Source organism: Achromobacter sp. JCM 18799 (assembly GCF_055395645.1).
Genome location: NZ_AP043866.1, coordinates 1,286,450 through 1,396,626 on the forward strand (window position 1 = coordinate 1,286,450; position 110,177 = coordinate 1,396,626).

Sequence of the window (110,177 nt, forward strand, 5' to 3'; positions counted from 1 at the left end):
CTTCCTGCGCCCGGGCCAGCTTGGCCGCCGCATCGCGCAGCGCGGTGCGCAGGCCTTCCTCGATCACGGGATGATAGAACGGCATTTCCAGCATGCGCGCCACGGTCAGCTCCTGCTGCACGGCCCAGGCCAGCAGGTGGCCGATGTGCTCGGCGCTGGGACCGACCATTTCGGCGCCCAGGAAGCGACCCGTTTCGATGTCCGCATAGACGTGCAGCATGCCGCGGTTCTTCAGCATGACGCGCGAGCGGCCCTGGTCGCTGAAGTCCACTTCGCCGATCACGAAGGTGCCCGGCACCAGCCGTGCGTGGCCCTGCCCGGCCATGGCGATCTGCGGGTCCGAGAACACCACCGCCAGCGGCGCGCGGCGCAGGCCCTTGCGCACTTCGGGGTAGCGGGCCGCGTTTTCGCCGGCGATGCGGCCTTCGTCGGCGGCTTCGTGCAGCAGCGGCGCGTCGGCGTTGGCGTCGCCCGCGATGAAGATGGGCGCATTGCCCGCCTGCATGGTTTCGCGGTCGAATACCGGCACGCCATGCTTATCCAGTTGCAGCGAGGTGTTTTCCAGGCCCAGTCCGTCGACGTTGGCGCGGCGGCCGGTAGCCACCAGCGCGTAGTCGAAGCGTTCGGTGCGTTCGGTATTGTCCAGCGCCACGTAGCGCACTTCCACTTCGTCGCCGACCCGGGTCGTTTCCAGCACGCGGGCGTCCGGATCCAGATAGAACTCGCGCTGGAAGATCTTGCGCGCCGTATTGCGCACCTGCGGATCGCTGATGCCGGCCAGGCTGCCGCTGACGCCGAACACGCGCACCTCCACGCCCAGGCGCGCCAGCGCCTGGCCCAGCTCCAGACCGATCACGCCGGGACCGAATACGGCGACGCGGCCTGGCAGATCATCCCAGGCGAACACGTCGTCGTTCAGCACCAGCCGGTCGCCCAGCGCACGGAACGGCGGCGGCACCGAGGGCCGCGACCCGGTGGCGATCACCACGCGGGATGCATGCACCTCGGTATGCTCGTCCACCTGCAGCACCGTGTCCGCCACGAAGCGCGCATAGCCGCGCAGCTTGTCTTCGGCGGGAATGCTCTCCACGCCTTCCAGCACAAAGCCGACAAAGCGGTCGCGCTCGCGCTTGACGCGGTCCATCACTTCGGCGCCATCGACCGTAATCTCGCCGCCCACGTGCACGCCGAACGGCTCGGTGTGAGCCGCGTTGTGGGCCGCTTCGGCGGCGGCGATCAGCAGCTTGGACGGCATGCAGCCGACGCGGGCGCAGGTCGTGCCATACGGGCCGCCTTCGATCAGCAGCGCGCGCAGCCCCGCGGCGCGGGCGGCGCGGTAGGCGGCCAGGCCGGCCGTGCCGGCGCCGATGACAGCAATATCGGTATGCAGAGTTTTCATGACTGGGTATCCCCCGATGTGGCGTGGAGCAGGAATTCAAAGGCTGGTTCCGCCTTTTTTCGCACCCTCTGGACGTGGGCAGTCCCGCAGCGCCCGAGGGGCCGCGCGCAAAGGTGCGTAAAAAGGGAAACTTGTGACGGGAGCAGCAGGCGGCGGACCGCCTCTGCGCCCTGCCCGGCCCCAGGGCAGACCCGGGGCCGGTGGCGTTGCAGACGCTTAGGCGAAGTGCGCCTTCAGGTCTTCCAGGCCGCCGATCAGCGCGCCGTTGATGAACACCTGCGGGGCGGTGCCCTTGCCCGAGACGGCGCCGATCACGCGGCCACGGACCTTGTTTTCCAGCGGGATCTCGATCGGGGCGTAACCCTTGGCATCCAGCAGCGCCTTGGCTTCCACGCAGAACGGGCAGCCCGGCTTGGAGAACACGACCACCTGGTCGGGCTTCTTGGCCGACGGGGCGAAGTGCGCCAGCATGGTGTCCGCGTCCGACACTTCAAACGGGTCGCCTTCCTTTTCCGGCTCGATGAACATCTTCTGGACCACGCCGTCCTTGACCAGCATGGAGTAGCGCCAGCTGCGCTTGCCGAAGCCCAGGTCGCTCTTGTCGACCAGCATGCCCATGCCTTCGGTGAACTCGCCGTTGCCGTCGGGCAGCAGCGTGATGTTGGCCGATTCCTGATCCTTGGCCCATTCGTTCATGACGAAGGTGTCGTTGACCGACACGCAGACGATGCTGTCCACGCCGGCGGCGAAGAAGGCGGGAGCCAGCTCGTTGTAGCGCGGCAGGTGGGTCGACGAGCAGGTCGGCGTGAAGGCGCCGGGCAGGGAAAAGACCACGACGGTCTTGTTCTTGAACAGGTCGTCGGACGTGACCTTCTTCCAGGTGTTGTCCTCACGGACCGGGAACGTTACGTTCGGAACACGTTGGCCTTCGCGGTTTTGCAGCATTCAAATCTCTCCTTGGGGTAGCGGGGTTGTTTGATTAACCACCATGGAAAGAATGATAAATCCTTGCTATCAATTATTCAAATTTAATAAATTCAATGAATCAATAGATTTTGGCAATGAACAAATAGCTAGCGCGAGGTCGAACCTATCATAGCCCGGCCTCGCGCCTGGAGGCATTACACCGGCAGCGGCTGGTAGCCGGCGTCGCGGATCGCGTCCTCGATCTTGCCGGCGTCATCGGCCCCGGTCACGGTCACGCGGTGGGTGGGCAAATCGATTGTGACAGTCGCGCCCGGCGCCGCCTGGTTCACCGCCGCCGTGATGGTCTTGGCGCAATGGCCGCAGGTCATGTCAGCCACTTGGAACTCGATGCTCATAGTTATCTCCATAGGATTCAAGGGTGATGGACTGCGTTTCGTCCACCATGGAAAACAGCTTAAACCTTCCTATGATGGCAAGGTCAAGCGTAGAATCGCACTCAGGCCACACAGGAGCAGAGCAATGAATATCGGAGAGGCATCCAAGAGTTCGGGCATTTCCGCAAAGATGATCCGTTACTACGAAAGCATCGGCCTGATCAGCCCTGCCGGACGCACGGATTCCGGCTACCGCGTGTACAGCGAACACGATCTGCATACGCTGCACTTCGTGCGCCGCGCGCGCGACCTGGGTTTCTCGGTGGAACAGATGAACGAGCTGCTGGCGCTGTGGAAGGACCGCAGCCGCGCCAGCGCCGACGTCAAGCGCATCGCGCTGGAACACGTGCAGGAACTGGAGCGCAAGGCCGAGGCGCTGCGCGACATGGCGGCGACCCTGAAGCATCTGGCCGAGCACTGCCAGGGCAATGATCGGCCGGACTGCCCGATACTGGAAGGCCTGGGCTGCAAGCACTGAAGCTGCCCAGGCCTCGCGGCCATCAGTCCTGGGCTTCGGCCGCGACCTTGGCGTGATAGGCGTCGGTGGCCGCCTGCTTGGCGGCCGCCTTCTCGGCGGCGGCCGCGGCCTTGGCCTCTTCCGCGGCGGCCGCTTCCGCCGCCGCCTGGATGGCGCGCTGGCGGGCCCGTTCCCTAACCACCTGAATGCCCTCGGCGTCCAGCGATTCGAACACCGCGATGGACTCCACATGGCCCGTGTGCGGGAACATGTTGATCACGCCCGCGCTCTTCAACACGTAGCCGCCTTCATGCACCATGATGGCCGCGTCGCGCGCCAGCGTGGCCGGGTTACAGGACACGTAGACAATGCGCACGGGACGCTCGTGCGCCTCCAGCTGCGACAGGGCCTGCGCCACGGCATGCGCGCCTTCGCGCGGCGGATCGATCAGCATACGGTCGAAATAGCCCAGGCCGCGCAGCCATTCCACGTCCACCTCGAACAGGTTCAGGGTGGCGAAGCTGGTGCGATCGCCCAGGCCATGGCGCGATGCCGCGTCGAAAGCGCGGTCGGTCAGCGCCTTGCTGCCTTCCACGCCCACGGCTTCCCTGCCCTGCGTCGCCAGCGGCAGCGTGAAGTTGCCCAGCCCGCAGAACAGATCCGCCACGCGGTCGGTCGGCTGCACTTCAAGCAGCTTCAGGGCGCGCGACACCATGGCGCGGTTGATGGCGTGGTTGACCTGAGTGAAATCGGTGGGCCGGTACGGCATGCGCAGGCCGAATTCCGGCATGGTGTAGGCCAGCGTGTCGCCGTGCTCGCGCTCCAGCGGGTGCACGGTTTCCGGACCCTTGGACTGCAGCCACCATTGCACGTTGTGCTTGGCGGCGAAGGCGCGCAGGATGGCGATGTCGCCGTCGGTCAACGGCAGCAAATGGCGCAGGACCAGCGCGGTGACGCCCTCGCCCAGCGACACTTCGATCTGCGGCATGCGGTCCGGCGCGGACATGGAACCGATCATTTCGCGCAGGGGGATCAGCAGGTCGCTCACGTGGCGCGGCAGCACATGGCATTCGCGCATGTCGGCCACGTAGCTGCTCTTGCGCTCATGGAAGCCGACCAGCACGCCGCCCTTCTTGGGCACCACGCGCACCGACAGGCGGGCGCGGTAACGGTAGCCCCAGGTCGGGCCTTGCAGCGGCGCCAGGATGCGCGCCGGACGCAATTTGCCGACGTGCCAGAAAGTATCTTCCAGCGAACGCTGCTTGATCGCCACCTGCGTGCTGGGCTCCAGATGCTGCATGGCGCAGCCGCCACAGACACCGAAATGCGGGCAGCGCGGCGTTACCCGCTGCGACGAGGGCCGCAGCACCTCGTCCACGCGCGCGATCTCGTAGGACGGCTTGCGGCGCAGCGTAACCGTGGTGACCCGTTCGCCCGGCAAGGCGCCTTCCACGAAGACGACTTTCCCGTCGCGGCGGGCGATACCCCGGGCTTCCAGGTCCAGGGATTCAATACTCAAAACGTCAGACATCTCACGCAGTCCAGAAGAATTACACGCAACCCGCTATTGTAAAAGGACTGCGGCCATTCCTGGAAATGGCCATGCGGGGCCGGAACGGCCTTCCGATGAAAAAAGGGCTTGCCGCGGACGGCGGACGCCGCCGATCCTTGGCAAGCCCGAAAGCCGGCGCCGCCAGGCGCCGCCACGGATATCGGTCAGAAGGAACGCGCCACCGAGAAAACCGCGCCCAGGCGGCCCGAGGGATGGCCGTACTTGGTCGGCAGCCAGTTGTCCTTGGTCGCGCCCACCGCGGCCAGGCCCAGGATCCAGCCCTTCAGGTCCTTGGTCACGCCGAGCTTGTAGTCGACGTAATGGCCGATGGAGTCGCCGTCCATATTGGTCTGGTTCTTGAGCTTCTGGTAGCCCAGGTGGCCGACCAGGCCCCAACCGTCGCCCAGATCGAAATTGGCCGTGCCGTCCAGGTACCAGGTGCCCTTGCTGTCCGGCGTGCTGAAGAAGTCGCTGGGCGTGTAGGAGTACTTGAGGCTGTAGTTGCCGTAGGACGCGCCCAGATAGAGGTCGGTGTTGTTGTAGTTTCCGCCCTTCGGCGAGCTGGAACCGGGGTAGTAGTAATGCAGCACGCCCGCGTCCAGCGTGAAGCCGCCGCCCACGTCGCCCTTCCAGCCGCCATAGAAATCCATTTCCAGGTTGCCGTCGGTGAAGACGAAATCGGACACGTTCGAGTTCCAGTTGCCCAGATAGAAGCCGGAACTGTGGGTCAGGTCGAAGCCCAGCTGCACGGCAGGCCGGAAGTCGGTCTGCGAGTAGCCGCGGAAACGGTAGTCGCTGACGATGGCGGCGTTGCCGCTGAGCGAGAATCCGCCGCCCAGATCGGTGGGTTCGGCCTGCGCCGTCGCGGCGAAACAAGCGGCGAGCGCAAAGGGCACGGCTAGCAACGTCTTCTTCATGGTGCGGAGTCCTGATCGGTTTTGTCGAATGGGCGGATGGCCGAGGCGCATCCCAAGGACCGGCGGTGCAGCGTTTGAAACCGGTTCCTACTCCACAAAGCAATGTCCGTGCCAGGTCTGGCGCAGCCCGATACGGCGGCGCATGCGTCGCTGGCGGCACCCGCCCCGCACCAGAACAGTGCGGACGCGAGCGCCGGCGCACGCCCCTATGCGTCAAAACGGGGAACCCGCTGCGGATCGGCTCGCATGGCGGGCCGCCGCTAGCCACCATCCGGGACGCCAAATGAAAAACCCCGGCACGCGGTCGCGTGTCCGGGGTTGCTGGCGTGGGCCGGCCAGGACGGCCGGCCACACGGCTTAGTTGGCGGCAGGCTTGGCCGGCGCGGCGGCGGCAGGCGCTTCAGCCTTGCCCTTGCCGTGGCGTCCTTCCATGCGGGCATGACGCTCCTGCATGCGATCCTGGCGTTCCTTGACGAACTTGGTCACCTGGCCTCGCTGGGTGTCATTCAGGCTGTCCCAGACCGCAAGCCATTGGTCGCGCACCTGCTTGGCCTGGGGACCGAAGGCATCACGCGATTTTTCGGACTGCTCGACCAGCGCGCGGGGATCCAGCTTGCCGCTGTCCAGCTGCGCCTTCAGCAGGTCGTGGCGCTTGTCGCCAGAGGCGCGCATGGCTTCGTGCAGGCTGCGTTGGCCGTCCTGCGCGGTCTTGAACAAGGCCTGCTGCTTGTCGTCCAGCTTCAGCTCGGCGACCTGGGCCTTGGTCACGGGACCCAGGCCGGGAATGAAGAGGCCGTCGCGCATGCCTTTGTGGAAGCCGCCGCGCTGGCCATCGTGCATGGCGGCGGGACCGCCGTCAGCGGGAGGAGGAGGCGCAGCCATGACGGAGCCGGCCACCAGGCCGCCCGTCGCGGCGACAAATGCAAGAGCGGCCAAATTGGAGCGGATAGCGAATCGGGACATGTAGGTCTCCTGAAAGTGAAGAAAGCGAGGCCATTGTGCGATTGGCCCGGTTTCATCCAGGTTTCGCTGGGGCAAGCAATGTTTCAGTCGATTGCGCAGGCGCCAGACGCAAGAACGGGGCCGCAAGGGCCCCGTTCGATCCTGTTCGCCGGGAGGACGGGTCCTCCGGCCAAGACACCGCTCAGTTGGCGTCCCAGGCCGCCATGTATTCCTTCCAATGCGGCGCATCGCTGGCGCTGAGGGTGTCCCGCACCAAGGCGATTTCCGTTTCGTAGGAAGTGCGGTCGAGCTCGCCGCGCAGGAAGCGGAAACGGCAATACACCAGCCAGGTGTTGACCACGTCGGTTTCGCAATAGGCCCGCACCTCGTCGGCGCGGCCCTGGCTCCAGGCTTCCCACACCTTGCTGCCGTCCATGCCCAGCTTGCCCGGAAAACCGCAGAGCTTGGCGAGTTCGTCCAGCGGCGCGTTGGCGCGGCCGTTGTACTTGGCCAGCAGGTCCATCAGGTCCAGGTGCCGGGAGTGATAGCGCGAGATGTAGTTGTTGAACTTGAAGTCGCGGTCTTCCTCGCCCATGTCCCAGTAACGCGGCGCGGGTACGCCCTGGATCAGGCTGCGGTAATGCAGCACCGGCAGGTCGAAGCCCGAACCGTTCCAGCTCACAAGCTTGGGCGTGTAGCGCTCGATGGTCTTGAAGAAACCCGCCAGCAAGGCTGCCTCGGGATCGTCGGGCTGGCCCAGGGTCTTGACGCGAAAGCCCTGGTCGTCGCGGAACACGCAGCCCACCACCGCCACCTTGTGCAGATGCAGCGGCAGGAAATCATGGCCCACGGCCTCGCGGCGCGCGGTCAGGGCGCGTTCGACCACTTCCTGGTCGGGAACGTCAGCCCCCCAGCCGTTGAGCTTGCGCAGCCCCTCGGCGTCGGGGATGGTTTCCAGGTCGAAGACGAGAGTCGGCGTCATCGCGCGGGCAGATACTGCATGGGATCCACCGGCTGGCCTTGGCGGCGGATTTCGAAGTGCAGGCGCGGCGAGGTGGTATCGCTTTGGCCGAGTTCGGCGATCTTGGCGCCGCGCTTGACGTTCTGGCCGGTCTTCACCAGCACCGCGCGGTTGTGCGCGTAGGCGGTGATGAAACCGTTCTGGTGCTCGACGATGATCAGGTTGCCCAGGCCGCGCACACCGTTGCCGCTGTACTTGACCAGGCCGTCCGCGGCGGCGGTGACCGGATCGCCCAGCGCGCCGGCGATGTCGATGCCCTTGCTGCTGTTGTTGAAGCCCTGCACGATCTGGCCGCTGGCAGGCCAGGCCCAATTAATGACGGCCGCGTCGGCCGCGCGCGTGGCGGGCTTGGTTTCGACCGGCGCCGTGGGTGGCGGCGTGGTGGTTTCAGTGGTGGGCGGCGGCAGGGTTTCCGGCTGGTCCAGCGGACGCGGCTGCGGCTTGGTGCCCGCGACCGGCGCGGTCTGGGCACCGCCGCTGGCGCTGCCGGACATCTTCAGGACCTGGCCGACCGAGATCTGGTTGGGATCGCTGAGGTTGTTCCAACGCTTGACGTTCTCGACATCCACATTGTTGGCGCGGGCGATCTTGTAGAGCGTGTCGCCCGGTTTCACCACATAGGTGCCGCCGGTCTGGGTGGCCGGCGCGGGTTGCCCGCCAGTCATGTCGACCACCGGAGCGCGAGTACCTTTGGAAGCGCAGCCAGCCAGGATGGACAGGCTGAGAGCCCCCGCGATGAAGAGCGGGCGGCGCAGGCGCGTCATGGACGCGCCCAGGGTGATATCGGTCAGTTGCAACTGCCCGTTGAGCATACGTTTCTCCTGTTTGCTCAAGATTGTATTCCGGCCCGTAGCGGCACAAAGCGCACGGCCTCTAATTCAGTGCGTTTCCAGCTGGCCGCGCCTGTGCGTTCGATAAGAACCAGGCGCTGGTTGGCGCCCCCTTCCGGAGCGATCAGGCGGCCACCCGGCGCGAGCTGCGAGAGCAGCGCCTGCGGGATGGCAAGGCCAGCGGCAGCCACAACGATAGCATCGAACGGCGCCACGCCGGGCAGACCCAGCATGCCGTCGCCGTAGATCAAGCGGATCCTGGTGGTGAGCCGCAAGGCGCGCAGATGTTCGCGCGCAAGTTCATACAGTCCGCGGATGCGTTCGATGGAGTGAACCTCGCGCACGAACTGCGCGAGTACCGCCGCCTGGTAGCCGCAACCCGCGCCGACTTCCAGCACGCGGGTGGGCGTGCGGTCGTCGCAGGCGGCGGCGATCATGCGCGCCACCACCCAGGGCTGGGAGATGGTTTGCGAATGGCCGATGGGCAGCGCGGCGTCTTCGTAAGCGCGGCTGGCCAGCGCCTCGTCGACGAACAGATGACGCGGCACCGCGCCCATGGCGTTGAGCACGCGTTCGTCGGTGATGCCCTGCGCGCGCAGGCGCTCGACCATGGCCTGGCGCAGGCGGTCCGAGTTCAGGCCCAGATTGCTGCCCGATGCGGGCGTGGGCGCCTGGGTCTGGCGTTGCAGCGTGGCTGCAGAAATGCGGGTGTTGCTGTTGGCGGGCGTGACGCCGGGACTGAGCCGGCCCGAGTCGTAACGCACCGGACCGGTGCGCCCGGGCACGGGCTGGGTCACGTCCGGCTGGCTTACGCGTTTACGCATAGCGGCTCCGCCCAGGTCCGGATCTCGTCGAGCTGGCTGTGCTGGGTCAGGTCCAGGCGCAGCGGCGTGACCGACACCGTGCCCTGCTCGACGGCATGAAAGTCCGTACCCGGCGTGGCGTCGGCAGCCAGGCCCACGGGTCCGATCCAATAGACGGTATCGCCATATGGCGTGGTGGTGCGCACCACCGGCTGCGAAGGATGGCGCTTGCCCAGGCGCGTGACCGCGAAGCCGTGCATGTCTTCGAAGCGGCGGCTGGGGATATTGACGTTCAGCAGCACCGGCGCGGCCAGCGGCTGGGCCAGGTGGCGCTCGACCACCAGGCGCGCGGCGCGCGCGGCGGAATCGATGTGCGCCCAGCCCTTCTCGGCCAGCGAGAACGCGATGGCCGGGATGCCGAACAGATAGCCTTCGCTGGCGGCCGCCACGGTGCCCGAATACAGGGTGTCGTCGCCCATGTTGGCGCCGTTGTTGATGCCGGAGACGACCAGGTCGGGCCGGGTATCCATCAGGCCGGTGAGCGCCACGTGCACGCAGTCGGACGGGGTGCCGTTGACGGCGATGAAGCCGTTGGAGGCGGTGCGCACCGACAGAGGCCGGTTCAGCGTCAGCGAGTTGGACGCGCCGCTATGGTTGGTCTCGGGCGCGACAACGGTGAGATCGCCCAGGCCTTGCAGCGCGTCAACCAGCGCCTCGAGCCCAGGGGCCGAATAACCATCATCGTTCGAAACCAGAATTCGCATTGTGCATCCGAAAGAAAATAAAACGCGGGTGAACGCGTCGGATTGTACCGTCCGCGGCCGGCATCCGTGCGATCGGCTGGCAGACGGGGGCCGCCGCCCCGCTCGATAACCCGTAGCCGGACCCGGCCCCGGGCGCGGTAGAATCCGCAGCCATTACGGCAACAACACAACAACAACGGACCCTCTCTCCATGGCGATAAACGACCCCTCCCTGGTCTTCAGCGCTGCGCTCATCCTGCTGGCCTACCTGATCGGCTCCGTGCCGTTCGCGGTGGTCGTCAGCAAGCTCATGGGCCTGCAAGACCCCCGCAGCTACGGCTCCAAGAACCCGGGCGCCACCAACGTGCTGCGCACCGGGAACAAGACCGCCGCCGCGCTGACGCTGCTGGGCGACGCCGCCAAGGGATGGTTCGCAATCTGGCTGGCCGAAAAGCTGGCTCCCGGGATCTCCCCCGTCGCGCTGGCGCTGGTGGCGCTGGCCGCCTTCCTGGGCCATCTGTACCCGATATTCCTGCGCTTCAAGGGCGGCAAGGGCGTGGCCACCGCGCTGGGCGTGCTGGTGGCGATCCAGCCCTGGCTGGCGGTCGCCACGGCGGCCACCTGGCTCATCGTCGCGGTATTCTTCCGCTATTCGTCCCTGGCTTCGCTGGTGGCGGCCTTCTTCGCCCCTGTCTACTACGTGTTCGGCTCCGGCCTGGCCTGGTATGCGCAGCCGTCCATGGGCGTGGCGCTGGCGGCCATCGGCGTGCTGTTGTTCTACCGCCACCGCGCCAATATCACGCGCCTGGTCCAGGGCACGGAAAGCCGCATCGGCGGCGGCAAGAAGAAATAAGCGCGAAACGAATGCGCTTCGGGGCGGCCGGCAAGGCCGCCCTTTTCATTTTCAGGCAATGTCGGCCAGATCCCAGCGCGGCTTCACAGTGAAGCTGTGCGCGTCCGGATCCAGGGTCGCCAGGCCCGCCTTGACCCGCTCCGCGGCCGCAAAGGCGATCATGGCGCCGTTGTCGGTGCACAGCTCCAGGGGCGGGAAATAGGCGCGCGCCTTGAGCGGCTTGAGCGCCGAGTCCAGCTTGGCGCGCAGCAGCTGGTTGGCGCCCACGCCCCCGGCCACCACCAGGCGCTTCAGGCCGGTCTGCTTCAGCGCCTTGATGGCCTTGGCCGCCAGCACTTCCACGATCGCGGCCTGCGTGGCCGCGGCCAGGTCGGCGCGGGTCTGTTCGTCCAGACCGCCCGCGGCCTCGGCGGCCTTGACGCGGGTCAGCACCGCCGTCTTCAGGCCACTGAAACTGAAATCCAGGTCGCCGCTGTGCAGCATGGGCCGCGGCAGATCGAAACGCGCGGCATCGCCGCTGGCGGCCAGCCGGGACAGCGCCGGCCCGCCCGGATAGCCCAGGCCCATCAGCTTGGCGGACTTGTCGAAGGCCTCGCCCGCGGCGTCGTCCAGCGTTTCGCCCAGCAATTCATAGCGCCCCACCCCGTCCACGCGCATCAGCTGCGTGTGTCCGCCGGACACCAGCAAGGCCACGAAGGGAAATTCCGGTCGCGGATCCGCCAGCATCGGCGACAGCAGATGGCCTTCCAGGTGATGGATGCCGATGGCGGGCAGATGGCGCGACCAGGCGAATGACTGCGCGACGCTGGCGCCCACCAGCAAGGCGCCGGCCAGGCCGGGGCCGGCCGTATAGGCCACGGCGCCGACATCCGACATTTGCAGGCCCGCGTCTTCGAGGACCTGGCGGGTCAGCGGCACGACGCGGCGGATATGGTCGCGCGAGGCGAGTTCCGGCACCACGCCCCCGTATTCCTGGTGCATGGCGATCTGGGTATGCAGCGCGTGCGCGAGCAGGCCCCGTTCCGTACAGACGGCTGCGACGCCGGTTTCGTCGCAGGAGCTTTCAAAGCCGAGAATAATCATGGCGGCAGAGTTTACAACTGATGCGAAAATACGCCCTTTCATGAAAAACCGGCGGGCAACCCGGCCCGCCCACAACAACCCGCAATCCTGCAAACACATTGGGGACTCGAATGCTCGAGAAGCTATTCAAGCTGCGTGAACACGGCACGACAGCGCGTACGGAACTGGTCGCCGGCCTGACGACCTTCCTGACGATGTCGTACATCATCTTCGTCAATCCGGACATCCTGTCGTCGACGGGCATGGACCGCGATGCCGTGTTCGTCGCCACCTGCCTGGCCGCCGCGCTGGGCTCGCTGGTGATGGCGCTGATCGCCAACTGGCCGATCGGCATGGCGCCGGGCATGGGCCTGAACGCCTTCTTCGCATTCACCGTGGTCAAGACCATGGGCTACACCTGGGAGCAGGCGCTGGGCGCCGTGTTCATCTCGGGCGTGATCTTCCTGTTCCTGACGTTCTCGGGCATCCGGGTCTGGCTGGTCAAGGGCATTCCGCATTCGCTGCGCAGCGCCATCGCCGCCGGCATCGGGCTGTTCCTTGCCATTATCGCGCTATCCAGCGCCAACATCGTGGTCGCGCATCCCGCCACCAAGGTCACGCTGGGCGACCTGACCCAGCCGGGCCCGCTGTTCGCCATCCTGGGCTTTTTCATCATCGCCGCGCTGGATGCGCTGCGCGTGCGCGGCGCGATCCTGATCGGCATCCTGGTGGTCACGGTGCTGTCGATGGCGCTGGGCTACAACGAATTCAAGGGCATCTTCGCCGCCCCGCCCAGCCTGGCGCCCACGCTGATGAAGCTGGACATCCTGGGCGCGCTGCACAGCGGCTTCGTGCACGTGATCCTGGTGTTCGTGCTGGTCGAAGTGTTCGACGCCACCGGCACGCTGGTGGGCGTGGCCAAGCGCGCGGGCCTGATGCCCGAGAACCGCCCCAACCGCCTGGGCCGCGCGCTCTTTGCCGACAGCAGCGCCATCGTGGCCGGTTCGATGCTGGGCACCAGCAGCACCACCGCCTACGTGGAAAGCGCCTCGGGCGTGCAGGCCGGCGGCCGTACCGGCATGACCGCCCTGGTCGTCGCGGTGCTGTTCCTGGCTGCGCTGTTCATTTCGCCGCTGGCCGGCGCCGTGCCGGCCTACGCCACCGCGCCCGCCCTGCTCTACGTGGCCGGCCTGATGATGCGCGAACTGATCGACATCGACTGGAACGACGTCTGCGAAGCCACGCCGGCAGCGCTGACCGCGCTGGTCATGCCGTTCACGTACTCGATCGCCAACGGCATCGCCTTCGGCTTCATCAGCTACGTTGTGCTGAAGACGGCCACCGGCAAGATCCGCGACGTGCATCCCGCGACCTGGCTGGTCGCCGCGCTGTTCGTGATCCGCTACGCCTTCTTCCCAGGCTAGGCCAGGCCGCCAAAGCCGCCCTACAGAGCGGGCCAATCGCAGGAATAGCGGAAATCAATCAACCCGCCGCACCATAAGGTTGCTGGCGGGTCCGCTTGATTTCACCGATACACTCCCCATGTATAACGGCATATGGAGTCCGACTTGCGCCTTACCCGCTTTGTTTCCGCCCCGCTGTCCTGTTCCACCGTGTACACGGAGGTTTCCGCATGAGCAGCCTGGCACGCATCCCTTTTTCCGTACTGGACCTGGCCCCGATTGTGCAGGGCCGCGACGCGGCTGACGCCTTCCGCAACACGGTTGCGGTCGCGCAGCACGTGGAACGCCTGGGCTACAAACGCTTCTGGCTGGCCGAACACCACAACATCAACGGCGTGGCCAGCAGCGCCACGGCGGTGCTGATCGGCCACGTGGCCTCGCACACCAGCACCCTGCGTGTGGGCTCGGGCGGCGTCATGCTGCCCAACCATGCTCCGCTGATCATCGCCGAGCAGTTCGGCACGCTGGAAACGCTTTACCCTGGCCGCATCGACCTGGGCCTGGGCCGCGCACCCGGCAGCGACGGCGCCACGCAGCACGCCTTGCGCCGCGGTCCGCGCAGCGGCTTGGAATTCCCTGCGCTGGTCGAAGAATTGCGCGGCTTCCTGGCGCCTTCGCGCCCCGGGCAACCGGTGCGCGCGATTCCCGGCGAAGGCCTGGACATTCCGATCTGGCTGCTGGGTTCCAGCGATTTCAGCGCGCGGCTCGCCGCGGAGCTGGGGCTGCCCTTCTCCTTCGCGGGGCATTTCTCGCCTGAAGGCATGGCCGCCATGCGCCTGTACCGCCATTTGTTCAAGCCGTCGGCAACGCTGGCGCGGCCCTACGCCATGATAGGAGTGCCGGTCGTGGCCGCCGAAACCGATGAGGCCGCCAGGCGCCAGGCCACCACCCAGCAACTGAAATTCCTGTCGCTGGTGCGCGGCAACCGCCTGCAGCTGCAGCCGCCCGTCGACAGCATGGACGGCCTGTGGAACGAATGGGAGCGCGAGGCGGTCCATCAAAGACTGGGCGCCGCGATCGTGGGCGGCCCGGATACCGTCCGGCGCGAACTGGAAGCGCTGGTCGCCGAGACCGAGGCCGACGAAGTCATGATCGTCTCGGATTTCTACGATATCGCCGACCGCCTGCGGTCCTTCGAGATCGTCGCGTCGTTGAAAAACGGCACCCCGGCAAGCACCGCGGCCTGAGGGCCGCAGCCCGCGCCCCTGGCGCCAACCATTGCGACGCGGCCATTACCCGCTCTACTATCGTTCTAAAGCACCGAACGCCGCCGCAACGCCCCATCGGGTCCGGGACGGGCATACCCCGGGCCTCTGAGACCGCTTTTTACGCCGCTCGCCGGCAAGGATTCAAAATGAGTATTGTTGAACTCACCAAAGACAGCTTCCAGGAAGCCATCACCCCCGACGGTACGCTGATCGTCGATTTCTGGGCACCGTGGTGCGGCCCCTGCCGCGGTTTCGCGCCGGTCTTCGAGCAGGCCGCCACCGAGCATCCCGACGTCACCTTCGCCAAGGTCAATACCGACGTGGAACAGGAACTGGCCGGCGCACTGGGCATCCGCTCGATCCCGACCCTGATGGTCTTCCGCGAGAAGGTCCTGCTGTTCTCGCAACCGGGCGCCCTGTCGGGCGGCCAGCTCAATGAGCTGCTCGCCAAGATCAAGGAAGTGGACATGGAAAAGGTCCATCAGGAAATCGCGGCTGCCCAGAACGGACAGGACGCCTGAAAACGCTACGCTGGCCCGTGCCCCCTGGGATCAGGACTCGACTTCCCAGGCCGCACGGCCGCGCGTGATGTTGGCGGCGGTCACTTCCAGGTCCGCCACCGCTGCGCGCGGCACCGTGAACCGTAGCGCCACCCCTTCTTCGTTGAAATCTTCTTGCAGGATGGCCGCGCCTGCCTGAGCCAGGCGCGACTTCAGCAACGCCAGTTCGCCAAAGCCGCAAGCGCAGGCGACGGTTGCAAGATCCACGATCTCGGTCCGGTCCCCAAGCCGCAGGCAGTTGGCCGCGCAGCCCCCGTAGGCGCGCACCAGTCCGCCTGCGCCGAGCTTGATGCCCCCGTACCAGCGCACTACCAGCACCGCCACGCGATCCATGTCCTGGCCTTCAATGGCTTGCAGGATGGGACGGCCAGCCGTGCCTCCCGGTTCGCCGTCGTCATTGAAGCGGTATTCCTGGCCGATGCGGTAGGCCCAGCAGTTGTGGGTCGCTTCCGCGTCGCTGTGCTGGGCAAAGAAGCGCATGGCTTCGTCCACGCCGGACACGGGCGCCGCGTACGCGACGAAGCGGCTTTTCTTGATGTCTTCCTGGTAGGTGCAAGGGGCGGTCAGCGTGTGCGTCATGACCGGCATTGTATGTGCCGGCAGCCCCTAGCCGTGGCAGTCAGGGACTTCCTGATCGAGGTACACGTCGAAGGCCACATCGCGCGCCCACTTCGCGGTCATGGCCTTCCAGGCGCCCGCGCGATCCCAGGCGCGCATTTCCTGGCTCAGCCAGTTGCGGCTGGCGGAGTCGGCGGCCGGCAGCAGCCACACGCGTTCGCGCCGGGCGCCATCGGCCGCCAGCGTCGAGGAGAATTTCTTCCATTCCGGAAAGCGCACCAGCGGCTCCCAGACCGCGTCGTCGACCAGGCCGATGTCGCAGCTGCCTTCGCGCACGGCAACCAGCGCATCGGACGGCACGCGGTAGGTGCGCACCACGGCGCCCCAGCTTTCGGCCAAGGCGCGGGAAGCGGTTGCAGCCTCGGCCATGCAGACGCTGCGGCCGCGCACGTCGGCGGGCCGGCGCAGGCTGGTATCGCTGCGGATCACGGCCTTGGGACGCGCGGCATAGCCCGTGGCCTGCGTCGCGACGGTGTCCGGTTGGCCCGACTCGCCGTCGGCCAGGACCAGATCGACCTGTCCCGCCGCCAGCGCGGCAGCGGCCTGCTCCTGCGGCAATTGCACCAGGCGCACCGGCAGTCCGAGGCTCTGCCCCACTCTGTCCGTCATTGCCGCGTCCAGGCCGTCCGGCGTGCGGATCTTGGCGCCGGCCGCAGGCGGCGGCGCCAGGTAAGGCACGCCCACCACCAGCTCGCCGCGCGCCCGAGCCGCCGCGAAGGCGTCGGACTGCGCCTGTGCGAAACCCGATGCAACCAGGCAAGCGCCGAGGACCAACAGACGGATGCGGCCGATCATGCGGGACTCCTGTCGCCCTTAAACGTACTGATAGCGCAGCAGGCGGTGCTTGAGGTTTTCAAGCACGAACTGATCGATCAGCGCGGCCAGCACGGCGATGACCAGGATGTTGGTCATGACGCCGGTCATGTCGGCGATTTCGCCAGAATAGGCCAGCGAACGGCCCAGCCCCTTGCCGAAGCCGATCAGCATTTCCGCCGAGATCAGCGCGCGCCAGGCATTGCCGAAGGCGAGCTGCGCGCCGGTGATGAGCTCGGGCATGACGGCCGGCAGGTAGACCCGCTTGACCAGGCCCCAGCGCGTGGCGCCCATGACGCGCGCCGCCGACACGTGCACGCGTTGCACCGATTCAGTCGCGTTCATGACGCTGAGCGCGGCCGGGAAGAAGGCGGACAGGGCCACCACCACGATGATCGGCGTATTGCCGAAACCCATCACGATCAGGAACAGCGGCACCCAGGCGATCGACGGAATCGACTGCAGGATGACGATGGCGCTGCGCAGCACTTCGCGAAAGAAGAACAGCACCGCCGCCACCAGGCCGAAGCCGATGCCGGCCGCCAGCGCCAGGCCGTAGCCCGCACCCAGCCGTCCCAGCGTGCCCAAGAGGCTCTGGTGGAAGGACTGCTTGCCCAGGTCTTCGACCAAGCGCTCGACCACGGCGGGCACGCCCGGCATCAGGAAGTCCGGCAGCGCGAACGCCGCCAGTTGCCACAAGGCCAGGATGAACAACACGCCCAGAACGCCCGCGAAGTGTTTGCGGGCGCCGGTGACTCGGGTAGATGCGCTCAAAGCTTGCGAGCCTCTTGCCAGGACAGGTCGACGATGCTGGAGACGTCATACGGCTTGCCGTCGCGGGTCTTCAGCGAACCCTGGGCCTGCAGGATGTCGGCGATTTCCTGCATGCGGCGGGTGTCCTTGTCGGTCAGCTTGGGCGTGAAGACCTGCGTGCCGATGGCCTCGGCAATGACGGTTTCGCGCGGCAGCTCGCCACGGGTCAAGGTCTTCAAGGTGGGCTCGGCGATGAAGTACGACGCGATCAGCTTGGAAGCCTGCGCGGGTTCCTTCTGCAGCAGCTGGATGGCCTGGTTCTGCGCATCCAGCGCCTTCCAGACGTCGTCCTTGCGCTTGGCCAGCGTTTCGCCGGAGGTGATCACCACCATGCACGGGAACGGCCAGGCCTGACCGACTTCATAGATCTGCTTGACCGGCGCCACCAGCTGCGCAATGCGGTCGTAGGGTTCGAACAGGAAGGCCGCGTCCACGCGCTTGCCCACCAGCGACTGGACCGCCACGGCCGGGCTTACGCCCATGACGTTGACGTCGTCCGCGCCCAGGTTGCCCTGCTTGAGCACCACGCCCTTCAGGACCACGTCGGCGGTGCTGCCTTCGGCCTGGGAAGCGAGGGTCTTGCCCTTCAGCCCCGCGATGTCCTTGATGCCGGAGTCTTCACGCACGATCAGCGAGTGGTAGCCCTGCTGCGCACCGCCCACCACCTTCAGGTCCGCGCCCTTGGAAGCCCAGGCCACCGCGTTGGTGAAGCCCAGCACGCCAATGTCCAGCTGGCCGCCGACAATCGCCTTGATCAGGTCGGTACCCGACTTGAACTCGATCAGTTCGGAATCCAGGCCGGCCTTTTTGTAATAGCCGCCCTCTTGCGCGACGATGGCTTGCGCATCATCCATCACGCGCAGATAGCCCACGCGGAATTTCTCGGCCGCCATCGCGGGGGCCGCCGCCAGCAGCGCCGCGGCCAGCGGCAGGGACAGCCATTGCTTCAGTTTCATGGGAAGTGCTCCAAGGTATGCAGAGCCGGCCGGCGCGCACGCGCCGCCAGCAAGAATCCAGAGATCCGGGGGGTCAGGCCGCCAGGGCCAGGTCGGCGTGTTCGCCGGAACCGTCCACCGCGATGCCGAGCAGGCGCAGGATCTCGCGCTTCTCGGCCGCCAGGCCGGACAGGTCATGGGTCTTTTCGCGGTGCGCGAGATTGAACTCGCGCAGCACGCGGGCCGGGCGCGGGCTGAAGACGATGATGCGGTCGGCCAGGAACAAGGCCTCGTCCACGTCGTGGGTCACCAGCAGCACGGTGGGCTTTTCCTGGGCGATGAGCTGGCGCAGCACATCCTGCAGGCTCAGGCGGGTCAGCGCGTCCAGCGCGCCGAAGGGCTCGTCCATCAGCATGGTCTGCGGCTGCGCGATGAAGGCCCGCGCCAGGGCGGCGCGTTGGCGCATGCCGCCGGACACCTGATGGGGGTAATAGTGTTCGAAGCCGGCCAGGCTGACGCGCGCCAACCACTGGCGCGCGGCTTCGCGGGCGCGGGATTTGGGCGTGTTCTGGAATTCCAGCGCCAGCGCCACGTTGTCCTCCAGCGTCAGCCAGGGGTACAGCGCGTGCTCCTGGAACACCAGGGTACGGCTGGGATGGGGGCCGGCGACCGCCTTGCCGTCGGCCAGGACGCTGCCTTCGGTGGGCTTTTCCAGGCCGGCCGCCAGATGCAGCAAGGTCGACTTGCCGCAGCCCGACGGGCCTACCAGGGCGACCAGTTCACCGGTCTTGATTTCGCTGGTAAAGCCGTCCACCACCGGCAGTTCGCCGAAGTGCTTGTGGACATGGTCGAAGGTCAGATTCATGGAACGTATCGTGGCGGGCCAAAAACGAGCCTCCAATCTAACAATTCGTTATATGAATCCAAACGATCAATATTGAATGTCTTAACTTCTTTTCGTAATAAAGAACCCATCCACGGCATTCTGCCGCGACTGGCTACAAGCGCTAAACGGCCGCCCTGATTCCGCCGGCGATACTCAATTCGAATCGATAACGCGAAAAACGATATTGGACCCACGCCCCTCCGGTCATTAAGGTGGATCCCGGACATAACGGGGCCCACCCCGATCGGAGCGACATGGAGCGAGACAACACCGCCGCCGCGCAACCGCGCGGCGCGCTATCCCATCTGAAGATCCTGGACCTGACGCGCGTGCTGGCCGGCCCATGGGCGACGCAGACGCTGGCCGACATGGGCGCGGACGTCATCAAGGTGGAGCGTCCCGCGCACGGCGACGACACGCGCGGCTGGGGGCCTCCATTCCTGACCGGCGCCGACGGCGCGGAGACCCGGGACTCGTCCTACTTCCTGAGCGCCAATCGCGGCAAGCGGTCCATTACCGTGGACATCGCCACGGCCGAAGGCCAGGCGCTCATCGCGGAACTGGCGAAGGACTCCGACGTGCTGGTCGAGAACTACAAGGTCGGCACGCTGGCGCGCTATGGACTGGACTACGACAGCCTGCGCGCCATCAATCCGCGCCTGATCTATTGCTCGATCACCGGCTTCGGCCAGGACGGACCCTACGCGCCGCTGCCGGGTTACGACTTCGTGTTCCAGGGCATGGGTGGGCTGATGAGCATCACCGGCGACCCCGCCGGCGAGCCGATGAAATCCGGCATCGCCATCACGGATCTGCTGACCGGCGTCTACGCCAGCACGGCGATTCTTGCCGCGGTCGAGCACCGCCACGTCAGCGGCGTCGGGCAGTACATCGACATGTCGCTGCTGGACTGCGTGATCACGATCTCGTCCTACCAGGCCATCAATTATTTCCTGTCCGGGCGGGTGCCCCAGCGCATGGGCAATGCCCATTCCAACATGGTTCCGTACCAGGTGTTCGCCTGCAAGGAAGGCTCGGTCATCGTCGCGGTCGGCAACGACGGCCAGTACCGCGCCCTCTGTGGCGCCATCGGCCGCGCCGACCTGGCCGCCGACGAACGCTACGCCACGGCCGGCGGGCGCAACCGGAACCGCGACACGCTGATACCCCCGATCGCCGAGGCGATGCTGGCGCGCACCATGCAGGAATGGGTGCAGATCCTGCAGGCGGCGAACGTGCCCTGCGGGCCCATCTACAACATCGAACAGGTATTCCAGGATCCGCACGTGCGCCATCGCGGCATGCAGCTCTCGCTGCCCCACGCCACCGGCGTGGACACCCCGGCCGTGGCCAATCCCATCCGCATGCGCGACACACCCATCCGCTACGGCCGCGCCGCCCCCACCCTGGGCCAGCACACCGACGACGTGCTAAGCGAACGGCTAGGCCTGGACCAGACCCGCATCGCGGAGCTGAAAGGCCGCGGAATCATCTGACCCAGCCGCCGGGCAGGCGGCCACGACAACAACCCAGGAGACACCACCATGCGCATCACCACCGCCGCAGTCTGCGGCGCCTTGACCCTGGCTGCCCTTGTGGCCGCCCCCGCATCGGCCCAGGATGCGCCCGTCCGCTTCATCGTGCCTTACCCGCCGGGCGGCGCCGCCGACCAGATCGCGCGCCTGGTGGCGCAGGAAATGAGCAAGGGCGGCGGCGCGACCATCATCGTGGAGAACAAGCCCGGCGCGGCCGGCATGATCGCCGCCGATTACGTCGCCCGCGCCAAGCCCGACGGCAAGACCTTCTTCGTCGGCTCCAACGCCCCGCTGGTGGTGAACCAGGCGCTCTACGCGAAGATGACCTACGACCCGGCCAAGGACTTCGTCCCGGTCTCGGGCATGGCCAAATCGCCGCTCTTGCTGGTGGTCCGCCATGACCTGCCGGCGCGCGACGTCAAGGCCTTGATAGCCCTGGGCAAGCAATCCCCCGGCAAGCTGACCATGGGCTCCGCCGGCACCGGCAATATCACCTATCTTGCCGGCGAGTACGCCGTCAGCAAGTTGGGCTTCCAGGTCACGCACGTGCCGTACCAGGGCAGCGCGCCCGCCATCGTCGGCCTGATGGGCAGCAGCACCGACATGATGTTCGACGCCCTGCCCTCCAGCATGACGCAGGCGCAGGCTGGCAAGATCCGCCCCTTCGCCGTGCTCGACGACAAGCGCTTCGCCGGCCTGCCCGACGTGCCCACCGCCAGCGAACTGGGCTATCCCGGCATCGATGCCAGCGCCTGGTTCGGCCTGGTTGCGCCCGCCGGCACGCAGGCCGCCGTGGTCGACCAGATGAACCGCGGCGTCAACCAGGCGCTCGCGCAGCCGGAACTGCAGCGCAAGCTCACCAGTATTGGAGCGGTGGCCATGCCGGGCAACGCCCAGGTGTTCGCCGCCTTCGTCCAGGCCGAGCGCGACCGCTGGCTGCCGGTCGCCCGCGACCTGGGCCTGAAGGCCCAGTAAAGAGGCCGCCATGATCACCTTGGACTCCATCGAGGCGCTGCGCGCCTTCTCCGGACAGCCTCCCGCGCTGACTCCCTGGCAGACGGTCGACCAGGACACCATCAACCGCTTCGGCCTGGCCACCGGCGACACGCAGTGGATCCATATGGACCCGCAGCGCGCGCAGGCCGAATCGCCCTACGGCGCGGCCATCGCCCACGGCTTGCTGACGCTCTCGCTGCTGCCCAGCCTGTATGCGTCGGCGATGCGCTTTCCGAACCGCAGGCTGGCGGTGAACTACGGTTTTGACCGCGTGCGCTTCACCCAGGCGGTCAAGGCCGGCGCTCGCGTGCGCGGCGCGTTTGCGCTGACTTCCGTCGACGAACTGCCGGACGGCCAGGCCCGGCTGGCGTGGGACGTGCGCATCGATATCGACGGCGAGCAAAGGCCCGCGCTGGTCGCGCGCTGGCTCACGCAGATCGCCTATCACACAGGCAAGGAGCAGGCATGACACTGAAGATCACCCGCCACGGCGCCACCGCCGTGCTGGCCATGAACCGCCCCGACCAGCGCAACGCGCTCAGCCTGGAAATGCGCGAGGCGTTCGCGCGCGCCCTCCCGGAACTGCGCGAGGATGACGGCATCAAGGCCGTCGTCCTGACGGGATCGGGCGGGCATTTCTGCGCCGGCGGCGACATCAAGTCCATCGCGCAGGCGCACGCCCAGGGCCTGGACGCCTTCGAGGGGCGCGCTCGCATCCGCAAGATCCACCAATGGTACGACGCGTTGGTGGACCTGGAAAAACCCGTCATCAGCGCGGTGGAGGGCGTGGCTTTCGGCGCCGGCCTGTCGCTGGCGCTATGCGCGGACTACGCCATCGCGCGGCGCGGCGCCACTTTCTGCGCGGTGTTCGCCCGCCTCGGTTATGTGCCCGACATGCTGGGCATGTATCTGTTGCCGCGCGCCGTCGGCCTGGCGCGCGCCAAGGAACTGGTGTTCACGGCCCGGGTCTGCGACGCCGAGGAAGCGCTGGAACTGGGACTGGTGCAAGCGCTTTGCGACGGCGATCCGCTGGAACAGGCGCTGGCCATGGCCGAACGCTTTCACAACGCTCCGACGCAGGCGCTGGGCCTGGCCAAGACCATCATGAACCGGACCTTCGAGTCCAGCCGCGAAGACATCTACACGCAGGAAGCCATGGCCCAGGCCATCTGCCGCGACAGCGCCTTCCACCGCGAAGCCGCCCGGCGTTTCGTGGAAAAACTGCCCCCCGCCTACAAATGGGACTGAACGACATGCCCACGCCAACCCAAACCGCCGAACCGGGCCCGCAGGCCCGCTACGAGGCCTATCTGAATGAAGGCCGTTTCATGCTGCAGCGCGACCGCGCCAGCGGCGAATTTTTCTTCTATCCACGCGTGGCCGCGCCGCGCAGCGGCTCGCGCGATCTGGAATGGGCCGCCCCGAGCGGCCTGGGGCGCATCTACGCCGCCACCGTCATCCATCCCCGGCCGCCCGAAACTCCCTACGGCGTGGTGCTGGTAGACCTGGACGAAGGGCCGCGGCTGATGTCGCGGGTGGACGGCATTCCGGCGCAAGAGGTGCGCATCGGCGCCCGGGTGCGCGCCCGCGTCGTCCAGGAGGCCGGATGCGGCGTGCTGGTGTTCGAACCCATGGCGGAGCAAGCATGACCCAAGACCGTTTCCCGCGCGGCAAGTCCGCCATCGTCGCCGCCGCCACCTATGGCATCGGCCAGACCCCGGGCATGAGTTCGATGGACCTGGCGGTCCAGGCCAGTCTTGCGGCCCTGGACCAGGCGGGGCTGCGCCCGGACCAGGTCGATGGCCTCTTCATCGGCCTGCCCGATGACTTCATGTCCGGCCTGGGCTTTGCCGAATACCTGGGCATCTCGCCTCGCCTGACCGAGAACAACCGCACCGGCGGATCGTCTTTCCTGACGCACGCCATGTGGGCCGCGCTGGCCCTGGAAGCGGGACAATGCGACGTGGCGCTGATCGCCTACGGCAGCAATCAGCGCAGCGGCGCGGGCAAGCTGGTGAGCTCCATGCGCCCTGCCCCCAACGAAGCGCCCTACCGGCTGGCGCGTCCGGTGGGCGCGTATGCGCTGGCGGCTTCGCGCTACGCCCACCAATACGGCCTGAAGCGCGAACAGCTGGGCGCGGTGGCCATCGCCGCCCGCCAATGGGCCATGCTCAATCCCGAAGCCTACATGCGCGAACCCCTGGACATGGCGCAGTACCTGTCGGCCCGCATGGTGGCCGAACCCTTGAGCGTGCGCGACTGCTGCCTGGTCACCGACGGCGCCGCCGCCGTGGTGATGACCCGCGCCGACCGGGCCCGCGACCACTGCGCCCGGCCCGCCTACCTGCTGGGCGCGGCCGCGGCCACCGACCACCGCGAGATCACCAACATGCCCGACCTGACGGTAACGGCCGCCACGCGCAGCGGCGCGCGCGCCTTCGCCCAGGCCGGCGTGCGTCCGCAGGACATCGATGTACTGGAGCTGTACGACGCCTTCACCATCAACCCCATCCTGTTCCTCGAGGACCTGGGCTTCTGCGCCAAGGGCGAAGGCGCGGCCTTCGTCGAAGGCGGCCGCATCGCGCCGGGCGGCGAGCTGCCCGTCAATACCAACGGCGGCGGCCTGTCCTGCGTGCATCCCGGCATGTACGGCCTGTTCACCATGGTCGAAGCCTACGTGCAGCTGGCCGGCCTGGGCGGCGCGCGCCAGGTGCCGAGAGCCAGCCTGGCGCTGGCGCACGGCAACGGCGGCGAACTCTCCAGCCAGGCCACGCTGATCCTGGGCACGGCCGAAACGCTTTGAACTCCACAAGGAAAACCATGAACCACACTGCTTTTCTGCTGGACCAGCGCAGCATCATCGTAACGGGCGCCGCCCAGGGCATAGGGCGCGCCATCAGCGAATTGGCCATGCAATTGGGCGCGCGCGTGACCGCCGTCGACATGAACGCCGACGCGCTCGCCGCGTTTGAGCGCGAGGCGCCGCAAGGCCAGCTGCTGACCCTGGCCGGCGACGTGTCGGACCCGGCATTCGCGGCCTTGGCGGTCGAGCGCGCGGCGCAGCATTACGGCGCGGTCGACGGCCTGGTAAACAACGCGGGCGTCACCCGCACTGCAATGATAGAAAAAATGACCCAGGAAGCCTGGCAAAAGGTGATCGACGTGCACCTGACCGGATCCTTCCAGTTCCTGCAGGCCGTCGGCCGCCACATGCTGGCGGCGGCGCGCGAAACGGGCAAGCCGGGCGGCTCCATCGTCAACATCACCTCGGACGCGGGCCGCCGCGGCACCATAGGCCAGATCAACTACGCCGCGGCCAAGTCGGGCGTGCTGGGCCTGACGATGAGCGCAGCGCGCGAATGGGGCAAGTATGGGATACGCGTCAACACCATCGGCTTCGGCGTGGTGGAAACGCCCATGACGGAGACCATACGGGGGGACAAGTTCCGCGACACCTATCTGTCGCAGATCCCGCTAGGCCGCTTTGGCCAGCCTGGAGAGGTGGCGTGGCCGGTGTGCTTCCTGCTGTCGGATGCCGCCTCGTACATGACGGGACAGCACCTCTATGCCAATGGCGGCATGACCATAGGCATGTAAGGCGGATGCGGAACCGCGGCCAGGGTCTTCCGGCCGCGGTCTGCGCCGGCCTCAGCCGTCGATGCCGCGCGAGCTCAGGTAGTCGTCGTAGCCGCCGCGGTAGTCGACGATCTCGCCCGAGGGCAGGATCTCGATCACGCGCGTGGCCAGGCCGGACACGAACTCGCGGTCGTGCGACACGAACACCAGCGTGCCTTCGTACTTTTCCAGCGCGAACTGCAGCGACTCGATCGATTCCATGTCCAGGTGGTTGGTGGGCTCGTCGAGCAGCATGACGTTGTGCCGGCCCAGCATCAGGCGGCCGAAGGTCATGCGGTTCTTTTCGCCGCCGGACAGCACCTTGGGCGCCTTGGGCAGGTCATCCGCCGAAAACAGCAGGCGGCCCAGCACGGAGCGGATCGACTGGTCGTCGTCGCCCGGCTGGCGATGGTCGCCCATCCAGTCCAGCAGGTTGATGTCGGTCTGCAGGAACTGGTCGGAGACGTCCTGCGCCATGTAGCCCAGGTCGGCGTTTTCGGACCACTTCACTTCGCCCGAATCCGGCTGCAGATCGGTTGCCAGCAGGCGCAGCAGGGTCGTCTTACCCACGCCGTTGGCGCCGATGATGGCGATCTTTTCGCCCGCGTCGACCATGGCCGAGAACTTGCGGATGACGGGCGCGTCGTAGGCCTTGGACAGGTTTTCGACGGTGACCGCCAGGCGGTGCATGACCTTGTTCTGCTCGAAGCGGATGTACGGGTTCTGGCGCGACGAGGGCTTGACCACGACCTGGTCGGCCTTGATGCGGTCGATCTGCTTCAGGCGCGAGGTGGCCTGGCGCGACTTGGACTTGTTGGCGGCGAAGCGGCGCACGAAGTCCTGCAATTCGGCGACGCGTTCCTTGGCCTTGGCGTTGTTGGCCACCAGGCGCTCGCGGGCCTGGGTCGAGGCCAGCATGTAGTCGTCGTAGTTGCCCGGATAAATGCGGATCTCGCCGTAGTCCACGTCGGCCATGTGCGTGCACACCTGGTTCAGGAAGTGGCGATCGTGGCTGATGATGATCATCGTGCTCTGGTAGCTGTTGAGCACGTTCTCCAGCCAACGGATGGTATTGATGTCCAGGTTGTTGGTCGGTTCGTCCAGCAGCAGCACGTCCGGGTTCGAGAACAGGGCCTGCGCCAGCAGCACGCGCAGCTTCCAGCCCGGCGCCACTTCGCGCATGGGCAGGTTGTGCTGGTCGACGGCGATTTCCAGGCCCAGCAGCAGTTCGCCGGCGCGGGCTTCGGCGGTGTAGCCGTCGTACTCGGCGAACTTGGCCTCCAGGTCGGCCGCGCGCATGTAGTCGTCTTCGGTCGCTTCCGGATTGGCGTAGATGGCGTCGCGCTCGGACATGGCGGCCCACATCTCGGTGTGGCCCATCATGACCACGTCCAGCACGCGCAGGTCTTCAAACGCGAACTGATCCTGGCGCAGCTTGCCCAGGCGCACGCCCGGCTCCAGCGACACGTTGCCCGCCGAGGGTTCCAGGTCGCCGCCGATGATCTTCATGAAGGTCGACTTGCCGGAACCATTGGCCCCGATCAACCCGTAGCGGTTGCCTTCCCCGAACTTGACGCTGACGTTCTCGAAAAGGGGTTTGGGACCGAACTGGATGGTGAGATTGGCGGTGGAGATCACGGTATGTTTGAGTCTTTTGGCGTCCGGGGACGCATGCGGAGAAACCCGATAGTGTACCAAGCATCCGTGAATCGCATCCAGGCGAGGCAGAGCGCCGCCTGAAGCATCTGGAAATGCAGCATGCCATTTAATGTCATAACGTAAATATTTGTATTAATTGGGGTACTATTGCGTGTGACTCAGCGCCTACGGCCGCCAGGCCCGTCAGGCGGTTGCAACCCAGCTCCCCCGCTACGTGGCAGACGCCAACCACTCCTCCGAGAAAGTCGAACTTTCCTATGGCCGGTCGCTGATCGTGGCGGCCATCGTGGCGATCGTGATGCTGTGGGCGACGCCCCGGCTCACCCCCAGTTCCGACCTGCTCACCTATGCGGCGGCCCGGCTCCAGGCCCGGCTGGTCGGGGGCCATTACGACATTGCGCGCCGCAACGACACCACGGTCGTCCTGATCGACGACGATTCCCTGGACCAGCAGAAAGGCGCCTGGCCCGTGCCTTACCGGACCCATGCGCGCTGGCTGCGCAACATCGGCCTGATCCACAAGCCCAAGGCCATCTTCCTGGACATCACCTTCGGGCGCGAGCGCGACGACCCGACCCTGCCCGAGCTGGCCGCCGCCCTGTGCGAACTGCGCGACGCCAACATCCCGGTGTTTCTGGCCGCGCTGCCCGATGCGCAGGGCGACCTGCGCCTGCGTTCGGGCCTGGAGGCGCCCGCGGGCGAGAAGCCGTGCTTCACCATGGTCGACGTGCGCTACACCCCCAGCAAGGTGGACCGGCTGGTATGGAGCTACCCGCTCTGGTCGGGCGAACATGCGCGCAGCGCGGCGCTGGCCATCGCCCAGGACGCGGCCGGCGTATCCATCACGCCCACCCGCGAAGCCATGGCCTTGACCTGGGGCGTCGACAACCTGGACCAGCGCCGCTTCAGCATGGAATGCCGGCAGGCTCGCGGCGGTTATGTGGAAATGCTGCCGTCCTATGTGCGCAGCCTGCTGGGCGACCCGAACGCCGCCCAGCCCATCTGCCCGTACACGCGCGCGCTGACCCTGTCCGAATTGCGTGCGCCGGATGCCGACGGCGCCCGCCTGGCCGACATGCTCACGGGCCGCTACGTCATGATCGGCGCCGCGCTCAGCGGCTTCAACGACACCGTGCTGTCGCCGGTGCATGACGCCATTCCCGGCGTATTCATGCACGCCATGGCCCTCGACAATCTGCTGACCTATCAGGACGACTACAAGCGCGCCCTCGAATGGGAGATCTGGCCGCCCAATGTCCTGTGGCTGCTGGGCATCCCCGTCGTCATGCTGGCCCATTTCCTGCATTGGCTGGCGCAATGGCTGCGCGGCAATACGCGGCTGGGCGGCCGGCTGCTGGCCCCGCCCGCCGAATGGCGGCTGTTTGCCGACGCGCCCGCCCTGCCGCTGCCGCCCGCCGCGCACGCGGGCGGCGGCTGGAAGGCCAAGGCCGGGCGCCTGTCCGCCCTGCTGCGCGACCGCGCCGCGCGCCTGTGGCTGGCGCGCTGGCTGGCATCCAAGCTCTGCGTCGCGACGTTGCTGCTGCTGCGCAAGGCTGCCGCCATCGTCCTGTCCTCGCTCATCGTGCTGTACATCGTGCTGCTTGCGCAGCGCTGGCTGAACGTGGGCACCCTGCCCATCGTCGACCTGGCGATCATGGCCCTGGCCGCGCACTGGCTCGGCTGGACCAATCGCGCCACCGCCTTTCTTTTTGGCAAACCGGATGCCGCTTCCGCGCCGGCGTCCCCGACACCCGCGCGGGAGCCATCGGCTACCCGCCCGCAACAGGAGTAGAAACGCATGCCCAAGCCCTCCTCCCTGATCACCGCGCTGGCCGCGGCCGCCCTGGCGCTGACTGGCGCAAGCGCGGCGGCGGCCGACGCCATCGTCGGCCTGAACCTCAAGCCCGTGCCGCTGTACGCCAAGTCGGACGGCGGCGCGCCCGCGGCCAAGTCCGACGGCCAGGGCATGCCCTGGCCCGTGCTCGAAGAAGCCAATGAGTTCTACCACGTCAAGATCGATGGCAAGGACTACTGGGTGGACAGCATGCACGTGCGCATCGCGCGCGGTTCCGCCGCGCAATGCGGGCCGGTGATCAAGGGCGTGCCGCCGCCCACCGGCTCGACCGCGGGTGCGGGCGAGAACGTCTGCCGCTGAGCCGCCCATGCGATCCTCCCACATCCTGCGCATGGCCGCCGTCTCTGGCGCGCTGCTGCTGAGCGCCTGCTCCACGCTTCCCGGAGGCAAGGGTTTTTCGGTCACGGCCGGCCAACTGCCCCCGCCCCCCGCCGACCGGCAATGGCCCGACGCCAGCCTGGACGCGCGCAACCAGCGCGCCCAGAGCATGGGCCTGGTCGCCATGCCGGAGATGGAAACCTACCTGAACGGCCTGCTTGGCCGGATCAAGAACGCCGCGGGCGTGCCCGGCTGGCCGGGCGCGGTCCACGTGACCTCGTCATCGGCGCTGGAAGCCTACAGCACCGGCGCGGGCAACATCTACCTGTCCATGGGCTGGCTGGCCTCGGCGGAATCCGAGGACGAGATCGTCGCCATCCTGTCCCATGAATTCGGCCACATCTACCTCGACTACCACCAGATGGAATCGGTCAATGCCGCGGGCGACCAGGTCGCGACGCTGGCGGCCGTGGGCGTGGCGCTGGCTCGCAAGGCCGGCAGCGCCACTGGCTGGAGCCCCGTGGACAGCGTGATCGCTTCGTATACGCTGGGCAAGAACATGCTGGTGCCGGCCTGGGGCCGGCAGCAGGAGGAAAACGCCGACCGCTTCGGCGCCACCGTCAGCCTGGAACTGGGCTACTCGTATACCCAAGGCTTCAAGGCGTTCCTGGAACGCCAGGCCACCTGGGAAGCCGAGAACGCCAAGGTCCAGGCCGAAGCGCGCCAGCGCATGCTCGAGCAGATCAAACAGGCGGCGGCCGACAACACCCGCAAGCAAGAGGCGGCCAAGGGCAACAACATCGCCCCCCCTGACCGAGATGCAGGCCTCGCTGAATTCCGGGGTGGCCGGGGCCAGCGAAGGTTTGCGCACCGGCCTGGACGACATCTGGAAGAAGCTGACCGTCAGCCATCCCGATACCGGCGCGCGCCTGGCTGCGTTGACCGAACAGGTCATGCCCTTGATGGCGGGCAAGCCTCGGCCCCCGGCGGCAGCGGCGCCTTGGAACAAGGCCCGCGCGCAACGCCGCACGGCCGCGCTGCTGAAGAACTACCAGACCGCGGCCGAGGCGCAGCAGGCCTTGCAGGCCCAGGACTACCCGCGCGCCCGCAAGCTCGCGGCCCAGGCAGCATCCGGCCCCAGCGCCACGCACGCCCTGCCCTTGCTGACCTTGAGCATGGCGCAGGCGGAATCCGGCGCGCGCGGGTCCGCCCTGCTGGACCGCAATCTGGCGTCGGAACAGGACCGCGCCTGGCAGGTGTATGTGTTGCGCGCCAACAATCTGCTGGGCGCGGGCCAATCCGGGCCGGCCGCCAGGATCATGGGCCAGGGCTTCGAGTACTTCCGCGGTTCGGCGCTGGCATGGCCTGAAGCCATCCGCTTCTACGGCCAGACCCAGGGCTGGGACCAGGCGCGCAAGCTGGCGCAGGAATGCGCGTCGCGCTTCGCGAGCTATGCCGGGGAATGCAGCAAGGCGGCCCAGTCGCCCGCCGAGCAGGCCGAGGCCAAGCGACGCAGCGAGCAGAAAGCGCAATCGCTGGTCGACAGGCTGTTCAAGTAGCAATGAGAAAGGGGCGCTCGGCGCCCCTTTTCTTTTTTAGTGCGTGTGTTCGTCCAGCACCAGGTGCGCCATGCCCTTTTCGGTGGCCAGGCCCACCTTCTGCCCGATGGGCAGCGTCGCCTTGGTGGCGACATGGCCATACGGCAGCCCCGTCACCACCGGCACCTTGACCGTCTTGCGCAGCCAGGCCACCACTTCGTGCAGGTCGTAGCCGTTGTCGTGCGGCGCCAGTTTGTAGTCCGTGAAGCGGCCCAGCACGATGGCTTTTTGCTTGCCCAGGATGCCGGCCTGCGCCAGCTGGATCAGCATGCGTTCGACGCGGTAAGGATGCTCGGCCACGTCTTCCAGGAACAGGATGCCGCCGCGCACCTTGGGCATGTAGGGCGTGCCCAGCAAGGACGTCAGCATGGCCAGGTTGCCGCCCCACAGGATGCCGCGGCAATCCACCGCATCGGCGTCCTGGGTTTCGAAGCTGAGGATTTCCAGCTCGCCGCGCATGATCTCGCCGAACAGGGCTTCGGTCAGGTCGTCGACCTTCTTGCCGCCGAAGTCGTAGACCGCCGATGCGCCGGTATAGCTGACCGCGCCGGTCTGCGCCAGCAGGCCCAGGTTGAAGGCGGTGAAGTCGCTCATGCCGACGAAACGCTTGCCGCTGTCGGCCATGGCCTTCCAGTCGATGGCAGGCAGCAGCCGGCCCATGCCGTAGCCGCCGCGCGTCACCATGACGATGGGCAGCTTCTGCTTGGCGGCGCGCGTCAGGCTGGCCAGGCGCTGCGTGTCGGTGCCGGCAAAGCGCTGGTGCTGCGCGTAGGCGGTACGGTCCACGGCGGTCTTGAAGCCCTGCTGCTGCAGTCTTTCGCGCGCCAGCTCGACGGCGGCCGGATCGCGCACCGCGGAAGACGGCGAGATCAGGTAGATGCCGCGGGCGTCGGGCAGCGCGTGGTTGTGGCTGTGGTCATGGCCGCAGTCTTCATCACATTCATGGCCTGCATGACCATGATCGTGGTTATGTTCATGGTCGTGCGCGGCGGCCGCTTTCGCGCCGCGCGCCTTGGCGCCTTGGGATTTGCTCATGCTGCGGATTCCTTGCTACGGCGTTCGCGGAAGAACCGGCGCAGCAGATCGCCGCAAGGTTCCGCCAGCACGCCGCCGGTGACTGAGGTGTGATGATTGAGTTTGGGGACCGAGCCCACGTCCAGCACGCTGCCGCAGGCGCCGGTCTTGGGGTCGTAGGCGCCGAACACGACGCGCGCGAGCCGCGCATGCAGCATGGCGCCGATGCACATGACGCAAGGCTCCAGCGTGACGTACACGGTGATGCCCGGCAGACGGTAGTTTTCCAGCGCGCGCGCGGCGCCGCGCAAGGCGACGATCTCGGCGTGGGCGGTGGGATCGTGGTCGATGATGGTGCGGTTGTAGCCGCGTCCCAGGATGTCGCCCTGTGCCGACACCACCAGCGCGCCCACCGGCACCTCGCCGATGTCATAGGCGGCCTGGGCCTCTTGCAGCGCCAGTTCCATGAAGCTGGCGTCCTGCGCGGTCCAGGGTTGGACCGCCGCCATCGGGATAGCCTCAACCACGGTACACCCGGGACTTCAGTGCGATGCGGCCGGCCAGGCTGGTCACGGCCTCTTCCAGCCACTGGTAGAGTTCGGCGTGCTCGTCGTAGCGGGCCTGGTTCAGGTTGGACACCCGGCCCTCTTCGATGAAGCCCCAGGCCCGGCTGCGCTTGTCGCGATGCTTGGGGTCCCACACGCCGAAGGCGAAGCCGCCGGCGCGGCGGATCAGCGAAAAGCACGGGATGTCGGTGTAGCCGTCGCCGACGAACACCATCTGGTCGAACGGCACCCGCAAGCGGTCCTCGGGCACCTTGCGGTTGACCTCGAAGGGCTTGTTGCGGAAATCGCGGCCGATGATGCCTTTCTGGATGTGGAACAGGTAGCGGGTCTTGTCGGTAAAGCTGACGATGCGGCGCGGAAACGCGATGCCGCCATCCGCGCCGTAAATGAATTCGGACGCCCAGATCTCGGTGAACTCGTGCGCAATGGGGGTGGACCGGACCACGTCGCCGATACCGCTGGAAATCAGGTAGAACTCCAGCTGCACTTGCGGCTGTTCGGCCCGCACCGCGGCGCGCAGCCGCTGGAACAGCGTGGGCACGCCGTCGTGCAGTTCCAGCCGGGCGCCCCAATCCTTCAGGCGCTGCTGCGTAATGAGGCCGTGCTTGCCCGATTGCGACAGCTGGATCATCTGGTACAGGTAGGCGGGCACGGGGTCCCAGTCCTGCTGCGAGAGCAGCGGATCGACCTCATCCTTCCAGAAGGATGCCGTGTCCACGCCCATGCTTTCCAGGAAGCCGGACGTGCTGTCCGAGGCCAGCGTGTCGTCGAAGTCGAAAATCAGGGCGATGACGTCGGACATGTATATGCGTGAAAAAGGGGCGACAGCCGCCATTTTGCCTGAATGTGGCGGCGGCTGCGCCCCTGGAGGTCCGAGCGGGGCCGCCCTGGCGGCCCTTGTTCCGGCTGTCGCTTACTGGCGTACCGGCGAGGTCATGGGCGCCCCGGGCGCCGGCGCCATGCCCGGCGCGCCGGCCGCGGGCGGCACGGTGTCGGCCGGCACCTGGATCACGGTTTCACGCAGCACGCCCCCGCCCTGCACGCTGCCGCGCACATTGGTGGGCGAGGTCATCTGCGTCACGCAGTCCTGGCGCGAGGCGGCCGGCAGGCGGTTGCAGCGGTCCAGCATATTCTGCTGCAACTGGTCGTTGCTGCCGTCCTTGAGGTTGTTGCGGCCGCTTTCCTGGCGCGCCGCGCCGGCTTCGCGCATGCAGGCGGCCTGGTCCTGGCCGGTGGCGCCGCTCTTGCATGCCGCCACATCCTGCTGATACTGGGACTGAGCTGAGCCGCGGCCGGTCGCATCAGCCGCGTGGACCGCTCCCGCGGCCAACATCAGGCCAGCGGCACAAAGCGTCGCCGCGAGGCGTTTGACATGCATGGGTCGTGTAGTCATGGTCAGCTCCTTGAAGTTGATTGAACCGTTACCCACTATCCCACGATGACGCTTCCGCTACATGTCCAGCGACATGAAATCGTAAGACTACGTTTCAATTGCCGCGACGCAACATACCCTGCCTGTCGCCTTAGCTAGCGTCGCGCTCGGCGTCGGCCTTGCTGAGGCGATTGCGGTAGGTTGCGGCGCGCATGAGCAGCATGGCGGTCACGGGCGAAGACACGATCAGCAGCAGCGTGATGATGACTTCATGAAACACAGGCCGCGACGACAGCGCCGAAAACACCAGGATCGACGCCGCCAGCACGCAACCGCAACCCATGGTGTTGCCCAAGGTAGGCGCATGGATGCGGGCATAAAAGGTACGGAAGCGCAGCAGGCCGGCCGAACCGGTCAGGGCAAGCAGGCCGCCGAACACCAGCAGGACACTGGCCGGTATGGCGGCCCACAGCGGGATCTGGGCGTCGATCATGGCTCGATCACCTCGCCGCGCAGCAGGAAGCGCGCCATGGCGGTGGAGCCCACGAAGCCGAACAAGGCGATCAGCAGCGCAATGTCGAAATACACGGAGGTGCCGGAGCGGATGCCGAACACCAGCATGGTCAGCATGCCGTTGATGTACAGCGTGTCCAGGGCCAGCACGCGGTCCTGCGCGGTGGGACCGCGCAGCAGCCGGATGGCGGCGAAGACCATGCCCAGCGCAAAGCAGAGCAAGGCGAAGGACGCCGCCCAATAAAGTATGTTGTTCATTCGAAAATCTCCTTCAGCGGGCGCTCGTAGCGTTCCTGGACCAGCTTGATCCAGTCGCCCTCGTTCTGCAGGTCCAGCACGTGCAGCTTCAGGCAATGGTCGTCGGTCAGGTCCACCCAGACGGTGCCCGGCGTGTACGTGACGATGCAGGCCAGCATCGCCAGGCCGTGCGGGTCGCGCATGGTCAGCGGGATCATGATGAACCCGGGCGAAAAGTCATTGCGGCGCGGATTCAGGATCAGCCGCGCCACGGCGATATTGGATTTGATGATGTCCGCGGTCACATGCAGGAACAGCGGGACCGCCTTCCACAGGCGGCGCGGCTTGGCCTTCAGCGGCCGCAGGCGGGAGGCGGCCCAGGTGAACCAGAGCGCCAGCGCGATGCCCAGCGCGATCTGGCCCGCGGACGCGCTCTGGTTGAGCACCAGCCACAGGACGAACAGGTAGACGGGCAGGAACAGGAAGTAGAGACGGCGCATCAGCTTCCTCCCTTGAGGCCGCGCACGGTCTGCGCGGACATGACGGCGTCGATGTAGGACTTGGGCTGGTCCAGCGACCGCGCCGCATCGTCCAGATAGGCCGACACGGGGCCGGCGCCGGCCGCCAGGCCCACGCACAGCAGCAACAGCACCGCCACGGGCCCGGCTTCGATCAAGCGCAGGCGCGGCGTGCTGCGGTCATCGCTGGCCCAGAACACCCGGATGCCGGTGCGGCCCAGGCCGATGAGGCCGGCCAGCCCCGACAGCAGCACCGCGGCCACCAATATCCATGCGTCCATGGGCACGGCCGACTCGTTGGCGGCCGACACCGCCGCTGACAGCAGCGACAGCTTGGCGACGAAGCCCGACAGCGGCGGCAGGCCGGTCACCAGCAAGGCGCAGGAAATGAAGGCCAGGCCCAGGAAGGCCATGGCCGCGGGAATGGCCACGCCCACCACGTCGTCGGAACGGTTGAGCGAGGCCGGATCGTCCAGGTCGAACGCGTCCAGGGTCACCGCCAGCACGTTGGCGCCGAAGCTGCGGGTGCGCTCGATGAGTTCGGCCAAAAGGAAGAACGCGCCCGTGGTCAGCACGGAGCTGAGCAGGTAGAACAGCGCCGGTCCCGTCAGCGTCACGCCCGGCATGCCCAGCGCGGTCAGCAGCGTGCCAGCCGATACGATCACGCAGTAACCGACCATTTTTTCCAACTGCTGGGTCGCCAGGAGTCCCAGGGCGCCGAACAGCAGCGTGGCCAGCCCCGCCGCGAACATCCAGTCCAGGCTGAAGGCCGCCGGCGCGCCGGTGGGCAGCAGCAAGGAGCCGATGCGCAGCAGCGCGTAGATGCCGACCTTGGTCATGATGGAGAACATGGCCGCGACCGGTGCGCCGGCCGAGCCGTAGCCCTTGACCAGCCAGAAGTTCAGCGGCCAGGCGCCCGCCTTGACCAGGAAGGCCACGCCCAGGATGGCTGCGCCCGCCTCGAACAGCATGCGGTCCGCGCCCGCCAGGTTGCCGGCGCGCACCGCCAGGTCCGCCATGTTCAGCGTGCCGGTCACGCCGTAGATCAGCGCGATGCTGATCAGCAGCAGGAACGAGGCCACCAGGTTGACCGCGATGTACTGCAGGCCGGCGCTGACGCGCGCCACGCCCGAGCCGTGCAGCAACAGGCCATAGGACGCGGCCAGCAGCACCTCGAAGAATACGAAGAGGTTGAACAGGTCGCCCGTGAGGAACGCGCCGTTCAGGCCCATCAGCAGGAACTGGAACAACGAATGGAAATGCACACCGGCGCGGTCCCAGCGCGCCAGCGCATAGACCAAGGTAGCCAGTCCCAGCACCGCGGTCAGGGTCAGCATCACCGCGGCCAGGCGGTCGACCACCAGCACGATGCCGAAAGGCGCGGGCCAGTCGCCCACCAGATAGACCCCTACCCCGTCGGGCCAGACGCCGGGTACGCCGCCGCCCGCCACCACCAGCAGCGCGATGGCGGCGGCCAGCTGGCCCAGGGTCGAAACCAGCGCAATGGCGCCGCGGGTATAGCGGCGGGTATCCGCCAGCAGAAGCATCGCCGCGCCCGCCGCGAGCGGCGTGATGATGGGCAATACGGGCAGGTGTTGCAGCCAAAAATTCAAGATTGGGACTCCCGTCCATCAACGTGGTCGGTACCCGTGAGGCCACGCGAGGCCAGCAGCACAACCAGGAACAGCGCGGTGGTGGCGAAGCCGATCACGATGGCCGTCAGCACCAGCGCCTGCGGCAGCGGATCCGCATACCAGGAAGGATCATGGGCCACCGCCGGATCGACCACGGGCGGACGGCCCGAGGTCAGCCGGCCCATGCCGAAGATGAACAGGTTCACCGCATAGGAAACCAGCGACAGGCCCATGATGAACTGGAAGGTCCGCGGCCGCAGCAGCAGCCAGACGCCCGAGCCAGCCAAGACACCGATAGCGATGGCGTATATCAATTCCATCAGGCTTCCCCTGTTTGTGCGGCGGCCGCCTGGATTTCGGCGGCGGCCTTGCGTTGCGCGCGCAGCGATTGGTGAGCCAGCGCCACCAGCACCAGCACGGTGGATCCCACGACCAGCATGTAGACGCCCAGGTCGAACAGCAGCACGCTGGACAGGTGCACGTGGCCGATCAGCGGCAACGCCAGATCCCAGGACAGCGCCGCTAGGAAGGGCTTGTAGGCCAGCCACGCGGTCACCGCCGCGGCGCCGGCGAACAATAGGCCCAGGCCGATCCAATGCTGCGGGTTGAGCCGGCTGCGCGACTCCACCCAGTACACGCCGCCGACCATGTATTGCAGGATGACGGCGGTGGCGAAGATCAATCCGCCGACGAAGCCGCCGCCCGGCTCGTTGTGGCCGCGCAGCAGGAAGTACACGGAAATCAGCGCGGCGGTGGGCAGCAAGAGGCGCACCAGCACGGTGGGCACCATCATGGAACCGGCGGGCACCAGCGACTTGATGTCCGGCGCGTCGGGCACGCCGCCATCCTGGTCGAGCTGCTGGCGCGGCAGGTCCGCGCTTTCGGCGGCCGGACGGAAGCGGCGCAGCAGCGCGTAGACGGTCAGCGCCACGATGCCCAGCACCGTGATCTCGCCGAAGGTATCGAAGCCGCGGAAGTCCACCAGGATCACGTTGACCACATTGGTGCCGCCGCCGTCCGGCAGCGCGCGGTCGACGAAGTACGAAGAAATGGTGTCGCCCTGCGGCCGCACCAGCACCGCGTAGGCCAGCGCGGCCATGCCGGTGCCGGCGGCGCCCGCCAGCAGCAGGTCGCGCAGGCGGCGTCCGCGGGCCCGCAGCGTGACCTTCAGGCTTTCGTCTTCATCCTGCGCGATGCGCCGCGGCAGCCAGCGCAGGCCCAGCAGCAACAGCACCAGGGTCACGACTTCGACCGACAGCTGGGTCAGCGCCAGGTCGGGCGCCGAGAACCAGACGAAGGTCAGGCAGGTGATCAGCCCTGCGCCGCCGGCCAGCGCCAGCGACGCCAGGCGGTGGTACTTGGCCTGGAAGGCGGCGGCCAGCGCGCAGCCCGCGCCCACCAGCCACAACAGCGCGAAGGCCGGATCGATCGGCGTCATGCGGCCGGCGCCATCCAGCCAGCCGCCCGCGCGCAGCGGCAGCCAGGCCACGAACAGCGTGCCCAGCACGATCAGCAGCATCTGCACCTGCAGGCGCGAGGACGCCAGCCAGCGCAGCAGCCAGGCCGCGGCCACGCTGGAGCCGTCCAGCAGCGCCTCGAAGCTGCGGCGGCCGTCCAGGCGGTAGATGAACGGCACCCGGCCCGGATTGGCGCGCTGGTGGGCGCGCAGGGCCAGATAGAGCAGGACGCCGGCCGTGGTCGCGACCAGGCTCATGACCAGGGGCAGGTTCAGGCCGTGCCAGACGGCCAGGCTGTACTCGGGCATGTCCTGCCCCAGGATGCTCTGGGCCGCGGTCGCCAGGAACGGGCCGACCGTCAGGCCAGGCACCACGCCCACCAGCAGGCAGATCGCCACCAGCAGCGCGCTGGGGAACAGCATCCAGCGCGGCGGCTCGTGCGGGGCGCGCGGCAGGTCGGTGGCCGGCGGGCCGAAGAACACTTGCAGGATGAAGCGCAGCGAATAGGCCACGCTGAACGCACCCGCGATAGTGGCCACCAGCGGCAGGCCGATCTCGGTGATGCGGTCGCCGCTGACGAAGGTGGTCTCGGCGAAGAACATTTCCTTGGACAGGAAGCCATTGAGCAGCGGCACCCCCGCCATCGAGGCGGCCGCCACCATGGCCAGCGTGGCGGTGATCGGCATGGCCTTGTAGAGGCCGGACAAACGGCTCAGGTCGCGCGTGCCGGTCTCGTGATCCACAATGCCCGCCGCCATGAACAGCGAGGCCTTGAAGGTGGCGTGGTTGATCATGTGGAAGATGGCGGCCACCAGCGCCAGCGTGCTGTTCAGGCCCAGCAGCAGCGTGATCAGCCCCAGATGGCTGATGGTGGAGTACGCCAGCACCCCTTTCATGTCCTGCTGGAAGATGGCGGCATAGGCGCCCAGCACCAGCGTGATCAGCCCCGCCCCGCCGATGATCCAGAACCATTCGTCGGTGCCCGACAGCACCGGCCAGAAACGCGCCAGCAGGAACACCCCGGCCTTCACCATGGTGGCCGAGTGCAGGTACGCGGATACCGGCGTGGGCGCCGCCATGGCATTGGGCAGCCAGAAATGGAAGGGAAACTGGGCGCTCTTGGTCAGCGCGCCCAGCGCCACCAGGATCAGGACGGCCGGATACCAGGGGTCGGCCCGCACCAGGTCGCCCGCGGCCAGCACCCGGTCCAGGTCATAGCTGCCGACGATATGGCCCAGGATGAGCACCCCGGCCAGGAGGCACGGCCCGCCCCCGCCCGTGACCGTCAGCGCCATGCGCGCGCCGCGGCGCGCGTCCAGGCGGTGATGCCAGTAGGCGATCAGCATGAAGGACGCCAGGCTGGTCATTTCCCAGAACATGACCAGTTGGATCAGGTTGCCCGACAGCACCACGCCCAGCATGGCGGCCATGAAGGCCTGGAAGAAGGAGAAAAAGCGCGGCACCGGATCTTCCGGCGACATGTAATAGCGCGCATACAGCACCACCAGCGCGCCCATGCCGGAGACGATCAGCGCGAACAGCCAGGCGTAGCCGTCCATGCGCAGGGTGAACTGCAGGCCCAGCGCGGGCGCCCAGGGCATGTCGAAGCGGACCACGCCGCCGTTGGCGACGTCCGGATAGAGGCTGATGACCAGCACCACACAGACCAGTGCGATGAGGCCCGCCAGCCACGCCTCGGCATTGCGGGCGTTGGATGGCAGAAGCGCGGCGCACAGGCTGCCGGCGAACGGCAGAGCGAGGATCAGGATCAGCGACATGGCGTTCCGAGAGTGTCCGGGCCCCCTCCCGCCAGCGCAAGGCAGCGAAAGACGAACAGACCGGGGATTGAAAAACGGACGGAACCCTGGCCCGGTGCGTCGCTGCACTACACGTTGCCCCGCGGGGGACATCAACCAACGCCATTGAACGGCGCAGACAGAAACAAACGCAATAGCTTTCTTGCAAGACCGGCCAAGAATCTCATACGAAAAATATCAGATTCTTGTAAGTTATGCAGAGATTTATGTGTTTACGATGCGGATGACGGCAAGATCGATGCGCAATCCTTGCGCAATTGAAATATTCCCGAAGCTGTTCATATCTTTGTCAGCATTGGATTTTTTGGTCTATTCCCGTCTTCTTCGGGCAACGGCGCCATAAAAAAATAACCCTGGACAAGCCAGGGTCTATCCGGGTTGACCGGCGGAAATTTACTGTGTGGAATGGCGCCCACGAGGCTCCGCCAAGCCAGCATCCCGGCGCGGCAGGCTTCACCGACGCCGGCCCAAGAAGCCGGCCGGGTCGGAAATTCAAATAATCTGGAGAAGACTCTTGACCATGCTGTCCCAAGCCAAGGCCGTCCTGGCCGCCGCCATCGCCGGCCTCTGCCTCACCACCGCCGCGCAAGCAGCCGACCCCTACCCCAACAAGCCCATCCGCCTGATCGTACCTTTCGCCGCGGGCGGCACTACCGACATCGTGGCGCGCATCGTCGCCGAAGGCCTGACCCGTGAGCTCGGCCAGGCCGTGGTGGTCGAAAACCGCGGCGGCGGCGGCGGCTCGATCGGCGCCGACGCCGTGGCGCGCTCCACGCCTGACGGCTACACCCTGGGCGTGGCCACCGTCAGCACCATGGCCACCAACCCGGCCACCAACCCCAAGAACCCGTACAACCCGTTGAAGGACTTCGTCCCCATCACCAATATGGTGAACGTCCCCAACGTGCTGACGGTGAACCCGGCGGTGCCGGCCAAGACCCTGGCCGAATTCATCGCCCTGCTCAAGGCCAATCCCGGCAAGTACGCCTACGCATCCTCGGGCGCGGGCGGCATCGGCCACCTGGACGGCGAACTCTTCAAGTCGCTGACCAAGACGGATATGGTGCATGTGCCTTACCGCGGTTCGGGCCCGGCCCTCAACGACGTGATCGCCGGCCAGGTCAACGCGCAGTTCGACAACCTGCCCTCGTCCATGCCCCACATCCAGGCCGGCAAGCTGCGCGCCCTGGCCGTGGCCGCGCCCAAGCGCCTGCCGGCGCTTCCGGACGTGCCGACCTTCTCCGAAGGCGGCCTGCCGGAAATGGATAACATGGCCTGGTACGGCCTGGTCGCGCCCGCCGGCACGCCGCAGGCCGTGATCGACCGCATCCATGACGCCACCGTCAAGGCGCTCAAGGATCCGAAGATCGTGCAGCGCCTGGCCGACGGCGGCTCGCTGGTGGACGGCAACACGCCCGCCGAATACGCCGCCCAGATCAAGCGCGAGCTGGAACTGCGCCAGCGCATCGCCAAGGAACGCAACATCCAGTCGACCAACTGATCGTTAGCGCACAACGCGCCGGCCCAGTCCGGCGCCCCGAGGCCGGCCTGTTTCCCAGGCCGGTTTTTTTTCGCTTCTTCCACCACCATCGTTCCAAGGGCCGCGCTTGACTGCAATCGTCCCGGTGGTAGCATGTGCGACCGTGCGATCCCATCTTTCTCCCCCTCCCTGCGCCGCCTGCGCGCTTTGCGCCCTGCGCTCGACCCTGTTGAGCTCGCAGGAAGTCGCCGCGCGCTCCGCCTACGCCCGCTCCAAGCCCGGCTAATCGCCCGCTTTCCCCCTTTCTGATTCCTGCACCGGCCCGCCGCCGGCTGCCTGCGCACATCCGCGCATCCGGCAGCCTTGCTGCCGGCCGGCGGACGCCCTGCCGCGTGGCCGGGCTCCGCGTCTCGTCCCTCTATCCGCAACGCCAACGGAGGCTTGCGGCCAGGCCACGCACCGACCTATTCCAAGCGCCATGCAACTCACCAAGAACTTCGTCAAAGCCAAGAACCCCTGCGCGGGCGGCTACAAATGGTTCATCCGCGACCACAACGGCCAGGGAGACTACCAGGCCGTGCTTGACGCCTTGGTCGCTGACGGCCGCGTCAGCGACGCCTGCTGGCTGCTGGACCAGTTCGGCCCCACCGACGCGGTGTTGCGGCTGGATTCGGTCGATGCCAATGCCATCGTCTTCGCCGGCACGCTGGAAGTGCGCATGGGCATCAACGTGGACAGCGTGGTGCGCGCCGGCCGCAGCATCGTCACCGGCGGCGGCATCCGCGCCGGCGAAACCATCCAGGCGGGCGAAAACATCACCGCCAGCGCCAACATCGCCTGCGGCGGCAATCTGCGCGCGGGCGGCGACGTCAGCGCCGACTGGGGCATCGAAACCGCCACGCGCCTGGATTGCGGCGGCAACGTGCGCGCCAAATGGGACATCTGCGCCGGCCAGGACCTGGCCGTGACCGGCCACCTGCATGCCGGACAGGACATCCAGACGCAAGGCGCCATCAAATGTGGCCAGGGCATCAAGGCCGGCGGCGACGTGCGCGCCGAAAAGGAAATCGACGCCGCCTGCGGCATCCAGGCCGGCGGCTCCATCCAGTGCGGCGAGCACCTTGCTTCCGGCTGGGGCCTGATCGCCGGCGAGGACATCCGCGCCGAAGGCGCGATCCGGGCAGGCGAAGGCGTACAGGCCGAAGGCGTGATCGAAGCCGGCGCGGGCCACGGCATCTACGCCGGCCTGAGCGTCCGCCTGGACGCCTGGGCCGCCTGCGCGCGGGTCGTCGCGCAGAGCCGGCCCGAGCAATTGGTCAGCGGGCATTGGGACGGCCAGGACAGCGCCGTCTACGCATAGCGGCAGCCCCGGCGCAGCCAGGGCGCAATGCCGCCTATTCCGGCTTGATGTTCGCTTCCTGCATGCGGCGGCCCCAGGTGCCCAGCTGCGCCTCGACGAACGCCTGCTGTTGCGCCTGCGTGTTCGGCGCGGCCGTCATGCCCAGGGTGGCGAACTTCTGCTGTACCTCGGGACGCGCCAGCGCCTCGTTCACCGCCTTGTTCAAGCGCTCCAGGATCGGCTGGGGGATGCCGGCGGGACCGGCCAGGCCCACCCACACCACCAGGTCGAAATCCTGATATCCCGTTTCGGCAAAGGTCGGCACATCCGGCAGGTCCGGCAGCCGGCGCTCGGTGCTGATGGCCAGCGCCCGCAGCTTGCCGCCTCGCAGCAACGGAGTCGCGACCGACAGGTCCGCCATCACGTAATCGACCTGCCCGCCCGCCAGGTCCGTCAGCGCCGGGGGCTGGCTCTTGTACGGCACGCCTTCCGCGCGCACGCCGGCAATGCGGTTGAACGCCGCCGCACCGACCTGCCCGCCCGGGGAACCGTAGCCGTAGTTCAAGGAGCCCGAGGCCGCTTTCTTCACGAACGTGGCCAAGTCCTTGTACGGGCCATCCGCGCGAACCAGCAGCAGCATGGGCATGGTGGTCAAGCGCGACACGTGGCTGAAGTCCTTCTGCGCATCGTAGGGCAGCTTCTTGAACAGCCCCGGATTGATCGAGTTCAACGAACTGCTGGAGATCGTCAGCGTGTAGCCATCGCCGGGAGAACGCACCGCGTATTCGGTGCCTATCAGGCCTTGGGCGCCGGGCTTGTTCTCGACGATCACGTTGGCGTTCAAATCGCGGCGCAGTTCTTCCGCGATGATGCGGGCGCTGGTGTCGGTGGCGCTTCCCGGCGAGAAGGCCGCGACGATCTTGATGGGTTTGTCGCCCGGATAGGGTTCGGCCTGCGCCGCGCCCTGCGCGGACAGGCTCAGCAAGGCGCACGTCAACAGCGCGAATCGAATCGTTTTCATGGGCGTAGTCTCCTGGTTTTATGGGTACTGCCTGGTTTGCCTTACCGCTCTGACGGCGGTGTCGTGGCATTCATTTCGCCCAGGCGCGGCGGGCCTCGGCGTATGGCCGCCGGCGTGCCGGACAGCTTTATCGGTATGCCCGGGCCGTGATAATCGTCGCGCCGGACCACCATTTGGCGATGTTCGGTATGGGCGGCCGCGGCCACCGATGCCATGTCCAGGATCGGTGCGGCGGGCACGTTCTGCGCCAGCAACTGCTTGCCGAACGCCTCGCCATCGACCTGCGCGAACGCCTGGGCCAGCGCCGCATCCACGGCTTCGCGGTTGACGACTCTTTGCCCGTTGGACTTGTAGCGCTCGTCCTGCGCCATGCCGGCAATGCCCAGCTGCGCGCACAGCTTGGTGAAGAGGCGATCGTTGGCGACCGCGATGAACAAGGGGCAGGTCCGGGTCTGGTAGACGTTGTAGGGCACGATGTTGGGATGCCCGTTGCCGCTGGGCCGCGGCGTATTGCCCGACGCCAGGTAATTGGCCAGGAACGGATGCGCCACCGACACGGCGGAATCGTAGAGGCACACGTCCGCCATCTGCCCGCGCCCCGTGCGGTGCCGGGCCTGCAGGGCCAACAGCACGGCAATCGCGGCGTTCATGCCGGTAGTGAGGTCCACCACCGGCACGCCCAGCCTCAGGGGTTCGCCGCCCGCCTCGCCGTTGATGCTGAGTAGGCCGGCCATGGATTGCACGGCGGCGTCGTAGCCTGGCAATTCGCCCAGCGGGCCATCGTCGCCGAAACCCGTGATGCGGCAATGCACCAGCCGCGGAAAGCGCTCGGTGATGGCGGACGGTTCGGCCACGCCCCAACTGCGCAGCGTGCTGGCCTTGAAGTTTTCGATCAGCACGTCGGCCGTTTCCAGCAGTTGCCAGAACGTCTCCCGTCCGGCCTCGCTGTTCAAGTCCAGCACCATGCTGCGCTTGTTGCGGTTCACGGCGCGGAAATAGGCCGAACTGCCATCCACGAACGGCGGGCCGAAGCCGCGGCATTCGTCGCCTTCCGGCGACTCGATCTTGATCACGTCGGCGCCGTGGTCGCCCAGCATCTGGCCGCAGAATGGCCCTGCCAGGACGCGCGACGCGTCGATGACGCGCAGGCCGGCGAGCGCGCCGCCGGCATCGCTGCTATGCATAGTCTGTCTCCTTCGAATCCAAGGTCAGGCCGAGGCGCGGGCGATCAGCCAGTTGAATTCCCTGCCCTGCGCGCCCGCCTGCGTGCTCATGCGCAGCGCAAGCCGGTGGTTGTGCGCATCCAGCGCGCCTTCCAGCAGGCCGTTCCAGGCTTGCGCCACGCAAGGGTGCGCATCGGCCACGGCGTCCATCAGGTTCCAGCCTTTTTGCGTCACGCGCACGCCTTCCGGCGTTTCGCTCAACTCGCACGCGTCGCCCTGCGCTTGCGCCAGCGCCGCCATGAAGCGCCCGAACTGCAGCGCGGAGCCATCCTGCTCCACGCCCAGCGCCCGCGCCGTCTCGTGATAGAACTGCATGCCTATCATTCGTCCGGTCAGGTGCAATAGCCCGGTCGCTTCCTCCGGCCCCCACAGGTTCACCGCCACGGGCAAGGCGCTGCGCACGTACTCCATGGCGTAGTTGCGGCTGGCCTTGGCCAGGCGCGTCGCGGGCCAATCCACGGTGGGCAGCGTCGGCGCGGCCGCGGCGTCGAAATCGGGCGCGTCCTCATTGCGGCTAAAGCGCAGGCGTTCGTGCGGCTGCAGGTCGCGGTCGTATTCGTAGTAGTAGCCCTCCAGTCCCGACTGGCCGTCGACCGCCTGCTTGGTACACACGAAACCCAGCCGCGGATTGTTGAGCGAAACGCCGTTCTGCGCATGCCAGCCCGCCAGCATGGCGCGCGACACCTCCGACGGTATCGCGCACAGCGCGGTGCCCGACCAGATCCAGCGCGGCGCGGAATAGCGTATCCAGGCCTTGCGGTCGGACTCGTGCATGTACTGCACCGCCACGCCGCCGATATGGTTGGACAGATAGTGGTACTGAGCCGCCGCGACCGCGGGCGGCAGATGCGCGATGCCCAGCTTCTTCAGGCCTGGCAGGAAGCGCTCGTTGCGCTGGCGGCAGAAGATCTCGTAGACCAGTTCAGCCGCGCGCGCCGTGCCGCGGCGCGTCACGGCCGACAGGACGATGCCGGTGAAGAACGCGTGATACCACTCGGAAACCGCGCGCCAGCCGCGTTCCTCGGATTGCATTTCATGCATGGCCATTCACTCCAGTAGGAACCGCCACGGAACCGGGCAGCAGGGATTGCATGGACGCGACGGCGAAATCCGCAATGTCGCGCGCAATGGCCTCGCGATCCGCGTCTGATTCCCCGGCCCTGGGGCGATACCACATGGTGGTCCAGTTCAAGGCACCCAGCAGCGGCTTGACCTGCAAGGCCGGCGGGCCTCGCCGGAAGTCTCCGGTCGCCATGCCCGCCTCGACCACACTGCGGAACAGCGACTCGTAGCGGTCGCGCTGCCGCACCAGTTCTTCCAGTTCGGCGCGCTGGCCCGCCGTGGTGCGTCCGGCCAGGTGCAGTTCGACGCCCTGCACGGTGACGCGCTGGTATGGCAGATGCGCCATCATCAGATGCGTGTGGGCATGGGCCATGTTCCAGAGCCGCTGGGGCGGCGACGCGGCGGCGTCCTCCGCCAGCGGCGTCACCGTGTCCAGGTTCAACTGCATCGCGCGCCGGTGCACGGCGAAGAACAGGTCGGTCTTGCTGCGGTAGTAGTAATAGACGCTGCCTTTCGTGACGCCGATCAGGTCGGCGACCGAATCGATCGTGGTCGCCGCGAATCCCATCTCGGTGAAGGCATGCGCGGCAGCATCCAGCAACTCCACTTGCCGCAGCGGCATCTCGTCATAAGGAATGGCAGTCTTGGCTTTCATGCGAACTCCCGGCGCTGCGCCGCGGCGCCTGCGCTTTTCTTGATGGCGCGGGCCAGGACCACGCGCTGGATTTCGGAGGTACCTTCGTAGATTTCGGTGATGCGCTGGTCCCGGTAGCAGCGTTCCACCGCGCTGGGCTTCACGTAGCCGCGCCCGGCCAGGATCTGCATCGCGTCGTCCACCACGCTGTGCGAGGTTTCGCTGGCCAGCAGCTTGGCCATCGCGCCCAGCGTGCCGATGTCCTGCCCGGCGTCGTAGGCGCGCGCCGCCTCGTAGGTCATCATCCGCGACGACGACAACGCGGTGGCGGCGTCGGCCAGCTTGAAGCCCACGCCCTGGTGGTCGATGATGCTGCGCCCGAAAGTCTGGCGCCCCACCGCGAAGTCCCGCGCCTCGGCATAGCTGCACAGGGCGATGCCATTGGCCTGGGCAGCCACCACCACGCGGCCGATGCTCAGGGTCGCCAAGGCGAGCTTCAGCCCTTCTCCCAGCGTTCCGACCACGCTCTCCGCGCCGACCCAGGTGTCCAGTTTCAGGTTGGTGGTGGTGGTGCCGCGTATGCCCATCTTGTCTTCGTAGTGGTCCACCACTACGCCGCTGGCATCGCGGTCGACCACGAACGCGCTGATGTTGTTGCGCGCGCCAGGCTCGCCTGTGCGGGCGAACACGATGAAATGGCGCGAATGCCCGCCATTGCCCAGCCAGCATTTTTCACCCCGGATGCGCCACCCGTCGCCTTCAGGCACGGCAGTGGTCAACAGGGCTGCCGCATCCGAACCCGCGCCGCGCTCGCTCAGGGCAAAGTTGACCGCGTGGCCGTCCCGCGCCAAGCCGCCCAGCAGCACCATCTTCTGTTCGGCGGAGCCTCCCAGGATGACCGGAAACGCGCCCAGCGACAGCGCCGCCAGGATGGCGGCCGTGGAGGCGCAGCCCTGCGCCACGGCTTCCACCACCGCCACCAGCGAGGTCAGCGATGCCCCTGCGCCACCGTACTCGGCCGGGATGAAGAGTCCCGAGATTCCGCTTTCCCGCAACGGCGCCAGATGCTCCACGGGATAGCGCTGTTCCCGGTCTATGGCGGCGGCGGCCGGCGCAAACGCCTGCGCGGTCAAGTCTGCGGCCTTGTCGCGCCAGGCGCTTGCTTGCGGGTCGAGCGAGGGATTCCAGATCACGGACATCATTGTCTCCAGCAACATACTAACGAGTATTTAATCGACTGGATGAGAACATACTACTTGGTATTTTTCTCCGATACCCAGGGAAAACCCGCAACACAAGGAGTTGTCCCGCGGGTGCACCGAAGTCCGCCCGCGGGGTCATGCCTCAATAGGCAACAGTCAGGTCTGCGCCGCTTTCGCCGCCGGCGCCGGACTGCGCAACACCAGCATCAGCCCAAGCAGGATCGCCGCCATCCCGCCCAGACTCAACGCCGACAACCGGTTGCCCAGGATGAGGTAATCCAGCGCCGCCGTGCCGGCCGGAACCAGATAGAACAAGCTGGTGACGTTGACCAGGTTGCCGGCCTGGATCATGCGGTAGAACAGCAGGGTCGCGCCCACCGAAATCACCAGGCCCATCCAGATCAGCGGCAGGATGAAGCCTGTCACCCACTCCACCCGGATGGGCTGGAACGGCACGAACAGCAGGCACAGCGCCAGGCTGACCAGGTACTGCAGCGGCATGACGTCCATGGGCGTCTGGCGCACGCGCTTCTGCAGCATGGCGCCGCTGGTCATGCAGAGCAGCGCGGCCAGCGCGTAGACCATGCCGGCCGCGGAGAAGCGCGCCATGCCTATGCTCTGGTAGACCACCATCACCAGCCCGCACAAGGCTAGGCCGAGGCCCGCCAGGCGCGGCAATGAATAGCGCCTTTCCATCACGGCCAGCGTCAGGATGGGCTGCGCGCCCAGCAGCGTGGCCAGCACGCCGGGCGTGATGCCGTGGTCCAGCGCCAGCAGATAGCAGATGGAATAGCCGCCGATGAGCAGCAGGCCCGTGGCCGCCACCGTCAGGCGCGTGCCCGGCGCTGGCAGCCAACGCCGCCGCCATGCGCACAACAGCAGCAGCACGGCCAACGCCAGGATGAAACGCAACAGCAGGAAGCCGAAGGCGGAGGCATGGGACAGCCCCCATTTGGCGAAAATCGCGCCGCCGCTCCACAGCAGCACGAACAAGGAAGTGGAGCCATAGGAGGTCCACGCGGATCTATCGAAAGACATGAGGTTTCTACCTGTCGGGGTATGAACAGGCTCCAGCCCCGCCCGCGCGAGCGGGCATAGGCATGCGCTAGACGGATGCAATACGCATCAGGACGTCTGGCGCAGCTTTTGAAAAGAGGACTGGAGTCGCGTTGCGGACGGCGTCAGCCGACGACGACCGCGCAAGGCGGGTAAGCGCCCGAGACCACGCCGCAAGGCGGCGCGACCGGCGGCGATACCACCGTGGACACGACAGGAGAAAAACCGGGGGAAACTGCGGAGCGCCGGGACAGCACACGCGCACGCGTATCCGCTGCGCAGGCAGCGGATGCGAAATCGGCGAAGGGCGTGTGGTCAGGCATGGGGCGTAGCCTACCGGCTGCGCGCGGCGCGGTCAAGCGATGCGCCGCTGCTCCACGCCCATGTCGCGCCATGCTTCGCCATGGCAGGTGAACATCAGGATCTGATGCCGCGTGGCCGCGTCGAATAGCGCGCGCTTCATGAAGTCGCGCCGCATGTCGTCCGTGTGGACCAGCGCGTCGTCGAGCAGCAGCAGCGTCGGCCGCCCTGCTTCGCGCAGCAGGTCGGCATAGGCGAAGCGGGCCAGGATGCCCAGCTGTTCGCGCGTGCCGAAGCTGAGCGCGGACAGCTGGTCCTCGCCACCGGCGCGGCGCAACGCCATGGGCAACAAGGCATCGTCCAGCCGCAGGTCGGCTTCGGGGAACAGCAGCGCCAGGTAGTGGTTCAACCGGCGCGCCAGCGGCGCCTGCAGGCGTTGCGTGGCCGCGGCGCGCTTGTCCGCCAGCAGCTTTTGCAGGAGTTCCAGCGCAGCGGCGCGGCGGGCGAAGTCGGCGCGCCGCCGTTCCAGGCGTTCGCAGGCGGCCTCGGCCTCGGACAGGCGTTCGCCCAGCCCCTGGGCGCCCGCCTGGTCCAGCTTGCCTTGCAACTGCAGGATTTCGCCGTGGCGCTTGTGCTGCGCCTCGCGCTCGATGGCGGCGGACTTCTCGTAGCGCTGCACATCCTGTTCGACCAATTCGGGGCGGTGGCCAGCCAGTGCCGCCTGCGCGTCGCGTACGCGGCGCTCCAGCTCGTCGTGGCTGCTGCGCGCTTCGGCAAGCCGGCCCGCGCGGGCCTGCCGTTGCGCTGCGCGCTCCGGTGATTGAAGTTCGGCATTGCGCGCCGCCGCCTGGTTTTCCAGCAATTGGGCGCGCGCGCCGTCGGTATCCATGGCGCGCTGCGCGGCGGCCAGCGCGGTTTCGGCCTGCGCCGCAACCGCCTCGGCTTCACGCAGGGACTGCAGCGCCGCGGGCAGATCGCCGCCGTCCGCTGCGGGCGCAGCCGGCAGCTTGTCCAGTCGTTCTTGCAATTGCGCGCGGCGCGCCAGCGCGTCATCGCGCTGGCCCCGCAACACGTCCACGCCCTTGGGCGCATGGATGCCCAGCGTCTTGCGCATGCCTTCCAGTTCGCGCAGCAAGGCGCCGTAGCGGGCATGGCGTTGCTCGGCCTGCGCCAGGCTTTCAACGTCCAGGCGTTGCAGCAAGGCCGCGCTGGCCGCCCGGGCCGCGTCGATTTCGCGCTTGAGCGCGGGCAGGTCCTTGCCGCCCGGCTCGATGCGCAAGCGCCCGACGCCCGGCAGTTCCAGTTCGGCGGCTGCCGTCAGCAAGACCTCGTCGGCGCCGCTCAGCATCCGGCCGTCCAACAGCGCCCGGCCGCCCGCTTCCAGCTGATAGGACAGGCGCGTGGCGCTGGCCTGCTGCTGCAATTGCAGATTGGCCAGTTCGCGTTCGCGCTTGCGCAAGGCTTCCATGTCGGCGTCGGCGATTTCGAGCCGCATGGTCTCGGCCTTGAGCGCGGAGCCCTGCTCGATCAATGCGGTGACTTCATTCAATGCGCCGTCCAGGCGTTCGATCTCCGCGCCCAGCTGGACCAGTTGATGCTCCAGGTCGCGCCGGTCGGCCACGGCCTGTACCGCGGTGACGCGCTGGCGCGCTGCGTCCATCGCGGCGGCATGCGCCTGGCGCTGCTGTTGGGCTCGCGCCAGCGGTTCGCGCGCGGCCTCGACCCGGGCGCGCGCGGCGCGGGCCTCGTGGACCAGGGCTTGGAGTTCGGCCTCGTCCTGCTGGTCGCGCCGGACCTGGTCCTGCAACAGCGCCAGCGTCTGCGCGGCCTGCGCCTGTTCGCGGCGCAGACCGTCGAAGGCTTCGCGCTCCTTGGCCAGGGCGGCCAGGCGCGCGCGCGCTTCGGCCGCCTTGGCCTCGAAGTCCTTCCAGGGTTCGCCGGCCTGGGCGCGCTCGTGGTCGCGACGCAATTCGGCCAGGCGATCCACGTCGGCGTTCAGTTGCGCCATGGCCTGCGCGCATTCGTCGCGTTCGGCCGCGGCGCGCGCCAGCGCGTCCTCGGCTTCCTTGTAGGCGCCCTTGGGGCGGCCATTGCGCGCGTCCAGCAGCGCGCCGCGCTCAGCGGCCACGCGCTCGTAGAGGCGGTCGCCATCGCCCGAAGCCAGTTCGCCGGAGAGTTGCGTCAAGGCTTCGCGCAGATGCGCGCCCGCATGGCCGGCCGCTTCCTGCAGGTTCTGGCCGTCGCCCTGCTGGATCCACAACAGGCCGGGTATGCCCGCCAGGTCCGGCTTGCTCTGGCCGCGTCCCGGCAGTTCAAAGCCCAGCAAGGCGGCCAGCGCGTTTTCGGCTTCTTCGCCGTCCAGGCGCTGCGCGCCGCCATCGATCAGCAGTTCGCAGCGGGCGCGCGACAGGAATTGCTTCTTCAGGACGTAGCTGTGCCCGGCATGCGTGAACTCCAGTTCCACGCTGGGCCGCGCGCCGGACTCGCCGTGCGGCGCCAGGTCGGCGACCTTGCTGGTGCTGTAGCGTTCGAGAAAGGCGGAACGGATGGCCGCGGCCACGGTGCTCTTGCCGGCTTCGTTCGGGCCCACGAACAGGTTCAGGCCATCCTGCAGCCCCTCCAGCGCCATGGGCTGGCGGAACTTGCGGAATTCTTCCAGGGCGATGCGCGACAGCTTCATTTGGCGGCTCCCGGCGCGGCGCTTTCGCGTTGGAACCGCAGCAGCAGCCGCAATGCCTCGCCAGCGACCGCGGATTGGTCCGGATCGGCCTGCAGCGCCTGCAATTGCGCCGCTACTTCACCCACGTAGCCGCTGGCGCGCAGTTCAGCCAGGTCGGCTTCGTCCGGTTCCAGCATGAGGCCGGACAGGTCCGGCAACAGCGCGCGCACTTGCGCTGCGGCCTGGTCCACGGCGCGTTGCAGCGCCTCCCAGGTTTCCATGTTGACGTGCCCCTGCACTTCCAGCCGCAGGACATCTTCCGCACGCAGCGCTGCCATGCGCGCGGCCAGCGCCTGCGCGTCCGAGGGCAGGCTCAGCGTTTCCGTCCAGGCCGACCAGCGGTACTTGCCCGTGGCCAGCCGCTCGACGGCGGGCGTGGCGCCCGGCGCGTCGATGCGCACATGCAGCGCGTACCCGGGCTCGTTGCCGCGAAAGCGGTCCTGCTCCGGCGTGCCGGCATACCAGGTGCGCTCGTCGATGGACAGGCAGCCGTGCCAGTCGCCCAGCGCCAGGTAGTCCAGGCGTGCGCGCGCCGCACGGTCCGGGGCGATGGGATTGGTGGCGTCTATGGTGTCCGGCAGGCGGCCCGCCACGCTGCCGTGCGCCAGGCCCACGCGGATGCGGCCGGCTTCGGTTTCCAGCGCGTCGAAGGCCTGGGTCACGTCGTCGTAGGTATGGCGTTGCGTCAGGGGCGCGGCCAGCACGGCGAGATTGATCGCCGCCAGATCGACCACGCCGGTGCGCAGCGGCACATGCACGTTGGATGGAATGCAGCCCAGCTGCATCGCCCGGCTCCAGACGCTGTCGGCCAGCGCGGCGTCATGGTTGCCGGCGATCATGACCCAAGGCCCGGCGTAAGCGGCCATGGCCGCGAACAGCCGGCGTATCGTGCGGTCCGACACGCCCTGCGTGTCGAACACGTCGCCCGCCACCAGCACGGCGTCCACGCCGCGTTCGGCCGCCAGCGCGGCGATGCGGGCCACGACGTCGAAGCGCGCCTCGGCCAGCATGGCGGCGTCGTCGGTTTCAAACTGGCCGTATTGTCGGCCGATCTGCCAGTCGGCGGTGTGCAGGAAATGGGTCATGCGCGGAATTGTAAGAGCAAGACCCCTGCCGCGGCTCCTCTCAGGATGACAAAGCCAGCACCGGCAGAACCTGCGCCAGCGTCAAGGGCTCGGTTTGCAGCATCAGCCTGTCTCCCTGCGTCTCTGCGTCCGCCTCGGCGTCGCGCAGGGGATCGGCGGGCAGCAGATAGTGGCGCAGCACCGCGTCGGCAAGCAGCAGGCGGCGCGCATCCACCCCGGGCTGGCAGCTCTCCCAGGCCATGAACACCGCCGCCGATGCGTAATAGAGTGCGGATGCCGCGCGGCGCACCTGCGCCTCATGCTGTTCGTCCGTCCCGACGGCCTGGGCCAGGCTGATGGCGCGGCGCAGGCAGTCCCGCGCCGTTGCGCGCCAGGCGCGGGGCAAGGCGGATGCCTCCTCCAGCTTGCTCTCCAGCAAGGCCGACAAGGCCTCGTGCGCCCGATCCTTGCGCACGGCGCGCTGGATCGCGTCGAGCGCGTTGATGTTGCTGGTTCCCTCCCATAGCACGCCTATGTGCGCGTCGCGCACCAGCCGGGCATTGACGAAGTCTTCGATGTAGCCGTTGCCGCCGCGTATCTCCATCGCGCCCGTTGCCACGACGATGTTGTCCCGGCACGTGCGCAGCTTGAGCAGCGGCGTCAGCAGCCGCAGCGCCTGGGCGGCGTGCGCGGCGCCCTCCTGCGCCCGCCGCATGATGTCGGCCGTGGCCATGACCATCGACAACGCCGCTTCCGTCGGCGTCAGCAGTTTCAACAACTGGCGGCGCAGCAGCGGATAGGCGATGACATCGCGTCCGAACGCCCGCCGATGGCGCGCGGCCAGCATGGCCTCGTTGAGGCAGCGCCGCATCATTGCCGCCGCGCGCACGCCGTGCGACAGACGCGACAGGTTGACCTGCTCCATCATGTGCTTGAGTCCCTGGTCCGCCTCCCCCACCAGGTACGCCTGGGCGCCTTCCAGGCGAATCTCGCCGCTGGCCATCGAGCGCGTGCCCAGCTTGTCCTTCAGCCGGACGATGCGATAGGCATTGCGGCTGCCGTCTTCCAGGCGCCGCGGCATCGCAAACAGAGCCAAGCCGCGCGTGCCCGCCGGCGCGCCTTCGGGACGGGCCAACAGCAAGGCGATGTCCGCGTCGGTGTGCGAGCAAAACCATTTTTCCCCGTACAGGCGCCAGATCCCGTCAGTCTGGCGGGCCACGGTTTCCAGGGCACCCACGTCGGACCCCCCGGTCTTCTCCGTCATGAATTGCGTTCCCTTCCAGAGCGCGGCCGGGTCGCTGGACAGCATGCGCGGCAGCAGCTTTTCCTTCAGGGCGGGGCTGCCGAATTTCCTGATCAGATGGATCGAGGTATCGGATACGCTGATCGGACACATCTGGCCGAACTCGGCCTGGACAAACAAGTATTGCAGCGCATACTTCGCCACCGGCGGCAGCGGCGCATCGCAGCCCAGCACGCCGGCGCGATGGCTCATGGCATGGAACTGGAAATCCGCGAACGCGATATGTTCCATCTCCTGGTAGGCCGGGTGGTACTCGATCCAGTCTTCGTCCTCGCCCCAGCGCGTGCGCGCGTGCAGCACGGGCGGATACTTGTCCGCCACGGTTGCCAAGGCATTGAGGCGCCCCCCCGCCAATTGCCCCATGCGCTGGAACTGCGGCAGCAGCTGCGCATGCGCGGCAGCGGGCAGGTACAGCCTCAGCAGGTCCTGCAGACCCCGATCCAACGCGTAGAAATCCAGGCCTGCGCAGTCGGGCGCGAGGAAATGGGAGCTCTGCGAAGAGCGCTCTGGACGCGGGCGTACGTATTCATCGTATCTGGCTGAAAATGACATGGACAGCTCCTGAAGGTCGTGGACGGACGCCGCGCCTGAAGCGGCGCGCGGGCATGCGTCGGCAATGGAAAATCAGATGACGCCGGCAGCGCGCAAGTGCGTCAGCGCGGCATCCGAGTAGCCAAGACGCTGCGTCAGCACGTCTCTTGTGTGCTCGCCCAACACGGGCGGACCCGCGGCATGGTCCAGCGGCGTCGCCGAAAACCGCATGGGGCTGGCGATGCCCGGGCAGGTGCCGCCCGTCGACAAGGGCAAATCCACGCGCAGGCCGCGGTGCACGACCTGCGGATCGGTGAAGGTCTCGGAGTAGGTGTTGATCGGTCCGCTGGGCACCCCCGCAAGTTCCAGCCGCTGCTGCCACGCCGCGCTGGTATCCGTCTTCATGATTTCAGCCAGCAGGGGCAACAGCGTGTCGCGATGGGTCAGACGCCCGCTGACCTTGGCATAGCGCGGGTCTTGCGCCAGGTCCGGCCGCCGGATCTCCTGGCAATAGGCCGCGAACTGGCTGTCGTTGCCCACGGCCACGATCAAGCGCCCATCCGCTGTGTCGAACACCTGGTATGGCACTGCGTTGGCGTGCGCGTTGCCATAGCGCTTGGGCGCCTTGCCGGACACCAGGTAGTTCACGGCGGGGTTGCTGCCGAACGCCAGCACGCAGTCCAGCAAGGCCATGTCTATGTGCTGCCCCTGCCCGCTGCGTTCGCGCCAGGCCAAGGCGGCCGCAATCGCCAGGCTGGCGTACATGCCCGTGGTGATGTCCGCCACGGCAACCCCTACTTTCTGCGGCCCTGCGCCGGGCAGGCCATCGGCCTCGCCGGTGACGCTCATCAAGCCGCCCATGCCCTGAAAAATGAAGTCGTACCCCGGCCGGTGGCGATACGGCCCGGTCTGCCCGAATCCCGTGATCGAGCAATAGACCAGCGCGGGGTTGTCGGCGCGCAGGTCTTCATAACTCAATCCATAGCGCGCCAGGGTGCCGACCTTGTAGTTTTCCACCAGCACGTCCGAGTCCGCCGCCAGCCGGCGGACGATGTCCTGGCCTTCGGCGGTGGAAATGTCCACCGTCACGGATTTCTTGCCGCGATTGGTCGACGCGTAGTAGCCCGAATCCTCGCGCGGCCGCTCTCCCGCATCAGGCATCCAGGGCGGCCCCCAGCCGCGGGTATCGTCGCCAGCGCCAGGGCGTTCGATCTTGATCACGTCCGCGCCCAGGTCGGCAAGGTTCTGCGTGCACCAGGGCCCTGCCAGCACGCGGGTCAGGTCGAGCACGCGAATATGGGATAACGGTTTGATTGCCATGTGTCTTGAGCCTCGATGCCGATGCGGCGCTTTAATCGATGCGGATGTCCGCGTCCTTGATGACCTGCCCATAGCGCGCGCTTTCCTCGCGCATGTAGGCGCTGAAGGCGTCGCCGAAGTACCCCACCGGCTCTCCCCCGGTGCGCAGCAGGGCTTCGCGCACGTCGGCCTGGGTCATGATCTGTTCGATGGCGCCGCTCAGCGACTTGACGATGGCCGGCGGCGTACCCGATGGCGCCAGGATGCCGACCCACGCGGACATCCTCATGTCCGGGTAGCCCAGTTCCGCCGTGGTCGGCAATTGCGGCAGCACCGCGGAGCGCTTGTCGCTCATGACGGCCAGCGCGGTCAGCTTGCCGGCCTGGATCTGCGGCAAGCCCGTGAATGCGGGTTCGAACGTGACGGAGACTTCGCCGCCCATCACCGCCGCCTTGGCAGGCGCGCTGCCCTTGTACGGCACATGCAGGAGATTGACGCTGGCCCGGGATCGCAGCATCTCGCCGGCCAGGTGCGCCGTCGAGCCAGCGCCGTACGAGGCATAACTGAACTCGCCCGGCTTGGCCTGGGCCAGGCCCACGAACTGCGCCAGCGTCTGCGCCGGGACCTTCGGGTTGACGACGATGACGCTGGGCGTGCTGGCCACCAGCGCAATCGGCGCAAAGCTCTTGACCGCGTCATACGGCAATTTCGGGTACAGCCAGGGATTGATCGTCAGCGTGGTGTTGGTTGCCGCCAGCAAGGTGTCGCCGTCGGGCTTGGCGTTGGCCACCATCTCCGCGCCGATGATGGTGGCGGCGCCCGCGCGGTTTTCCACGATCACCGGCTGGCCCAGCCGTTCTCCAAGCTTCTGGCCAATGACGCGCGCCACTACGTCGGTCATGCCGCCGGCCGAGTACGGCACGATCAGACGGATGGGCATGCGGGGATAGTCCTGCGCTTTTGCGGCGCTGGCGGCAAGCAATGCGCTGGCAGCCAGCGCGATGAGGCTAGGGATACGCACGAGAGTCTCCTTGGGGGATCGATCGCGGGTCTGTGCCCGGATTCATAGCCGCGTGTCGCCGCGGTGAAACCCATTATTGGCAACGTGATTGTTCTCGTCCAATATATTTTTTTGTGCTATTCATACAGATATTGGATCAATCTTTTCCAGCCTGTCAGAGTCCCCTAGTCCGCGAGCCTCTCCATGGATCTGCGTCAACTCCGCTACTTCGTGGCCGTCGCCGAGGAGCTGCATTTCGGCAGGGCCGCCAAGCGCCTGTCCATCAGCCAGCCTCCCCTCAGCTTCAACATCCGCCAGCTGGAATCCTCGCTGGGCATGGAACTGCTGCGGCGCACCACGCGCGAAGTGGCGCTGACCGAGGCCGGCAAGGTGATCTATCGGGAAGCGTTGAAACTGCTGGCGCTGGCGCGCGACGCCGAGGAACAGGCGCGGCGCGCCGCCAATGGCGAAGCCGGCGCCGTGCATATCGGATTCGTGGGCTCGTCGTTCCTGACACGGCTGGCGTCCGACGTCCGGGCCTTCTGCGTGGCGCGGCCGGACGTCGAGGTGGTGCTGTACGAACTCAGCAGCTACGAACAAATCGACGCGCTGCTGCGCGGCCAGATCGATATCGGGATCGTGCATCCCCGGGTGATGCCATCCGGCGTCGCGTCACGCGTACTGCACCGCGAGGACTTCGTCTGCCTGCTGCCGGCAACGCATCCCCTGGCCGGACTCCAGACGATAGCCGCGCAGCAGTTGCAACACGACGACTTCGTGCTGTTTCCCAGGGATTTCTCGCCGGGCTACTACGACAAGATACTGGCGCTTTGCCTGCAGGCCGGCTTCACGCCGCATATCCGGCACAAGGTCCGCAACATGCTGACGATCGCCACCCTGGTATCGCATGAATTCGGCGTGTCGCTGGTTCCAGCTTCGCTGGGAAAGGTGCAATTGCCGAATCTGGTTTGCCGTCCCCTGACGCATGCGTCGACCCCGTCGGATCTGCGCGGCATCTGGCGTCACGATGAAACGCAGCCCGCCGTGCTGTCCATGCTGGAGCAATTGGCGCAAGCGCAGCAGCCGTGAAGACAGCGGCCCCGCCGGCGTTCTGCGCTGGCGGGGCCGCTGCAGGCCAGGCTTGCGGCCTGGCCGAGGGGAGGAAACAGTAATCAGGCGCTCTTGCCGTCCAGCACCAGCGACTGGCTGGGCGCCGCCTTGCGGTCGTAGCGCGACAGGTCCAGGCCATCGGTGCGGATGGCGGGACGCTGGCCCATGACCTGGTCGGCCACCAGCTTGCCCGAGCCGCAGGCCATGGTCCAGCCCAGCGTGCCGTGGCCGGTGTTCAGGTACAGGTTGCCGTAGCGGGTCGCGCCGACCACCGGGGTGCCGTCCGGCGTCATGGGACGCAGGCCGGTCCAGAACTCGGCCTGGGCCACGTGGCCGCTACCCGGGAACAGGTCGTTGACGACCAGCTCCAGCGTCTTGCGGCGGGCCTCCTTCAGGCGCAGATCGAAGCCCGCGATCTCGGCCATGCCGCCCACGCGGATGCGCTGGTCGAAACGCGTCACGGCGATCTTGTAGGTTTCATCCAGGATGGTCGAAACCGGCGCGGCCGATTCGTCCGCCATGGGGATGGTCAGCGAGTAACCCTTGAGCGGATACACCGGCAGGTCCAGGTCCAGCGGCTTGAGGAAATCGCGCGTGTAGCTGCCGAAGGCGGCGACATAGCGGTCGGCGGTCAGCACTTCATTGCCCACGCGCACGCCGGTGATCTGGCCGCCGGCCGTGTTCAGGCCCGACACCGTCTGGCCGAAACGGAACTCCACGCCCAGACCCTTCGCCAATTCGGCCAGGCGCGTCGTGAACAGCTGGCAGTCGCCGGTTTCGTCATTGGGCAGGCGCAGGCCGCCGCTCAGCTTGTGCAGCGAGCGCGCCAGGGCGGGCTCGGCCGTCACCAGGCGATTGCGGTCCAGCAGTTCGTAGGGCACGCCCACTTCTTCCAGCACCGCGATGTCGCGGCGGGCGGCTTCCAGCTGGGCCTCGGTGCGGAACAGCTGCAGCGTGCCGCGGGTGCGCTCTTCGTAGTGGATGCCGGTGGACTGGCGCAGTTCGCGCAGGCAATCGCGGCTGTACTCGGACAGGCGCAGCATGCGCTCCTTGTTCACCGCGTAGCGTTCGGCCGAACAGTTGGCCAGCATGGACGCCATCCATTTCAGCTGGAACAGGCTGCCGTCCAGGCGGATCGCCAGCGGGGCATGCTTCTGGAACAGCCACTTGATGGCCTTCAGCGGAATGCCGGGCGCGGCCCAGGGCGTGGAATAACCCGGCGAAACCTGTCCGGCGTTGGCGTAGCTGGTCTCCTGCGCCGCCGAAGGCTGGCGGTCCAGCACCGTGACTTTGGCGCCCTGGAGGGCCAGATAATAGGCGGTGGTGGTGCCGATGACGCCGCTGCCGAGGACGATGACGTGCATGATTCTTTCCGGTGATTGGTTTTGTTCAGGAATTTCGGTAGTCTATGGGCCTCTCAGCAGTGAAAAGCACTGAAGATTTTGCTTTGCCAGTGCTTTTTCCCGGCCACCTCCTGTTTTTCGATCGCCAAAAGTGAAATGCGCGAGCTAGACCGTATCGACCTGAAAATCCTGGATATCCTGCAGCGGGAAGGCCGCATTTCCGTGACCGAACTGGCCGACCGGATCAGCCTGTCCGCCACCCCCTGCTCCGACCGCGTCAAGCGCATGGAGCGCGAAGGCGTCATCACGGGTTACCATGCGCGCGTCAATCCGGCTGCGCTGGGCAAGAACCTGCTGGTCTTCCTGGAGATCAAACTGTCGGCCAAGTCCGGCGACGTGTTCGACAAGGTCAAGAAAGAACTGCTGTACGTGCCCGAAGTCATGGAATGCCATCTGGTATCCGGCGACTTCGACTATCTGGTCAAGGCCCGCCTGACCGAAATGAACGAATACCGCCGTCTCCTCGGCGAAATCCTCAAGCGCCTGCCCGCGTCCGCCGAATCTCGCAGCTACGTGGTCATGGAGGAGATCAAGGAGACGCTGTACCTGCCCGTGGACCGCTAGGCGCGCGCCGCTTCCGCTGGCCGCACGCCGATTGTTACCGGTCGGGTCCGCGCTGGCTGCTATGCTGGCGGCCCCTCGGCGCGTGCCTTTGCCGCGTAATCCGACCCTAATTTATTTGCCTATGTCTATGACCCGTCTCTACAAGTACTTCTTCCGCGGACTGATCACGGTCCTGCCGCTGGCCCTGACGATCTACCTGCTCTACATCTTCCTGGCGTGGACCGAAGCCGTGGCGCTGACCTTCCTGCGCCCCTTCATCGGCGGGTTCTACGTGCCGGGCATGGGCCTGGCGCTGGGCATCCTCGGCATCCTGGCCATCGGCTACCTCGTATCCAAGGAACGCGTGCAGCGCGTGCTGGTGCTGCTGGAAATGCCGTTCACCAACCTGCCGGTGGTCAAGAGCATCTATTCGTCGCTGAAGAGTTTCGCGGACTATTTCTCACCCAGTTCCAAGAACACCGCCCAGCAGGTCGTGATCCTGCGCGTGCCTGGCCAACAGCTGGAGCTGGTCGGCCTGGTCACGCGCCGCAACATGGAAGGCTTGCCCGAAGGCTTCAGCCAGGGCGAGCGCGTGGCCGTGTACCTGCCGATGGGCTACATGATCGGCGGCTATACCGTGTTCGTGCCGCAGGAATGGGTCCAGCCCATCCAGATGTCGGTCGAGGAAGCCATGCGTTCGTCCCTGATCGCCTGGATGGCTCGCGCCGAAACCACCAACAACCGTCCCGCCGCGCAGGAGCCTCCCGCCCCCGCGCAGGACGGCGCCAACGGCGGCGGCCAGGCCTGAGCGCCCCGCCCTCACCTCTCTACCAAACTCTCGCTATGCCCATCATCGAATTCACGCTGGCCGAAGGCAGCCCCTATATTGAAGTGAACCAGCTGCTCAAGGCCACCGGCGTGTGCGACAGCGGCGGCGCGGGCAAGATGCTGGTGGCCGAAGGCCACGTCAGCGTGGGCGGCGTGGTCGAAAGCCGCAAGACGGCCAAGATCCGCGCCGGCCAGATCGTGACCTGCGGCGACGTGCGCATCGTCGTGCGCGGCCCCGACGCTGGCGGCCAGGACGCCTGAAGCCCTCACAACCCGCCCGACCGCGAGCCGCCATGAAACTCAAGATGTCCCAGAACTCCATTTTTGCCGTGCTGCTGCGTTCGCCCTGGTGGATGAGCGCCGGCGTGGCCGTGCTGCTGTCGGCCGCCGGCTTTGCCGCGCTGCCGCTGGAGTACGCCGCGATGGGCGTGTTCGCGGCGGTGCCGTTTGCGGTCATCGCCATCATGGCGGCCTACAAGCAATTGCGCGCGCCCTCGGGCGCGCGGGTGCAGGCCGTGGCCGAAGCCGCCGCCGGCATGTCCTGGGCGGATTTTTCCAAAACCGTCGAAGCGGGCTTTCGCCGCGACGGCTGTGAAGTGCAGCGCCTGCAACTGCCCGGCGCCGATTTCGCGCTGACCAAGGACGGCCACGTCGCGCTGGTCAGCGCCAAGCGCTGGAAAGCCGCGCGCGTCGGCGTCGAACCGCTGCGCGAGCTGCAGGCCGCGCGCGAAAAGCGCGGGGCGCGCGAAGCGATATACATCGCGCTTGGCGAGGTCTCGGACAATGCGCTGCAATACGCCAAGTCGCAGGGCGTGTCGCTGATGACGGCGCCCGAACTGGCCAAGCTGCTGCGCGACCTCAAGCCCTGAGCCGGGTGCGGTCATGAGCTACCGCCTGCTTGCAGACCTTGTGCTGGCCGTGCATGGCCTCTTTGTTGCCTTCGTGGTGTTCGGCGGACTGCTGGCGCTGTGGAAGCGCTGGATCGCCTACCTGCACCTGCCGGCGCTGGCCTGGGGCGCGCTGGTGATAGGCATGGGCTGGATCTGCCCGCTGACGCCGCTGGAGATTTCGCTGCGCCAGCAGGCCGGCCAGCAAGGCTATGGCGGCGGCTTCATCGAACACTACGTGCTGGCGCTGATCTACCCCGAAGGCATCACCCGCGGCACGCAGATCGTGCTGGCGGCCTTGCTGATCGTGGGCAACGTCATCGTCTACGCCCTGTGGGCGCGGCGCGGCCGGCGCCAGCCGGCCTAGTCTTCCATTTACAAGGCCCGGGCGATCACCAGGCGCTGGATGTCGCTGGTGCCCTCGTAGATCTGGCAGACGCGCACGTCGCGATAGATGCGCTCGACCGGAAAATCCTTCAGATAGCCGTAGCCGCCGAGCGTCTGGATGGCGGCGGAGCAGACCTTTTCGGCCATCTCGGAGGCGAACAGCTTGGCCATGGACGCTTCCGTCAGCGCCGGCCTGCCGGCTTCGCGCAAGGCTGCCGCATGCAGCACCATCTGGCGCGCCGCATGGATCTGCGTGGCCATGTCGGCCAGGCGGAACGCGACCGCCTGATGCTCCATGATGGGTTTGCCGAAGGCCTGCCGGTCGCGCGCATAGTCGCGCGCGCATTCGTAGGCCGCGCGCGCCATGCCCACGGATTGGGACGCGATGCCGATGCGCCCGCCCTCCAGGTTGGACAGGGCGATCTTGTAGCCCTCGCCCTCCGCGCCCAGCCGGCAGGCCGCCGGAATGCGCATGTCCTCGAACGCGATCTGGCAGGTGTCGGAAGCATGCTGGCCCAGCTTGTCTTCCACCCTCAGCACCTTGTAGCCCGGAGTATCGGTAGGCACGATGAAGGCCGAGATGCCGCGCTTGCCGGCATCCGGGTCGGTCACGGCGAACACGATCACGACCTGGCCGCTGCGCCCCGACGTGATGAACTGCTTGGCGCCATTCAGGATGTAGTCGTCGCCATCGCGGCGCGCCCGGGTGTGCAGGCTGCTGGCGTCCGAGCCCGCCTGCGGCTCGGTCAGCGCAAATCCGCCGATATGCTCGCCCGTTGCCAGCGGACGCAGGAACCGTTCTTTCTGCGCGTCGGTGCCGAACTTCAGGATGGGCATGCAGGCGACCGAATTGTGCACGCTCATGACGGTGGAGCAGGCGCCATTGCCAGCCGCGATTTCCTCCAGCGCGACGGCGTACGAGATATACCCGCTGTCGTTGCCGTCCCAGGCTTCGGGCACCAGCATGCCGAAAAAGCCCAGCTGCGCCATTTCGGCGATGGCGTCGGCGGGATAGTGATGCTCGCGGTCCCAGCGTTCCGAGTTGGGCGCCAGGCGCTCCTGCGCGAAGCGGCGCGCCATTTCCTGGACGCTGAGCTGTTCTTCGGTCAAAAGCATGCTTGTCTCTCCTGGATGCGGTGGCGGCCGACGCGCGGCCTGCTCTGTTCTGCGGTTCGGCCCGCCTTGGGGCGACCGTTAGATCGCCAGAATACACCGGGCCGGCAAACGCGGGATGCCGCTGCGCGGCCTATTCCCGCGGCGCGTCCTGCTCGGAACGCTGACGCGCCGGACCGCTGGCGCGGCTCAGGTTGTAGGCGGTATTGACCAGCCCGATGTGCGAGAACCCTTGCGGGAAGTTGCCCACCAGGCGGCGCCGGGCCACGTCGTATTCCTCGGCCAGCAGGCCCAGGTCGTTGCGCAGCCCCAGCAGCCGCTCGAACAGGCGTTCGGCGTCATCGATGCGCCCCTGCATGACGTAGGCGTCGGCCAGCCAGAAGCTGCAGGCCAGGAACACCCCTTCGTCGCCCGGCAAGCCGTCGCTGGCATGCTGGTTGGAATAGCGCAGCAGCAGGCCGTCGCGCAGCAGTTCGCGCTCGATAGCGCGCACCGTGCCAGTGACGCGCGGATCATCCGCGGGCAGGAAACCCACCTGGGGGATGAGCAGCAGGCTGGCATCCAGCTCGTCCGACCCATAGCTCTGCACGAAGCTGCCGCGGGCCTGGTTGTAGCCATGCTTGCAGATGTCCGCCCGGATGCGGTCGGCCAGGCGCTGCCATTCATCGCGCGGCCCGCGCAGGCCGAAGCGATCGCAGGATTGCACCGCGCGGTCGAAGGCCACCCAGCACATCAAGCGCGAATGGGTGAAGGCGCGGCGCTCGCCCCGCACTTCCCAGATGCCGTGGTCCAGATCCTGCCAACGGCGCTTCAACGGCTCCAGCAGCACGTTCTGCAGGCGCCAGGCCTCGGCCAGCGGCGCCAGGTCCGCGGCGCGCGCCGCATACAGGGTTTCGATCAGTTCGCCATAGACGTCCAGCTGGCTCTGGCCGGCGGCGCCGTTGCCGCGGCGCACCGGCAGGCTGCCCTCATAGCCCGGCAGCCAGGGGATTTCAAGTTCGGGCAGCCAGCGTTCGCCGGCGATGCCATACATGATCTGCAACTGGTCGGGATGCCCGGCCACCGCGCGCAACAGCCATTGGCGCCAGGCCTCGGCCTCCTCTCGGTAGCCTGCATTGAGCAAGGCGTACAAGGTCAGCGCCGAATCGCGCAGCCAGCAATGCCGGTAGTCCCAGTTGCGGCTGCCGCCCAGGGCTTCCGGCAGCGAGGTCGTGGGCGCGGCGATGATGCCGCCGGTCGGGTGAAAGGTCAGCAGCTTCAAGGTAATCAGCGAGCGCACCACGGCGTCGCGGCCTTCCTCGCTGCCCTCCCAGCGGCAGCGCTTGGCCCATTCCTGCCACCAGGAAATGGTGCGGTCCATGCTTTCCACGCGGTCCGGCACGAAATGCGGGGTGCGGTGCGAGCGGTGGTAAGACAGCGTGAACGGCACCACCCGGCCCGGATGCACGGTGAAGCGCGCCGTGGTGGCGAGCTCGTGCCCGGCCAGGTCCACCGGCGTGTGCAGCTCGACCGCGTCGGGGCCCGCGATGGCGCTCAGGCCATAGTCACGCCGGCGCACCCAGGGCACGGCCTGCCCATAGTTGAAGCGTAGCTCCATCTCCATGTCCATCTGCACGTGTCCGGATTCGCCGCGCACGATGCGCACCACGTCGGCGCGCTCGTCGTCGTCGCTCAAGGGCATGAAGTCGTACAGCAGCGCCGTGCCCGAGCCGGTTTCGTAGCGCGTTTCCAGCACCGCGGTATCCGGCACGTAGCGGCGCGATACCGTGCAGTTCCGTGCGTGCGGCGCGATGCGCCAGCGTCCATGCCGTTCATCGCCCAGCAGCGCCGCGAAGCAGGCGGGCGAATCGAAATGCGGCAGGCACAGCCAATCGATGGAGCCGTCGCGCGCCACCAGCGCGGCGGACAGCATATTGCCGATCAGGCCATAGTCTTCCAGGGGCTTGGACATGGCCTAGCCCGCGCCACGGAATTCGGGATACAGCGTCATGCCGCCGTCGACGAACAGGGTCGTGCCGGTGACGTAATCGGACGCGTCGCTGGCCAGCCACACGGCGGCCCGCGCCACGTCTTCGGGTTCGCCGATGCGGCCGTAGGGAATCAGCTGCAACAGCCTGGCCAGGCTTTCCGGCGTATCCCACGCCGGCTGGTTGATGGCTGTGCGTATGGCGCCCGGCGCAATCGAATTGACGCGTATCCGGGCCGGCGCCAGCTCCTGCGCCAGCGATTTCATCAGCATCGACACGCCACCCTTGGATGCCGCGTAGTTCACCTGGAAGGCCCAGGGTATGGCCTCGTGCACGGAACTGATGAAAACGATGTTGCCCGCCGCCAGCCTCTGCCGCGCCGGGTCGACCGGTTGCGACTGGAACTGCCGCGCAGCGGCGCGCGCACATAGGAACTGTCCCGTCAGGTTCACGTCGATGACGCGCTGCCAGTCGGCCAGCGTCATGTCCGCAATCGGCGCGGGATGTTCTATGCCCGCGTTGTTGACCAGGATGTCCAGCCGCCCGTAATGCTGCAGCGCCTGCGCAAACAGGTGCTCCACCTCGGACTCCTTGCTGATGTCGGCGGCCGCGGTGACGGCCGAACCGCCCTGCCGCTGGATCGCTTCGGCGACGGCCGCGGCCCGCCCCTGCGAATCGCCGCCCGCGCGATGATTCACCACCACCTGCGCGCCAGCCGCCGCCAGCCCGATCGCGATGGCCCGGCCGATGCCGGAGGATGCGCCTGTCACCACGGCCACCCGGCCGCGCAGTTCGCTCGCGTGATGCATGCCTGCCTCCCTGGCGGCCGCTACCCGTCGAGCCCGGCCGCCGCGTGTGGAAAGTCCAGGGTAGTCCTGCGCGACGGTTCCATGCAAGCCGCTGCGCAGCGTGCATAATGCCCACCCATATGCCCATGCTTCCTGGAGACGCCGTGCTGGATCCGATACTTGCAGAACTGTCGACCACCCTGCCCGAGGCCAAGTCGGTCGAACAGCTGACGCGCCCGCTGCTGGACATGCTGGGCGCGGTGACCGGGCTGGAATCCACCTACCTCACGTCCATCGACCTGAAAGCCGATCTCCAGCGCATCCGCTACGCGCGCAACGCCGGAACACTGCAAATCCCCGAAGGCCTGTCCGTGCCCTGGGACGACACGCTGTGCAAACGCGCGCTGGACGAAGGCCGCATGTGCACCAGCGACGTCTCCAGCTGCTGGCCGGATTCCGACGCCGCCCGGCAACTGGGCATCCAAACCTATCTGAGCGCGCCGGTGCGCACGGATGAGGGCGTGCTGTTCGGCACCCTGTGCGCCGCCAGCGCCACGCAGCACCGGATCGAACCGCAGGCCGAATCGGTGCTGAAACTGTTCTCCAGCGTGATCGCCCGCTTCCTGGAACGCGAAATGCTGATGGAACAGCTCCATGCCGCCAACGTCCAGCTCATGTCGTATGCGCTGACCGACGCGCTGACCGGCCTGCCCAACCGCCGCGCGCTCTACGAGGCGCTGGACCGCCTGCAGGCGCGCGCCATCCGCGAAGGCGGCAGCGTGCTGGTGGGCGTGATCGACCTGGACGGTTTCAAGGGCATCAACGACGTCTATGGCCACCAGCAAGGCGATGTGTTCCTGCAGGAAGTGTCGCGCCGCATCTCCGCGGCGCTGCGCGGTTCGGACATGCTGGGTCGCATGGGCGGCGACGAATTCGTGCTGATCGGCCCCGGCCCGGCCCTGGCTGCGGGCGACGGCCCCCATGGCGTGCACGCGCCGCGCGGCGATGCCGAGGAAGCCGCCCGTTCCCTGGAAGAGCGCGCCACCGCCGCCACCGTGGGCCGCTACCAGCTCGGCGACGCAACCGTCCCGTACGAAGGCGCCAGCGTCGGCGTGGTGGCGCTGGACCCGCGCGGCCTGGACGCCGAAGCCGCCGTGCGCCTGGCCGACACCCGCATGTATGAAGTCAAGCGCGCGCGCAAGGCGGCGCGGGTCATACACTGACGGGCAAAAAAAGGACCCGGCGCATTGCCGGGTCCGGGTCGTCTGCAGCGTTCGGCCGGCTTACCTCACCTTGCCCTGCTTCCACGCATCGAGCAGCTTCTCATAGGCGATCGTCTCGCCCTTGGGCTTTTCGTTGGCCAGTTTCTTCCACGGCGCATGTTGGTCCGACAGCCACTTGCTGGGGTCGCTCTTGGGATTGAGCTTGGGCGCGCACTGCGCCATGCCGGCCCGCTCCAGCCGCGCCATGACCTGATCCATTTCATTGGCCAGGTTGTCCATGGCGGCCTGCGGGGTCTTTTCGCCGGTGACCGCGGTGGCGACGTTCTTCCACCACAACTGCGCCAGCTTGGGATAGTCAGGCACGTTGTTGCCGGTGGGCGTCCACGCCACGCGCGCCGGGCTGCGGTAGAACTCGATCAGGCCGCCGTAGTTCGCCGCGTTCTTGGTGAAGAACTCGCTGTTGATGTCGCTGTCGCGGATGAAGGTCAGGCCGGTGATGGACTTCTTCAGCGACACCGACTTGGACGTGACGAACTGCGCGTACAGCCAGGCCGCCGCCATCTTGTCCGGGTTGGTGGACTTGAAGAAGGTCCACGAGCCCACGTCCTGGTAGCCGTTCTGCATGCCGTCCTTCCAGTACGGGCCGTAGGGCGACGGGGCCATGCGCCACTTCGGCGTGCCATCATCGTTGACCACCGGCAGGCCCTTCTTGGTCATGTCGGCGGTGAAGGCCGTGTACCAGAAGATCTGCTGCGCGATCTGGCCCTGGGCGGGCACCGGGCCGGATTCCGAGAAGGTCATGCCCATGGCCTGCTGCGGCGCATACTTCTTCATCCAGTCCACGTACTTGGTCAGGGCATAGACCGCGGCCGGACTGTTGGTGGCGCCGCCGCGCGCCACCGACGCGCCGACCGGCGTGCACTTGTCGTCCGCCACGCGGATGCCCCACTCGTCCACCGGCATGCCGTTGGGTAGGCCCTTGTCGGCGGCGCCGGCCATGGACAGCCACGCGTCGGTGAAGCGCCAGCCCAGCGACGGGTCCTTCTTGCCGTAGTCCATGTGGCCATAGACCTTCTTGCCGTCCAGTTCCTTGACGTCGTTGGAGAAGAAGTCGGCGATGTCTTCATAGGCGGACCAATTGGTGGGCACGCCCAGCTCGTAGCCGTACTTGGCCTTGAACTTGTCCTTCAGGTCCTGCCGCGCGAACCAGTCGGCGCGGAACCAGTAGACGTTGGCGAACTGCTGGTCGGGCAGCTGGTAGAGCTTGCCGTCTGGCGCGGTGGTGAACTTGGTGCCGATGAAGTCCTTCAGGTCCAGGTTGGGATTGGTCCATTCCTTGCCCGCGCCGGCCATATAGTCGGACAGCGGCAGGATGGCGCCGTAGCGGTAGTGCGTGCCGATCAGGTCGGAATCCGAAATCCAGCCGTCGTAGATGGATTTGCCGGACTGCATCGAGGTCTGCAGCTTCTCGACCACGTCGCCTTCCTGGATCAGGTCGTGGTTGACCTTGATGCCGGTGATCTCCGAAAAAGCCTTGGCCAGCGTCTTGGACTCGTACTCGTGCGTGGTGATGGTTTCCGACACCACGCTGATCTCGTTCACTCCCTTGGCCTTGAGCTTGGCGGCGGCCTCGATGAACCATTTCATCTCGGCCATCTGCTGGTCCTTGGACAGCGATGAAGGTTGGAACTCCGAATCGACCCACTTCTTCGCTTCCGGTTCGCCAGCCCAGGCCGCCGAAGTCCCGATCAGGGCGATGGCGGCTGCCATGGCGTGCATGCGCAATTTCATGACCTGTCTCCTCGATAAGTCTTCCCCATCGTTTGCTGCGGACCGCTGGCCGGGGAAGACGCTGGCCGATAGTCCTTACCAACCGCTTGAATACGCGAAGGGTCTGACGCCCCTCTTCAGCCTTTCCTCATGACGAATGCCAGCAGCAGCATGGACGCGATGAAGCTGATCCAAACCGATGGCGGCTCGTTCAGCGAAAACCATTCCGCTGCCTTTTGGCCTAACCCCAGGAACGCCAGATTGAGCCAGGCCGCGGCCATCAGGCCGATGAACAGCCGATCGCCGCGCGTGGTGCGCAGGGGCAGGAAGCCCTTGCGCTCGGCCGTGGGCGATTTCAGTTCCCACACCGTCATGCCGACCAGCATCAGCACGATGCAGGAAAAGAACACGGCGACGGGAGTGGTCCATACCATCCAGCTGAACATGAGCGCGCTCTCCTTGCCTCTACACCCGGCCCATCGCGAAGCCCTTCGCGATGTAATGCCGCACGAACCAGATGACGATGCCGCCCGGCACGATGGTCAGCACGCCCGCCGCGGCCAGCACGCCCCAGTCCATGCCGGAAGCCGACACGGTGCGGGTCATGGTGGCGACGATGGGCTTGGCGTTGACCGAGGTCAGCGTGCGCGCCAGCAGCAGCTCCACCCAGCTGAACATGAAGCAGAAAAATGCCGCCACGCCCACGCCCGACTTGATCAGCGGCAGGAAGATCGTCAGGAAAAAGCGCGGGAAGGAATAGCCGTCGACATAGGCGGTCTCGTCGATCTCGCGCGGCACGCCGGACATGAAGCCCTCCAGGATCCAGACCGCCAGCGGCACGTTGAACACCAGGTGCGCAAGCGCCACGGCCAGGTGCGTGTCCATCAGGCCGAAGGAGCTATAGAGCTGGAAGAACGGCAGCAGGAACACCGCGGGCGGCGTCATGCGGTTGGTCAGCAGCCAGAAGAACACGTGCTTGTCGCCGATGAAGCGGTAGCGCGAAAAGGCGTAGGCCGCCGGCAGCGCCACGGCCAGGGAAATCACCGTGTTGATGACCACGTAGATCAGCGAATTGATGTAGCCGGAGTACCAGGCCGGGTCGGTGAAGATGGTGCGATAGTGCTCGAAGGTGAAGTCGCGCGGCCACAGCGTCAGGGTGCTGACGATCTCCGTGTTCGTCTTGAACGACATGTTCAGCATCCAGTACAGCGGCAGGATGGCGAAGATCAGGTACAGGGTCAGGAAGACGCCGCGCCAGCGGGAATTTTTCTCACGCATTTGCGCGCTCCTCGTCAAAGCCGCCAGTGGTTCCGGCGCGCTGCATCCAGTTGTAGAGGATGAAGCACAAGAGCAGGATGATCAGGAAATAGATGATGGAGAACGCGGCCGCCGGCCCCAGGTCGAACTGGCCCACCGCCTTCTGCGTCAGGTACTGCGACAGGAAGGTGGTGGCGTTGCCCGGCCCGCCGCCCGTCAGTACGAAGGGCTCGGTGTAGATCATGAAGCTGTCCATGAAGCGCAGCAGCACCGCGATCATGAGTACGCCGCGCATCTTGGGCAGCTGGATGTAGCGGAACACCGCCAGGCGCGAGGCGCCGTCGATGCGCGCGGCCTGGTAATAGGCGTCCGGTATGGCGCGCAAGCCCGCGTAGCACAGCAGCGCCACCAGCGGCGTCCAGTGCCATACGTCCATGATCAGCACCGTGACCCAGGCGTCGAAGTCGTTGCCGGTGTAGTTGTAGTCCACGCCCAACCACGACAGCGTGGCGCCCAGGAGGCCGATGTCGGTGCGCCCGAACACCTGCCAGATGGTGCCCACCACGTTCCAGGGGATCAGCAGCGACAGCGCGATGATCACCAGCACGGCGGAAGCGCGCCAGCCGCTGGCGGGCATGGACAGGGCCAGCAGTATGCCCAGCGGGATCTCGATGGCCAGCACGGCCAGAGAAAAGCCGATCTGGCGGAACAGCGCGCCATGCAGTTCTTCATCCTGCAGCACGGCGGCGTACCACTCGGTGCCGACGAAGACGCGGCGCTCGGGCGAGATGATGTCCTGCACCGAATAGTTGACGATGGTCATCAGCGGCAGGATGGCCGAGAACGCCACGCACAGCACCACGGGCAGGACCAGGAACCAGGCCCGGTGATCTATGGGTTTCATCGGATCAGCTCCTCGTCGCGGTAAAAGCAGGTGTGCGGATTCAGCACCGACAGCCAGACCGTGCCGCCGGCCGCGGCCGGGACGATGTTGCTGGCCAGCCGGGCGCGCACCGGCGCGCCCTCGAAGTCCGCTACCAGCAGCGTGTAGGTGCCCACGTCCTGCACCCGCTCCACGCGCATGGCCACGGCGCCGGGCGCGCCCGGCTCGGTGATGCGCAAGTATTCCGGCCGCACGCCCAGCTTCACGGGACCCGCGCCGTCCAGCTTTGCCGCCATCTCCGCCGGCAGCCCGGCGACGCGGCTCTTGCCCACTTCCAACCCGCCGTCGCGCCATTGCGCCGGCAGGAAGTTCATGCCCGGCGAGCCGATGAAATGGCCCACGAAGGTATGCGCCGGCCGCTGGAACAAGTCATCCGCGGTCCCGACCTGCACCGCCCTGCCGCGCGCCATCACCATGACCTCGTCGGCAAAGGTCAGCGCCTCGGTCTGGTCGTGCGTCACGTAGATCAGCGTCAGCTTGAACTCGTGGTGGATTTCCTTGAGCTTGCGCCGCAACTCCCATTTGAGCTGCGGGTCGATCACGGTCAGCGGCTCGTCGAACAGGATGGCCGACACGTCGCTGCGCACCAGCCCGCGCCCCAGCGAAATCTTCTGCTTGGCGTCGGCCGTCAGGCCGCTGGCGCGCCGGTCCAGCACATGCGACATCTCCAGCATCTCGGCGATGCGCCCGACGCGCTCGCCGATGAGCTTGGGCGCCATGCCGCGGTTGCGCAGCGGAAACGCCAGGTTCTCGGCCACGGTCATGGTGTCGTACACCACCGGAAACTGGAATACCTGGGCGATGTTGCGCGCCTGCGGGGTCTTGTCCGTGACGTCCTGGCCGTCGAACAGGATGCGCCCGTGCGACGGCCGCAGCAGGCCCGACACGCAATTGAGCAGCGAGGTCTTGCCGCAACCGGACGGCCCCAGCAAGGCGTAGGCCCCGCCGTCCTTGAAGGTGAAGGAAAGCGGCAGCAGCGCATAGTCCTCGTCGGTCTTGGGGTCTGCAACGTAGGAATGGGACAGGTCCAGCTCGATCTGCGCCATCAGGCCGCCTCCCCCGCGCCCGCCGGCTGCCGCGGCGCCGCCAGCAGCGCGCCGCCCGCGCCGAAGGCATAGGTTTGCGCCGGGTCGAAATAGAACTGCACGCGGTGGTCCAGCGTATAGCGGTGGACCCCGGGCAATTGCGCCACCACGTCGCCCGCCTCCGTCTGGGCGTGCACGAAGGTGTCGGACCCGGAGATCTCGGCCAGCTTCACCACCCCGGGCAGCACGATGTGGCCAGGCCGCGGCTCGACATCGAGGGCGCCGGCGCGCAGGCCGGCGGTAATCTCCGTATCGGCGCCTTGCGGCAGCGCCCGTTCCACCGCCAGGTCTCCGTGCAGCACGAAGCCGGACGCCGTGCGGCGCGCGGCAAACAGATTCATGGGCGGATCGCTGAAGGCGCGGGCCACGCGGATGGAATTGGGGCGGTGAAAGACCTCGGCCGTGGGACCGTATTGCAGCAGTTCGCCCGCGTCCAGCACCGCGGTGTGGCCGCCCAGCAACAGGGCCTCGCCCGGCTCGGTAGTGGCATAGACCACCGTGGAGCGTCCTTCGGCGAACAACTCGGAAAGTTCGTCGCGCAGTTCTTCGCGCAGCTTGTAGTCCAGGTTCACCAGGGGCTCGTCCAGCAGGATGAGCGGCGCGTCCTTGGCCAGCGCCCGGGCCAGCGCCACCCGCTGCTGCTGCCCGCCGGACAGCTCCGAGGGATAGCGTTCCAGCAGATGATCGATGTGCAGCCGCGCCGCCATGGCGCGGACTTTTTCGCCGATGTCCGCCGCCCCGCGCAGCTTGAGCGGCGAAGCGATGTTGTCGTAGACCGACATGGAGGGGTAATTGATGAACTGCTGGTAGACCATGGCGACATTGCGCTGGCGCACTGGCACGCCGGTCACATCGGCGCCGTCGACCAGCACGCGGCCTTCGGTGGGCCGGTCCAGCCCGGCCATGATGCGCATCAGCGAAGTCTTGCCCGCCAGGGTGGCCCCCAGCAATACCGTCATGGCGCCCTCGACGGGGGCCAGGCTCATGGGATACAGGTGCGTCTGCGAGCCGGCCCGCAAACCTACCCTGTCCAAGTTCAGCTGCATCTGGTCTCCTCTACCTACTTATACGTCCCTGTTTTTTACGGCGGACTTCGGTATTCGGTACAGCGGCTCGGCCTGCATTCAAGCGAACAGCAGGATGAGCATACTCTTTCAGATAGCTTTCGTTTATTGTGCGTTTTACTCAAGAAGCGAACAAAAAACAATCTTGCGGCGCGGCATTATTTTTCGCTTTTGTTGTTTTACTATACGAACATGACACTGAACCCCAGACAGAGCGCCTTGATCGAAATGGTGCGGGCCCAAGGCTCGGCCTCGATCGAGGAGCTCGCCAAACGCTTTGACGTCACGCTGCAGACGGTGCGGCGCGACGTCAATATTCTTTCCGAAGCGGGCCTGCTGTCGCGCTTTCACGGCGGCGTGCGCATCGAAGCGTCCACCATCGAGAACATCGCCTACCGCAAGCGCCAGGGCCTGCACGCCGCCGGCAAGCAGCGCATCGCCGAGGCCGTGGCGCGCGCCGTGCCCGACGGCTGTTCGCTGATCCTGAACATCGGCACCACCACCGAAGCGATTGCGCGCGCCCTGCTGCGCCATCGCGGCCTGCGCGTCATCACCAACAACCTGCACGTCGCCGACATCCTCTCGGACAACCCGGATTGCGAAGTCATCGTGGCCGGCGGCGTGGTGCGTTCGCGCGACCGCGGCATCGTCGGCGAAGCCACCATGGACTTCATCCGCCAGTTCAAGGTCGACATCGGCCTGATCGGCATCTCCGGCATCGAGGCCGACGGCACGCTGCGCGATTACGACTTCCGCGAAGTGCGCGTGGCGCGGACCATCATCGAACAGTCCCGCGAAGTCTGGCTTGCCGCCGACAGCAGCAAATTCAAGCGCCAGGCCATGGTGGAACTGGCGCACATCTCGCAAATCGACCGCTTCTTCACCGACGCGCATCCGCAAGAGCCGCTGGCGCAAGTCCTGCTGGACGCGGGCGTGCGCTGCGACGTCGCGGCCGCCCCGAATACCTTGAAGCAAACACCTTGAATCCCATGAACCAACCGCTAGCCTCCGTCGCCCCGCCCGACCGCAACCGCCTCCTGAACACGCTGGACAACACGCACTCCTGGGACGTGATCGTCATTGGCGGCGGCGCCACCGGCCTGGGCACGGCCGTCGATGCCGCCTCGCGCGGCTATCGCACCCTGCTGATCGAAGGCGCGGACTTCGCCAAGGGCACGTCCAGCAAGGCCACCAAGCTGGTGCACGGCGGCGTCCGCTATCTAGCGCAGGGCAACGTCAGCCTGGTGCGCGAAGCGCTGCACGAACGCGGCCTGCTCAACCGCAACGCGCCGCACCTGGTGTGGCCGCTGGGATTCGTGGTGCCGGCCTACAACCTGTTCGACCAGCCCTTCTACGGCATCGGCCTGAAGATGTACGACATGCTGGCCGGCAAGCTGAACCTGGCGCCCAGCCGCTGGCTGTCGCGCCGCGACACGCTGGCCAACGCGCCGACGCTGGCCGAGAACGTGCAGGGCAAGAATCTCAAAGGCGGCGTGCTGTATTACGACGGCCAGTTCGACGATGCGCGCCTGGCGGTGAGCCTGATGCGCACGCTGTTCGACCTGGGCGGCACCGCGGTGAACTACATGCGCGCCACCGGCCTGACCATGACGGGCGGCAAGGTCGACGGCGTTACCGTGCAGGATGCGATCGGCGGCGCCAGCTTCACGCTGCGCGCGCGCTGCGTGGTCAACGCCACCGGCGTATGGGTGGACGCGGTGCGGCGCATGGAAGACAAGAACGCGCAGACCATGGTCGCGCCCAGCCAGGGCGTGCACCTGACCTTGCCGCAGGATTTCCTGCCGGGCAAGCGCGCCATCCTGATTCCCAAGACCGACGACGGCCGCGTGCTGTTCGTGGTGCCATGGAATGGCCACACCATCGTCGGCACCACCGATACGCCGCGCGACGATCTGCCGCTGGATCCGCAAGCGGGCGCGCAGGACGTGGATTTCATCCTGAGCACCGCGGCGCGCTATCTCAGCCGCAAGCCTACGCGCGACGACGTCACCAGCGTCTGGGCCGGACTGCGTCCGCTGGTCAAGGCCACCGGCGAAGCCTCCACCAAGTCCTTGTCGCGCGAGCACACCATCCTGGTATCCAAGGCCGGGCTGGTAACCGTCACCGGCGGCAAGTGGACCACCTACCGCCGCATGGCGCAGGACGTGGTCGACACGGCCATCCAGCATCAGCTACTGACGCAGGCCACCTGCCGCACCGAATCGCTGCCGCTGCATGGCGCTGCGGGCCTGGCTCCGTCGCAGGAACATGCCGGCACGCCGGACAGCTACTACGGCAGCGACCTGCCGGCTTTGAAGGCGCTGCCCGGCGCCGACCGCATGCTGGTCAAGAGCAGTGGCTTGTCGGAAGCGCACGTGCGTTTCGCTGCGCGGTACGAACTGGCGCGCAGCGCCGAGGATGTGCTGGCGCGACGCAACCGCGCCTTGTTCCTGGACAGCGAGGCCGCGATGCTGGCGGCGCCCGAAGTGGCGCGCATCCTGGCCGAAGAGCTGGGGCATGATGCCGCGTGGCAGCAGCGCACGCTGCAGGAATTGGCGTTGGTGGCGGCGAATTACCGCTTGAAGTGACCCGCCGCCCGACTTGCGCAACCCGCCGGCGGTGCTGGCGGGGTCTGTGCTACGGAACCCTTAGCGGGCTCTTCGCGATCATCGATTCGAATGTGCGCAACAGCGCCGGGTCGCATTTGGCGCCGGCTTCCTGGTGCAGGATGCGCATGATCTCCGCGTGCGTGCGCGCGGGGTGATAGGGACGCGCATCGCCCAGGGCATCGTAGGAATCGGCCAGGGAAATGATGCGCGAATGCAGCGGGATGTTCTCGCCGCGCAGGCCTGCGGGATAGCCTGATCCGTCAAAATGCTCGTGGTGATGGCGCACCGCCCGCGCGATCAGCTCGCGTTGCGGGATGTCGCTGTGCATGATGATGTCGGCGCCCACCGCGGCGTGCGCCTTCATGATTGCCCAATCATCCGGGTCCAGCCGCTTGGGCGAATACAGCACTCGGTCCGGCGTGCCGATCTTGCCGATATCATGCAGGCGGGCAGCGACCGCGACCACCTCCTGCTCGGTTTCCCGCAGGCCGCAGGCCCGGGCCAGCGCCACGCTCAGCGCAACAACTCTTTCAGAATGGCGGCCGGTGGCCGGGTCGCGCGCCCGCATGGCGGCAAACAAGGCCGCCACGCAGGAGCCTGCTGGATATTCGGGTACGTCTGGAGGCATCGGTCATCGCGCGCAAGTGGGTCGTGCCGCATTGCGCTGTAGCAAAAGGTCGCGATTCTGACACATTGCGCAGCAATCCTTGCCGATCAGATGCCGCGCCCCGGGGCAAAGCAGTGCCGGTCCCGTCCCGCGCATGCCGCGGGATCCGGGTCCGGCACGCCAGGACTCAATCCTTCAACCGGTCCAGCAGCGCCTGCGCCACACCCACGGAAGACGCTGGATTCTGGCCCGTGACCAGCAGGCCGTCGCCGACCACGTGCGGCTGCCAGTCCGGGCCGCTGGTGTACTGCCCGCCCAACTGCTTCAGTTCATCCTCGACCAGGAAGGGCACCACGTCGCTCAATTGCACAGCCGCCTCTTCGGCATTGGAAAAGCCGGTGACCTGCCTGCCCTGCACCAGCGGCTTGCCGTCGGCCGTCTTGGCGTGGCGCAGCACGCCGGGCGCATGGCAGACGGCCGCGACGGGCTTGCCCGCCGCCAGCATGGTTTCGATCAGCGCAACCGAATTGGAATCTTCCGCCAGGTCCCACAAGGGGCCGTGGCCCCCGGGGTAGAACACGGCGTCGTAGTCGGCCGCCTGCACCTGCGCCAGCCGCAAGGTGGCGGCCAGTTGCCGCTGCGCGTCCGCATCCTGGCGAAAGCGCCGCGTGTCGTCGGTCTGGGCGTCGGGGTCGTCGCTCTTGGGGTCCAGCGGCGGCTGGCCGCCCGCGGGCGAAGCCAGCGTGACCTTGGCGCCGGCGTCGACGAAGGCGTAGTACGGCGCAGCGAACTCCTCCAGCCAGAAGCCGGTCTTGCGGCCGGTGTTGCCCAGCGTGTCGTGGGAAGTCAGCACGATCAGGATGTTCATGTGGCGCTCCTTTCGTCCGGGCCGACGCGCACGATGCGCTTGCCGGCGTTTTCACCCCTGAGCAGCCCGATCAGGCCGCGCGGCGCGTTCTCCAGCCCATCGACCACATCCTCGCGGTACTTGATGCGGCCTTGCTTGATCAAGTCTTCCATCGCCTCGCGGAATTCGCCGTAGCGGTGCGCGTATTCGTTGAAGATGATGAAGCCCTGCATCTTGAGGCGCTTGGTGAGGATGGTGCGCATCAGCAGGCCCAGGCGGTCCGGCCCTTGCGGCTGGCTGGTGGCGTTGTAGGCCGAAATCAGGCCGCAGACCGGTATCCGCGCGCGCGGGTTCAAGAGCGGCAGCACCGCGTCGAAGACCGCGCCGCCGACGTTCTCGAAATACACGTCGATGCCCTGCGGCACGGCGCGCGCCAGGCGGCCCGGCAGATCGGGCGCCTTGTGGTCCAGGCAGTCGTCAAAGCCCAGTTCCTGGACCACGTAGCGGCACTTGTCCGCGCCGCCCGCGATGCCGATCACCTTGCAGCCATGGATCTTGGCGATCTGGCCGACCACCGCCCCGACCGCGCCGCTGGCCGCGGCCACCACCACGGTTTCGCCCGCCTTGGGCTGGCCGATGTCCAGCAAGCCCATGTAGCCGGTGAACCCAGGCATGCCCAGCACGCCCAGCGAGTAGGACGGATGTTCGGGATTGGGCCCCAGCCGCAGCAGGCCGGCGCCATCCGACAAGGCGTAATCCTGCCAGCCGGATTGCGCCAGCACCCACTCCCCCGCACGGTAGTCGGGATGATTCGAGGCTTCGACCCGCGTGACCGTGCCGCCGACCATGACGGCGCCGACCTGCACCGGTTCGGCATAGGACGGCGCGTCGCTCATGCGGCCGCGCATATAGGGATCGAGCGACAGGCACACGGTGCGCAGCAGCACCTGGCCGGGGCCGGGTTGCGGCACCTCGCCGGTTTCCAGGCGGAAATCGCTGTCCGCCGGCTCGCCCTGCGGGCGTGCGGCGAGCACGATGCGGCGGTTGATGGAAGACGATTGCGGCATGACGGTCCAGCCTCCTGCAAGTAAGCCGCCCGGGCCTGGCGCACACGACCCGGGTGGCGGGATGGGGTACCGATCCATTACACCATCGAAGCCCGCGCATCCGGCGCGTAACCCTGAAGAGCGCCCCTCTTTTAATTAATTAATAATTTAATTAACATACGCCGCATGCGTTCCGCTCCCTCTGCCCCCTCCCGCCGGCCCGGCCGTCCGCCGCGTCCCGACAATGCCGCCGCCCGCGCCAACCTGCTGGACACCGCCACCGGCCTGTTCGCGGCCCAGGGCGTCGCCGCCACCACGCTCACGCACATCGCGCAACGCGCCGGCGTCACCACGGCGATGGTGCATTACTACTTCAAGAGCCGCGACCAGCTGATCGACGCGGTGGTGCAAGAGCGGATCGTGCCGGTCATCGGCTACGTCTGGTCGCCGCTGCCGCAGGCGCAGACACCCGCGTCCGACCCCGCCGCAGCCGCGCGCGCCTTCATCGCGGAGGTCGTGGGCCGGCTGGTGCAGAGCGCTGTCGAACGGCCCTGGCTGCCGGCCCTGTGGCTGCACGAGGTCGTGAATGAAGGCGGTCAGCTGCGCGAACGCGTGCTGCGCCATCTGCCCGCCGAACGCCTGCAGGCCTTCATCGGCCTCATCACCGAATGCCAGCTTGCGGGCACCATCACCCCCGGCGTGGAGCCGCGGCTGGTCTTTCTTTCCGTCCTGGGACTGACCCTGCTGCCGCTGGCCACCTCCGGCCTGTGGCAGCGCGTCCTGCAGGACGCCGCGCAACCGCAAGCCATAGACACCCGCGCGATCGCGGCCCACGCCATCGCCATGCTCACCGGCGGCCTGTTCTCGCCGTCCGCCCCGACTCCCGCCATTCCAGGACGCTGACCATGCGCATCCCTCCCGTCTTGCGCCGCCCCCTGCCCGCCTCGGCGCTGGCCTTGCTTGCCCTGGGCGGCTGCGGCAAGGACAGCGGCGCCTTCTTCCAGGGCTACGCCGAAGGCGAATATGTCTACGTGGCGTCGTCCGAGGCCGGCCGGCTGGCCGAGCTGCCGGTGCGGCGCGGCCAACAGGTCGAGGCCGACGCGCCGCTCTTCGCGCTGGAGGCCACGCGCGAAACCGCGGCGCGTGACCAGGCCAGCGCGCAGCTGGCCGCCGCCGTGGCCCAGGAAGAAGACATCGCCACCGGCAAGCGTCCGCCCGAAGTGGACGTCAGCCGCGCCCAGCTGGCGCAGGCCGAGGCGGCCAGCCGCCGCTCGGCGGCGCAACTGCGGCGCGATACCGACCAGTTCCGCATCGGCGGCATCGCGCGCGCGCAGCTGGACGACAGCCGCGAACAGGCGCAATCGGATGCGGCGCGGGTGCGCGAATTGCAGGCCCAGCTGGAAGTGGCCCGCCTGCCCGGCCGCGACGACCAGCGGCGCGCCCAGGCCGCCCAGGTCGACGCGGCCCGCGCCGCGCTGGCCCAGGCGGAATGGACATTGGCGCAGAAGCGCCTGGCGGCGCCGGCCGCCGGGCTGGTGTTCGACACGCTCTACCGCGTGGGCGAATGGGTGCCTGCTGGCAGTCCGGTGGTGAGCCTGCTGCCGCCGGGCAATATCAAGGTGCGCTTCTTCGTTCCGGAAACGGCGCTGGGCGCGCTGAAGGTGGGGCAACAGGCGACGGTGCGCTGCGACGGCTGCGGCGATCCCATCCCTGTCCGCATCGATTACATATCGGCTCAGGCCGAATACACGCCGCCGGTGATCTACAGCCGCGAAAGCCGCAGCAAACTGGTCTACATGGTACAGGCGCGGCCAGCGCCCGAAGCCGCCACGCGACTGCACCCGGGGCAGCCGGTGGAGGCGGTGCTGCAATGAGCGCGCCCGCCGCCACGCAGGAAGCGTCCGCCGGCCAGTACGTCATCGACGTGCACGGGCTGAACAAACGCTTTGGCAACAAGCACGTCGTCAACGACGTGTCGCTGCAGGTGCGCGAAGGCGAGATCTTCGGCTTCCTCGGCCCCAACGGCAGCGGCAAGACCACCTGCATCCGCCTGATGTGCGGCCTCTTGACGCCGGACTCGGGCAGCGGCACCTGCCTGGGCTACGACATCCTGCGCGACAGCGCGCAGATCAAGCGGCACGTCGGCTACATGACGCAGAAGTTCTCGTACTGGGACGACCTGACCATCCGCGAGAACCTGGACTTCGTGGCGCGCATGTACGGCATGCCCGAGCGCAAGGCAACGGTGGAGCGCGCGCTGGAAGACCTGGGCCTGCAAAGCCGCGCCAAGCAATTGACGGGTTCCTTGTCCGGCGGCTGGAAGCAGCGCCTGGCATTGGCGGCCTGCCTGCTGCACCAGCCCAAGCTGCTGCTGCTGGACGAACCCACGGCGGGCGTGGACCCGACCGCGCGGCGCGACTTCTGGGAGCAACTGCATGAGCTGGCGGCGCGCGGCATCTCGGTGCTGGTCAGCACGCACTACATGGACGAAGCCGAGCGCTGCCACAAGCTCGCCTACATTTCCTACGGCCGCCTGCTGACGCAGGGCACGGCCGAGGACGTCATCGCCGAGCAGCACCTGACCACCTGGGCCATCCATGGGCACAACCTGGTGCCGCTGGCGCAGCGCCTGCGCGACGCGCCGGGCGTGGACCAGACCGTGGCCTTCGGTTCCGCGCTGCACATCAGCGGCCGCGACGCGGCCTTGCTGGAACGCACGCTCAGGGACGCCATCGCCGGCCAGGACCTGAGCCTGGAGCCCATCGACACCAGCCTGGAGGACGTCTTCATCTATCTGATGAAGCGCTCCACCGACAACTTCGCGAGCCCGCCATGATGCGCCATCTGCAAGGCTTTTCCTGGTCGCGCTGGTGGAGCATGGTGCTCAAGGAGTTCCTGCAGCTGCGCCGCGACCGCATCACCTTCGGCATGATCGTGGGCCTGCCCATCATGCAGCTGGCGCTGTTCGGCTACGCCATCAACACGAACCCGAAGCAGATGCCCACCGCGGTCATCACCGCGGACCACAGTCCGTTCACGCGCAGCTTCGTCGCGGCGATGAAATCGTCGGACTACTTTCACATCATCGAGGAACTGGACAACGAAGAAGCCGGACGCACGGCGCTGGCCCAGGGCCGCGTGCTGTTCGTCCTGACCATCCCGCCGGACTTCAGCCGCAAGCTGCTGCGCGGCGAACGCCCCGCGCTGCTGATCGAGGCCGACGCCACCGATCCCATGGCGACCGGATTGGCCATAGGCGCGGCCACGCAGTTGTCGCAGGCCGTGGCGCAGAAGGACTTGACCGGACCGCTGGCCAGCCTGGCGGGCGGCCAGCCGCCCTTCGACGTGCTGGTGCACCAGCTCTACAACGAAGAGCAGATCTCGCAATACAACACGGTGCCGGGCCTGATGGGCGTGATCCTGACCATGACCCTGGTGATGATGACCGGCCTGGCCATGACGCGCGAACGCGAACGCGGCACGATGGAAAACCTGCTGGCGATGCCGGTACGGCCCCTCGAAGTGATGACGGGCAAGATCGTGCCGTACATCGCGATAGGCCTGATCCAGTCCAGCATCATCCTGCTGGCCGCGCACTTTGTTTTCCACGTGCCGTTCCTTGGGTCGCTGCTGGCCGTGTACCTGTCGGCGCTGGTGTTCGTGGCCGCCAACCTGACGGTGGGCATCACCCTGTCGTCGTTGGCGCAGAACCAGTTGCAGGCCATGCAGCTGACCATGTTCTATTTCCTGCCCAACATGCTGCTGTCCGGTTTCATGTTCCCGTTCCAGGGCATGCCGATGTGGGCGCAGTACCTGGGCAACCTGCTGCCGCTGACGCATTTCAACCGCCTGATCCGCGGCATCCTGCTCAAAGGCAACGGCTGGTGGGACTTGTGGCCCAGCATCTGGCCGCTGCTGGTGTTTACCGTGGTCGTCATGACCGCCGCCGTGAAGTTCTACCGCCGCACCCTGGATTGAACCGCCATGTCCCGCTCCACGCCTTTGCCCCTCCCGCCCACTGCGCCGCCGCGCCCGGTCGCGCTGGTCCTGTGCGCGCTGCTCGCGGGCTGCGCCGTGGGGCCGGACTTCGAGCGCCCGGCGCCGCCGCAGGTCGACGCCTATGCCGCGCCCCGCGATGCTTCTGCGCCCATCGGCGCGCAACGCCTGCAAGAAGGCGCCGACATCCCTGCGCAATGGTGGCAGCTGTTCCGCTCCGAAGCGCTCGACCAGCTGGTGCGGCAGGCCCTGCGGGCCAGTCCCACGTTGGAGCAGGCGCGCGCCCGCTTGCGTCAGGCAAACGAAGACCTGAACGCCGAAACCGGCGGCCGCATGCTGCCCCAGGTCAATGGCAACCTGTCGGCAACGCGGCAGAAGGTGGACCCCGCGGCCTTCGGCGTGCCGGTGGCCGAACAGCCCCCGCCCTTCACGCTCTACAACGCGTCCATCGACGTGTCCTACACTCTGGACGTATTCGGCGGCAACCGCCGCGCGCTGGAAGGCCTGGGCGCGCAGGCGGACTACCAGGCGCATGAGCTGCAGGCCGCGCGCATGTCGTTGGCCGCCAACGTGGTCACCGCCGCCATCCGCCAGGCCGACCTGAGCGAACGCCTGACCGACACGCGGGCGCTGCTTGCGGCGCAGGAGCGGCAGCAGGACATCATGCGCCAGCGCCAACAGGCGGGCGGCGTGTCCGAGGCCGACCTGCGCAATCAGGAGCTGCTGGTCGCGCAGACCCGGGCCACGCTGCCGCCGCTGGAATACCAACTGGCGCAGGCCACGCATCAACTGGCCGCTTACCTGGGCCTGGCGCCGGCCGAACTGCGATCCGCGCCCCTGCGGCTGGCCGACCTGACGCTGCCCGCCGACGTGCCCACCGGCGTGCCGTCGGCGCTGACCCGCCAGCGGCCCGACATCCTGGCCGCGGAGGCGCTCTGGCATCAGGCCTCGGCCAATGTCGGCGTGGCCGTCGCCAACCAGTATCCCCAGTTCACCCTGACCGCCAGCTTCGGCTCGCAACGCACCCGCGTGGGCGACCTGTCCAATGGCCTGAACGTCTGGAGCCTGGGCCTGGGACTGGTCCAGCCGCTGTTCCACGGCGGCGAGCTGCGCGCGCGCACGCGCTCGGCCGAGGCCGCCTACGATGCGGCCGCGGCCGGCTACCGTCAAACAGTGTTGGAGGGCTTCCGGCAGGTCGCCGACGCCTTGCGCGCCGTACAGACCGACGGCGACGCCTACCTGGCCAGCGACGAGGCATGGCGCCGCGCAGATGAAGCCGAACGCATCGCGCAAGGCCGCCACCAGGCCGGCGGCATCAGCCACCTGAGCCTGCTGGACAGCCAGCGCCAACTGTTGCAGACACGCATTGCGCGCACCGCGGCGGACGCGGCGCGCCACGCCGACACCGCTGCCTTGCTGCAGGCGCTGGGCGGCGGCTGGTGGAACGAAACGCCCGCCGACGCACCATAACGGTGCTGCGACACGCCTCCCGTAACCATGCCCGAGAATTCGGGTCATAAAGTGGCGTTGTGCGAGGTTTAGGAAATCGCTGTATCCGATGCATCATGCATGCGCCCATGCTGCACAGATCACAACGATTCATGAATGACCTACTAGACCTGATCGTCTTCTCGCCCGATCCCGGCGTGCGCGCGCACCGCGGCGCCGCGCTGACGGAAATGGGTTTCTCGCCCCGGCTGTGCGAAGACTCCAACAGCCTGTTCCGCCTGTTTCAGGCCCGCCGCACCCCTTTGCTGGTGATGGAAACCGAACTTTCCGATCTCTGCATGGCCGTGGCCGGCCTGCGCGCCCTGGACACCACCGCGGGCATCGTCGCCATATCCAACTTCGACTCCCCTGAAAGCCGCATACTCGGGCTGCATTGCGGCGCCGACGTCTGCCTGCCGCCAGACGCGGGCGCAACGGAAATCGCCGCCGCGCTGCAGGCGCTGGTGCGGCGCATACCCACGGCCGGCCGGCGCGCCGCAGATTCCGAGCCGCGCCCGGCGCAACCGGCGCCGGCAGGCGAAGCGATGGCCAAATGGCAATTCCACGACGCGGCCTGGACGCTGGTCAGCCCGCAAGGCAAACGCCTGGCCCTGACGCTGGCCGAGCGTGAATTCCTGCTCAAGCTGACGGCTTCCGCCGACAAGCGCCTGCCGCGCGCCGACGCAGCCATCACGGACTCGCATGGCGGCCACGAATCGATGCGCCGCACCGACGTGCTGGTCAGCCGCCTGCGCCGCAAGGCCCAGGACCTGAACCTGGAGCTCCCGATCCGCACCGTCTGGGGCTGGGGTTACGCCTTTACCGGAGAAATCTGAGGCGGCTGGCCGCGATCGGCGCACGCGCCGCCGCGGCGCTGCGCGGCGGGCGTATCATGCGGCGTACGAGGCCGACTCCCGGCCTGCGCCCGCCACATCCCGATCTACACGCCCCGACATGGAAGTCTTCGAACGCCTGCAAGCCCTGCTTGCCCAGAACCAGGTCCGCTACCGCCTGATTGAACATGCCGCAGCCGGCCGCTCCGTCGAAGTCGCGGCGATCCGCGGCACCGAGGTCAGCCAGGGCGCCAAGGCGCTGGTCTGCCGCGTCAAGATATCCTCCAACCAGCGCCGCAATGTGCTGGCCGTGTTCCCGGCCGACAAGCAGGCCGACCTGGACGCAATCGCCCGCGCGGCCGGCGGCAAAAAGGCGTCGCTGGCGTCGCAGGACCTGGCGCGCGAACTCACCGGCTGCGAGATCGGCGCCATCCCTCCCTTCACTTTCAATCCCGACCTGCACCTGCTGGTGGATCCCAGCCTGCGCCAGCGCCACGATGAAATCGTGTTCAACGCCGGCCGCCTGGACGCCTCCATCCTCCTGAACACGGAAGATTACTTCCGGCTGGCCGCGCCCGACGAGGCGCCGCTGATCAAGGCCTGACTCCGGGCCGCGCCACGAGGCTGCCGTGTTCCGTTCCTCGCTGAAACATGCCGCGCGCAACACCAACATGCGTTGGCTGATGAGCCTGGCGCACATGGAGCCTTCGCCCGTCAGCCGCTGGGTGGCGCTGCGTGCCGCCCTGGCCATCGGCTTGCCTTCGGCGGTCGGACTCGCGCTGGACCAGAGCGCGGCGGCGGCCTTGGTCGCGCTGGGCGCGCTGCCCGCCATCACCGGCGACAATGGCGGCCCTTACCGCAACCGCGCGCTGTCCATCGGCGCCACCGTGTTCGGCGGCGCGTTTGGGTACTTCCTCGGCACGATGATTGCCGGACACGGGCTATGGACCTCCGCGGCCATGACGCTGCTGGTGCTGGCGGCCAGCCTGGTCGGCACCTTCAACAACATCGCCGCCGTTTCCACGCTGCAATTCGCCACCTACGTCATCGTTGGCGCCAGCCTGACTTCCAACCTGCCGTCCTGGCTGCCTTCCGTGCTGGTGGGAGCCGGCGGCCTGTTCGGGCTGGCGCTGACGCTGACGGGCTGGGTGGTCAACCCGATAGCGCCCGAACGCGCCGCCGTCGCCATGGCCTACCGCAAGCTGGCCGCCATGTTCGCCGCCATCGGCACCTCGCACACCATGAGCGCGCGGCGCGACATGGAAGCGGCCATGACCACCGCCTACGACACCGTGCTGGCTGCCCGCCGCGGCGCGGCCGGCCCCTCCCCCCGGCTGGCGCGGCTGGCGGCGCAGCTGCAAGCCTGTACGCCGCTGACCAATACCGCGCTGGAGCTGGCCCGCGCCGGCCGGGTGCTGCCGCACGATTGCGCACGCGTCATGAACCGGTTGGCCGACCGCGTCGAGAACGATGCGACGCCGGACCCGCGCGAGGACATCGCGGCCTTGCGGCAGGCGGACATGGCACCCTTGGCCGACGCGCTGGCCCAGGTGCAGCCCCTGCTGGACGGCGCCACGCTATCCGAGGCCGACGCCTTTGCCGGCCTGCCCCCCCGCGCGGCCGCGCACGCCCTGGCGCGTGCTGGCGCGCACCTACCGGCCGGGGCCGACCACCTTGCGCTATCTGGTGCGGCTGGGGCTGTGCCTGATCGCCGCCGAGGCCGTGTCCATGGCGTTCTCGCTGCCGCGCTCCTACTGGGTGCCGCTGATCGTGGTGGTGGTGTTCAAACCCAACTTCGGCTCGGTGTTCGCGCGGGCGCTGCAAAGCTGCGCGGGCAGCGTGGTCGGCGTGGCGATCAGCGCGACCGTGCTGGCGCTGGACCGCAACGGCATCGTCAGCCTGCTCACGGTGGCCGGGCTGGCGTCCCTGCTGCCCTGGTCGGTGCGGCGCAACTACGGCTTGTTCTCGGCCATCCTGCTGCCCATCCTGATGCTGCTGATCGGCGCGCTGCAACCAGGCAGCTGGCCCATCGCGCTGGCGCGCCTGATCGACGTGGCCGTGGCCGCGGGCATCGTGCTGCTGGTGGGCTACCTGCCGTGGATACGGATCGAGCGCAGCAACCTGGACCACACCGTCGCCGCCGCCATGGACACGCTGGCCGCCTACCTGAACACCGTGTTCCAGGCCGATCCCACCAGCCGCCACGACCTGCGCGCCAGCGCCTACGCGCGCCTGTCCGACCTGCGCATCGCCTTGCAGCGCGGGCTGTCGGAACCGCGCCTGGTCAGCCGCCGCGCGCTGGCCTGGTGGCCGGTGGAGGTCGCGCTGGAGCGCGTGGCCAATGCCATTTCCGACACCGCCTGGTCGCTGCCCGCCGACCAGCCGGCGCCCAGCGCCGCAGAGCTGGCACAACTGGCGGCCAGCCTGCACCAGATGAGCGCCGCTGTTGCGCAAGGCGCGACCATGCCGGCCGCCGCCATCGCGTCGCCCGCGCCGGCGCTGCGCGACGTGGCCGCCCAGATCGAAGCCTTGCGCGCCGCGCTGGCCGGCCCGGATTTCGCGGCCGCGCCAGGCAAAGCCATTCCCGACAAACCCGCCAACCAGGTCTGAACCATGTGTCTTGCCGTACTGGCCCTGCATGCCCTGCCGGGCATCCCCGTCCTGATCGCCGCCAACCGCGATGAATTCCACCAACGCCCCACCTTGCCCGCCGCGCAATGGCCCGATGCGCCCGAGGTCTACGCCGGCCGCGACGGCCTGGCCGGCGGCAGCTGGATGGGCGCGACGACCGGCGGACGCCATGCGCTGGTCACCAACTTCCGCGAACCGGGCCGGATCATCGAGAACGCGCCTTCGCGCGGCGCGCTGGTAGAAGACTATCTGCGCGGCACGGCCTCCGCGGCCGACTACCTGGCGCAAGTGCATGCCAAGGGCCAGGCCTACAACGGCTTCAACCTGATCGTGGGCGATGCGCGCGAAGCCTGGTATCTCAGCAACCGCGATGGCGGCCCGCGCCGCCTGGCTCCAGGCGTCTACGCCCTGTCCAACCATCTGCTGGACACGCCCTGGCCCAAGCTGGCGCGCACCAAGGCGGCTTTCGAAGCCGTGCTGCGCAGCGGGCCGCAGCCGGACCTGCCCGCGCTGATGGCCGCGCTGGCCGACCGCCAGCCCGCCGACGACGCCGACCTGCCCGCCACCGGTCTGCCGCTGGATCGCGAAAGGCTATTGAGCAGCCCGTTCATCGTCAGTCCGAACTATGGCACCCGCAGTTCCAGCGTACTGGCGCTGCGCGACGGTGGCGCCGGACAGCTGGATGAAAGGCGCTTCGCCCCGGACGGCTCGGTCAGCGGCGAAAGCCGGCTGACATTTTCCTGGCGCGCGGCACGCAGTACGCTTACCTAGGCTGCGGAAACAATCGGTTGATATCGGAGACCCGCCGGCGCGAACTCCGCGCCGGCATGCGGGTCGAAATGTTCATGCGCGTACAAAACCGCGCAGATCGTCCTATCCAGGAGAGTCTCATGAACAAGCGTATAGAACGCTGCACCATGGCCGCCGCGATGGCGCTGGGCAGCATGGCCTTTGCCGGCATCCTGTCCACCGCCCAGGCGGGCATGCCGCCGGTGCAGCAGCAGGGTTCGGTGCAGTATGTCAGCGGCGGCATCGGGCTGGACGAATCCGAAGCCATGAAGGCCGCAGCCAAGGACTATCCGCTGGCGCTGACGTTCGCGGCGCAACGCGACGGCCAGGCTGACTACGTTGCCAATGTCTCCGTCACCATCAGCGATGCGCATGGCAAGTCCGTGCTGCAAACCACTGCCGAAGGCCCGTACATGCTGGTCAAGCTGCCGGCCGGCAACTACAAGATCTCGGCCACCTACAACGGCCAGGCGCAGAACCGCAACGTCGCGGTGCAAAACACCGGTACCGCGCGCGCCGTGTTCGAATGGAAGTAGCGGCTTTCATGGCCCGCGCTTGAACGCGCGCGCCACGGCTTCGATTTCGTTGGTCCAGATCCCGCCCGCGTATCCCGCCGGCACGCGGCGTATGTCCTCGGACGTGTCGATGCCCGTGGAATGGCCATCGCCGGCGTAAGGACCGAGCAGGAACACGCTGCTGCCCGCCGCCTCCATGCGGTCCAGGAAGCGGCCGGGCCAGCCCCACAGCCAGGGCGCGACATTCACCGGCACTGTCAGCGCCCTGCCGCGGCAGACTTGCGGCACATGGCCGGTCCAGCCCGCCGCCGCATAACGCAGCAGGCAGGATTTCAGATCCGCGCGCGTCAGGGTGCGCACGCCCGGCGCCAACTCGCGCAGCCGGCCTACCGGCTCTTCGCCTCCGTACACCATGAAATCGGCGCGCCTGGCCGGCGGCAAGCCGTTGAGCACCGCCGCCAACGCCGCGCCTTCCTCCGCGTCGCGGCTCTTGACGTTGATGAGAAAGCGCTGGCGCGGAAACGCCTGCAGCACTTCGGACAGCGTGGGCATCAGGCCCACGCCGCGCCCGCGGAACGGAAAAGTCTTGCCGCCGTCCGCGGTGTAGCCATAGCCAATGTCCAGCGCCTTGAGTTCGGCCATCGTGTGCTCGCGCGTCGCGCCGCGGCCCTCGGTGCGGCAATCGACCGTCCAGTCGTGGAACACGGCGAACTGGCCGTCGGTGGTGGGATGGACGTCGATCTCGACGATGTCCGCGCCGGCCTCGAAGCTGGCGCGCATGGAGGCGATGGTGTTTTCCAGATAGCCGTGCGTGGGTTCGACGATGCGGGTCGCGGTGCAGGTGTCCCGCTCCATGCCCGCCGTGTCGTAGCGTTGCGCGATGCCGCGATGCGCGAGCAGCGTCGCCCGCGCGCCGGGATCGGACACCGACCAGTCAGCGTTGTTGACGTAGATGAAGCCCGGCAGCGCAATGGCCGCCAGCGCCGCGACACGCCACTTGCGCATGGCGCCGCCCGTTAAACGCCTGCGAACAGGATCGCAATGATGAAGCCCACGCTGATCGCCCACACCAGCGAACGCAGCGCGCCCCAGCCCGCCAGGTACATGGCCAGATAGCCCAGCCGCACGCCCAGCCAGCAGGCCATCAAGGTGGCCACGTGCGCGGGCGGCGCCTGGGTATACAGCGCGAACAGCACCGCCGCGTAGAAGAACGGCAGCGATTCGAAGGTATTGGTCTGCGCCGCGTTGGCGCGCGCCCGCCAGCCCTCCTGCCGCGCCAGCCAGGCGCGCGGATCGTTGTTGTCGAATTTCTTTCCGCCCGCCTTGGCGACGATCGCCGACACGAAAGGCAGCACCGCCGCCGCCAACATCAACCACGCGATCATTTTCATAGTCTGGCTCCCAGGTATCCGGCAGGCGCCAGGATACCTGGGTTCACCGCGCGGCGTCAGCACACGCGCTCAGCGGTCCGGCGCGCATGCCGTGCGACTTGCACAGAGCGGCGCGTTTACACTCAGCGCTTTCAACGCCCGTCCACGCCCGTGCCCCTGCTCAGCCCCTGGTCCGCACTGTTCATCGCCGCCGCCATGCTGTGGCCGCCCGCCACGCGCCGCTGGGCGCTGGCGCCGCTTGCCGCCGCCTACGCCTGGGCCTGGACCGATGGCACGATAAACGCCGTGGCGCTGGTCTGGCCGGCGTTGCTGATCGCGGCGGCCGTGCTGGTCCAGCCCGCATCGGGCGCAATGGCGCGCACCGCCGGCCATGCGCTCTTCATCGCACTGGCCGCGCTGCTGTTCCTGCACTGGCTGCCGGGCTTCCACAACCCGCAAGTCATCGCGCCGGCGCCCCTGAGTCCGGACGCCGTGCCTTTCGGCATGTACCTGAACCTGGACAAGCCGCTGGTGGCGTTCTGGGTGGTGCTGGCGCTGGCGCCGCCGATGGCGGGGCCGACCCCGCGCGCCACGCTGTCGGCCGCGTTCCTGGCCTGCGCGGGCGCGCTGGCCCTGTGCCTGGGCTGCGCGCTGGCGCTGGGCGTGGTCGGCTGGACGCCCAAGTGGCCGCAATCGGGCTGGATCTGGCTGATCAACAATGCCTTGCTGGTGACCTTGGCCGAGGAGGCGCTGTTCCGCGGCTACCTGCAGCAGCGGCTGACGGACCTGTGGCGCGGCCGCGCCTGGGGTTCGTGGGCGGCCTTGATCATCGCGGCCGCGCTGTTCGGCCTGGCGCACTACGCAGGCGGCTGGCAATGGATGCTGCTGGCCGGCCTGGCGGGCGCGGCCTACGGCCTGGCCTACAAATACGGCGGCCTGGCCGCGGCGATGCTGGCGCACCTGGGCCTGAACGCGGCGCACTTCGGCTTGTTCACCTATCCGATGCGCGCCGTGCTCTGAAGGCCGGACCAGCCGGTCAAGCCAGGGCCGGATAGTCGGTATAGCCGCCCGGGCCAGGCGCATAGAACGTGGCCGGGTTGGGCCGGTTCAGCGGCGCCTTGAGTTCGAAGCGGCGCGCCAGATCCGGGTTGGCGATGTATTGCACGCCGAAGGCCACGGCATCGGCCCGGCCCGCGGCGATGGCGGCCTCGGCCGACTCGCGGCCGAATCCTTCGTTGGCGATGTACGTGCCGCCGAACTCGGCCTTGAGCATCGGGCCCAGGCTGTCGGTGGCTTCATACTCGCGCACGCACAGGAAGGCGATGCCGCGCTTGCCCAGTTCACGCGCCACGTAGCCGAAGGTGGCGGCCGGGTTGGAATCGCCCATGGTGTGGATTTCCCCGCGCGGCGACAGATGCACGCCCACGCGGCCCGCGCCCCACACCGACACGCTGGCGTCCACGGCTTCCAGCAGCAGCCGCGCGCGGTTTTCGAGCGAACCGCCATAGGCGTCAGTGCGGTGGTTGGTGCTGTCCTGCAGGAACTGGTCCAGCAGATAGCCGTTGGCGGCATGCACTTCCACGCCGTCGAAACCGGCCTCCATGGCCATCCGCGCGCCGTGGCGGTAAGCCTCGACCACGCCCGGAATCTCGGCGGTTTCCAGCGCGCGCGGCGTGACGTAGGCGCGCTGCGGCCGCACATGGCTGACGTGGCCCTTGGCCGCAATGGCGCTGGGCGCCACGGGCAGTTCGCCGTCCAGGAACATGGGATCGGAGATCCGGCCCACGTGCCAGAGCTGCGCCACGATCAGGCCGCCGGCCCGGTGCACCGCGGACGTGACCTTGCGCCAGCCCTGGACCTGTTCGGGGGTCCACAGGCCCGGCGTATCGGCATAGCCGACGCCTTGCGGGGTGACCGCCGTGGCTTCGGTCAGGATCATGCCGGCGCCGGCGCGCTGGGTGTAGTACTCGACCATCAGGTCGTTGGGCACGCGGCCCGGGCTGGCGTGCATGCGCGTCAAGGGCGCCATGACGATGCGGTTGCGCAGCGTCAGATCGCCTGCGCGCAGGGGTTCGAAAAGTTGGCTCATGCGTAAATCCTTGGCCCCGGATGAAGGGGCCGCTGGCGGCGTAGCGGGGCTACATATCCTGGTTCAATTGCCGCAGGAACGCGGCAATGGCGACTTCGTTGCGACGGTAAAAAATCCACTGCCCCACCTTGGTCGCCGAGATCAGGCCCGCGCGCTGCAGAACGGCCAGGTGCGAGGACACGGTGGACTGGGACAGTCCGCAGCGTTCATCGATGTGGCCCGCGCATACGCCATGCTCGAAGGTATGGCCCGGGCGTACCTCGAAGTACGCGTGCGGCGTCTTCAGCCAGGCAAGAATGTCGCGCCGCACCGGATTGGCCAGCGCCTTGAGGATGGCGTCGGCGTCGATGGCAGGTAGCGAGGCGGCAGGGTCGGGGCTGGAAGTTGAGACCGTCATATTGAAGTATCGCAATTTATCGAATCTTATATCGGAACTATTCGATATATAGTCATGCCCCTGCGCCGGACAGGGCTTTATGGCCGGGGCGGATAGCCGCGCGCGGCTATCCGCCCCGGCCCCCCATAGCCGCCCTTACCCTTCCTTCCACCCCGCGCCGCTCAGGCCAAGAGCCTATCCTGCACCGACCACCCCGCGCGCGCCTCGATGGCTTCGCCCGCGGCCAGGCACAAGTCTTCCCGGAACCGCCCCGCCACCAGCTGGACGCCCATCGGCACGCCGTCCGCCAGGCCCACAGGGACCGACAGGCCGGGCAAGCCCAGTATCGCGGTCGAGACCAGCGGGCTCTGCGCGCGCAGCATGTCGCCCATGGCTGCGTCGCCTTGCTGATCCTGGTCAATGGCGAATGGAAGCTCGAACGACACCGGCATGAGCACGAGCGGATAGCGGTCGAAGAACCCGCCCCATTCCCGCAGTATCGTGGTGCGCAGCGCCAGCGCCTGGACCAGGCCGTCCTTGTCCAGCGGCGCGGTGTGCGCCAGCATGCTGCGATACGCGCGCTGTATCGCAGCGTCGCCGGCGCGCTCGATTTCGCGGCCCATGGAGCCGGACGCTTCGTTCATCAATACGTTGCGCCATAGCTCGGCCGCTTCCTCGAAACGGGGCGGCGCTGCCGTTTCGATGATGTAGCCCGCGTCTTCCAGGTACTTTGCGGCGCGCAGCAAGGCGTCCAGCACGGCGGGATCGGGCTTGAAGGCCGAGGTGCCGCAGAACAGCGCCACCCGCCGGCAGTCCCCGGGCTGGCGCAGGTCCAGCGGCGCAGGCACCCACCACGGATCGCGGGAATCGCCCGCCGACATGGCCTCCAGCCCGAGTCTCAGGTCGGCGATGTTCCGTGCCAAGGGACCCTGGGTCGCGGCCAGTTGGGAAGCCACCGGGCGCTCCGACTTCTGGCTGGCGTTGTAGGCCGGCACCCGGCCTTGCGACGGCCGCAGCCCCGCCACGCCGCAGGCGTAGGCCGGGTAGCGGATCGATCCGCCCTGGTCGCTGCCGTGCGCCAGCGGCCCCATGCCCAGGGCTGCGGCGACGGCCGCGCCGCCGCTGGAGCCGCCCGGCGTGCGCGCGGCGTCGAACGGATTGACGGTGCGGCCATGCAGGTCGTTGTCCGAAAACCAGCGCCAGGAGAATGCCGGAACGTTGCTGCGGCCGATCACCACGGCGCCGGCCTTGAGCCAGTTGTCGACGGCGGGATTGTTCTCGCTTGCGATGAGGTCCCGATACGCGACGACGCCATTGGTGGTGGCCGACCCGGCCAGATCTGCATTGGCCTTGATCGTCACCGGCACGCCGTGCAGGATGCCTAGCGGCGCGCCCGCGCGCACCGCGGCGTCGGCGGCGTCGGCCGCCTGCAGGGCCTGGTCGGCGCAGATCTCGGTGAGCGGGTTGAAGATGGGGTTGAGCCGTTCCGCCCGTTGCAGGCAATTCTGCACCGCTTCCCGGCTGGAAACTTCCCGCTTGCGGATGGCCCGGGCCAGGTCGACGGCGCTCCAGCGCCAGAGTTCGTTCGTCATGATGGCTCCCTATGGTGTTGAACGCGGGTGTTGAACGCGGGTGTTGAACGCGCTCAGTCGGCCGACGCGCCGGAGCGCTTGACCATCTCCCCCCAGCGCGGGATCTCGGTGGCGATGAGGTTGGCGAACTGTTCAGGCGTGGACGGCGTCGCGTCGACGGACAGCGTTTCGTTGAGCTTGAGCACCGCCGGATCCTGCAGCGCCTTGGCGATGGCGCGATTGAGCTTGTCGATGATGGGCTTGGGCGTACCGGCGGGCGCGACGATGCCGCCCCAGGACACCACTTCGAAGCCCTTCAAGCCGGATTCGTCGAGGGTGAGCACGTCCGAGAGGACAGGCACGCGCGCCAGGCTGGTCGCCCCCAGCACCTTGACCTGGCCGGAGCGGATGAAGGGCAGCACGCCCGCGACGTTGTCGATCATCACGTCAAGCTGCCCGCCCACGATGTCGCCCACCGCCTGTTGGCCGCTCTTGTACGGGACGTGCAGCATGGTCGTGCCCGTCTCGCTCTTGAGCATTTCTCCGGCCAGATGGGCGCTCGATCCCACGCCCAACGAGCCGACGCTGACCTTGCCCGGATGCTGCCTGGCATAGTCGACCAGGCCCTGCACATTGCTTGCCGGGAAGTCGTTGCGGGCGATCAGCACCAGGGCATTGCTGATGGCCAGGCTGATGGGCGCAAGGCTGCGTTGCGGGTCGTAAGGCAGCTTCGAATACATGCTCTTGTTGATCGCCAGCGTGACCAGGTTGCCGAAGCCGATGGTATAGCCGTCCGGCGCCGCCGCGGCCAGCGCCTGGGTGCCGACGATGCCGCCCGCCCCGCCACGGTTATCGACGATCACCGGCTGGCCGAGTTCGCGCCCCAGGGCGTCCGCGATCGGGCGCAGCACCACGTCCGGACCGGACCCCGCCACATACGGCACGATGAGCTTGACCGGCCGTTGGGGCCAATCCGCCTGCGCCGCGCCGGCGCCTGCCGCGCCCAGCAAGGCAAAACACAGTGAAAGGGTCTGGCGTACACGACGGGGAAAGATCTGCATGGCTTGCTCCTGAAGTACGGGACTGCATGGTCTGGTCGTCGTGAAGCTTAGAGATCGCCCGCGCTGCGCATAAGGCTATTTCTTTGTTAAGGTGACAACTAGTAGTTGTCACCATCGGGGAAGGCATATGAAAGACCACCATCTGCGGGCCTGGCTGAAGGTCGCCGAATTGCGCAGCATCCGGGCTGCGGCGCGCAGCCTGCACCTGAGCCAGGCCGCCGTGACCAAGGCCATCAAGGAACTGGAAACGGAACTGGAAGCGCCGCTGCTCACGCGCAGCCCCCAGGGCATCGAGGTCACCGAGTGCGGCGTACACCTGACGGTGCGGGCGCAGCTTGCCCAGGCCCAGCTCTCGTTGGCACGCCAGGACATCCGCCAACTGCTCAGCGGCGCCCAGGCGCGGGTGGCGGTGGGCGTGACGCCCATGGTGATGCTGAGCGTGCTGCCCGACGTGCTGAACGATTTCAGGCAGAGCATGCCCGCGGCCAAGCTCAAGGTCTCGGAAGGCCTGCTGGCCGCCGTGCTGCCGGCATTGCGCAACGGCTCATTGGATTTCGCGTTGGCATCCGGCATGGCCGGGAACCATGGCGGGCAGGAATTCGATTTCGAGGAACTGCGGCCGCTGGAATTCATGGTCGCCTGCCGCCGCGGTCATCCGCTGGCGGGCGCCACGCGTTGGCAAGACATCGCGGGCTGCGAATGGCTGCTCAACACCTCGGGCGGCAGCCACACCGACGCTTTTCTGCAAGGCTTGCGCGCAAACGGCCTGCAATCGCCCGAACGCGTCATCGATTGCGATACGTTCGGCGTAATGTGGAACCTGATGGTCCGCAGCGACGCGTTGATCGTCTGCCCGGCGGGCATGCTCGAGATCCCGCCCTACGGCGCCGAAGCCAGCCAGATCCGCACGGAGGCGCCCATGCCGGTCGCCAGCATCGGCATCATGACGCTGCGGGGAACGCCACTGTCGCTGGCGGCGGCCACCATGGCGGACCTGTTCCGGCAGCGCCTGCACAGCCGCGCCCAGGCCGGGCCGCGGGCCGCCCTCACGCGGGCCCCCCTCAATCCCCCTGGACCCGCCCCCGCAAGCGCTTGACCTCGCCGTGCAGCACCTTGCGCTGCACGCGCCGGCGTTGCGAGGCGCGGGTGGGCTTGGTCGGGCGGCGCGGCTTGTCGGTGCGCGCCGCCGCGCGCACCATGGCGATCAGGCGCTCGATGGCTTCGGCGCGGTTCTTTTCCTGGCTGCGGAACGTCTGCGACTTGATGACGATGACCCCGTCCTTGGAGACGCGGTGATCGCTAAGGGCGCATAGCGCTTCCTTGATTTCCTCGGGCAGGCTGGAGGCTCGCACGTCGAAACGCAGGTGCACGGCGCTGGACACCTTGTTGACGTTCTGGCCGCCCGCGCCCTGGGCGCGGATCATGGTGAACGCGAGATCGCGTTCATCCAGGTAGATGGAATCTTGGACGTGAAACATAGCCCGCAAGTATAGATGCGCCGCGCAAAGTAAAATAATGCGCTTTTGCCTGATTTATCCGGGGTCCGGCCTTATCCGACCGCCGGCACCACCATGACTTACTCCGCCAAAGAAATCTTCAAGACACTGCAGGGCGAAGGCGCCCACGCAGGCCGTGCGGCGGTCTTCTGCCGCTTTGCCGGCTGCAACCTCTGGACCGGCCGCGAAAGCGACCGCGCCAGCGCCGCCTGCACCTTCTGCGACACCGACTTCATCGGCACCGACGGCGACGGCGGCGGCAAGTTCGCCACGCCCGAACTGCTGGCCGACGCCATCGCCGCGGCCTGGGGCCCCGGCGCCAACGACCGCTACGTGGTCTTCACCGGCGGCGAACCGCTGCTGCAACTGGACGCGCCGCTCTTGACCGCGGTGCACGCGCGCGGCTTCACGGTGGCCATCGAAACCAACGGCACCATCAAGCCGCCGGCCGGCATCGACTGGATCTGCGTCAGCCCCAAGGGCACCGCGCCCGTGGTCCTCGAGCGCGGCGACGAGCTCAAGCTGGTCTATCCGCAAGCCAACGCGCAGCCCGAAGCCTTCGCGCACCTGGACTTCGACCACTTCTTCCTGCAACCCATGGACGGCCCCGCGCGCGCGGCCAACACCGAACAGGCCGTCCAGTACTGTATGCAGCATCCGCAATGGCGGCTCAGCCTGCAGACCCACAAATACATAGGCATTCCATGATTCACCCTAGCCCCCTGCGGAGCGCGCCATGATTTCCGTGACCCGCAGGCTGGAATTCGACGCCGGCCACCGCATTCCCGACCACCGCAGCCAGTGCCGCAACCTGCACGGCCACCGCTACGTGCTGGAGATCACCCTGACCGGCGACGTGGTGCAGGCGCCCGGCGAATCCGACAACGGCATGCTGATGGATTTCTCCGAGATCAAGCACATCGCCAAGACCCACATCGTGGACGTCTGGGACCATGCCTTCCTGGTGTACGAGGGCGACGCCGCCGTGCGCGGCTTCCTGGACAGCCTGCCCGGCCACAAGACCGTGGTGCTGGACCGCATCCCGACGGCCGAAAATCTGGCCGCCATCGTCTTCCAGACCCTGGCCCCGCACTATCACGGCCACTATGGCGCCGAACTGCGCCTGACCCGCGTGCGCCTGTACGAAACGCCCAATTGCTGGGCGGACTGCAACGGCTGAACGCCGGGGCGCGGCCGCCGCCGCCGCGCCCGCGTCGCTCCCCGCGACGCCGAAAATCCCAGAACGCTGTCCCTGGTTTTCCATAGCTGGAACAACCGTCCTCTATTTTCCCGATTGAGAAAATCCATGGAGATAATCGCCATTTTCAATTATTAGTAAGCTAATAGATAGGATACAATCTATTCCATGAACACGCCCACCGACTCCCAGCTCATGGCCACCACCTCCGCCCTGATGGTCCTGTCGCGCGCCTATCGCGGCGCCGCCGACAAGGCCTTGGCCGACTACGGCCTGTCCCAGGCCACCGCCTGGCCCGTGATCCTGGCCGGCCGCCTGGGAGACGGCGTGCGCCAAGGCGCGCTGGCCGAGGCGCTGGGCGTGGAAGGCCCCTCGCTGGTGCGGGTGCTGGACCACCTGGTCGCCGCAGGCCTGATGGAACGCCGCGAAGACCCGCACGACCGCCGCGCCAAGACCCTGCACCTGACCGACGCCGGCCAGGCGCTGCGCGCCAAGGTCGAGGATGTGCTGGTCGATTTGCGCCGCCGCCTGTTCCGGGGCGTGAGCGAAGCCGACCTGCAAGCCTGCCTGCGGGTCTTCGACAGCCTGAAAGTCACCCTGGGCCGCGGCGGCGCCGGCACCCAGCCACAGGACGAACAAGCGTGAAACTCCCCAACGTCCGCGAATCCATCTTCTCGCTCAAGAGCTACCTGAGCGCCATCATGGCGCTCTACCTGGCCTACAGCATGGGATTGCCGCGTCCGTTCTGGGCCATGACCACGGCCTACGTCGTGGCCCAACCCTGGTCGGGCGCGGTGCGCTCCAAGGCGCTGTACCGCCTGGCCGGCACCTTCTTCGGCTCGGCCGCCACCGTCTACCTGGTGCCGCGGCTATCGAATTCCCCGGTGGTCATGACCGCCGCCATGGTGCTGTGGGTGGGCGCCTGCCTGTACCTGTCGGTGCTGGACCGCACGCCGCGTTCGTACCTCTTCATGCTGGCGGGCTATACCGCCGCCATGATCGGCTTTCCCAGCGTGACCGCCCCCGCCCAGGTGTTCGACACCGCCCTCGCCCGCGTCGAGGAAATCAGCCTGGGCATCGTCTGCGCCACCTTGATCCACAGCATCGTGCTGCCGCGCGGCCTGGCCCCGGCGCTGACGCTGATGCTCGACAAGGCCGTGCGCGACGCCCGCAACTGGATGCACGACACGCTCAGCGGCCAGGCCACCGAACAGAAGGACCGCGACCGCCGCGTGCTGGCCAACGACATCACGCAGCTGCGCCTGATGTCCACCCACGTGCCTTTCGACACCAGCAACCTGCGCTGGACCTCGGGCGCGGTGCGCGCCATGCAGGACCAGATCGCGGCATTGACGCCCACCGTGTCCGCCGTGGAAGACCGCATGCGCGCCCTGCAGGCCGGCGGCCAGCCACTGCCGGAAGCCGTCACGGCCTTGCTCGCCGACATCTCCGAATGGATCAACGCCGGCGCCCAGGCCACCCACGAGACAGCGGTCCAACTGCGCGCCGCCGCCACCCGCCTCACGCCCGACATCGACAGCCGCTCCAGCTGGCGCGAGGTGCTGCTGGCCAGCCTGATGACGCGCTTGCGCGAACTGGTCGACACCTATGACGAATGCCTGGCGCTGCGCCGCGAGATCCGCGCAGGCCTGGCGGGCGCGCCGCTACGCGCGCCGCGCTCCAATCCCGCGCCCAACACCGCGCTGCACCGCGACCGCGGCATGGCGCTGCTGTCGGCCCTGGCCGCCGGCGTGGCCATTTCGGTCTGCTGCGCCTTCTGGATCGGCACGGCCTGGAGCAACGGCGCCACCGCCGCGCTCATGGCCGCCATCTTCAGCTGCTTCTTCGCGTCGCAGGACAATCCGGTCCCCGGCATCATGCAGTTCCTGACCTACACGGTGTATTCGATTCCGCTGTCGGCGCTGTACCTGCTGGGCATCATGCCCGCCCTGCATTCGTTCGAGATGCTGGCCCTGGCCATGCTGCCCACGACCTTCGTGCTGGGCATCTTCATTGCCCGGCCCGCCACCGCCGGCAAGGCCATGGCGATGCTGTTCGGCTTCCTGGGCACCATGGCGCTGCAGGACACCAACACCGCCGACATCGTGTCCTTCATCGACACGCAGGTCGCGCAGTGCATGGGCGTTGCCACGGCGGCCATCATCGCCGCCATCTTCCGCACCGTCAGCGCCGACTGGAGCGCACGCCGCATCCAGGCCGCCAACTGGAAGGAACTGGAAACCCTGGCAAGCTCGCCGCGCGCGCCTTCGCGCCACACCTACGCCGCCCGCATGCTGGACCGCATCGGCCTGTTGCAGCCGCGTCTGGCGCTGGCCCAGCGGCCCGACGACCTGGTCGCCGCCGACGCGTTGAAAGACCTGCGCGTGGGCCGCGACATCACCGAACTGCAGCGCGCCCGGCGTCACCTGCCCATGGCGGAACCCGCCATCCAGCCGGTGCTGGACGGACTGGCGAAATTCTTCCACGCGCGCTCGGCCTGGCAGGTCGGCGAAAAGACGCCCGAGTTCCTGGCGCAGATCGACCGTGCGCTGGCCAGCGTGACGGCCACGCCCCCGGGCGCCGCCGCCCGCGACCGCGCCGTGGTCGCGCTGGTGGGCCTGCGCCGCGCCTTCTTCCCCGACGCGCCCGACTACCAACCCGCCCATCCCACCCTGGAGGGCCAAGCATCATGATCGGCGAATTCAATCTCTACGGCGTCTATTTTCCCTGGCTGCTGGTGCTGGGCGTGGTGACCCTGGGCGTGGCGTGGGCAGTGCGCCGCGTGCTGGCCCGCGCCGGGCTGTACCGCCTGGTGTGGCACCCCGCGCTGTTCGACCTGGCGCTGTTCGTGGTGCTGCTGTACGGCGTATCCCTCATTTCCCCCTATCTACTCCAGAGATAAGCATGAAACTCCCCAACGCCCTGCGCCCCGCAGCCATCGGCAAGTTCGCGGTGACCGCCGTCGTCGTCGCCGCGGCCGCCTACGCCGGCTGGCAGCTCTGGGTGCACTATGAAGTCGAACCCTGGACCCGCGACGGCCGCGTCAAGGCCTATGTGGTGCAGGTCGCGCCCGATGTCTCCGGCCTGGTGACCAGCGTGCCGGTGCACGACAACCAGGACGTCAAGGCCGGCGACGTGCTGTTCGAAATCGACCGCGCGCGCTTCCAGCTGGCCTACGACCAGGCCCAGGCCTCGGTGCGTTCCGCGCAAGTGGCGCGCGACCAGGCCGTGCGCGACGCCAAGCGCAACCGTTCTTTGGGCCAACTGGTGGCCGCCGAGGCGCTGGAACAAAGCCAGACCAAGCTGCAGCAGACCGAAGCCGCGCTGGCCCAGGCCGAAGTGCAGCTCAATACCGCGCGCCTGAACCTGGAACGCAGCCGCGTGCTGGCGGTGAATGACGGCCGCATCACCAACCTGGACCTGCGCGCGGGTTCCTACGCCACCGCCGGCCGCGGCGTGATGGCGCTGGTGGATTCCAGTTCGTTCTACGTCGAAGGCTATTTCGAGGAAACCAAGCTGCCCGGCATCCACGAAGGCGACCCCGTCACCGTGACGCTGATGGGCGACTCGCACCATATCCGCGGCCACGTGGAGAGCATTGCCATGGGCATCGCCGACCGCGACCGCAGCACCGGCGCCAACCTGCTGCCCAACGTCAATCCCACGTTCAACTGGGTCCGCCTGGCGCAGCGCATCCCGGTGCGCGTGAAGATCGACGACGTGCCCGCAGGCGTGCGCCTGGTGGCGGGACAAACCGCCACCGTGTCGGTGGATTCCGGCCCGGCCCACTCGCAGGCCGGGGCGCGCCAGCCGTCCTGATCGTTCCTTTCTTCCACCCCTACTCTCTTATCGACGCACAGCCGTAACCGCCATGAACACCAGATACCTCCTGCCTCTTACGCTGGCCCTTGCGCTGGCCGGATGCGCCGCCGTGGGCCCGGACTACCAGGTGCCCGCCGGATCGGCGGCCGAGCGGCAGAGCGCGCAGGCGCCCTTCACGCAGGCGCGCGAGGTGGCGTTCCGGCAGGATGCGGTGCCTGGCCACTGGTGGCGCCTGTACGACGATCCCGTGCTGGATGGTCTGGTGGAAAAAGCCCTGGCCGCCAACACCGACCTGCGCGTGGCCAGCGCCAACCTGGAACGCGCCCAGGCCGCCGTGCGCGAAGCGCAGGCGCAGCAGCAGCCGTCCATCGGCGTCAATGCCTCGCCCACTTTCGGCCACGTGTCCGGCCTGCAGGAACTGCAGCCCGGCATCGATCCGCCCAACCGCTGGTCCTACTCCATGGGCGCCAGCGTGGCATACCAGCTGGACCTGTTCGGCCAGATCCGCCGCGCCGTGGAAGCGGCCAGCGGCGACGAGCAGGCCGCGCAGGCCGCCTATGACGCCACCCGCGTCACCGTGGCCGCCGAGACCGCCCGGGCCTACGCCAATATGTGCGCGGCCGGCATGCAGCTGGCTTCGGCCCAGCATTCGGTGCAGGTGCAGAAGCAATCGCTGGACGCGGTGGACCGGCTGCAACGCGCCGGCCGCGGCACCACGCTGGACGTGACCCGCGCCCGCAGCCAGCTTGAACAGCTGCAGGCCAACCTGCCGCCGTTCCAGGCCCAGCAGCGCACCGCGCTGTACCGCCTGGCGGCGCTGACCGGCCAGACGCCGGGCGAAATCCCGCCCGCGCTGCTGCAATGCGCCCAGGCTCCGCGCCTGACCGAAACCATCCCCGTGGGCGACGGCGCCGAACTGCTGCGCCGCCGTCCCGACATCCGCCAGGCCGAACGCACGCTGGCCGCGGCCACCGCGCGCATCGGCGTGGCTACCGCGGACCTGTATCCGAAGATCTCGCTGGGCTTGTCGGCGGCCTCGGGCGGCCCGGCCGCCATGTTCGGCGACCGCGGCACCTTCAGCTGGAGCGTCGGTCCGCTGATCTCCTGGACCATACCCAACACCGGCGCCGCGCAGGCCCGCATCGCCGAGGCGCAGGCCAGCACCAAGGCCGCGGCGGCGCGTTTCGACGCCACCGTGCTGAATGCCCTGCGGGAAACGGAGAGCGCGCTGGTGGTCTACGCGCGCCAGCTGGATCGCGACACCGCCTTGCGCGCCGCGCGCGACCAGAGCGCCGAGGCCGCCTCGCAGGCAAGCCGCCTGTTCCAGTACGGCAAGACCGACTACCTGACCGTGCTGGACGCCGAGCGCACGCTGGCCAGCAACGAAAGCGCGCTGGCGGCTTCGCAGGCCGACCTCAGCAGCGACCAGATCGCACTGTTCCTGGCGCTGGGTGGCGGCTGGGAAAAATGATCAATGCACCGGGGTGCCGTCGGGCGGCGTCTGGTTAAGACCCAGCGCGGCCTCCCAGCTGCGCAACGGCACGCAGGTCTTCAAGCGCACGATGGCGCGCTCGATCAGCGCCGGGTGCAATGCGTGCCCCACCTGGGTCGCGATGTCGATGGTCGAGTCGCCGTGCAGCTCGGTCAGGCGCGCCTGGGCGGCCTGGATAAGCTCCACGTTCATGATCGGATCGGCGGCGCCGTGCAGCAGGTGCAGCGTGGTGAACTTCGGCGCGAGCTTGGGCATCTGGGCGTAGCGGCCCGAGAAGGCGATGACGCGGCCGGCGATGCCGTCGTGCGCCTGCACCAGTTCCAGCGCCATGATGGCGCCCTGCGAAAAGCCCGCCAGCGCCGTGTCCGACTGCAGCAGGCCGAAACGCGCCTGCGCCTCGCGCACGTAGTTTTCCAGGGGCGGCAAGGCCCGCGCCACGCGTTCCGGGCGGTTTTCCTCGGTCACGCCGCGCACCGAGAACCACTGCCGGCCGTCGCCGCCGCCGTCGTAGGGCTCGAACCCCTGGGGCACCAGCACCGCCGCGCTGGGGAACGCCGCGCGCACGGCTTTTGCCAACGGCTCCATGTCGTCGGGGGTGCCGCCCACGCCGTGCAGCAGGATAAACAGCTGGCGCACGTCGACGCCGGCGTTGGGAAGAAACTCGATAGAAGTGGAAGACGCCATGAAACTGCTCCGTGCTGGCTGGGGCCGCCGAACGGCCCCGGAATAGCCGCATTGTAAAATGCGCGCCTTGAAGCAACCTTTGCCGCACCGCCACGGACCGGCTGGCTTGCGCGGCATTGCCTGGCGGGCAGGCCCGCACGCCCGTGCCTGATGGTCCGCCGCCGCGGCAACTTCCTACCCCAGTAATGCAAACTCCGACAACAGAATCCGGCGCCACGCCTGCCGGCCAGAACCAGCTGCATCGCGTGCTCAAGGCGCGCCACCTCACGATGATAGCGTTGGGCGGGGCCATCGGCACCGGCCTGTTCGTGGCCTCCGGCGCCGCCATCGCCCAGGCCGGCCCGGGCGGCGCGCTGCTGGTCTACCTGGCCATCGGCCTGATGGTCTACTTCATCATGACCAGCCTGGGCGAACTGGCCACCTTCATGCCGGTATCGGGTTCCTTCTGCACCTATGCCTCGCGCTACGTCGACGGCGGCTTCGGCTTCGCGCTGGGCTGGAACTTCTGGATCAGCTGGGCCACGGTGGTGGCGGTGGACGTGGTGGCCGCGCAACTGGTCATGGCCTATTGGTTCCCCGATACGCCCGGCTGGATATGGAGCGTGGCCTTCCTGGCCCTGACCTTCGGGCTGAATGCCTTCTCGGCGCGCAGCTTCGGCGAAGCCGAGTATTGGTTCGCCATCATCAAGGTCGTGGCCGTGCTGTGCTTCATCGGCGTCGGGCTGGCGATGCTGGTGGGCATCATCCACAGCGGCACGCCCGTGGGCCTGGTCAACTGGTCGGTCGGCGACGCGCCCTTCGTGGGCAATGCGGCCACCTGGGTGGGCGTGGCGATGGTGGTGGCCTATTCGTTCCAGGGCACCGAACTGGTGGCCGTGGCCGCCGGCGAATCCGAGAATCCCCGCCGCAACGTGCCGCGCGCGATCAACCACGTGTTCTGGCGCATCCTGCTGTTCTACGTGCTGGCCATCCTGATCATCGGCCTGCTGCTGCCCTATACCGACCCGCAGCTGCTGCGCAACGAAGTGGAAGACATCGCGGTCAGCCCCTTCACGCTGGTGTTCCAGCACGCGGGGCTGCTGTCGGCGGCTACCGTGATGAACGCCGTGATCCTGACCTCGGTGCTGTCGGCCGGCAATTCCGGCATGTACGCGGCGACGCGGATGCTGTTCAACATGGCGGTGGAGGGCCTGGCGCCCGCCCTGTTCCGGCGCGTCACCCGCGGCGGCGTGCCGCTGTACGCGCTGATGGCCACCGCGCTGCTGGCCTGCCTGTGCCTGTTCAGCCTGGTGTACAGCCCCAAGGCCGTCTACATCTGGCTGCTGAACTTCGCCGGCATGACCGAATTCATCGTCTGGCTGAGCATCGCGGTCAGCCATTACCGCTTCCGCCAGGGCTATGTGAAGCACGGCTACGACACCGCCGACCTGCCCTACAAGGCCGGCCTGTTCCCCTTCGGCCCGCTGCTGGCCTTCGTCCTGTGCCTGGCGGTCACGCTGGGCCAGAACTACCAGGCCTTCCTGCAAGACCGCATCGACTGGATCGGCGTGATCTCCACCTACCTGGCGATCCCGCTGTTCCTGGCCTTGTGGATCGGCCACCGGCTGGTGCGCAAGTCGCACTGGATCCGGTACGAGGATATGCGGTTTTATGGGTTGGATCTGGATCGCGCGGCGGGTGTGGAGGCCTCGGTATCTACTGCGCAGAACGCCCGCGCTTGATTGCGATCCGCCTGCCTGAAGCGGCTAAAATCGCGTTCAACACGGCCCGCTCCTCTGCATCGAAAGGTGTACGGGCGGGTTTTCTTTTGGGCTGCCGCGTTACCGGCGCAAAACTATTCGCGGCGCGCTCCGCCCCTTTTAAATACTGTATATATATACAGCTATAATGACGCATCGGCCACTACCCCGGGTCCCCGCAAGCCGGAACCGATCGCCATGCAGTCCCCAGAACGTATCCATCCCGCGTTGTGGCGCGCCACCCAGTTGGCTCAAGGCGCCGCCCGCACCCTGCCCACCGGGCATGCCGCGCTTTCGCCCGAGCTGCCGGACGGCGGCTGGCCGCTGGGTTCGCTGACCGAACTGCTGGTGCCGCACCCCGGCATCGGCGAAATCCGCCTGCTGCGTCCGGCGCTGGCCCAGCTGGAAACCCGCCGCGCCATCGCGCTGGTGCAGCCGCCGCACGCGCCCCACATCGCCAGCTGGATGAGCTGGCGGCTGGATCCGCGCCAATTGCTCTGGGTGGCGCCGGAAAAACCCGTGGACGCGCTTTGGGCCGCCGAACAGATCCTGAAGAACGGCAGCTGCGGCGCCCTGATCTGCTGGCTGCCCCATGTGCGCCCCGAATCCCTGCGCCGCCTGCACCTGGCCGCCCAGGCCAGCGACCTGCTGTTCATCGCGGTGCGCCCCAGCAGCGCGGCGCAAAACGCCACGCCCGCGCCCTTGCGGCTGGCGCTCGCGCCGGCCGCAGGCGGCTTGTCCGTCCACATCCTGAAGCGCCGCGGGCCCGCCTGCGATACGCCGCTATACGTGGGCCTGGAACCGGGCGCCACCACACCTGTTTCTCCCCGCCATGCGCCTCTGGATCGCCGCCTTCCTGCGCTGCCTGCCGCTGGACGCACTGCGCCCGCACTGGCCGCTTGAGGGGCAGGCGTTCGCGGTCCTGGAACAGGAACGCGTCGCCGCCCTGACGCCCGCCGCCCGCCGCGCCGGGGTCAAGCCGGGCATGCGCCGCGCGGGCGCGGCCGCCATCGCCCCCGAGGTCGAGCTGCTGCCCCGCGATGTCCTGGCCGAGTCCGAAGCCTTGCAGGGCGCGGCGCTGGCGCTGCTGCAATACACACCCGAAATCGCCCTGGCCGACGGCGACACGTTGCTGCTGAACGTAAGCGCCAGCCTGATGCTCTTCCGCGGTCCGAAGGCGCTGCACCGGCGGGTCGCCGCCACCTTGCGCGCCCTGGACCTGCGCGTCTCGCTAGGCATGGCGCCGACCGCCGCCGGCGCCTGGCTGCTGGCGCGCAGCCCCGGCCGGCGCGCACCCCGGCGCACCCTGACGCTGCCCACGCTGACCCGGCGGCTGGACGCACTGCCGCTGGCCCTGCTGCCGCAGGCGCAGGCCCGCCGCGACTGGCTCGACGACATCGGCTGCCATACCCTGGCGGACCTGCGCGCCCTGCCGCGCGCGGGCCTGCAGCGGCGCAGCGCGCCCGAACTGCTGCAGGCCCTGGACGCCGCCTACGGCCTGGCGCCCGAGCTCCACCGCTGGATCGAGCCGCCGCACCAGTTCTCGCGCCGCATCGAACTCACCGACTACGTCGAGCACACCGACGCGGTGCTGGCGGTGGCGCGCCGGCTGGCCGAACAGCTGGGCGGCTGGCTCAGCGCCCGGCAACTGGCGGTGCGCCGCGTGGTGCTCAGCATGGAACACGAACGCGGCCGCCACGCCCGGCCGCCCACCGAACTGGAACTGGCCCTGGCCCAGCCGGTCTGGCAGGCGCCGCAGATCCTCCACCTGCTGCGGGAAAAGCTGGCCCGCTTCACGCTGGAAGCGCCCGTGATCGCCGTGGCGCTGCTGGCGCCCGACACGGTGGAACAGCCCGCCGCCAGCACCACCCTGTTCCCCGAGCCCGGCGGCACGCCCGCCGACCATGCCCGGCTGCTGGACCTGCTGGTGGCGCGGCTGGGCCGCGACCAGGTGCGCCACGCCCACCCGGTTCCCGACCACCGCCCCGAGGCCGCCAACGCCTGGGGCGACGCGCTGTCGCCGCCCCAACGTCCCGCGCCCCTGCCCGCCCTGCTGGACCGCCCCTTCTGGCTGCTGGACCCGCCGCTCCCCTTGAAGCTTTCCGGCCACCGGCCGCAATACGGCGGCCAGGCGCTGCGCCTGATGCGCGGCCCCGAACGCATCGAAAGCGGCTGGTGGGACCCGGCCCTGACGGTGCGCGACTACTTCGTCGCCGAGGACGCCGCCGCCGCGCGCTACTGGATCTACCGAGAGCGCGACGACGAACACGCCCGCTGGTTCCTGCATGGGCTCTACGCCTGAAGCGTCATGCGCATGGACGACGACGACACCCCCGGCCTCCTGGCGCAGCTGCCCGGTTACGCCGAGCTGCAATGCCAGTCCAATTTCTCTTTCCTGCAGGGCGCTTCGCACCCCGAGGAACTGGTCGAGCGCGCCGCCGAACTGGGCTACGCCGCGCTCGCCATCACCGACGAATGCTCGCTGGCGGGCGTGGTCCGCGCCCACGTCGAAGCCAAGACCCGCAAGCTGCCGCTCATCATCGGCGCCACCTTCCAGCTGCGCGCCGCGCCCGACGCCGCGCCGCTGGGCCTGACCCTGCTGGCGCAGACGCGCGAGGGCTACGGCAACCTGTCCGAACTGATCACCCTGGCCCGCACCCGCGCCCCCAAGGGCGAATACCAGCTGGCGCCCGAAGACCTTACCCACCCGCCCGCGGGCCACGCCCATCTGCGCCACCTGCCCGAATGCCTGGCCATCCTGAGCCCCGCCTACGGCACCGACGCCGACCGCATGGCCGAGCAGGCGCGCTGGCTGGCGCGCGTCTTCCCCCACCGCGCCTGGGTCGGACTGACCCTGCTGCACCGCTCGCGCGACGACCTGCACCGCGCCGCGGTCGAACACGCCGCGCAGGCCGCGGAACTGCCCATCGTGGCGCTGGGCCAGGTGCAGATGCACCTGCGCTCGCGCAAACCGCTGCACGACACGCTGACCGGCATTCGCACCCGCCAGCCCGTATCGCAGTGCGGCTACGAACTGTCCGGCAACGCCGAACAGCACCTGCGCACGCGCATGCGCCTGGCCAACCTGTACCCGCCGCAAGCGCTGGCCCAGACGCTGGCCATAGCCCGCCGCTGCGCCTTCTCATTGGACGAGCTGCGCTACGAATACCCGGACGAGATCATTCCGCGCGGCCACACGCCGGCCACCTATCTGCGCCAGGAAACCCTGGCCGGGGCCGCCCGCCGCTTTCCTTCCGGCACGCCGGACAGCGTCACCACGCAGATCGAAAAAGAGCTGGCCCTGATCACCGACCTGCACTACGAAGCCTATTTCCTCACGGTCTACGACATCGTCCAGTACGCCCGCGGAGAGGGCATTCTGTGCCAGGGCCGCGGGTCCGCCGCCAACTCCGCGGTCTGCTACTGCCTGGGCATCACCGAAGTGGATCCGGTGCGCGGCAACAACCTGTTCGAACGCTTCATCAGCAAGGAACGCAACGAGCCGCCCGACATCGACGTGGACTTCGAGCGCCAGCGCCGCGAAGAAGTCATCCAGTACATCTACCGCAAATACGGCCGCGAACGCGCCGCGCTCACCGCCGTGGTCATCTCCTACCGGCCGCGCAGCGTGCTGCGCGATACCGGCTGCGCGCTGGGCGTGGACGCGGGCGTCATCGACGCCGTGGCGCGCGCCCACCAATGGTGGGACGGCAAGAAAGAAATGCTGCGCACGCTGGACGCCTGCGGACTGGACCCCGAATCTCAGGTGGCGCGGCAGTGGGCGGCGCTGGCGCAGACCCTGATGGGCTTTCCGCGCCACCTGTCGCAGCATCCCGGCGGCTTCGTGATTTCACGCGGCAAGCTGTCGCGCCTGGTGCCCATCGAAAACGCCGCCATGGCGGACCGCAGCGTCGTGCAATGGGACAAGGACGACCTGGACGCGCTGGGCCTGCTGAAAGTGGACGTGCTGGCGCTGGGCATGCTGTCGGCACTGCGTCGCACGCTGGAACTGGCCGGCCAGCGCCGTGGCCAGCCCTTGCGGCTGCAGGACATTCCCCCCAGCGACGCGCCCACCTACGACATGATCTGCGACGCCGACACCGTAGGCGTGTTCCAGATCGAATCCCGCGCCCAGATGACCATGCTGCCGCGCCTGCGTCCGCGCGAATACTACGACCTGGTGGTGCAGGTGGCCATCGTGCGCCCAGGCCCGATCCAGGGCGGCATGGTCCATCCCTACCTGCGCCGCCGCCAGGGCAAGGAGCCCGAAACCTATCCCAGCGAAAAAGTGCGCGGCGTGCTCAGCCGCACCATGGGCGTGCCCATCTTCCAGGAGCAGGTCATGCAGATCGCCGTGGTGGCCGCGGGCTTCACACC

General features: G+C 67.6%; 108 protein-coding genes and 1 pseudogene (2 of these 109 running past the window's edge). 50 read left to right on the top strand and 59 right to left on the bottom strand.

The window, feature by feature from the left end:
• The 3 genes from ACZ5YA_RS06130 to ACZ5YA_RS06140 all read right to left on the bottom strand — a co-directional run.
• Nucleotides 1–1,399 carry the 5' portion of a dihydrolipoyl dehydrogenase gene (locus tag ACZ5YA_RS06130; RefSeq protein WP_464092196.1) on the bottom strand. Its footprint begins 38 nt before the window's first position, so only the first 1,399 of its 1,437 coding nucleotides appear in the window; it begins with the start codon at nt 1,397–1,399; the stop codon falls past the left edge of the window.
• Nucleotides 1,400–1,615: 216 nt separating this feature from the next.
• Nucleotides 1,616–2,344: a glutathione peroxidase gene (locus ACZ5YA_RS06135; RefSeq protein ID WP_054453993.1), complete on the bottom strand. Its 729-nt coding sequence runs from the start codon at nt 2,342–2,344 to the stop codon at nt 1,616–1,618.
• A 176-nt stretch (nt 2,345–2,520) separates the two neighbouring features.
• Nucleotides 2,521–2,721: a heavy-metal-associated domain-containing protein gene (locus ACZ5YA_RS06140; protein WP_059375690.1), complete on the bottom strand. Its 201-nt coding sequence runs from the start codon at nt 2,719–2,721 to the stop codon at nt 2,521–2,523.
• 124 nt (nt 2,722–2,845) lie between these two features.
• Between ACZ5YA_RS06140 and cueR the strand changes: the two genes are divergently transcribed.
• Nucleotides 2,846–3,238 (top strand): Cu(I)-responsive transcriptional regulator, encoded by a 393-nt coding sequence (gene cueR / locus ACZ5YA_RS06145; RefSeq protein ID WP_059375687.1) that lies wholly within the window; start codon nt 2,846–2,848, stop codon nt 3,236–3,238.
• A gap of 22 nt (nt 3,239–3,260) precedes the next feature.
• Here cueR and rlmD read toward each other — a convergent pair whose 3' ends face one another.
• The 7 genes from rlmD to surE all read right to left on the bottom strand — a co-directional run bounded on the left by rlmD (nt 3,261) and on the right by surE (nt 10,046).
• Entirely contained in the window at nt 3,261–4,748 is a 1,488-nt protein-coding gene (gene rlmD, locus ACZ5YA_RS06150; RefSeq protein WP_251879954.1) for a 23S rRNA (uracil(1939)-C(5))-methyltransferase RlmD, read from the bottom strand.
• 185 nt (nt 4,749–4,933) lie between these two features.
• Nucleotides 4,934–5,686 (bottom strand): TorF family putative porin, encoded by a 753-nt coding sequence (locus tag ACZ5YA_RS06155; protein WP_059375682.1) that lies wholly within the window; start codon nt 5,684–5,686, stop codon nt 4,934–4,936.
• Between the two features lie 357 nt (nt 5,687–6,043).
• Nucleotides 6,044–6,649, bottom strand: coding sequence for a hypothetical protein (locus ACZ5YA_RS06160; RefSeq protein WP_059380094.1), 606 nt, complete (start codon nt 6,647–6,649; stop codon nt 6,044–6,046).
• Nucleotides 6,650–6,830: 181 nt separating this feature from the next.
• Entirely contained in the window at nt 6,831–7,610 is a 780-nt protein-coding gene (locus tag ACZ5YA_RS06165; protein WP_118932050.1) for a 3'-5' exonuclease, read from the bottom strand.
• Complete coding sequence (locus ACZ5YA_RS06170) at nt 7,607–8,461, bottom strand: peptidoglycan DD-metalloendopeptidase family protein (RefSeq protein ID WP_118932051.1); 855 nt, start codon at nt 8,459–8,461, stop codon at nt 7,607–7,609. Before ACZ5YA_RS06170 ends, ACZ5YA_RS06165 begins: the two co-directional genes overlap by 4 nt.
• Nucleotides 8,462–8,478: 17 nt before the next feature.
• The gene (locus tag ACZ5YA_RS06175; RefSeq protein ID WP_059380091.1) at nt 8,479–9,303 is read right to left on the bottom strand and encodes a protein-L-isoaspartate(D-aspartate) O-methyltransferase; all 825 of its coding nucleotides are present in this window, start codon (nt 9,301–9,303) and stop codon (nt 8,479–8,481) included.
• Entirely contained in the window at nt 9,288–10,046 is a 759-nt protein-coding gene (gene surE / locus ACZ5YA_RS06180; protein WP_059380090.1) for a 5'/3'-nucleotidase SurE, read from the bottom strand. The genes ACZ5YA_RS06175 and surE overlap by 16 nt, the downstream gene beginning before the upstream one ends.
• Before the next feature lie 190 nt (nt 10,047–10,236).
• Between surE and plsY the strand changes: the two genes are divergently transcribed.
• Nucleotides 10,237–10,878, top strand: a complete 642-nt coding sequence (gene plsY / locus ACZ5YA_RS06185; RefSeq protein ID WP_059380089.1) for a glycerol-3-phosphate 1-O-acyltransferase PlsY — start codon at nt 10,237–10,239, stop codon at nt 10,876–10,878.
• 51 nt (nt 10,879–10,929) lie between these two features.
• On the opposite strand, the gene tsaD is transcribed toward plsY, so the two are convergent.
• Nucleotides 10,930–11,961, bottom strand: a complete 1,032-nt coding sequence (gene tsaD / locus ACZ5YA_RS06190; RefSeq protein WP_464092197.1) for a tRNA (adenosine(37)-N6)-threonylcarbamoyltransferase complex transferase subunit TsaD — start codon at nt 11,959–11,961, stop codon at nt 10,930–10,932.
• Nucleotides 11,962–12,071: 110 nt separating this feature from the next.
• On the opposite strand from tsaD, the gene ACZ5YA_RS06195 reads away from it, so the two are divergent.
• The 3 genes from ACZ5YA_RS06195 to ACZ5YA_RS06205 all read left to right on the top strand — a co-directional run bounded on the left by ACZ5YA_RS06195 (nt 12,072) and on the right by ACZ5YA_RS06205 (nt 15,132).
• Nucleotides 12,072–13,364 (top strand): NCS2 family permease, encoded by a 1,293-nt coding sequence (locus ACZ5YA_RS06195; RefSeq protein ID WP_059380087.1) that lies wholly within the window; start codon nt 12,072–12,074, stop codon nt 13,362–13,364.
• 209 nt (nt 13,365–13,573) lie between these two features.
• Complete coding sequence (locus ACZ5YA_RS06200; RefSeq protein ID WP_059380086.1) at nt 13,574–14,590, top strand: LLM class flavin-dependent oxidoreductase; 1,017 nt, start codon at nt 13,574–13,576, stop codon at nt 14,588–14,590.
• Between the two features lie 167 nt (nt 14,591–14,757).
• Entirely contained in the window at nt 14,758–15,132 is a 375-nt protein-coding gene (locus ACZ5YA_RS06205) for a thioredoxin family protein (protein ID WP_013394055.1), read from the top strand.
• A 30-nt stretch (nt 15,133–15,162) separates the two neighbouring features.
• On the opposite strand, the gene ACZ5YA_RS06210 is transcribed toward ACZ5YA_RS06205, so the two are convergent.
• The 5 genes from ACZ5YA_RS06210 to ACZ5YA_RS06230 all read right to left on the bottom strand — a co-directional run bounded on the left by ACZ5YA_RS06210 (nt 15,163) and on the right by ACZ5YA_RS06230 (nt 19,215).
• Nucleotides 15,163–15,750 (bottom strand): IMPACT family protein, encoded by a 588-nt coding sequence (locus tag ACZ5YA_RS06210; RefSeq protein ID WP_059380102.1) that lies wholly within the window; start codon nt 15,748–15,750, stop codon nt 15,163–15,165.
• Nucleotides 15,751–15,777: 27 nt separating this feature from the next.
• Entirely contained in the window at nt 15,778–16,584 is an 807-nt protein-coding gene (locus tag ACZ5YA_RS06215; RefSeq protein WP_464092198.1) for a transporter substrate-binding domain-containing protein, read from the bottom strand.
• 18 nt (nt 16,585–16,602) lie between these two features.
• Nucleotides 16,603–17,376 (bottom strand): ABC transporter permease, encoded by a 774-nt coding sequence (locus ACZ5YA_RS06220; RefSeq protein ID WP_054453964.1) that lies wholly within the window; start codon nt 17,374–17,376, stop codon nt 16,603–16,605.
• The gene (locus ACZ5YA_RS06225) at nt 17,373–18,371 is read right to left on the bottom strand and encodes an ABC transporter substrate-binding protein (protein ID WP_059380084.1); all 999 of its coding nucleotides are present in this window, start codon (nt 18,369–18,371) and stop codon (nt 17,373–17,375) included. The genes ACZ5YA_RS06220 and ACZ5YA_RS06225 overlap by 4 nt, the downstream gene beginning before the upstream one ends.
• A 73-nt stretch (nt 18,372–18,444) precedes the next feature.
• On the bottom strand, nt 18,445–19,215 hold the full coding sequence (locus ACZ5YA_RS06230; RefSeq protein WP_059380083.1) for an ABC transporter ATP-binding protein: 771 nt from the start codon (nt 19,213–19,215) through the stop codon (nt 18,445–18,447).
• Between the two features lie 275 nt (nt 19,216–19,490).
• On the opposite strand from ACZ5YA_RS06230, the gene ACZ5YA_RS06235 reads away from it, so the two are divergent.
• Genes ACZ5YA_RS06235 through ACZ5YA_RS06265 form a run of 7 tightly spaced genes read left to right on the top strand, consistent with a single transcriptional unit; the run spans nt 19,491 to nt 25,364 of the window.
• Nucleotides 19,491–20,732, top strand: coding sequence for a CaiB/BaiF CoA transferase family protein (locus ACZ5YA_RS06235; protein ID WP_464092199.1), 1,242 nt, complete (start codon nt 19,491–19,493; stop codon nt 20,730–20,732).
• Between the two features lie 48 nt (nt 20,733–20,780).
• On the top strand, nt 20,781–21,746 hold the full coding sequence (locus ACZ5YA_RS06240; RefSeq protein WP_251879948.1) for a Bug family tripartite tricarboxylate transporter substrate binding protein: 966 nt from the start codon (nt 20,781–20,783) through the stop codon (nt 21,744–21,746).
• Between the two features lie 10 nt (nt 21,747–21,756).
• Nucleotides 21,757–22,236, top strand: coding sequence for a MaoC family dehydratase (locus ACZ5YA_RS06245; protein WP_059380080.1), 480 nt, complete (start codon nt 21,757–21,759; stop codon nt 22,234–22,236).
• Nucleotides 22,233–23,015 carry an enoyl-CoA hydratase/isomerase family protein gene (locus ACZ5YA_RS06250; protein WP_464092200.1) on the top strand — a complete coding sequence of 261 codons (783 nt, stop codon included), beginning with the start codon at nt 22,233–22,235 and terminating at the stop codon, nt 23,013–23,015. Before ACZ5YA_RS06245 ends, ACZ5YA_RS06250 begins: the two co-directional genes overlap by 4 nt.
• Before the next feature lie 5 nt (nt 23,016–23,020).
• Nucleotides 23,021–23,416 (top strand): Zn-ribbon domain-containing OB-fold protein, encoded by a 396-nt coding sequence (locus ACZ5YA_RS06255; protein ID WP_251879944.1) that lies wholly within the window; start codon nt 23,021–23,023, stop codon nt 23,414–23,416.
• Nucleotides 23,413–24,570 carry a thiolase gene (locus ACZ5YA_RS06260; protein WP_251879942.1) on the top strand — a complete coding sequence of 386 codons (1,158 nt, stop codon included), beginning with the start codon at nt 23,413–23,415 and terminating at the stop codon, nt 24,568–24,570. Before ACZ5YA_RS06255 ends, ACZ5YA_RS06260 begins: the two co-directional genes overlap by 4 nt.
• A gap of 17 nt (nt 24,571–24,587) precedes the next feature.
• Nucleotides 24,588–25,364 (top strand): SDR family NAD(P)-dependent oxidoreductase, encoded by a 777-nt coding sequence (locus tag ACZ5YA_RS06265; RefSeq protein ID WP_059380077.1) that lies wholly within the window; start codon nt 24,588–24,590, stop codon nt 25,362–25,364.
• Between the two features lie 51 nt (nt 25,365–25,415).
• Here the strand turns inward: ACZ5YA_RS06265 and ACZ5YA_RS06270 are convergent, their stop codons facing one another.
• On the bottom strand, nt 25,416–27,020 hold the full coding sequence (locus tag ACZ5YA_RS06270; protein ID WP_059380076.1) for an ABC-F family ATPase: 1,605 nt from the start codon (nt 27,018–27,020) through the stop codon (nt 25,416–25,418).
• 235 nt (nt 27,021–27,255) lie between these two features.
• On the opposite strand from ACZ5YA_RS06270, the gene ACZ5YA_RS06275 reads away from it, so the two are divergent.
• The 4 genes and pseudogenes from ACZ5YA_RS06275 to ACZ5YA_RS06290 all read left to right on the top strand — a co-directional run bounded on the left by ACZ5YA_RS06275 (nt 27,256) and on the right by ACZ5YA_RS06290 (nt 30,773).
• Nucleotides 27,256–28,833 (top strand): CHASE2 domain-containing protein, encoded by a 1,578-nt coding sequence (locus tag ACZ5YA_RS06275; protein ID WP_464092201.1) that lies wholly within the window; start codon nt 27,256–27,258, stop codon nt 28,831–28,833.
• Between the two features lie 6 nt (nt 28,834–28,839).
• On the top strand, nt 28,840–29,196 hold the full coding sequence (locus ACZ5YA_RS06280) for a hypothetical protein (RefSeq protein WP_059380074.1): 357 nt from the start codon (nt 28,840–28,842) through the stop codon (nt 29,194–29,196).
• Nucleotides 29,197–29,407: 211 nt separating this feature from the next.
• Nucleotides 29,408–29,815: pseudogene (locus ACZ5YA_RS06285) on the top strand (M48 family metalloprotease); the annotation flags it as partial.
• Nucleotides 29,816–30,032: 217 nt separating this feature from the next.
• Entirely contained in the window at nt 30,033–30,773 is a 741-nt protein-coding gene (locus tag ACZ5YA_RS06290; protein WP_464092889.1) for a hypothetical protein, read from the top strand.
• A 36-nt stretch (nt 30,774–30,809) separates the two neighbouring features.
• Here the strand turns inward: ACZ5YA_RS06290 and ACZ5YA_RS06295 are convergent, their stop codons facing one another.
• The 10 genes from ACZ5YA_RS06295 to ACZ5YA_RS06340 all read right to left on the bottom strand — a co-directional run bounded on the left by ACZ5YA_RS06295 (nt 30,810) and on the right by ACZ5YA_RS06340 (nt 39,901).
• The gene (locus tag ACZ5YA_RS06295; RefSeq protein ID WP_464092202.1) at nt 30,810–31,847 is read right to left on the bottom strand and encodes an LD-carboxypeptidase; all 1,038 of its coding nucleotides are present in this window, start codon (nt 31,845–31,847) and stop codon (nt 30,810–30,812) included.
• Entirely contained in the window at nt 31,844–32,335 is a 492-nt protein-coding gene (gene tadA / locus ACZ5YA_RS06300) for a tRNA adenosine(34) deaminase TadA (RefSeq protein ID WP_059380071.1), read from the bottom strand. Before tadA ends, ACZ5YA_RS06295 begins: the two co-directional genes overlap by 4 nt.
• A 10-nt stretch (nt 32,336–32,345) precedes the next feature.
• Nucleotides 32,346–33,194: an HAD family hydrolase gene (locus ACZ5YA_RS06305; protein WP_059380070.1), complete on the bottom strand. Its 849-nt coding sequence runs from the start codon at nt 33,192–33,194 to the stop codon at nt 32,346–32,348.
• A 111-nt stretch (nt 33,195–33,305) separates the two neighbouring features.
• On the bottom strand, nt 33,306–33,785 hold the full coding sequence (locus ACZ5YA_RS06310; RefSeq protein ID WP_118932060.1) for a hypothetical protein: 480 nt from the start codon (nt 33,783–33,785) through the stop codon (nt 33,306–33,308).
• Between the two features lie 130 nt (nt 33,786–33,915).
• Nucleotides 33,916–34,257, bottom strand: a complete 342-nt coding sequence (gene mnhG, locus ACZ5YA_RS06315) for a monovalent cation/H(+) antiporter subunit G (RefSeq protein WP_059380068.1) — start codon at nt 34,255–34,257, stop codon at nt 33,916–33,918.
• On the bottom strand, nt 34,254–34,535 hold the full coding sequence (locus ACZ5YA_RS06320; RefSeq protein ID WP_013394078.1) for a K+/H+ antiporter subunit F: 282 nt from the start codon (nt 34,533–34,535) through the stop codon (nt 34,254–34,256). The genes mnhG and ACZ5YA_RS06320 overlap by 4 nt, the downstream gene beginning before the upstream one ends.
• Nucleotides 34,532–35,014 (bottom strand): Na+/H+ antiporter subunit E, encoded by a 483-nt coding sequence (locus ACZ5YA_RS06325; RefSeq protein ID WP_059380067.1) that lies wholly within the window; start codon nt 35,012–35,014, stop codon nt 34,532–34,534. The genes ACZ5YA_RS06320 and ACZ5YA_RS06325 overlap by 4 nt, the downstream gene beginning before the upstream one ends.
• On the bottom strand, nt 35,014–36,645 hold the full coding sequence (locus ACZ5YA_RS06330; RefSeq protein ID WP_059380066.1) for a monovalent cation/H+ antiporter subunit D: 1,632 nt from the start codon (nt 36,643–36,645) through the stop codon (nt 35,014–35,016). The genes ACZ5YA_RS06325 and ACZ5YA_RS06330 overlap by 1 nt, the downstream gene beginning before the upstream one ends.
• Nucleotides 36,642–36,986 carry a Na+/H+ antiporter subunit C gene (locus ACZ5YA_RS06335; protein WP_013394081.1) on the bottom strand — a complete coding sequence of 115 codons (345 nt, stop codon included), beginning with the start codon at nt 36,984–36,986 and terminating at the stop codon, nt 36,642–36,644. Before ACZ5YA_RS06335 ends, ACZ5YA_RS06330 begins: the two co-directional genes overlap by 4 nt.
• The gene (locus tag ACZ5YA_RS06340) at nt 36,986–39,901 is read right to left on the bottom strand and encodes a monovalent cation/H+ antiporter subunit A (protein ID WP_464092203.1); all 2,916 of its coding nucleotides are present in this window, start codon (nt 39,899–39,901) and stop codon (nt 36,986–36,988) included. The genes ACZ5YA_RS06335 and ACZ5YA_RS06340 overlap by 1 nt, the downstream gene beginning before the upstream one ends.
• Before the next feature lie 559 nt (nt 39,902–40,460).
• Here ACZ5YA_RS06340 and ACZ5YA_RS06345 point away from each other — a divergent pair.
• Both ACZ5YA_RS06345 and ACZ5YA_RS06350 read left to right on the top strand, forming a co-directional pair.
• On the top strand, nt 40,461–41,441 hold the full coding sequence (locus ACZ5YA_RS06345) for a Bug family tripartite tricarboxylate transporter substrate binding protein (RefSeq protein ID WP_059380100.1): 981 nt from the start codon (nt 40,461–40,463) through the stop codon (nt 41,439–41,441).
• Between the two features lie 457 nt (nt 41,442–41,898).
• Nucleotides 41,899–42,780, top strand: coding sequence for a hypothetical protein (locus ACZ5YA_RS06350; protein WP_059380064.1), 882 nt, complete (start codon nt 41,899–41,901; stop codon nt 42,778–42,780).
• A gap of 34 nt (nt 42,781–42,814) precedes the next feature.
• Here ACZ5YA_RS06350 and ACZ5YA_RS06355 read toward each other — a convergent pair whose 3' ends face one another.
• From ACZ5YA_RS06355 to ACZ5YA_RS06405, 11 genes are all read right to left on the bottom strand, one after another.
• The gene (locus ACZ5YA_RS06355) at nt 42,815–43,780 is read right to left on the bottom strand and encodes a Bug family tripartite tricarboxylate transporter substrate binding protein (RefSeq protein ID WP_059380063.1); all 966 of its coding nucleotides are present in this window, start codon (nt 43,778–43,780) and stop codon (nt 42,815–42,817) included.
• A 41-nt stretch (nt 43,781–43,821) separates the two neighbouring features.
• Complete coding sequence (locus ACZ5YA_RS06360; protein WP_059380062.1) at nt 43,822–44,964, bottom strand: CaiB/BaiF CoA transferase family protein; 1,143 nt, start codon at nt 44,962–44,964, stop codon at nt 43,822–43,824.
• A 24-nt stretch (nt 44,965–44,988) separates the two neighbouring features.
• Nucleotides 44,989–46,044, bottom strand: a complete 1,056-nt coding sequence (locus ACZ5YA_RS06365) for a hypothetical protein (RefSeq protein ID WP_251879929.1) — start codon at nt 46,042–46,044, stop codon at nt 44,989–44,991.
• The gene (locus ACZ5YA_RS06370; RefSeq protein ID WP_059380060.1) at nt 46,037–46,720 is read right to left on the bottom strand and encodes a TetR/AcrR family transcriptional regulator; all 684 of its coding nucleotides are present in this window, start codon (nt 46,718–46,720) and stop codon (nt 46,037–46,039) included. The genes ACZ5YA_RS06365 and ACZ5YA_RS06370 overlap by 8 nt, the downstream gene beginning before the upstream one ends.
• Complete coding sequence (locus ACZ5YA_RS06375; RefSeq protein ID WP_059380059.1) at nt 46,717–47,898, bottom strand: acyl-CoA dehydrogenase family protein; 1,182 nt, start codon at nt 47,896–47,898, stop codon at nt 46,717–46,719. The genes ACZ5YA_RS06370 and ACZ5YA_RS06375 overlap by 4 nt, the downstream gene beginning before the upstream one ends.
• Nucleotides 47,899–48,057: 159 nt before the next feature.
• Complete coding sequence (locus tag ACZ5YA_RS06380; protein WP_059380058.1) at nt 48,058–48,939, bottom strand: DMT family transporter; 882 nt, start codon at nt 48,937–48,939, stop codon at nt 48,058–48,060.
• 373 nt (nt 48,940–49,312) lie between these two features.
• Nucleotides 49,313–51,937: an AAA family ATPase gene (locus ACZ5YA_RS06385; RefSeq protein WP_059380057.1), complete on the bottom strand. Its 2,625-nt coding sequence runs from the start codon at nt 51,935–51,937 to the stop codon at nt 49,313–49,315.
• Nucleotides 51,934–53,061, bottom strand: coding sequence for a metallophosphoesterase family protein (locus ACZ5YA_RS06390; protein WP_118932063.1), 1,128 nt, complete (start codon nt 53,059–53,061; stop codon nt 51,934–51,936). The genes ACZ5YA_RS06385 and ACZ5YA_RS06390 overlap by 4 nt, the downstream gene beginning before the upstream one ends.
• Nucleotides 53,062–53,101: 40 nt before the next feature.
• The gene (locus tag ACZ5YA_RS06395) at nt 53,102–54,895 is read right to left on the bottom strand and encodes an acyl-CoA dehydrogenase family protein (protein WP_464092204.1); all 1,794 of its coding nucleotides are present in this window, start codon (nt 54,893–54,895) and stop codon (nt 53,102–53,104) included.
• Nucleotides 54,896–54,967: 72 nt separating this feature from the next.
• Nucleotides 54,968–56,194, bottom strand: coding sequence for a CaiB/BaiF CoA transferase family protein (locus tag ACZ5YA_RS06400; RefSeq protein ID WP_251879923.1), 1,227 nt, complete (start codon nt 56,192–56,194; stop codon nt 54,968–54,970).
• Nucleotides 56,195–56,225: 31 nt separating this feature from the next.
• The gene (locus ACZ5YA_RS06405; protein ID WP_464092205.1) at nt 56,226–57,194 is read right to left on the bottom strand and encodes a Bug family tripartite tricarboxylate transporter substrate binding protein; all 969 of its coding nucleotides are present in this window, start codon (nt 57,192–57,194) and stop codon (nt 56,226–56,228) included.
• A 183-nt stretch (nt 57,195–57,377) separates the two neighbouring features.
• Here ACZ5YA_RS06405 and ACZ5YA_RS06410 point away from each other — a divergent pair, with 183 nt between their 5' ends.
• Nucleotides 57,378–58,262: a LysR substrate-binding domain-containing protein gene (locus ACZ5YA_RS06410; RefSeq protein WP_464092206.1), complete on the top strand. Its 885-nt coding sequence runs from the start codon at nt 57,378–57,380 to the stop codon at nt 58,260–58,262.
• 83 nt (nt 58,263–58,345) lie between these two features.
• On the opposite strand, the gene ACZ5YA_RS06415 is transcribed toward ACZ5YA_RS06410, so the two are convergent.
• A complete protein-coding gene (locus ACZ5YA_RS06415; protein WP_059380051.1) occupies nt 58,346–59,647 on the bottom strand; it encodes a D-amino acid dehydrogenase in 1,302 nt (433 codons plus the stop codon).
• Between the two features lie 135 nt (nt 59,648–59,782).
• On the opposite strand from ACZ5YA_RS06415, the gene ACZ5YA_RS06420 reads away from it, so the two are divergent.
• The 5 genes from ACZ5YA_RS06420 to ACZ5YA_RS06440 all read left to right on the top strand — a co-directional run bounded on the left by ACZ5YA_RS06420 (nt 59,783) and on the right by ACZ5YA_RS06440 (nt 62,311).
• Nucleotides 59,783–60,250 carry a winged helix-turn-helix transcriptional regulator gene (locus tag ACZ5YA_RS06420; RefSeq protein ID WP_013394098.1) on the top strand — a complete coding sequence of 156 codons (468 nt, stop codon included), beginning with the start codon at nt 59,783–59,785 and terminating at the stop codon, nt 60,248–60,250.
• A 127-nt stretch (nt 60,251–60,377) separates the two neighbouring features.
• Nucleotides 60,378–61,037: a DUF502 domain-containing protein gene (locus tag ACZ5YA_RS06425; RefSeq protein ID WP_059380050.1), complete on the top strand. Its 660-nt coding sequence runs from the start codon at nt 60,378–60,380 to the stop codon at nt 61,035–61,037.
• Nucleotides 61,038–61,072: 35 nt separating this feature from the next.
• Nucleotides 61,073–61,318, top strand: a complete 246-nt coding sequence (locus tag ACZ5YA_RS06430) for an RNA-binding S4 domain-containing protein (protein ID WP_059380049.1) — start codon at nt 61,073–61,075, stop codon at nt 61,316–61,318.
• A 32-nt stretch (nt 61,319–61,350) separates the two neighbouring features.
• Nucleotides 61,351–61,926: a restriction endonuclease gene (locus tag ACZ5YA_RS06435; protein WP_059380048.1), complete on the top strand. Its 576-nt coding sequence runs from the start codon at nt 61,351–61,353 to the stop codon at nt 61,924–61,926.
• A gap of 13 nt (nt 61,927–61,939) precedes the next feature.
• On the top strand, nt 61,940–62,311 hold the full coding sequence (locus ACZ5YA_RS06440) for a DUF2784 domain-containing protein (protein WP_118932066.1): 372 nt from the start codon (nt 61,940–61,942) through the stop codon (nt 62,309–62,311).
• A gap of 8 nt (nt 62,312–62,319) precedes the next feature.
• Here the strand turns inward: ACZ5YA_RS06440 and ACZ5YA_RS06445 are convergent, their stop codons facing one another.
• The 3 genes from ACZ5YA_RS06445 to ACZ5YA_RS06455 all read right to left on the bottom strand — a co-directional run bounded on the left by ACZ5YA_RS06445 (nt 62,320) and on the right by ACZ5YA_RS06455 (nt 66,220).
• On the bottom strand, nt 62,320–63,447 hold the full coding sequence (locus ACZ5YA_RS06445; protein ID WP_306637341.1) for an acyl-CoA dehydrogenase family protein: 1,128 nt from the start codon (nt 63,445–63,447) through the stop codon (nt 62,320–62,322).
• Nucleotides 63,448–63,577: 130 nt separating this feature from the next.
• On the bottom strand, nt 63,578–65,395 hold the full coding sequence (locus ACZ5YA_RS06450) for a glycoside hydrolase family 15 protein (protein ID WP_464092207.1): 1,818 nt from the start codon (nt 65,393–65,395) through the stop codon (nt 63,578–63,580).
• 3 nt (nt 65,396–65,398) lie between these two features.
• Complete coding sequence (locus ACZ5YA_RS06455) at nt 65,399–66,220, bottom strand: glucose 1-dehydrogenase (protein WP_251879911.1); 822 nt, start codon at nt 66,218–66,220, stop codon at nt 65,399–65,401.
• 125 nt (nt 66,221–66,345) lie between these two features.
• Between ACZ5YA_RS06455 and ACZ5YA_RS06460 the strand changes: the two genes are divergently transcribed.
• Nucleotides 66,346–67,422 (top strand): sensor domain-containing diguanylate cyclase, encoded by a 1,077-nt coding sequence (locus tag ACZ5YA_RS06460; RefSeq protein ID WP_223283339.1) that lies wholly within the window; start codon nt 66,346–66,348, stop codon nt 67,420–67,422.
• Between the two features lie 60 nt (nt 67,423–67,482).
• On the opposite strand, the gene ACZ5YA_RS06465 is transcribed toward ACZ5YA_RS06460, so the two are convergent.
• From ACZ5YA_RS06465 to ACZ5YA_RS06490, 6 genes are all read right to left on the bottom strand, one after another.
• The gene (locus ACZ5YA_RS06465; protein WP_054453885.1) at nt 67,483–69,213 is read right to left on the bottom strand and encodes an ABC transporter substrate-binding protein; all 1,731 of its coding nucleotides are present in this window, start codon (nt 69,211–69,213) and stop codon (nt 67,483–67,485) included.
• Between the two features lie 116 nt (nt 69,214–69,329).
• Complete coding sequence (locus ACZ5YA_RS06470) at nt 69,330–69,638, bottom strand: DUF2160 domain-containing protein (RefSeq protein ID WP_464092208.1); 309 nt, start codon at nt 69,636–69,638, stop codon at nt 69,330–69,332.
• Nucleotides 69,639–69,657: 19 nt separating this feature from the next.
• Complete coding sequence (locus ACZ5YA_RS06475; RefSeq protein ID WP_059380041.1) at nt 69,658–70,470, bottom strand: carbohydrate ABC transporter permease; 813 nt, start codon at nt 70,468–70,470, stop codon at nt 69,658–69,660.
• A complete protein-coding gene (locus tag ACZ5YA_RS06480) occupies nt 70,463–71,353 on the bottom strand; it encodes a carbohydrate ABC transporter permease (RefSeq protein ID WP_118932070.1) in 891 nt (296 codons plus the stop codon). The genes ACZ5YA_RS06475 and ACZ5YA_RS06480 overlap by 8 nt, the downstream gene beginning before the upstream one ends.
• Nucleotides 71,350–72,438: an ABC transporter ATP-binding protein gene (locus ACZ5YA_RS06485; protein ID WP_464092209.1), complete on the bottom strand. Its 1,089-nt coding sequence runs from the start codon at nt 72,436–72,438 to the stop codon at nt 71,350–71,352. The genes ACZ5YA_RS06480 and ACZ5YA_RS06485 overlap by 4 nt, the downstream gene beginning before the upstream one ends.
• Complete coding sequence (locus tag ACZ5YA_RS06490) at nt 72,438–73,523, bottom strand: ABC transporter ATP-binding protein (RefSeq protein WP_059380038.1); 1,086 nt, start codon at nt 73,521–73,523, stop codon at nt 72,438–72,440. Before ACZ5YA_RS06490 ends, ACZ5YA_RS06485 begins: the two co-directional genes overlap by 1 nt.
• A 210-nt stretch (nt 73,524–73,733) precedes the next feature.
• Here ACZ5YA_RS06490 and ACZ5YA_RS06495 point away from each other — a divergent pair, with 210 nt between their 5' ends.
• Both ACZ5YA_RS06495 and ACZ5YA_RS06500 read left to right on the top strand, forming a co-directional pair.
• Nucleotides 73,734–74,525 (top strand): DeoR/GlpR family DNA-binding transcription regulator, encoded by a 792-nt coding sequence (locus ACZ5YA_RS06495; RefSeq protein ID WP_013394120.1) that lies wholly within the window; start codon nt 73,734–73,736, stop codon nt 74,523–74,525.
• Between the two features lie 5 nt (nt 74,526–74,530).
• The gene (locus ACZ5YA_RS06500; RefSeq protein ID WP_118932072.1) at nt 74,531–76,129 is read left to right on the top strand and encodes a glycerol-3-phosphate dehydrogenase/oxidase; all 1,599 of its coding nucleotides are present in this window, start codon (nt 74,531–74,533) and stop codon (nt 76,127–76,129) included.
• Nucleotides 76,130–76,178: 49 nt separating this feature from the next.
• Here the strand turns inward: ACZ5YA_RS06500 and ACZ5YA_RS06505 are convergent, their stop codons facing one another.
• From ACZ5YA_RS06505 to ACZ5YA_RS06515, 3 genes are all read right to left on the bottom strand, one after another.
• Nucleotides 76,179–76,778 (bottom strand): HD-GYP domain-containing protein, encoded by a 600-nt coding sequence (locus ACZ5YA_RS06505; RefSeq protein WP_464092210.1) that lies wholly within the window; start codon nt 76,776–76,778, stop codon nt 76,179–76,181.
• 166 nt (nt 76,779–76,944) lie between these two features.
• A complete protein-coding gene (locus ACZ5YA_RS06510; protein ID WP_059380036.1) occupies nt 76,945–77,625 on the bottom strand; it encodes a type 1 glutamine amidotransferase domain-containing protein in 681 nt (226 codons plus the stop codon).
• Nucleotides 77,622–78,671, bottom strand: a complete 1,050-nt coding sequence (locus ACZ5YA_RS06515) for an NADP-dependent oxidoreductase (RefSeq protein WP_464092211.1) — start codon at nt 78,669–78,671, stop codon at nt 77,622–77,624. The genes ACZ5YA_RS06510 and ACZ5YA_RS06515 overlap by 4 nt, the downstream gene beginning before the upstream one ends.
• Nucleotides 78,672–78,836: 165 nt before the next feature.
• Here ACZ5YA_RS06515 and ACZ5YA_RS06520 point away from each other — a divergent pair, with 165 nt between their 5' ends.
• The 10 genes from ACZ5YA_RS06520 (at nt 78,837) to ACZ5YA_RS06565 (ending at nt 88,923) form a co-directional block, all read left to right on the top strand.
• Nucleotides 78,837–79,553, top strand: coding sequence for a TetR/AcrR family transcriptional regulator (locus ACZ5YA_RS06520; protein WP_464092212.1), 717 nt, complete (start codon nt 78,837–78,839; stop codon nt 79,551–79,553).
• Between the two features lie 2 nt (nt 79,554–79,555).
• Nucleotides 79,556–80,524: an HlyD family secretion protein gene (locus tag ACZ5YA_RS06525; RefSeq protein ID WP_059380034.1), complete on the top strand. Its 969-nt coding sequence runs from the start codon at nt 79,556–79,558 to the stop codon at nt 80,522–80,524.
• Nucleotides 80,521–81,486 carry an ABC transporter ATP-binding protein gene (locus ACZ5YA_RS06530; protein ID WP_118932074.1) on the top strand — a complete coding sequence of 322 codons (966 nt, stop codon included), beginning with the start codon at nt 80,521–80,523 and terminating at the stop codon, nt 81,484–81,486. The genes ACZ5YA_RS06525 and ACZ5YA_RS06530 overlap by 4 nt, the downstream gene beginning before the upstream one ends.
• Complete coding sequence (locus tag ACZ5YA_RS06535) at nt 81,483–82,628, top strand: ABC transporter permease (protein ID WP_059380032.1); 1,146 nt, start codon at nt 81,483–81,485, stop codon at nt 82,626–82,628. The genes ACZ5YA_RS06530 and ACZ5YA_RS06535 overlap by 4 nt, the downstream gene beginning before the upstream one ends.
• Before the next feature lie 6 nt (nt 82,629–82,634).
• Nucleotides 82,635–84,116, top strand: coding sequence for an efflux transporter outer membrane subunit (locus ACZ5YA_RS06540; RefSeq protein WP_464092213.1), 1,482 nt, complete (start codon nt 82,635–82,637; stop codon nt 84,114–84,116).
• 131 nt (nt 84,117–84,247) lie between these two features.
• On the top strand, nt 84,248–84,970 hold the full coding sequence (locus ACZ5YA_RS06545; RefSeq protein ID WP_306637328.1) for a response regulator transcription factor: 723 nt from the start codon (nt 84,248–84,250) through the stop codon (nt 84,968–84,970).
• Nucleotides 84,971–85,088: 118 nt separating this feature from the next.
• On the top strand, nt 85,089–85,571 hold the full coding sequence (locus ACZ5YA_RS06550) for a YbaK/prolyl-tRNA synthetase associated domain-containing protein (RefSeq protein ID WP_464092214.1): 483 nt from the start codon (nt 85,089–85,091) through the stop codon (nt 85,569–85,571).
• A 992-nt stretch (nt 85,572–86,563) separates the two neighbouring features.
• A complete protein-coding gene (locus ACZ5YA_RS06555) occupies nt 86,564–87,577 on the top strand; it encodes an FUSC family protein (RefSeq protein ID WP_464092215.1) in 1,014 nt (337 codons plus the stop codon).
• A 3-nt stretch (nt 87,578–87,580) separates the two neighbouring features.
• Complete coding sequence (locus tag ACZ5YA_RS06560) at nt 87,581–88,369, top strand: NRDE family protein (RefSeq protein WP_059380028.1); 789 nt, start codon at nt 87,581–87,583, stop codon at nt 88,367–88,369.
• Between the two features lie 119 nt (nt 88,370–88,488).
• Nucleotides 88,489–88,923, top strand: a complete 435-nt coding sequence (locus tag ACZ5YA_RS06565; protein WP_059380027.1) for a carboxypeptidase-like regulatory domain-containing protein — start codon at nt 88,489–88,491, stop codon at nt 88,921–88,923.
• Nucleotides 88,924–88,929: 6 nt separating this feature from the next.
• Here the strand turns inward: ACZ5YA_RS06565 and ACZ5YA_RS06570 are convergent, their stop codons facing one another.
• Together ACZ5YA_RS06570 and ACZ5YA_RS06575 are read right to left on the bottom strand one after the other, a co-directional pair.
• Nucleotides 88,930–89,907: a glycerophosphodiester phosphodiesterase family protein gene (locus ACZ5YA_RS06570; protein WP_464092216.1), complete on the bottom strand. Its 978-nt coding sequence runs from the start codon at nt 89,905–89,907 to the stop codon at nt 88,930–88,932.
• An 11-nt stretch (nt 89,908–89,918) separates the two neighbouring features.
• Nucleotides 89,919–90,293 carry an MAPEG family protein gene (locus ACZ5YA_RS06575; RefSeq protein ID WP_054453844.1) on the bottom strand — a complete coding sequence of 125 codons (375 nt, stop codon included), beginning with the start codon at nt 90,291–90,293 and terminating at the stop codon, nt 89,919–89,921.
• A 195-nt stretch (nt 90,294–90,488) separates the two neighbouring features.
• Between ACZ5YA_RS06575 and ACZ5YA_RS06580 the strand changes: the two genes are divergently transcribed.
• A complete protein-coding gene (locus ACZ5YA_RS06580) occupies nt 90,489–91,292 on the top strand; it encodes a CPBP family intramembrane glutamic endopeptidase (protein ID WP_280016307.1) in 804 nt (267 codons plus the stop codon).
• 16 nt (nt 91,293–91,308) lie between these two features.
• Here ACZ5YA_RS06580 and ACZ5YA_RS06585 read toward each other — a convergent pair whose 3' ends face one another.
• The 4 genes from ACZ5YA_RS06585 to ACZ5YA_RS06600 form a co-directional block, all read right to left on the bottom strand.
• Nucleotides 91,309–92,361 (bottom strand): alkene reductase, encoded by a 1,053-nt coding sequence (locus ACZ5YA_RS06585; RefSeq protein WP_464092217.1) that lies wholly within the window; start codon nt 92,359–92,361, stop codon nt 91,309–91,311.
• A 49-nt stretch (nt 92,362–92,410) separates the two neighbouring features.
• Nucleotides 92,411–92,758, bottom strand: coding sequence for an ArsR/SmtB family transcription factor (locus tag ACZ5YA_RS06590; protein ID WP_464092218.1), 348 nt, complete (start codon nt 92,756–92,758; stop codon nt 92,411–92,413).
• 161 nt (nt 92,759–92,919) lie between these two features.
• On the bottom strand, nt 92,920–94,329 hold the full coding sequence (locus ACZ5YA_RS06595) for an amidase family protein (protein ID WP_419343515.1): 1,410 nt from the start codon (nt 94,327–94,329) through the stop codon (nt 92,920–92,922).
• Between the two features lie 53 nt (nt 94,330–94,382).
• On the bottom strand, nt 94,383–95,369 hold the full coding sequence (locus ACZ5YA_RS06600; protein WP_464092219.1) for a Bug family tripartite tricarboxylate transporter substrate binding protein: 987 nt from the start codon (nt 95,367–95,369) through the stop codon (nt 94,383–94,385).
• A gap of 127 nt (nt 95,370–95,496) precedes the next feature.
• On the opposite strand from ACZ5YA_RS06600, the gene ACZ5YA_RS06605 reads away from it, so the two are divergent.
• A complete protein-coding gene (locus tag ACZ5YA_RS06605; protein ID WP_280016689.1) occupies nt 95,497–96,465 on the top strand; it encodes a LysR substrate-binding domain-containing protein in 969 nt (322 codons plus the stop codon).
• Here ACZ5YA_RS06605 and arfB read toward each other — a convergent pair.
• A complete protein-coding gene (gene arfB, locus ACZ5YA_RS06610; protein WP_059380019.1) occupies nt 96,431–96,847 on the bottom strand; it encodes an alternative ribosome rescue aminoacyl-tRNA hydrolase ArfB in 417 nt (138 codons plus the stop codon). The genes ACZ5YA_RS06605 and arfB overlap by 35 nt on opposite strands.
• Nucleotides 96,848–96,940: 93 nt before the next feature.
• Here arfB and queE point away from each other — a divergent pair, with 93 nt between their 5' ends.
• From queE to ACZ5YA_RS06645, 7 genes are all read left to right on the top strand, one after another.
• Nucleotides 96,941–97,573 (top strand): 7-carboxy-7-deazaguanine synthase, encoded by a 633-nt coding sequence (gene queE / locus ACZ5YA_RS06615; RefSeq protein ID WP_059380018.1) that lies wholly within the window; start codon nt 96,941–96,943, stop codon nt 97,571–97,573.
• Between the two features lie 28 nt (nt 97,574–97,601).
• The gene (gene queD / locus ACZ5YA_RS06620; protein ID WP_013394146.1) at nt 97,602–98,045 is read left to right on the top strand and encodes a 6-carboxytetrahydropterin synthase QueD; all 444 of its coding nucleotides are present in this window, start codon (nt 97,602–97,604) and stop codon (nt 98,043–98,045) included.
• Nucleotides 98,046–98,231: 186 nt separating this feature from the next.
• The gene (locus ACZ5YA_RS06625) at nt 98,232–98,708 is read left to right on the top strand and encodes a MarR family winged helix-turn-helix transcriptional regulator (protein ID WP_059380017.1); all 477 of its coding nucleotides are present in this window, start codon (nt 98,232–98,234) and stop codon (nt 98,706–98,708) included.
• Complete coding sequence (locus ACZ5YA_RS06630) at nt 98,705–100,756, top strand: FUSC family protein (RefSeq protein ID WP_059380016.1); 2,052 nt, start codon at nt 98,705–98,707, stop codon at nt 100,754–100,756. Before ACZ5YA_RS06625 ends, ACZ5YA_RS06630 begins: the two co-directional genes overlap by 4 nt.
• Nucleotides 100,753–100,965 carry a DUF1656 domain-containing protein gene (locus ACZ5YA_RS06635; RefSeq protein ID WP_013394149.1) on the top strand — a complete coding sequence of 71 codons (213 nt, stop codon included), beginning with the start codon at nt 100,753–100,755 and terminating at the stop codon, nt 100,963–100,965. Before ACZ5YA_RS06630 ends, ACZ5YA_RS06635 begins: the two co-directional genes overlap by 4 nt.
• Nucleotides 100,966–100,967: 2 nt before the next feature.
• On the top strand, nt 100,968–101,882 hold the full coding sequence (locus ACZ5YA_RS06640) for an efflux RND transporter periplasmic adaptor subunit (RefSeq protein WP_118932085.1): 915 nt from the start codon (nt 100,968–100,970) through the stop codon (nt 101,880–101,882).
• Nucleotides 101,883–101,934: 52 nt separating this feature from the next.
• Nucleotides 101,935–103,356 carry an efflux transporter outer membrane subunit gene (locus tag ACZ5YA_RS06645; protein WP_251879870.1) on the top strand — a complete coding sequence of 474 codons (1,422 nt, stop codon included), beginning with the start codon at nt 101,935–101,937 and terminating at the stop codon, nt 103,354–103,356.
• Here the strand turns inward: ACZ5YA_RS06645 and ypfH are convergent, their stop codons facing one another.
• Nucleotides 103,357–104,061 carry an esterase gene (gene ypfH / locus ACZ5YA_RS06650; protein ID WP_464092220.1) on the bottom strand — a complete coding sequence of 235 codons (705 nt, stop codon included), beginning with the start codon at nt 104,059–104,061 and terminating at the stop codon, nt 103,357–103,359. It abuts the gene before it with no gap.
• A 185-nt stretch (nt 104,062–104,246) separates the two neighbouring features.
• Between ypfH and ACZ5YA_RS06655 the strand changes: the two genes are divergently transcribed.
• The 4 genes from ACZ5YA_RS06655 to ACZ5YA_RS06670 form a co-directional block, all read left to right on the top strand.
• Entirely contained in the window at nt 104,247–105,782 is a 1,536-nt protein-coding gene (locus ACZ5YA_RS06655; protein ID WP_464092221.1) for an amino acid permease, read from the top strand.
• A gap of 216 nt (nt 105,783–105,998) precedes the next feature.
• A complete protein-coding gene (gene imuA, locus ACZ5YA_RS06660; RefSeq protein WP_059380011.1) occupies nt 105,999–106,703 on the top strand; it encodes a translesion DNA synthesis-associated protein ImuA in 705 nt (234 codons plus the stop codon).
• Nucleotides 106,633–108,102: a Y-family DNA polymerase gene (locus tag ACZ5YA_RS06665; RefSeq protein WP_059380010.1), complete on the top strand. Its 1,470-nt coding sequence runs from the start codon at nt 106,633–106,635 to the stop codon at nt 108,100–108,102. Before imuA ends, ACZ5YA_RS06665 begins: the two co-directional genes overlap by 71 nt.
• Before the next feature lie 6 nt (nt 108,103–108,108).
• Nucleotides 108,109–110,177, top strand: partial view of an error-prone DNA polymerase gene (locus tag ACZ5YA_RS06670; RefSeq protein WP_464092222.1) — the 5' portion only. It continues 1,156 nt past the right edge of the window; 2,069 of the gene's 3,225 nt are visible here — the first part of the coding sequence; it begins with the start codon at nt 108,109–108,111; its stop codon lies off the right edge, out of view.

Coding starts and splice junctions, on each gene's coding strand:
- ACZ5YA_RS06250 (WP_464092200.1), top strand. CDS start 22,233: ATGACACTGAAGATCACCCGCCACGGCGCCACCGCCGTGCTGGCCATG.
- ACZ5YA_RS06160 (WP_059380094.1), bottom strand. CDS start 6,649: ATGTCCCGATTCGCTATCCGCTCCAATTTGGCCGCTCTTGCATTTGTC.
- ACZ5YA_RS06580 (WP_280016307.1), top strand. CDS start 90,489: ATGCTGTGGCCGCCCGCCACGCGCCGCTGGGCGCTGGCGCCGCTTGCC.
- ACZ5YA_RS06665 (WP_059380010.1), top strand. CDS start 106,633: ATGCGCCTCTGGATCGCCGCCTTCCTGCGCTGCCTGCCGCTGGACGCA.
- ACZ5YA_RS06480 (WP_118932070.1), bottom strand. CDS start 71,353: ATGAAACCCATAGATCACCGGGCCTGGTTCCTGGTCCTGCCCGTGGTG.
- ACZ5YA_RS06165 (WP_118932050.1), bottom strand. CDS start 7,610: ATGACGCCGACTCTCGTCTTCGACCTGGAAACCATCCCCGACGCCGAG.
- ACZ5YA_RS06585 (WP_464092217.1), bottom strand. CDS start 92,361: ATGAGCCAACTTTTCGAACCCCTGCGCGCAGGCGATCTGACGCTGCGC.
- ACZ5YA_RS06410 (WP_464092206.1), top strand. CDS start 57,378: ATGGATCTGCGTCAACTCCGCTACTTCGTGGCCGTCGCCGAGGAGCTG.
- ACZ5YA_RS06525 (WP_059380034.1), top strand. CDS start 79,556: ATGCGCATCCCTCCCGTCTTGCGCCGCCCCCTGCCCGCCTCGGCGCTG.
- ACZ5YA_RS06435 (WP_059380048.1), top strand. CDS start 61,351: ATGAAACTCAAGATGTCCCAGAACTCCATTTTTGCCGTGCTGCTGCGT.
- rlmD (WP_251879954.1), bottom strand. CDS start 4,748: ATGTCTGACGTTTTGAGTATTGAATCCCTGGACCTGGAAGCCCGGGGT.
- ACZ5YA_RS06175 (WP_059380091.1), bottom strand. CDS start 9,303: ATGCGTAAACGCGTAAGCCAGCCGGACGTGACCCAGCCCGTGCCCGGG.
- ACZ5YA_RS06290 (WP_464092889.1), top strand. CDS start 30,033: ATGCAGGCCTCGCTGAATTCCGGGGTGGCCGGGGCCAGCGAAGGTTTG.
- ACZ5YA_RS06440 (WP_118932066.1), top strand. CDS start 61,940: ATGAGCTACCGCCTGCTTGCAGACCTTGTGCTGGCCGTGCATGGCCTC.
- ACZ5YA_RS06345 (WP_059380100.1), top strand. CDS start 40,461: ATGCTGTCCCAAGCCAAGGCCGTCCTGGCCGCCGCCATCGCCGGCCTC.
- ACZ5YA_RS06240 (WP_251879948.1), top strand. CDS start 20,781: ATGCGCATCACCACCGCCGCAGTCTGCGGCGCCTTGACCCTGGCTGCC.
- ACZ5YA_RS06465 (WP_054453885.1), bottom strand. CDS start 69,213: ATGAAATTGCGCATGCACGCCATGGCAGCCGCCATCGCCCTGATCGGG.
- ACZ5YA_RS06550 (WP_464092214.1), top strand. CDS start 85,089: ATGGAAGTCTTCGAACGCCTGCAAGCCCTGCTTGCCCAGAACCAGGTC.
- ACZ5YA_RS06605 (WP_280016689.1), top strand. CDS start 95,497: ATGAAAGACCACCATCTGCGGGCCTGGCTGAAGGTCGCCGAATTGCGC.
- tadA (WP_059380071.1), bottom strand. CDS start 32,335: ATGGCGGCGGTCCAACCCTGGACCGCGCAGGACGCCAGCTTCATGGAA.
- ACZ5YA_RS06360 (WP_059380062.1), bottom strand. CDS start 44,964: ATGCATAGCAGCGATGCCGGCGGCGCGCTCGCCGGCCTGCGCGTCATC.
- ACZ5YA_RS06635 (WP_013394149.1), top strand. CDS start 100,753: ATGATCGGCGAATTCAATCTCTACGGCGTCTATTTTCCCTGGCTGCTG.
- ACZ5YA_RS06495 (WP_013394120.1), top strand. CDS start 73,734: ATGACACTGAACCCCAGACAGAGCGCCTTGATCGAAATGGTGCGGGCC.
- ACZ5YA_RS06210 (WP_059380102.1), bottom strand. CDS start 15,750: ATGACGCACACGCTGACCGCCCCTTGCACCTACCAGGAAGACATCAAG.
- ACZ5YA_RS06310 (WP_118932060.1), bottom strand. CDS start 33,785: ATGACTACACGACCCATGCATGTCAAACGCCTCGCGGCGACGCTTTGT.
- ACZ5YA_RS06455 (WP_251879911.1), bottom strand. CDS start 66,220: ATGCATCACGCGAGCGAACTGCGCGGCCGGGTGGCCGTGGTGACAGGC.
- ACZ5YA_RS06135 (WP_054453993.1), bottom strand. CDS start 2,344: ATGCTGCAAAACCGCGAAGGCCAACGTGTTCCGAACGTAACGTTCCCG.
- ACZ5YA_RS06600 (WP_464092219.1), bottom strand. CDS start 95,369: ATGCAGATCTTTCCCCGTCGTGTACGCCAGACCCTTTCACTGTGTTTT.
- ACZ5YA_RS06450 (WP_464092207.1), bottom strand. CDS start 65,395: ATGTCCAAGCCCCTGGAAGACTATGGCCTGATCGGCAATATGCTGTCC.
- ACZ5YA_RS06155 (WP_059375682.1), bottom strand. CDS start 5,686: ATGAAGAAGACGTTGCTAGCCGTGCCCTTTGCGCTCGCCGCTTGTTTC.
- ACZ5YA_RS06505 (WP_464092210.1), bottom strand. CDS start 76,778: ATGCCTCCAGACGTACCCGAATATCCAGCAGGCTCCTGCGTGGCGGCC.
- ACZ5YA_RS06385 (WP_059380057.1), bottom strand. CDS start 51,937: ATGAAGCTGTCGCGCATCGCCCTGGAAGAATTCCGCAAGTTCCGCCAG.
- ACZ5YA_RS06655 (WP_464092221.1), top strand. CDS start 104,247: ATGCAAACTCCGACAACAGAATCCGGCGCCACGCCTGCCGGCCAGAAC.
- queD (WP_013394146.1), top strand. CDS start 97,602: ATGATTTCCGTGACCCGCAGGCTGGAATTCGACGCCGGCCACCGCATT.
- tsaD (WP_464092197.1), bottom strand. CDS start 11,961: ATGATTATTCTCGGCTTTGAAAGCTCCTGCGACGAAACCGGCGTCGCA.
- ACZ5YA_RS06295 (WP_464092202.1), bottom strand. CDS start 31,847: ATGAGCAAATCCCAAGGCGCCAAGGCGCGCGGCGCGAAAGCGGCCGCC.
- ACZ5YA_RS06255 (WP_251879944.1), top strand. CDS start 23,021: ATGCCCACGCCAACCCAAACCGCCGAACCGGGCCCGCAGGCCCGCTAC.
- ACZ5YA_RS06625 (WP_059380017.1), top strand. CDS start 98,232: ATGAACACGCCCACCGACTCCCAGCTCATGGCCACCACCTCCGCCCTG.
- surE (WP_059380090.1), bottom strand. CDS start 10,046: ATGCGAATTCTGGTTTCGAACGATGATGGTTATTCGGCCCCTGGGCTC.
- ACZ5YA_RS06415 (WP_059380051.1), bottom strand. CDS start 59,647: ATGCACGTCATCGTCCTCGGCAGCGGCGTCATCGGCACCACCACCGCC.
- cueR (WP_059375687.1), top strand. CDS start 2,846: ATGAATATCGGAGAGGCATCCAAGAGTTCGGGCATTTCCGCAAAGATG.
- queE (WP_059380018.1), top strand. CDS start 96,941: ATGACTTACTCCGCCAAAGAAATCTTCAAGACACTGCAGGGCGAAGGC.
- arfB (WP_059380019.1), bottom strand. CDS start 96,847: ATGTTTCACGTCCAAGATTCCATCTACCTGGATGAACGCGATCTCGCG.
- ACZ5YA_RS06390 (WP_118932063.1), bottom strand. CDS start 53,061: ATGACCCATTTCCTGCACACCGCCGACTGGCAGATCGGCCGACAATAC.
- ACZ5YA_RS06460 (WP_223283339.1), top strand. CDS start 66,346: ATGCTTCCTGGAGACGCCGTGCTGGATCCGATACTTGCAGAACTGTCG.
- ACZ5YA_RS06520 (WP_464092212.1), top strand. CDS start 78,837: ATGCGTTCCGCTCCCTCTGCCCCCTCCCGCCGGCCCGGCCGTCCGCCG.
- ACZ5YA_RS06400 (WP_251879923.1), bottom strand. CDS start 56,194: ATGGCAATCAAACCGTTATCCCATATTCGCGTGCTCGACCTGACCCGC.
- ACZ5YA_RS06325 (WP_059380067.1), bottom strand. CDS start 35,014: ATGCGCCGTCTCTACTTCCTGTTCCTGCCCGTCTACCTGTTCGTCCTG.
- ACZ5YA_RS06170 (WP_118932051.1), bottom strand. CDS start 8,461: ATGCTCAACGGGCAGTTGCAACTGACCGATATCACCCTGGGCGCGTCC.
- ACZ5YA_RS06570 (WP_464092216.1), bottom strand. CDS start 89,907: ATGCGCAAGTGGCGTGTCGCGGCGCTGGCGGCCATTGCGCTGCCGGGC.
- ACZ5YA_RS06260 (WP_251879942.1), top strand. CDS start 23,413: ATGACCCAAGACCGTTTCCCGCGCGGCAAGTCCGCCATCGTCGCCGCC.
- ACZ5YA_RS06470 (WP_464092208.1), bottom strand. CDS start 69,638: ATGTTCAGCTGGATGGTATGGACCACTCCCGTCGCCGTGTTCTTTTCC.
- ACZ5YA_RS06430 (WP_059380049.1), top strand. CDS start 61,073: ATGCCCATCATCGAATTCACGCTGGCCGAAGGCAGCCCCTATATTGAA.
- ACZ5YA_RS06590 (WP_464092218.1), bottom strand. CDS start 92,758: ATGACGGTCTCAACTTCCAGCCCCGACCCTGCCGCCTCGCTACCTGCC.
- ACZ5YA_RS06205 (WP_013394055.1), top strand. CDS start 14,758: ATGAGTATTGTTGAACTCACCAAAGACAGCTTCCAGGAAGCCATCACC.
- ACZ5YA_RS06245 (WP_059380080.1), top strand. CDS start 21,757: ATGATCACCTTGGACTCCATCGAGGCGCTGCGCGCCTTCTCCGGACAG.
- ACZ5YA_RS06575 (WP_054453844.1), bottom strand. CDS start 90,293: ATGAAAATGATCGCGTGGTTGATGTTGGCGGCGGCGGTGCTGCCTTTC.
- ACZ5YA_RS06545 (WP_306637328.1), top strand. CDS start 84,248: ATGAATGACCTACTAGACCTGATCGTCTTCTCGCCCGATCCCGGCGTG.
- ACZ5YA_RS06335 (WP_013394081.1), bottom strand. CDS start 36,986: ATGGAATTGATATACGCCATCGCTATCGGTGTCTTGGCTGGCTCGGGC.
- imuA (WP_059380011.1), top strand. CDS start 105,999: ATGCAGTCCCCAGAACGTATCCATCCCGCGTTGTGGCGCGCCACCCAG.
- ACZ5YA_RS06515 (WP_464092211.1), bottom strand. CDS start 78,671: ATGCCGCAATCGTCTTCCATCAACCGCCGCATCGTGCTCGCCGCACGC.
- ACZ5YA_RS06475 (WP_059380041.1), bottom strand. CDS start 70,470: ATGCGTGAGAAAAATTCCCGCTGGCGCGGCGTCTTCCTGACCCTGTAC.
- mnhG (WP_059380068.1), bottom strand. CDS start 34,257: ATGATCGACGCCCAGATCCCGCTGTGGGCCGCCATACCGGCCAGTGTC.
- ACZ5YA_RS06320 (WP_013394078.1), bottom strand. CDS start 34,535: ATGAACAACATACTTTATTGGGCGGCGTCCTTCGCCTTGCTCTGCTTT.
- ACZ5YA_RS06265 (WP_059380077.1), top strand. CDS start 24,588: ATGAACCACACTGCTTTTCTGCTGGACCAGCGCAGCATCATCGTAACG.
- ACZ5YA_RS06225 (WP_059380084.1), bottom strand. CDS start 18,371: ATGAAACTGAAGCAATGGCTGTCCCTGCCGCTGGCCGCGGCGCTGCTG.
- ACZ5YA_RS06510 (WP_059380036.1), bottom strand. CDS start 77,625: ATGAACATCCTGATCGTGCTGACTTCCCACGACACGCTGGGCAACACC.
- ACZ5YA_RS06565 (WP_059380027.1), top strand. CDS start 88,489: ATGAACAAGCGTATAGAACGCTGCACCATGGCCGCCGCGATGGCGCTG.
- ACZ5YA_RS06280 (WP_059380074.1), top strand. CDS start 28,840: ATGCCCAAGCCCTCCTCCCTGATCACCGCGCTGGCCGCGGCCGCCCTG.
- ACZ5YA_RS06195 (WP_059380087.1), top strand. CDS start 12,072: ATGCTCGAGAAGCTATTCAAGCTGCGTGAACACGGCACGACAGCGCGT.
- ACZ5YA_RS06500 (WP_118932072.1), top strand. CDS start 74,531: ATGAACCAACCGCTAGCCTCCGTCGCCCCGCCCGACCGCAACCGCCTC.
- ACZ5YA_RS06645 (WP_251879870.1), top strand. CDS start 101,935: ATGAACACCAGATACCTCCTGCCTCTTACGCTGGCCCTTGCGCTGGCC.
- ACZ5YA_RS06535 (WP_059380032.1), top strand. CDS start 81,483: ATGATGCGCCATCTGCAAGGCTTTTCCTGGTCGCGCTGGTGGAGCATG.
- ACZ5YA_RS06305 (WP_059380070.1), bottom strand. CDS start 33,194: ATGTCCGACGTCATCGCCCTGATTTTCGACTTCGACGACACGCTGGCC.
- ACZ5YA_RS06640 (WP_118932085.1), top strand. CDS start 100,968: ATGAAACTCCCCAACGCCCTGCGCCCCGCAGCCATCGGCAAGTTCGCG.
- ACZ5YA_RS06200 (WP_059380086.1), top strand. CDS start 13,574: ATGAGCAGCCTGGCACGCATCCCTTTTTCCGTACTGGACCTGGCCCCG.
- plsY (WP_059380089.1), top strand. CDS start 10,237: ATGGCGATAAACGACCCCTCCCTGGTCTTCAGCGCTGCGCTCATCCTG.
- ACZ5YA_RS06540 (WP_464092213.1), top strand. CDS start 82,635: ATGTCCCGCTCCACGCCTTTGCCCCTCCCGCCCACTGCGCCGCCGCGC.
- ACZ5YA_RS06380 (WP_059380058.1), bottom strand. CDS start 48,939: ATGTCTTTCGATAGATCCGCGTGGACCTCCTATGGCTCCACTTCCTTG.
- ACZ5YA_RS06560 (WP_059380028.1), top strand. CDS start 87,581: ATGTGTCTTGCCGTACTGGCCCTGCATGCCCTGCCGGGCATCCCCGTC.
- ACZ5YA_RS06355 (WP_059380063.1), bottom strand. CDS start 43,780: ATGAAAACGATTCGATTCGCGCTGTTGACGTGCGCCTTGCTGAGCCTG.
- ACZ5YA_RS06485 (WP_464092209.1), bottom strand. CDS start 72,438: ATGGCGCAGATCGAGCTGGACCTGTCCCATTCCTACGTTGCAGACCCC.
- ACZ5YA_RS06370 (WP_059380060.1), bottom strand. CDS start 46,720: ATGAAAGCCAAGACTGCCATTCCTTATGACGAGATGCCGCTGCGGCAA.
- ACZ5YA_RS06215 (WP_464092198.1), bottom strand. CDS start 16,584: ATGATCGGCCGCATCCGTCTGTTGGTCCTCGGCGCTTGCCTGGTTGCA.
- ACZ5YA_RS06230 (WP_059380083.1), bottom strand. CDS start 19,215: ATGAATCTGACCTTCGACCATGTCCACAAGCACTTCGGCGAACTGCCG.
- ACZ5YA_RS06595 (WP_419343515.1), bottom strand. CDS start 94,329: ATGACGAACGAACTCTGGCGCTGGAGCGCCGTCGACCTGGCCCGGGCC.
- ACZ5YA_RS06365 (WP_251879929.1), bottom strand. CDS start 46,044: ATGCATGAAATGCAATCCGAGGAACGCGGCTGGCGCGCGGTTTCCGAG.
- ACZ5YA_RS06530 (WP_118932074.1), top strand. CDS start 80,521: ATGAGCGCGCCCGCCGCCACGCAGGAAGCGTCCGCCGGCCAGTACGTC.
- ACZ5YA_RS06340 (WP_464092203.1), bottom strand. CDS start 39,901: ATGTCGCTGATCCTGATCCTCGCTCTGCCGTTCGCCGGCAGCCTGTGC.
- ACZ5YA_RS06425 (WP_059380050.1), top strand. CDS start 60,378: ATGACCCGTCTCTACAAGTACTTCTTCCGCGGACTGATCACGGTCCTG.
- ypfH (WP_464092220.1), bottom strand. CDS start 104,061: ATGGCGTCTTCCACTTCTATCGAGTTTCTTCCCAACGCCGGCGTCGAC.
- ACZ5YA_RS06140 (WP_059375690.1), bottom strand. CDS start 2,721: ATGAGCATCGAGTTCCAAGTGGCTGACATGACCTGCGGCCATTGCGCC.
- ACZ5YA_RS06350 (WP_059380064.1), top strand. CDS start 41,899: ATGCAACTCACCAAGAACTTCGTCAAAGCCAAGAACCCCTGCGCGGGC.
- ACZ5YA_RS06490 (WP_059380038.1), bottom strand. CDS start 73,523: ATGCAGCTGAACTTGGACAGGGTAGGTTTGCGGGCCGGCTCGCAGACG.
- ACZ5YA_RS06395 (WP_464092204.1), bottom strand. CDS start 54,895: ATGTCATTTTCAGCCAGATACGATGAATACGTACGCCCGCGTCCAGAG.
- ACZ5YA_RS06235 (WP_464092199.1), top strand. CDS start 19,491: ATGGAGCGAGACAACACCGCCGCCGCGCAACCGCGCGGCGCGCTATCC.
- ACZ5YA_RS06420 (WP_013394098.1), top strand. CDS start 59,783: ATGCGCGAGCTAGACCGTATCGACCTGAAAATCCTGGATATCCTGCAG.
- ACZ5YA_RS06445 (WP_306637341.1), bottom strand. CDS start 63,447: ATGCTTTTGACCGAAGAACAGCTCAGCGTCCAGGAAATGGCGCGCCGC.
- ACZ5YA_RS06375 (WP_059380059.1), bottom strand. CDS start 47,898: ATGTCCGTGATCTGGAATCCCTCGCTCGACCCGCAAGCAAGCGCCTGG.